Genomic DNA, 114023 nt, shown 5'->3' with positions numbered 1-114023 from the left:
CACCCGGTCCGGGTGCGCCCCAACGGCGTTCTTGGCGTGACGGTACGGGGTGCGGGCCCGTGGCACCGCCCGTGCGGGAGGGCGTCAGCCCAGCGGCAGACCGTTGACCGGCAGGCCCTGGGTCGGCAGGCCGGCAAGCGGCAGACCGCCGAGCAGGTTGGAGATGGGGGACGTCGGGCCGTTGGCGAGCAGGCCGGTGGCGGCGGGCTGCGTGGCGGCCAGTCCCTCGCTCACCGCGCGCGGCCCGTGGGTGATCGCGTCCTTGGCGCCCGGCACGGCCGAGTCCGCGGTCTCCGCGGGCAGCGCCTTGCTGACCGTGTCCAGAGCACCGGAGACGTCCGGCGCGGCCGGCGCCGCGTTCGCGGCACCCGCGCCCGCGGCGGCGAAGGCGGCACCGAGAGCGGCGACACCGAGGGTCTTGGCAGCAGACTGCTTCATTGTCAATGCGTCCTTGGATACGACGGGGATGTGAGCGGTCCGAAAACGTAAACACGCGATCCCGTCGTCCGCAAACATCAAAATGCGGCCGAGTCGCCGTACCGTTCCTGCCGTCCGAAAATCACACGGATTCGGAATTCTCCGCAGAACCGCTGGTGGACGCGGTCTGCTGGAACAGCCATTCGGACTTCAACTCGGCGTATCCGGGCTTGATCACGTCATTGATCATGGCCAGTCGTTCATCGAAAGGAATGAATGCTGACTTCATAGCATTGACCGAGAACCATTGGATGTCGTCGAGTGTGTAGCCGAAAGCGTCGACAAGGTGCTCGAATTCCCGGCTCATGCTCGTACCTGACATCAGGCGGTTGTCGGTATTGACCGTGGCGCGGAAATGCAGCCGCCGCAGCAGCCCGATGGGATGGGCGGCGTAGGAGTCGGCGGCGCCGGTCTGGAGGTTGGAGCTCGGGCACAGCTCCAGCGGGATCCGCTTGTCCCGGACGTACGAGGCGAGCCTGCCGAGGCGTACGGAGCCGTCCGCGCCGATCTCGATGTCGTCGATGATCCGCACCCCGTGCCCGAGCCGGTCGGCGCCGCACCACTGGAGCGCCTGCCAGATGGAGGGGAGCCCGAAGGCCTCGCCCGCGTGGATCGTGAAGTGGTTGTTCTCGCGCTTCAGGTACTCGAAGGCGTCGAGGTGCCGGGTGGGCGGGTAACCGGCCTCGGCGCCGGCGATGTCGAAGCCGACGACGCCCTTGTCCCGGTAACGGTTGGCGAGTTCGGCGATCTCCAGGGCGCGGGCCGCGTGCCGCATCGCGGTCAGCAGCGCGCCCACCCGGATCCGGCGGCCGCTCTCCCTGGCCCGCCGCTCACCCTCCCGGAACCCCTCGTTGACCGCCTCGACGACCTCTTCGAGGGTGAGCCCGGCCTCCAGGTGCTGTTCCGGCGCGTAGCGGACCTCGGCGTAGACGACGCCGTCCTCGGCCAGGTCCTCGGCGCACTCGGCGGCGACCCGCACGAGCGCGTCACGGGTCTGCATGACGGCGCACGTGTGGGTGAAAGTCTCCAAGTACCGCTCCAGGGAGCCGGAGTCGGCCGCCTCGCGGAACCAGGTCCCGAGCTTGTCGGGGTCGCTCTCGGGCAGCCGGGGCAGGTAGGGGCCGGGCGCGCCGGTGAGCCGGCCGGGCACGTCCTCCCGCGCCAGGTCGACGACGGTGCCCGGGCGCAGACCACCGTCGAGGTGGTCGTGGAGCAGGACCTTGGGCGCCCGGCGGATCTGGTCCGCGTCCGGGGTGTTCCGGTGCTGGCTCGTCATTGCGGCACTGTAGCGCTTCGGCGCCTACGCGCGTAGAGCGTGCGTGGGGAAGATCCGTCGATACCTAACGGTGACCGCCCCGACGGATGGCGTACACCGATGCTTCTGACACTGTTCTGTCGTGACTCCACCCACGCGTGAACGCGCGGGCTACCTGCGTCGGTGGCTAAGCCACGTCGCAGAGGGCCAGCCCGGCCCTGTTGAGGACGTTCGTCGCGCCGACGTGGTCCGCGTTCGCCGCGAACCCGCACGCCGCGCACTGGAACTTCGCTTGGGTGGCGCGGTTCTCCTTCGCGGCATGCCCGCACCCGGGGCATGTACGGGAGGTGTTGCGCGCGTCCACCGGGACCACCAGGCGACCGGCACTCTCAGCCTTGTTCGCCAGGATCGCGAGGAACTGCGCCCAACCCGCGTCGAGGATGCTGTGGTTGAGTCCGGCCTTCGCGGCGGCACCGTTCGGCAGGAAGCCGCCGGGCTGCTCGGGGTCGGCCTTGGGTGCGGGGCTCTTGGTCATGCCCGCTGTGTTCAGCCGCTCGTGCGCGATCACGTCGTGGTCGGTGATGAGAGCGCGGGCGGTCTTGTGGTGGAAGTCGGCGCGCTGCCGCCGGATCCTGCCGTGCAGCTTGGCGACCTTCCGGGCGGCGCCCCGGTGTGCCTTGGTGCACTGCTTGGTGCGCTTGGGGAACGTCGCGAGGTGCCGCTGCGCTTCGGCGAGTTCGTCGGCCACCGCCCGCAGGAAGCGCGCGTTGGCGACGTGTTCGCCGTCCGAGGTGGTCAGGAAGTGGGCGACGCCCATGTCGATACCGACGACCGCCCCGGTCGGCGGCAGCTTTTCGGCGGGCACCTCGTCGCAGGCCAGGACGACGTACCAGCGGCTGCCTTCGCGCTTCACGGAGATCGTCTTGACGCGGCCCTGCACAGGCCGGTGCTGGTGCACGCGAAGATGCCCGACGCCCTGGAGGCGCACGCGGGTCTGCGGGTCGTGGGGCGTACTGTCCCAGCGGCAGCCGTCGCCGTCCCTGGGGAAGGTGACTGTGTCGAAGTGGCCGGCGCCCTTGAAGCGTGGGTAGCCCGGTGTCCGCCCGGCCCTGACGCGGCGGAAGAACGCCCCGAACGCCTTGTCGAGGCGGCGCAAGGTGGCTTGCTGCGAGGAGAACGACCAGCGTCCCTGACGCTCGGGGTCGAAGGCGCGGATCTCCTTGAGCTGCGCGGACTGATCCCCGTACGTGATGCTCGTCTTCGAGGTGTGCCGGTAGGCGTCCCGGCGTTCCTGGAGGGCGCCGTTGTACAGCGAGCAGTGATCCCGCAGCATCTCGCCCAGCGCGACCGCCTGACGGGCCGTGGGGCGCAGGAGGAACTTGTACGCGCGGATCACGAGCCGTCCCCCTTCTTCGACGGGCGTTCCCACTGGGTGTCGATGTACTTCTCGACCGTCGCCACCGAGACCGCGCCGGCCGAGGCCGCGAAGTACGACGACGACCACAAGGTGGGCATCCGCGACTTCAGGTGCGGGAACTCCTCGCGCAGAAGGCGGGAGGTGAAGCCCTTGAACTGGTTGGCCACGTATGAAGCTGACGACTTCGGGTCGTGCTTGACGAAGACGTGGACGTGGTCGGGCATCACCTCAAGAGCGATGACCTCCCAGCCGCGTTCCTCCGCCTTCTGCCGGATCAGTTCCTCCAGTCGTTCCGCGACCCGGCCGCCGAGGACCGGGCGGCGGTACTTCGGGCACCACACCACGTGGAGCCCGAGGTCATACACACCGCCGGAGAATCGGCGAACCTTCCTGGTCACGGCCATGCGATCACTATACACGCGCCGCAGGTCTAGTGCGGCAGAGAGATGGACCCACATGAACAGTGCAGAACCACGAACCCAGTTGAGGTCAGAGCAGCCCGGAGAAGCCATTCCCCACCCCGCTGAAGCGGGGCGTTCCCTGGCCAGGTCCTGATGGCACAGCAAGCGACGCCGGTGCGCAGGGTCCGGCTGGGGCGGGCGCTCGGGACCGAACCGACGGCGGTGAGCGGCGTGGTGCTGCTGCTCCCGGGCGGCGACGAGAGCTCCGGCCGCCGACCCTCCCCCTGGGTGTCCGCCGCCTTCGTCCGCGCCCTGGGACGCCGCCTCGCGCGCGCGGGACGTACGGAGGGGCTGGCCGCCCACGTGGTGCACTACCGCTACCGCGGCTGGAACGGCTCCGAGGCCCATCTCGCGCACGACGCGTCCTGGGCCGCCGACGAGGCCGTACGCCGTTACGGGGACGTCCCCGTCTGCCTGGCCGGGGTGGACATGGGCGCGCGGGCCGCGCTGCACGCGGGCGGGCACACGGCCGTCAACTCCGTGCTCGCGCTGGCACCCTGGCTGCCCGAGGACGACGTGGCGGCGTCGCCGGAGCCGGTGAAGCACCTCGTGGGGCGGCGGGTGCTGATCGTGCACGGCACGAACGACGCGCGTACCGACCCGGAGCTGTCGTTCCGGCTCGCGGCGCGGGCGAAGAAGGCCAACCGCGACGTGTGCCGCTTCGAGGTGCACTCCGACGGGCACGGGCTGCACCAGCACCGGTCCGAAGTGCACGCGCTGGCCGAGGACTTCGTCATGGGCGCGCTGTTCGGGCGGAGCTTCGCCCGGCCCGTGGAGGACGCGCTCGCCGCGCCGCCCCCGCTGGGCCTGCGGATGCCGCTGGCGGCGGGGTTCGGACAGACCAGACACCACTAGGGGGCCCGCGCGGCACTGTGTTCGGCCGGCCCGGTGACCGGTCGGCCCGCGCGGCCGGTGCGGTGCTCAGTCGGCCGCCCGCACGGTCGGCCCGGTACTCGGCCGACCGACTGGCGCGGCCCGGTGCTCAGCCGGCCGCCCACACGGTCGGCCCGGTACTCGGCCGACCGCCCGCACGGCCGGCCCGGTGCTCAGTCGACCGCCCGCACAGTCGGCCCGGCGCTCGGCCGACCGACTGGCGCGGCCCGGTGCTCAGCCGGCCGCCCACACGGTCGGCCCGGTACTCGGCCGACCGACTGCGCGGCCCGGCGCTCGGCCGACCGACTGGCGCGGCCCCGTGCTCAGTCGGGGAGCAGCCGGCCCCGGCGGGACAGCAGGAACTTCTTGAAGGCGGCCACCGGCGGGGTGTCCGGGTGGCCGTCGAGCCAGGCGACGCCGATCTCGCGCACCGCGCGCGGGGCGGTGACCGACAGTTCGACGACTCCGGGGCGGGGGACGGCCGGTGGCGGCAGCAGGGCGACACCGAGGCCCGCCGCGACGAGCCCGCGCAGCGTCTCGGCCTCCTCGCCCTCGAAGGCGATGCGCGGCTTGAAGCCCGCCTCCTGGCAGAGGTCGTCGGTGATGCGGCGCATGCCGTAGCCCGGTTCGAGGGTCACGAAGGTCTCGTCGGCCGCCTCGGCAAGGCGGATCCGCCTGCGGGCGGCGAGCCGGTGGTCGGCCGGGACCACGAGCCGCAGCTTCTGCTCGTCGAGCAGGCGGCCCACCAGGTCGGGCGCGTCCGGCACCGGCGAGGTCAGACACAGGTCCAGCTCCCCCGCGCGGAGCCGCTCGATCATGGCCTCGCCGTAGTTCTGCACGAGGCTGAAGCGGACGCCCGGGTGGTCGGCGCGGAAGGCGCGGATCAGTCCCGGCACCGTCTCGGAGCCCATGGTGTGCAGGAAGCCGAAGGCGACCTTCCCGGTGGCGGGGTCGGCGTCCGCGCGCACCTCGTCGGCGGCCCGCCCGACCTCGGCGAGGGCCCGCTCGACGGAGGCGAGGAACGTACGGCCCGCCGGAGTGAGGGACACGCTGCGGCCGCGGCGGGCGAACAGGTCGACGCCCAGGTCCTGTTCGAGGCGGACCAGCGCGCGGGAGAGCGTCGACTGCGGTACGCCCATCTCGTGCGCGGCCCGCGTGACGTGCTCGGTGCGGGCGGCCCCGGCGAAGTACGCCAGGCGCGGGGCGAGCACCGCCACGATGTCTTCTGTGTCACCGTGCGGTGACAGTCGCGCCTCTGACCATTGCTGATGCACCATGGGAACGATTATGGGGTTTCCGTGCATTGGACGGATGAGCCGCGGCTGCTTAATTTCGGGGCATGCCTTCCGCCGATACCGGGGCGTCCACCACCGTGGACGCCGCCTCGCCCGCCCCCGCTCCCGACTCCCGTACCGCACCGGGCGGCCCCGGCTACCGCCGGATGAGCTTCGCCCTCTTCCTCGCCGGTGTCGCCACCTTCGCGCTGCTCTACTCCACGCAGGCGCTCCTGCCGCTGGTCTCCGCGGACTTCGGGGCGTCGGCGAGCGAGGCGAGCTGGACGGTGTCGGCGGCGACGGGCGGACTGGCGCTGTTCGTCATCCCGATGAGCGCGCTGTCCGAGCGGTTCGGACGCCGGACCCTGATGACGGCGTCCCTGGCGGTCGCGGTGACCGTCGGCCTGCTGGTGCCCTTCGCTCCCTCGATCGGCGCGCTGGTCGCGCTGCGGGCCGTGCAGGGCGCGGCGCTCGCGGGCCTGCCCGCGTCGGCGACCGCGTACCTGGCCGAGGAGGTCACCCCCAAGGCGCTGGTCACCGCGATCGGCCTGTTCGTGGCGGGCAACAGCGTCGGCGGGATGAGCGGCCGGATCATCACCGGCTGGGTCGCGCAGGAGTGGGGCTGGCGGGTCGCCGTCGGCACGATCGGCGTGATCGCGGTCGCCTGCGCCCTCGCCTTCCGGGCGCTGCTGCCGGTCCCCCGGCACTTCACGCCCGGCTCGCTGCGCCCCCGCGTCCTGGCCCGCACGGTCCGCGACCACCTCGCGAACCCGCTGCTGCGCCGCCTGTACGCGATCGGCGCGCTGTTCATGATGGTCTTCGGCGGCGTGTACACGGTGATCGGCTACCGGCTCAGCGAGGCCCCGTTCTCGCTCCCGCAGGGCATCGTCGGCTCGGTCTTCCTGGTCTATCTGGTCGGTACGGTCTCGGCGTCCACGGCGGGCCGGCTGGTCACCCGGCTCGGGCGGCGCGGCGCGCTGTACCTGGGCGGCGGCACGACGGCCGCCGGGCTGCTGCTCTCGCTGGCCGGCCCCCTGGTCCTCGTCCTGCTCGGGCTCGTGCTGATCACGGCGGGCTTCTTCGCGGGGCACGCGGTGGCGTCGTCGGCCGTGAGCCACACGGCCACCCACGGCCGGGCCCAGGCATCCGCGCTCTACCAGTCCGCGTACTACATCGGCTCCAGCGTGGGCAGCACGCTCGGCGCGGTCGCGTTCCGCGCGGGCGGCTGGACCGGGACGGTGGGGCTCGGGCTGCTCGCGGTGGCCGGCGTGGTCGCCATCACGCTCTTCGGCTCGCACGCGGCGCGGGTCCGGGCACGGCGGGCCCCGGCGACGGCGCACTGAGCGCCCCGCACCCCCGCGGCCGCTTCGGGGCGCCGGCGGACACACTGCACCGGCAACCGTTCACGCCCGGCAAGCAACCGGTCCGGCCTGCGCTTTTTTCCACTCTGGGAGCCATTGTCAGTGGGCTGCGGTAGCTTCCGGAGTGCTGGCGCAAAGAGGCGCGACGGGACGGCCACAGGGGTGGGTTGGCTATGAGCGACGGTACGGCGACGACGGCGGATCTGGACGTCCGGCTGGAGAAGCACCGGACCGAACTGACGGGGTACTGCTACCGGATGCTCGGCTCGTCCTTCGAGGCCGAGGACGCGGTGCAGGACACGATGGTCCGCGCCTGGCGCAGCTTCGAGAAGTTCGAGGGCCGCTCCTCCATGCGCTCCTGGCTGTACCGCATCGCGACGAACGTGTGTCTGGACATGCTGAACGCGGGCAACCGAAGGGCTCGTCCCATGGATCTGAGTGCTCCCTCGCCGCTGGCCCAGGCGGCGCTGACCCCCCGCCCGGACCACACCTGGCTCGAGCCGATGCCCGACGCCCGCGTCCTGCCCTCGGTGAGCGACCCGGCCGAGGCGGCGGTGGCGAAGGAATCGGTGCGGCTCGCCTTCATGGCGGCCCTCCAGCACCTGCCGCCCAAGCAGCGCGCGGTGCTGGTCCTGCGCGAGGTCCTGGCGTGGAAGGCGAGCGAGGTCGCCGAGCTGCTCGACACCTCGGTCGCGTCGGTCAACAGCGCGCTCCAGCGGGCCCGCGCGACCCTCGCCGAGCGGGAGGGCGCCGGCGCGGACGCCGCCACGTCGGACCCGCTGGACGAGGAGCAGCAGAAGCTCCTGGAGCGCTACGTCGCCGCCTTCGAGGGGTACGACATGACGGCGCTGACGGCCCTGCTGCACGAAGACGCGATCATGACGATGCCGCCGTTCGACCTGTGGCTGCGCGGCACGGACGACATGACGGGCTTCATGACGACGATCGGCGCGGCGTGCGCGAACTCGCGGCTGTTCCCGGTCGCGGTCAACGGCCTGCCGGGCTTCGCCCATTACAAGCCGGATCCGGAGGCGGGCGGTTACACGCCGTGGGCCGTGCAGGTCCTGGAGATCTCAAAGGGACGGATCTCCGGACTGCACTGCTTCCTCGACACCGCCCGGTGGTTCCCGCTCTTCGGGCTGCCGCCCCACATCGACGCCGAGACCGACAAGAACGAGTAGGGCCCGCAGGGCCGGATCGGCGTTGCGCAGCCGGATCCGGCCCCCGGCTCGCTTGGCGGCGAGCTGCATCCGGGCCAGGACGTCGACGGTAACCAGACCGGGCGGTCCGAGACCGGGCGGTCCGAGTCCGGCCACATCGACGATCACGACGCCCGTCGCGGTCGTCTCCAGCAGTGCCCGCACCTGCTCGCCGAGCCGGGGCCCGTCGTCACGGGTGACGAGGCCCGGCAGCGCGAGTACGGCGGGTGTCATGGCGTCCACGATCAGTAGACCGGTCGAGGGTGCAGAACTCATCGTCGCGCGCTCGGACCGCACGCACGGAAGTCACCGGCGTACCCGCAGACGGGCCGCCATGTCTCTGCATCCGGGCCGTCTCATTCCTGTTCGGGATCACCGGACTCCTCCGAGGATGCCCCAGCCTTCAAGCCGGGGAGGAATCGGACTCCTGCGGAACAGAGCGGGAGACGCCGAATCGCCGTCAGGGCGATTCGGCGTCTCCGACTGCCGGGCCGATGGCGGCCTCGAGCAGGTGGATGATCTCGGAGTTGAGGGACCGCCGGTCGGTCCGGGCCCTCTCGACGAGGCGTTCGTGCAGATCGGCAGGCAGGCGGAGAGAGATCCGCTTCTCAGCTTCCATGCTAAAATAATGCCATGGCGATGCCACTGAAGCCTCCGCAGAGCGCTGGGCATGTCCGGTACACCTATCGGCTGCGCGTGTCGTCGACCGCCCGCGCGGCACTGCTCGGCGAGTGGGACCGCTGCCGGTGGATCTGGAACGAATGCGTCGCCAAGTCCCGACAGGTATACGCCCGCAATCGTGCGCACCCCGACGACAAGTTGACTTGCGGCCCGGCGCAGCTCGACAAGATGCTGACCGAAGCCCGCGCTGAACTGCCGTGGCTCCGCGACGGTGCGAGCGTTCCGCAGCAGCAGACCATCCGGGACTTCGCCAAGTCCCGCTCCAAAGCGATGAAGGACGTCGAAAAACGGCTGCCTATAAGGCAGCGCGCGGGTATGCCCAGAGTGAAGAAGAAGCGCGAGGCGCTGCCTACGCTGAACTACACCACCCGGGGTTTCCGCCTGAGGGACGGCCGCCTGCATCTGGCGGGCGGGATCGTCCTGACGGTGGTGTGGTCGCGCGGCCTTCCCGCCGTGCCGTCCTCGGTGCGGGTGTACCGGGACGCGGTGGGGCACTGGTACGCCTCCTTCGTCGTCGCCACCAAGACCCGGCCGCTCCCCGCCACGGGCCATGTGCTCGGCGTCGACTGGGGCGTCAAGGAGATTGCCACCACAACATCCGACGCCCACGACCTACCGCACGCCCAGCACGGCAAGAACGCCGCCCAGCGGCTCGCGAGGTATCAGCGGATGATGGCCCGTCGCCGTCCCGCCAAGGGGCAGTCGGCATCCAGGGGATACCGCGCAGCCCAACAGCAGGCCGCGAAGCTGTACAAGAAGGTCGCCCGGCAGCGGCAGGACACCGCACGCAAGTGGGCCAAGCGCGTCGTGACCGACCACGACGCCATCGCCGTCGAGGACTTCCGGCCGAAGTTCCTCGCAAAGACCACCATGGCCCGCAAAGCCACCGACGCCGCCATCGGCGCCACCAAGACGGCCCTGATCGAGATGGGCCGCAAGCACGGACGGGACATCCGCCTCGTCCACCCCGCGCACACCACCATGGACTGCGCGTCGTGCGGAGCGAGAACCAAGCACGCACTGCCACTGTCAGAACGTACCTACACCTGCACCGCATGCGGAGCCGTATCCCCCAGGGACAAGAACTCCGCCCGCGTGATGCTCGTCCGGGCTGGTCTCAACCCGGCTGGTGCCGAGGGCACAAGACCCCCGGGAGCGCCGCTCTCGGAGGCAGCCTGAGCCAGGAATCCCCTTCAAGGAGGGGAGGATGTCAAATTGACCTGCGCCTGATCTTCCCCGGAAGGTTGGGTGTATGCCCCACGGATCGCCCCACGGATCGCCCTGCGTATCACCGCCCGCACCGCCTCGCCGGCACCTGTACGCAGATGCCCACCACCCCCGTCAGGAGGCGCCGTGCAGGGGGTGCTGACCGGCTTCGGTGTCATCGCCGTGGTGATCGCCGTCGGCTATCTCATAGGCCGGCGCGGCTACCTCGGGGAGAACGGGCGCGAGGTCCTGACGAAGCTCGCCTTCCATGTCGCCTCGCCCGCTCTGCTGTTCACCACGCTCGCGCAGGCGGACCTGTCGGTGATCTTCTCCAGCCGACTGCTGGTGACGGCGCTGAGCACGGCGGTGGCGGTCGGCGTCTTCGTCGCGGTGGGTGCCGTACGCCGCTGGGGCGCGGGCCGGACGACAGTGGGCGCGCTCTGCTCCAGTTACGTCAACGCGGGCAACCTCGGCATCCCGATCGCGGTGTACGTACTGGGCGACGCCTCGCTGGTGGCGCCGGTGCTGCTGTTCCAGCAGATCGTGATGACGCCGGTGGCGCTGACCGTCCTCGACCTGTCGGGGTCCGACGGCGGGAAGGCGTCCCTGTGGCGGCGGGTGACGGCGCCGGTGCGCAACCCGGTCGCGGTCGGTTCGCTGAGCGGCGTCGCGGTCTCGGCGAGCGGCCTGACCGTACCCGGCCCGGTCATGGACCCGCTGACGCTCATCGGCAACATGTCGGTTCCGGCGGTCCTGCTGGCGTTCGGCATCTCCCTGTGCGGCAGCACGATGCCGGGCCGGGGTCCCGACCGTAACCCCGTCCTGCTGTCGGTCGCCCTCAAGGCGGTGGGCCAGCCGCTGGCCGCCTGGGCCCTTGCGGCGGGCGTCTTCGGCCTGCACGGCGCCCCGCTCCTGGACGTGGTGGTGACGTCGGCGCTGCCCGCCGCGCAGAATCTCTACACGTACGCGTCCCAGTACCGCGTCGGAGAAGTCCTGGCCCGGGAGTCGATCCTGCTGTCCACGATCCTGTCGGTACCGGCGCTGGTGGTGATCGCGGCGTTGTTGGGGTGACCGACACGTACTGGATCAGTCGGCCAGGAACTCGCTGGTGTCGAGGGTGACGTCGAAAGGGGCGGAGAGTGTCAGGGGCTCGCCGAACTTGACCGCATGCAGGACGCGGTAGACGTCACCCTTCGGCTCTCCGTAGAGGGTCACGGTGGGGCCGCTGGGGGCCCAGGCGTCAACCAGCAGGTAGAGCGGCACTCCTGCCTGCGCATAACCCGCCGCCTTCGTGATGCGGTCATGGCTCGCGTTGCTCTTGGACGTGATTTCCATGACGAGTTCGGCAGCCGCAGCGGGCTTGGGCGCGCCTCGCTCAGCACGCACCACTTTCCGAGGCATCACGACCAGATCGGGGATGTACAGCCCAATGCGCGACGGAACGGCCACACCCAGCGTCTGGTAAATGCCCCATTCCTTCGTAATCGCCTCGTACAGACACCGCTGCACGAGGTCGGCAATGTCGTTGTGCTCGTCGGACGGCGGTGGTGCCACGGTGACGATCCCCTCGATGATCTCCACCTTGCAGCCCTCGGGTGCGTCCGTGTCCTCCCAGATCCGGACAAGCCCGTCCCACTCGTGGCCGCTGGCCGTCATGTGGTCGACGGTGAGTGCGCTCATGGCGGTCTCCAATCAGTACGTCACCGACTACAGCATGCCGAACGGGACCGGTGGCGGTCCACCGATCCCGTTCACCCGATCGAGAAAAGACCTGGTCAGGCGATACGTTCCAGCACCACCGGCGAAGCCGTGAAGTCCGTCCCCGCCGCCGCGATGTCGTACGAACCCTCCACCGCATCCAGGGCGTACTGGAAGCGCTCGGGCGTGTCCGTGTGCAGGGTCAGCAGCGGCTGGCCCTCCGTCACCGTGTCGCCGGGCTTGGCGTGGAGTTCGACGCCCGCGGCGGCCTGTACCGGGTCCTCCTTGCGGGCGCGGCCGGCGCCGAGGCGCCAGGCGGCCAGGCCGATGTCGTACGCGTCGAGGCGGGTGAGGACTCCGGAGGCGCCCGCCCTCACGACGTGCTGTTCCTTCGAGGTCGGCAGCTCCGCGTCCGGGTCGCCGCCCTGGGCCGCGATCATCCGGCGCCAGACGTCCATCGCGGAGCCGTCGGCCAGCGCCTTCGCCGGGTCGGCGTCCTTCACACCGGCCGCGTCGAGCATCTCGCGCGCCAGGGCGAGCGTCAGCTCGACCACGTCCGCCGGACCGCCGCCCGCCAGGACCTCCACCGACTCGCGGACCTCCAGGGCGTTGCCCGCGGTCAGGCCGAGCGGGGTGGCCATGTCGGTGAGCAGCGCGACCGTCTTCACGCCGTGGTCGGTGCCGAGGCCGACCATGGTGGAGGCGAGTTCGCGGGCGTCCTCGATCGTCTTCATGAAGGCGCCGCTGCCGACCTTGACGTCCAGGACCAGCGAACCGGTGCCCTCGGCGATCTTCTTGGACATGATGGACGAGGCGATCAGCGGGATCGCCTCGACCGTGCCGGTGACGTCGCGCAGCGCGTACAGCTTCTTGTCGGCGGGGGCGAGGCCGTCGCCCGCGGCGCAGATGACCGAGCCGACGCCGTCCAGGACGGAGAGCATCTCCTCGTTGGAGAGCAGCGCGCGCCAGCCGGGGATGGACTCCAGCTTGTCGAGGGTGCCGCCGGTGTGGCCGAGGCCGCGGCCCGAGAGCTGCGGGACGGCGGCGCCGCAGGCGGCGACCAGCGGGGCGAGCGGCAGCGTGATCTTGTCGCCGACGCCGCCGGTGGAGTGCTTGTCGGCGGTCGGCCGGGACAGCGAGGAGAAGTCCATGCGCTCGCCGGAGGCGATCATCGCGGCGGTCCAGCGGGCGATCTCTCGGCGGTTCATGCCGTTGAGCAGGATCGCCATGTTGAGGGCGGCCATCTGGTAGTCGGCGACCTCACCGCCGGTGTACGCGTCGATGACCCAGTCGATCTGCTCGTCGCTGAGTTCGCCGCGGTCCCGCTTGGTGCGGATGACGGAGATGGCATCCATCGAGGACATCGCCATGACTTTCCTTCCGAGAAGAGCAGCGGCCCCTCCCGCACGACGAGCGCGCGGAGGGGCCGCCGGGGGAATTACTTGGTGAGGTGCCCGGGCCCGAAGGCCTGCGGGAGCATCTCGGAGAGCGGCAGGACGCCCGCCGGGGTCTCCAGGAGCAGGCCGGGGCCGCCGAACTCGTACAGGAGCTGGCGGCAGCGCCCGCACGGGACCAGGATCTCGCCGTGCTTGTCGACGCAGGTGAAGTGCGTCAGCCGGCCGCCGCCGCTGTTCTGGAGCTCGGAGACGAGGCCGCACTCGGCGCACAGTCCGAGTCCGTACGACGCGTTCTCGACGTTGCAGCCGGAGACGGTGCGGCCGTCGTCGACGAGGGCCGCGACCCCGACCGGGTACCCCGAGTACGGCGCGTACGCACGGTTCATCGCGTCGCGCGCCGTCTTCCTGAGAGCGTCCCAGTCGACGTCCGCGGTGCCGTTCACCTCCTGCGTCACTTGCCCTGCCCCTTCCGGTACGGCATGCCGTCCGCCTTCGGCATCCGCAGCCGCTGGGCGGACAGGGAGAGCACGAGCAGCGTCACGATGTACGGAGTGGCGGTCACGAGCTGCTTGGGCACCTCGTCGGTGACGGCGTACCAGACGAACATCAGCACCCCGATCACGGCGGTGATCACGGCCGGGACGTGCCGCTTCTTCCACACCAGGTAGGCGGCGCCGAAGACCAGCAGGATCGCGATCAGCAGGATCAGCGCGTGGACGTTGGTGCCGCCGCCGCGCAGGTTGAGGCTGTCGGTATAGCCGAACAGCCCGGCGCCGAGGGCGAGGCCGCCCGGCATCCAGTTGCCGAAGATCATCGCCGCGAGGCCGATGTAGCCGCGGCCCGCGGTCTGGCCGTCCAGGTAGACGTTCGAGGCGACGATGGAGAGGAAGGCGCCGCCGAGACCGGCGAAGCCGCCCGAGATGATCACGGCGAGGTACTTGTACTTGTAGACGTTCACGCCGAGGGATTCGGCGGCCACCGGGTTCTCGCCGCAGGAGCGGAGCCTGAGGCCGAACGCCGAGCGCCACAGCACCCACCAGGTCGCCGGGACCAGGGCGACGGCGACGACGGTGAGCGGTGACAGGTCGGTGATCAGACCGCCGACCAGGCCCGCGAGGTCGGAGACCAGGAACCAGTGCTTCTCGTTGAGCGAGACCAGACCGCTGGAGAGCCCGGGGATGTCGAAGGTGCCCATGGAGTCGATCGGCGGTGACTGCTTGGCGGAGCCCTGCGGCACGCCCTCGAAGGCGAACTTCGACAGGTAGCGGGTGGTGCCGAGCGCCAGGATGTTGATCGCCACACCGGAGACGATGTGGTTGACGTTGAAGGTCACCGTGGCGATGGCGTGCAGGATGCCGCCGAGCACCCCGCCGAGGATGCCGAACAGGACGCCGACCCACGGGCCCCACTGGTAGCCGGCCCAGGCGCCGAACCAGGTGCCGAGGATCATCATGCCCTCGAGGCCGATGTTGACGACGCCCGCCCGCTCGGCCCACAGGCCGCCGAGACCGGCGAGCCCGATCGGCACCGCGAGCCGCAGCGCCGTGGACATCTGTCCGGTGGAGGTGATGCCGTCCGCGTCGGTGATCAGGCGGACGGCCGAGGTCAGGACCAGTACTCCCGCGATGACGATCAGGAGGACCGGCAGGGACATCCGGCGGCTGCCCTTGCCGGGCTGCTGCGCCTGCGGCTTGGCGACGGTCGCGGTGCTCATCGGGCAGCCACCTCCTTCTGCTGCGTGGTGTTGTTGGCGGCGGCCGCGGCCAGCTCCTCGCCGACCCGCTTCTGCTGGCGGCGCAGGCCCCAGACGCGTACGGCCTCGTACGAGATGACGACCGCGAAGACGATCAGGCCCTGCATGATCGTGGCGATCTCCTTCTCGTACGCCACCGGGGTCGCGTAGTCGAGGGCGGGGGCCGCCTTGTCGAGGAAGGCCCACAGGAGCGCGGCGAGCGCGATGCCGCCGGGGTTGTTGCGGCCGAGCAGGGCGATGCCGATGGCGGTGAAGCCGAGGCCGGCCGGGAAGCTCAGGCTGTAGGTGTGCACGTCGCCGAGGAGCAGCGGCAGACCGGCCAGGCCCGAGACGGCGCCGGAGACCAGCATGGCGATGAGGACCATGCGCTTGGCGTCGACGCCGGAGGCCGCGGCGGCGGACTCGGAGGCGCCGCTGGCGCGCAGGTCGAAGCCGAAGCGGGTGCGGTTGAGGACGACCCAGTAGACGACGCCGAGCAGGATCGCGAGGAAGACCAGGCCGTAGATCTCGCCGACGTCCTCGCCGAGGTTGATGCCCGGGACCCAGCCGGACTCCTTCATGACGCCGGTCGTGTTGTTGTTGCCGACCTGCACACCGAAGTTGTCGCTGAGCATGAGGTAGCCGATGAGGCTGGTGGCGATCGCGTTGAGCATGATCGTCGCGACGACCTCGCTCACCCCGCGGGTGACCTTCAGGACGCCCGCGATACCGGCCCAGAAGGCGCCGGTCAGCATGGCGACCAGCAGCAGCACGGGGATCTGGAGGAACGAGGGCAGCGCCAGGTGCGCGCCGACCAGCGCGGTGATCATCGCGCCGAGGCGGTACTGGCCGTCCACGCCGATGTTGAACAGGTTCATGCGGAAGCCGAGGGCGACCGCGAGCGCGGCGATGTAGTACATCGACGCCTGGTTGATGATCAGCACCTGGACGTCGGAGTACGTCCCCTGCTCGATCATCAGGGTGTACGGCTCGAACGGGCTCTTGCCGGAGGCGATCAGCACGACCGAGGTCAGCGCCACCGCCGCGACGAGGGCGATGACCGGTCCGGCCACCGCCAGGAGCACCCGCTCCTTGTCGAACTTCTTCATCGGGCCTCGTCCTCCGGGGCGGCTTCGTCGCCGGGCTCTTCGACGTGTTCCAGGTGACCGGACGCGGCGCCGGTCATGGCCGAGCCGAGTTCTTCCGGGGTGATGGTGGCGGGGTCGGCGTCCGCGACCAGCCTGCCGTTGTAGATCACCCGCAGGGTGTCGGACAGGCCGATCAGCTCGTCCAGGTCTGCGGAGATCAGCAGTACGGCCAGGCCCTCGCGGCGGGCCTCGCGGATCTGGTCCCAGATCGCGGCCTGCGCGCCGACGTCCACACCGCGGGTGGGGTGGGCGGCGATCAGGAACCGCGGCTGGTGGCTCATCTCGCGGCCGACGATCAGCTTCTGCTGGTTGCCGCCGGACAGCGAGGCCGCGGTGACGTCGATGCCGGGCGTACGGACGTCGTACTCCTCGACGATGCGGCGGGTGTCGTCCTGCGCGCCCTTGATGTCGAGCCAGATGCCCTTGGCGTTGGGCTGCTCGGTGACGTGCCCGAGGATGCGGTTCTCCCAGAGCGGGGACTCCAGGAGCAGGCCGTGGCGGTGGCGGTCCTCGGGGATGTAGCCGACGCCCCGCTCGCGGCGCTTGCGGGTGACCCAGCCGGTGATCTCCTCGCCGCCGAGCGCGATGGTGCCCGAGTCGGCGTGCTTGAGGCCGATGAGGGCGTCGATCAGCTCGGTCTGGCCGTTGCCCTCGACACCGGCGAGCCCCAGCACCTCACCGGCGTGGATGGTGAAGGTGATGTCGTCCAGGACCGCCCGGCCGCCCTCGGCCTCCAGGCGGAGCCGGTCCACCTGGAGCATCGGCCGGTCCGTCACCGTCGACTCGCTGGTCTCCGGCGTCGGCAGCTCGCTGCCCACCATCAGCTCGGCGAGCTGGCGCGGGGTCGTCTCGGCGGGGACGGCCGTGCCGACGGTCGTGCCGCGGCGGATGACCGTGATGTCGTCGGCCACCGACAGCACCTCGCCCAGCTTGTGCGAGATGAAGATGACGGCGAGGCCCTCGGACTTCAGCTCGCGCAGGTTGTCGAAGAGCGCGTCGACCTCCTGCGGCACGAGGACGGCGGTGGGCTCGTCGAGGATCAGGATGCGGGCGCCGCGGTAGAGGACCTTGAGGATCTCCACGCGCTGCCGGTCGGCCACGCCGAGGTCCTCGACCAGCGCGTCGGGGCGCACGTTCAGGCCGTAGCGCTCGGAGATCTCCACGATCTTCCTGCGGGCGCCGCCGCCGATCCCGTACAGCTTCTCGCTGCCGAGGACCACGTTCTCCAGGACGGTGAGGTTGTCCGCGAGCATGAAGTGCTGGTGGACCATGCCGATGCCGCGGGCGATGGCGTCGGCGGGGGACGAGAAGGCGGCCTGCTCGCCGTCGACGGAGATGGTGCCCTCGTCCGGCTTCTGCATGCCGTAGAGGATCTTCATCAGCGTGGACTTGCCGGCGCCGTTCTCGCCGACGAGGGCGTGCACGGTGCCCTTGCGGACGCTCAGATGGATGTCGTGGTTGGCCACCACACCGGGGAAACGCTTGGTGATCCCCGCCAGCTCGACCGCGGTCGGCTGTGCGGTGAGCGGAGGGCTGCTGGACGCGTCGATGGCGCACTCTCCTTGCGAAAGGGGCCGATCTACGCGCGTAGCGCCCCTACTTTGAATCGTGCCCGGACCTGACCGTTCCGGGCCTCTTTCCGAGCCTGTGAGGCCTTTCGTTGCCTCCGTGCGAACGGGGCGCGGGGAGATCATCCTCCCCGCACCCCGTTCCGCGGCCGTAACGCTGCCATTACAGCGGTTCCTTGACCATGGCCGTGACATCAGGTCACAGCGTCTTGTCCTCGGTTCGTTACTTGCTGTTGACCTTGATCGAGCCGTCCTTGATGCCCGCCGCGGCCTTCTCGACGGCGGCCTGGATGGCGGAGTCGTCCTTGAACTTCGGGTTCGAGTCGGCCAGGCCGACACCGCCGGTCTTCAGGCTCGCGCGGACCACACCGGTCTCGGGCTTGCCGTCCTTGACCGACTTCGCCAGGTTGTAGACGGCCCCGGCGACGTCCTTGGTGGCCGAGGTCAGGATGTAGTCCTTGTACTTGGCCAGCGCGTCCTGCTTGTACTGGTCGGAGTCCACGCCGATCGCCCAGACCTTGGCCGCGGCGGCGGCCTGGATGACACCCTGGCCGGACAGACCGGCGGCGGCGTACACGACGTCCGCACCGGCGTCGATCTGGCCCTCGGCGGCGCTCTTGCCCTTGTCGGGGCTGGCGAAGCCGCCCTCGGCGGCGGTCTCGGTCAGGTACTGCGACTTGACCGTGATGCCCTTCTTGGTGTCCGTGACGCCCTGCTTGAAGCCGGCCTCGAACTTGTGGATCAGCGGGACGTCCACACCGCCGACGAAGCCCACGGTGTTCGACTTGGTGGCCTTGGCGGCGGCGACGCCCGCCAGGTAGCTGGCCTCTTCCTCGTGGAAGACCAGGTCGGCGACGTTGTCGGCCTTGACCGTCTCGTCGTCGATGACGCCGAAGGTCACCTTCGGGAACTTCTCCGCGGCTTCCTTGACGGCCGGCGCGTAGGCGTAGCCGACACCGATGACGGGGTTGTAGCCCGACTTGGCGAGCTGCTCCAGGCGCTGCACCTTGTCCGCGTCCGACTCACCGTCCTGCGGCTCGACGGCCTGCGAGGTGTAGCCGAACTCGTCGTCGGCCTTCTCCATGCCCGCGGTCGCGGCGTCGTTGAAGGACTGGTCGCCCTTGCCGCCGACGTCGTACGCGAGCGCGAGGCCCTTGGACTTGCCGCCCGAGCTCTCGCTCTTGGCGTCGCTGGACGTGCCGCCACAGGCGGCGAGGGAAAGAGCGAGGGAAGCGGTCGCAACGCCCGCAACCGCGAATCGGGACACCCGGCGCATGGAACGAGACTCCTTGTGTGCAAGCGCCCAAACCAGGCGCTGGTTCCGCCGCAGCGTAACGCGCGTAGACCAGACGTAAAACCCCTTCTGTCCGGTCCGTTACCGACTCGTGGCCGCAGAAGCGGCCATGCCTACGCACCGCGATGCGCCCCTTGCGGTAGGCGAGGGGCGCACGGCCGGCGAGAGCTTTTCGTTACTTCGTGTCAACGGTGACCTTGCCGTCGATGATCTCCTGCTTGGCCTTCTCCACGGCGTCGACGACGTCCGTCATGGCCTGGTACTTGGGGTTGGAGTCCGCGAAGCCGACCCCGCCGGACTTCAGGTCGCCGCGCTGGACGCCGGTGAGCGGCTTGCCCTCGTAGACGGACTTGGTCAGGTCGTAGACCGCGCCGCCGACGTTCTTCAGGGCGGAGCCGAGGATGTAGTCCTTGTACTTCTTGAGCGCGTTCTGCCGGTACTGGTCGGAGTCGACGCCGATCGCCCACACCTTCTTCTCGCCGGCTTCGGAGATCACGCCCTGACCGGAGAGCCCGGCCGCGTGGTAGATGACGTCGGCACCCTTCTCGATCTGGCCGCTCGCCGCGTCCTTGCCCTTGTCGGGGCTGGCGAAGCCGCCCTCCTGCGCCGTCTCCGTCAGGTACTGCGACTCGATCTCGATCTTCGGGTCGACCGACTTCGCGCCCTGCTTGAAGCCCGCCTCGAACTTGTGGATGAGCGGGATGTCCACGCCGCCGATGAAGCCGATGTGCTTCTTCTTGCTGGCCTCGGCCGCGGCGACGCCCGCGAGGTACGAGGCCTGCTCCTCGTGGAAGACCAGGTCCACGACGTTGTCGGCCTTGATCTGCTCGTCGTCGATGATCCCGAAGGTGGTGTCCGGGAACTTGGCGGAGACCTCCTTGACGGCCGGCGCGTAGATGTAGCCGACGCCGATCACCGGGTTGTAGCCGGCCTTGGCGAGCTGTTCGATGCGCTGCACCTTGTCGGCGTCCGACTCGCCGTCCTGCGGCTCGATGTCCCGGCCGCCGATCTTGAACTCCTTGCCCGCCTTCTCGAACCCGGCGTAGGCGGCGTCGTTGAAGGACTGGTCGCCCTTGCCGCCGATGTCGTACGCGAGGCCGATGCCCTTGCCGGAGTAGGAGCCGGAGTCGCTCTTCTTGCCGGAATCGCTCTTCGCCTCGTCGCTGGTCTTACCGCAGCCGGCGGCCGCGAGGGCGATGACGGCGACGGTGACCGCCGCCCGGGAGGACCTGGTCCTCCGAGAGATCAGACGCACAGCTAGCACCCTTCGTCCCCACGGCGCCGTCACCGGCGCCCGAATCCCCAACTACCGCCGCGGGACGGCGATTTCGGCGCACAGTAACGCGCGTAGAAGGGGAGGGGAACGGGAAACCTCCGGGCCGTTATCGAACCGTGGCGCCCGGGATTACGGGTGCCGTGCGGCCGATTACGGCCAGGTGTCGGAACGGGACGAAGGGGCACCGATCTGGCACCCCTCCGCCGCCTGTGCTTCTCCGGCTCCGTCACCTACTGCCGGGTCGCGTCCAGCAGGGCCGCCGCGGTGAACAGCTCGACGCCGGTCGTGATGGCCGACTCGTCCGCGTCGAAGTCGCCGCGGTGCAGATCGCGGGTGGCGCGGTCGCCGGGCGGCCGGACGCCGAGGCGGGCCAGGGCGCCGGGCACGTGCTCCAGGTACCAGGAGAAGTCCTCGCCGCCGAGGCTCTGCTCGGTGTCCTCGACGGACTCGGCGCCGCGGCGGACGGTCATCGCGTCCCGCAGCAGCTCGGTGACGACTCCGTCGTTCACGACCGGCGGGACACCGCGTACGTAGGTGATCTCCGACTTCGCCCGGTGCAGGCCCGCGATCTCGTCGACGGCGGCGTGGATCACGTCGGGCGCCCGCCGCCAGGCGTCGAGGTCCAGGCACCGCACGGTGCCGGACAGCTCGGCGTGCTGCGGGATGACGTTGCAGGCGTGCCCGGACTCGATACGGCCCCACGTCACGGCGAGACCGCTGCGCGCGTCGACGCGGCGGGCGACCAGCGCGGGTACGTCGGTGGCGACGCGGGCGGCGGCCGTCACCAGGTCGGTGGTGAGGTGCGGGCGCGCGGTGTGGCCGCCCGCGCCGTCCAGCGACACCTCGAGCCGGTCGCAGGCGGAGGTGATCGGCCCGTGCCGCAGTCCGATACGGCCCGCGTCCACCTTCGGGTCGCAGTGCACGGCGAGTATCCGGCCGACGCCCTTGAGCACGCCCGAGCCGATGGCGTCGGCCGCGCCGCCCGGCAGGATCTCCTCCGCCGGCTGGAAGATCAGCCGGACCGGCTGCGGGAGCCGGCCGGTGCGGTGCAGCTCGGCGAGGACGAGCCCCGCGCCGAGTACGACGGTCGTGTGCACGTCGTGTCCGCAGGCGTGCGCACGGTCCGGCACGGTCGACCGGTACGCGCAGTCGGTCTTGGTGTCCGGGATGGGCAGCGCGTCGATGTCGGCGCGCAGGGCGAGCATGGACCGCCCGCCGTTCCACTCACCGCCGTCGTCGAACCCGATGTCGCAGACGAGCCCGGTCCCGGTGTCGAGCACGCGGGGCCTGAGCCCGGCCCGCTCGAGCCTGGCCTTGATCGCCGCGGTGGTGCGGAACTCCTGATTGCCCAGCTCCGGATGCATGTGCAAGTCGCGACGGAAGGTCACGAGTTCGGCGTGCAGCGCTTCAGGCAGCGCGCCGGGGAGCACGGCTCCCCCGGATGGATCGGCCTCGGAATCTAGGGACATCAATTGGTTCACCCTCTGAAGGGTAGGGCGACCGAACGGCCAACTAACCCTCGATCAACAAAACTTCAGCCCGTTAGGGTAAGAAACTTGGCCGGCCGGCGCATAGGTATCGGTCGGGATGGGTAAGCTCGCCCGGCTTTCCGGGCGGCTCCCTCCTGGCTTGCTCGTGATCCGGCGGACGGGCGGGGTCACCGCGGGGCCCTCGGGTCTCCATTGGATCAACGCCCGGCCACCCCGAGCGCATTCCCGTACTTTACGGATACCACGCCCATCCTTCACGGCTGTGCCGGAATGGTCACCGCGGGGATTCGCTTCGGGGACGGGGGCGGCCGGCCGGCTCGCGCGCCTCAGCAGTCGGCCCCGCCCGTCGCGGCCGCGCCGCCCCGGGGGGATCCCAGCTCGCACCACAGCAGCTTCCCTCCCCACCCGGAGCCGCCTCCGAGCCGGAAGCCGCCCCAGCGGTCCGCGCACCGTCGTACGAGGTCCAGGCCGCGCCCGCCGTCCGCCTCGGTATGCGGGAGGCCACCTCGTCCGGGAGGCTTCCCGAAGAACTCCGGGATGTACGGATCGGTGTCCCAGACGCTGACGCGCACGCCGGGAGGGCCCGCGTCGCCGAGGACTTTCAGGCGCAGGGCCGCCGGGCCTCACGTGTGCCGGTAGGCGTTGGTCGTCAGTTCGGACGCCAACAGCTCCGCCGTGTCGAGCAGTTCCGTCAGGCCGTAGGCCGGGAGCACGGCTCTCAGGGTCATACGTGCGACGCGTGGGGCTCTCGGGTCATGGGGCAGGTGAAGGGCGTACGTCCGGGTGTACGGCGGGGATACGGTGACCATGTCGCCTCCTTGGGGGCGGAGTCGGATCGCTCACTGTTCGGCCTGGCGGTGGCATGTCGCGCGCTTCTCGGCACGCGGTGCGCTTCCGGGTTACGGGACGGGGCGAGCGGAATGAGTCACACGGTAGACCCGTCATTGGCCTATATTCCAACGATGTGGAGTAAGAGAGGCCAACACCCCTCATGTGAGTGAAGACGCCTCTCCCTTGTCCAGCCCGAAGGGAAATCGATGCCGCCCAGCAAGTCCCCCACCTTGCGTCAGCAGCGTCTCGGCGCCGAGCTGCGGAAACTGCGTGAGCGTGCCGGGCTGTCCACCATCGAGGCGGCCGCACGGCTGGGCGTCAACCAGTCACGTATCAGCAACATCGAGGCCGGTCGCTATGCGGTGGGAGCCGATCGCGTCAGGGTCCTCGCGAACAACTACGCCTGCTCGGACGAGGATCTGATCGACTCGCTGGTCGGCATGACCGGGAGACGTACCCGCGGCTGGTGGGAGGAGTACCGCGGGCAACTCCCGGACGGCCTGCTGGACCTCGCGGAGCTGGAGCACCACGCTCAGGCGCTGCGGGTGGCACACGCTCTGCACATCCCCGGGCTGCTTCAGACCGTGCAACATGCCCGAGCGCTGTTCACGAGCACTGTGCCGCCTCGCTTGTCGCACGAGATCGAGCACTTGGTGTCGTACCGGATCAAACGGCAGGTCGTACTGCATCAGGACGTGCCCGTGCCGTACACGGCGCTGATTCACGAGGCCGCGCTCCACATGCGACTCGGAGGCCCCACCGTCGCGGCACAGCAGCTCATCCACCTCGTCGAGATGAGCGAGCTGGACAACGTCTCCGTCCGTGTCATCCCGTTCGGCGACGGCGCATTCCCCGGATCGGGACAGGGCTTCGACTACGTCCACGGTCCTGTACCGCAGTTGGACACCGTGGAGTTGGACACCGACCACGGATGCCATTTCCTCGACACCGCAGCACAATTGGAGCGCTACACGGTTGTCCTCGACCGTCTCGAGAAGCTGGCGCTTCCCGCAGACGAATCTCGCGACCTGATTCACCGCACAGCGGCAGCACAGAACTGAAGGGACCGTACGTGTCTGAACTTCTGTGGCAGAAGTCCTCCTACAGCCAGGAAGCCTCCGCCTGCGTCAACATCGCCACCGCCCCCGACGGAACTCTCCGCCTCCGCGAGAGCGACGAACCGGAGGTGCTGCTGGCGACCTCTCGCGCGGCTCTGGGTGGTCTCATATCCGCCGTCAAAGGCGGCTCTGTCCGCCGGTGACGGTGTGCGCCCCGCTCACGCCACCCCCGTCACCGCCTGCAACCGCGTCACGTCTCGCGCCGTCCCCGTGACCCCCGACAGGAAGCCCTGCGCGCGCGGCGACGCGTTCTGCGTCAGCCACGTCGGGTCGATGTCGCACACCGCGACACGGACGTCCGTTCCCGCCAGGGCCAGGGGGAGGGTGTGGACGACCGTGGAGGGGAAGCTGAGGATGGTGCGGCCGATGGGGCCGCGGCGGGCGATCAGTTCCAGCGGGAGGTCCGGGCGGACGATCTCCAGGCCCGTCTCCACGGCCAGGCGGTGGAGTTTCTCCGTCGACTCGCGGCGGTGGGCGAAGTAACGGGTCGCGCCGTGGGTCTTCGCGAGGGACGTGACCGCGTCCACGTAACGGTCGAGGTCGACCACGCCCGTCTCCACCAGGGACGTGCCCACCAGGTCGGCGCCCTTGGTGACCCGCGGCGGGCCGAAGCGGGCCCGGGTCCAGGAGAAGTCGTTCACCGTCACCCGTACGCCCTCCGGGGGCGAGGAGATGGGCATGGAGGAGAAGATCTCCACCTGCCGCGCCTCGCTCGGCGTCAGGCGGCGGCGCGCGGAGGCCGACACCGGCGCGAACAGCACGTCCCGCGGTCCGGGACGGCCGCCCCGCCGGTGCCAGCGCACCAGGCGCTCGCCGCGCGCGAGCTGGCCGACGAACTCCATCGTCGCCGTCCCGTCGTCCACGACGACGAGGTCACGCGCCTTGGTGATGGTCAGCAGCAGTTGTACGTAGCGGGAGAACGGGTCTCCCATGACGATCCGGCGGGCCCGGCGCAGCGCGCCCGCCAGGCCCCCGATCGTCTGGAACGGGGCCGCCGTGCCGCCCCGCGCCTCCTCCCACCGGACCTCGTACCCCTCGTTCCTGGCCAGCTCGGCCATGCGGCGGAGCTGGCCCCGGGTCATCGGGTCCGTGGGGGACAGCACCACGAGGGTGAGTATCCCACCGAGTCCCCCACCGGGCTCCGATGCCACGGCAGTGAGCCCCGCGCCGGGTTCGGGTTCCTGGACCGCGTTCAGATGCGCCCACTCCAGGACGTTCAGCAACTGCACCGGGCTCTCGACGAAGGCCAGGGTGCCGTACGTCTGGTTGCCGGATGACGGGGTGCCGGCCGAACCGGCGGCGCGGGGACTCATCGACGTATGACCGTCGCTTCCTTGAGAGGGAAGAGAAACAGGGGCGGAGGTGGTGTCAGACCGAGACCGGCTCGCCCGCCGCCGCGGCGATCTCCGCCTCGGCGACGACGCCCTGGACGCGGCGCAGCTTCTTCATCGGGCCCAGCTCGGACTCGTAGACCTTCTTGACGCCGTCACCGAGGGACGCCTCGATGGTGCGGATGTCGCGGACGAGGCGCTGCAGGCCCTGCGGCTCGACGGAGGCAGCCTGGTCCGAGCCCCACATGGCGCGGTCGAGGGTGATGTGGCGCTCGACGAAGGTGGCGCCGAGGGCGACGGCGGCCAGCGTGGTCTGGAGGCCCGTCTCGTGGCCGGAGTAGCCGATCGGGACGTTCGGGTACTCCTGCTGGAGGGTGTTGATCACGCGGAGGTTGAGCTCCTCGGCGACGGACGGGTACGTCGACGTGGCGTGGCACATGAGGATGTTGTCCGAGCCCAGGACCTCGACCGCGTGGCGGATCTGCTTCGGGGTCGACATGCCGGTGGAGAGGATGACCGTACGGCCCGTCGCGCGCAGGGCGCGGAGCAGCTCGTCGTCGGTCAGGGACGCGGACGCGACCTTGTGGGCCGGGACGTCGAACTTCTCCAGGAAGGCGACGGCCTCGGTGTCCCACGGGGAGGCGAACCAGTCGATGTTCTTCGACTTGGAGTACTCGTCGATCTGGCGGTACTCGTCCTCACCGAACTCCACACGGTGGCGGTAGTCGATGTAGGTCATCCGGCCCCAGGGGGTGTCGCGCTCGATGTCCCACTGGTCGCGCGGGGTGCAGATCTCCGGGGTGCGCTTCTGGAACTTCACGGCGTCGCAGCCGGCCTCGGCGGCCGCGTCGATCAGCTTGAAGGCGTTCTCGAGCTCGCCGTTGTGGTTGATGCCGATCTCGCCGACGACGTAGACGGGCTGACCCGGCCCTGCGGTCCTCGAACCGAACTTGCGCAGACGGGAGTTGGTGCTCATGAGAGAGAGGTTCCTTACTTGTCGAGGGAGTCGAGAGAAGGGCCGAGGATCCAGCTGGCGATCTCTCGGATCGCGCCGTCGCCGCCGGGGACGGCGGTGACCGCGCGTGCGGCGCCGCGCACGACGTCGTGGGCGCTCGCGACCGCCACGGGCCAGCCCACGAGGGCGAAGCACGGGAGGTCGTTGACGTCGTTGCCGACGTAGAGCACGCGCTCAGGCGCGATGCCCTGCTCCTCGCACCACTGCTTCAGGGCGAGGTCTTTCCGGTCGATGCCGTGCAGCACGGGGATCTTGAGCTTCCGTGCGCGGGCGGCGACGACCGGGTTCTGCTCCGTGGACAGGATGAGCATGTTCAGGCCGCTGCGGCGCAGGGCCGCGATGCCCAGGCCGTCTCCGCGGTGTACGGAGACGAATTCCCGTCCGTCGGAATCGATCAGCACCCTGTCGTCGGTCTGGGTGCCGTCGAAGTCGAGTACGACCGCGTCGATGTCGGCGGCGGTGGGCAGGGCCCCCGGCCGGGACGCGTCGAAGAGGGGGGCCAGCGCGCGGGCGCGGGCCAGGTCGTGCGGGTCGTCGATCTCCAGCACCCGCGCCGGGTCGGTGCGCACCGGCTCGGTGCGGCCGAAGAAGCGGTGCCGGTGCTCGCGCAGGCCGGCCGCGTCCATGGCGTACGCGGCGCCGGTCTCCAGCAGGTCCTGGGGACGGTCCTGGCGGCGCGGGCGGAAGGACTTGTCGTGGTTGACGCCGTAGCCGCCCTCCGTGACGGTGGCGCTGGCGACCTTGAGGTCACCGCCGACCTCTGAGGTACGGGCCGGCTCGGCCACCGCCGGGTCGTCCGCCGCGTCCCGCCAGATGAAGCCGTGGAAGGGGGCCACGGTCAGTGCCGTGTCCGCGCCGTTCTCGACCACCGCGGCCGCCACTCCGTCTATGTCCTCGCGGAGGATGAACGGGCTGGTGCACTGGACGAGCAGGACCACGTCGACCTCGGCGCCGTGCAGCGCCTCGTGGGCGTCCATGGCGTGCAGGACGGCGGCCTCGGAGGTCGCGGTGTCACCGGCGATGGCGGCGGGCCGCAGCACGACCTCGGCGCCGGCCTCGCGGGCCGCGGCCGCGATGGCCTGGTCGTCGGTGGACACGACCACGTCCGTGATCAGCCGTGCCGCCCGGCACTCGCGCACGGCGCGGGCGACCAGCGGTACGCCGCCGACGGGCAGCAGGTTCTTGGCGGGGACGCCCTTGGAGCCGCCGCGCGCGGGGATCACCGCGAGTACGCGGCGTACCGGCGTCGCCCGGCCCGCCTGCTCCGCTCGGTCCGCTCGGCCCGCTTCCGGGTTGGACATTGGCTGTACTCCTTGGGGAGGGATCGGGACGCGGGCGCCCGCCGCTGATCCGTGGGCGCTCGCCGCCGGACCGTGGGCGCTCGTCGCGGGTTCGCCCGCGGGATCGTGGGCGCTCGTCGCGGAACCGCCCGCCGCCGCTGATGCGTGGCCGTCCGCCGCGCGGCCGTGGGCGCTCACAGCTCGCCCATCCGCCGGATCACGGGCGCCACCCGCTGCACGCCGTGGCGGTACGCGCCGCGCGCCGCACGGCGCACGATCTGCCGTACCGGTCCGGGCTCCCGGTCGGCCGCGGGCGCGCCGGGCAGCGGGGTGCCGTCCGGGGCGAGGTGGTGGCGAGCGAGGATGCCGGGCAGGTAGCCGGGCGCGGTCTCGGGCGTGTAGTAGGGGGCGAGGGGCGGGAGTTCAGGGGCGTTCAGCAGGTCGGTGATGCGGGCCCGCGCCACGTCGAAGGCCGTCTCGTACGGCCCTCTCCCAGCGGGGGTCCCCCCGGCCGCGACACCCTGCCGGGCCACCCACGCGGCGTCCGGCTCAGGGCGGTGGCCCGCGTCGAGCTGGTCCCAGGAGGCGAGGCAGCCGGAGCCCACGAAGTGGTGGTTGCCGAGCGACTCGCGCACCCCGAGGTCGGTGAGGACGACGGTGGGGATGCGCCGGTGCAGGGACTCCAGGGCCGCCGTGGAGCTGATCGTGACCAGCAGGTCGGTGCGGTCCAGGACCTCGCCCATGTGCCCGTAGACGAGGCGGAAGTTGGCGGGCGGGTCGGCCCGCTCCGCCAGCTTCTGGTAGGGCAGTTCCTCGATGTGCGTGGTGTGCTCGCCCGGCTTGGAGCGCAGCTTCAGCAGCACCTCGCGCTCCGGGTGCAGCCGGGCGTGCTGGACCAGCCGGTTCAGCAGGTACGTACGGTCCTTGCGGCTCTCCGGTACGGAGGGCTGCGCGGCGAAGACGACCGTGTACGGGTCGTTCTCCTTGTAGTCGGCGCCGCCGAGGAAGGGCAGCGCGACCTCGGTCACCGACGAGGCGTCCGCGCCGACCCCCTCGTACACGGCCCGGAAGCGGTCCGCGTCCTGCCGGGAGTTGGCGAGCACCAGGTCCGCGCCGTGCCGCAGCAGGAGGCCGTCGGCGAGCTTCTCGTAGACGACACCGACGTAGCCGGTGACGACGACGGGGCGCTCGGCGCGTCCGGCCCAGGCGCGGGCCAGACCGTGCAGCATCGCCTGGACGGCGCCGCCGACCAGGGCGAGCACCACGACGTCGTACGGCTCCTCGGCCGTGTCCTCGGCCATGGCACGCAGGAATTCCACTCCGGTGACCTCGCGGAGCGAGTCCGCGCGGACGCCGACCTCTTCGAGCTGGCGCGCGGTGGGGGTGGCACGGCCGCGCAGGAGGTAGCCGTCGAGGCGGACGTCCGACTCGGTCACTTCGGACGTGTTCGACGCCCGGGCGGATACGATGCGGTTCGCTGTGAGCGAGCCCCATTTCCACCGGGTGTCTGAATCGGCGAGGACGGCGACCCGCAGGGACTTCGTAGTACTTGCTGGCACGACGAAGACGCTAGGAAGCCATTCCGATGAACGGCCCAACCACAACACAACAAACGGTTAACAGCACATCGACGAATAGCGATCCGAGCCCCGAAACGTGTGGCATACAGCCCGGTTCACTGTTCCGCCACGTGCCGTTCACCCTCCATCTAACTGACGGTAAAGACGAATGCCGGGCCGCCGCCTAACGTCACACGGGTGGTCAAGCTCTCCGTAATCGTGCCGTTCTACAACGTGCAGCAATACGCGCCCGACACCTTGAAGAGTCTGCGTGCGAACGCACGCGACGACTTCGAATTCGTCCTCGTCGACGACTGCTCGCGCGACGAGACACCGGACATCCTCGCGCGTGCGGAGCGCGAGCTCCCGGGCGCGGTGTACGTCAAACACGAGAAGAACGGAGGACTGGCGACCGCACGCAACACCGGTATCGACGCGGCACGCGGTGAGTACCTCACGTTTCTCGACGGGGACGACTGGCTCGCCCCCGGCTACTACGAGCAACTCGTCGCCGCCATCGAGGAACTGGGGTGCGACTTCGTCCGTACGGACCATGTCCAGTGCACCGCGCGGGCCCGTTCCGTGCACCGCGTCCCGCACGGCAGGCGGGGCGTCGTGATGCGTCCGCGTGACGCCATCCTGCCCGCCGACCGGTCCACCTCCGTGGACTACGCATACGCCTGGGCGGGCATCTACCACCGCCGGCTGGTCGACCGCGGGCTGCTGCACTTCACCGACGGGCTGCGCACGGCCGAGGACCGGCCGTGGATCTGGAAGCTGCACCGGGAGGCGGAGTCCTTCGCCACGGTGGGGCTGCTCGGCGTGTTCTACCGGCGTGGAGTGGCCTCCTCATTGACGCAGATCGGCGACGTGCGGCAGCTCGATTTCATTCGCGCGTTCGACCAGGTGGTGAAGGAAACCGCCGAGGACCCGGATGCCGCTCGGCTGCTGCCGAAGGCTGTACGCACCTACTGCGCCATCATTTCCCATCACCTGGGATCCATTGAAAGGTTCGAGCCACCGGTGGCACGGAAACTGAAGTCGATGAGCGCGGTCGCCCTGCGGCGCATGCCGCAGAACATGCTCGACGACGCCCTCGACTCGATGGACATCGAACGCGCCACGCGTCTGCGCCGGCTGCGCCGCCGTCCGGTTCCGGCCGCGGGGGTGGCCGCGTGACCACGCAGATCTTCATGACGTCCACGCTGTACGGCACGGCCACGCTGGCCGCCGCCCTGGACTCCGACTGCTTCGGCCCCGCCGACCGGCGGATCCTGCTCGTCTCCAACAACGCGGCGACGCCCGAGACCACGCCGTCCGTCGACGCGATGCCCGGTTTCGAGCAGCTGCGCGGGCGCTTCGACGAGGTCGTCTCCTGGAACGAGACGATCTCGCCGTTCCACCCGGGCGGCTGGTCGCCCCGGCCCGACGACGTACCCCTGTGGGAGCGGCATCTGCGGCTGGCCTGGAACCTGGGGGACGACGACATCGAGCTGGCCGTCGAGTCCATCCAGGTCAACCCGGCCCTCGGGGTCGCCCAGATCTTCATGGGCGCGCCCGTCACCGTCTACGCCGACGGCCTGATGAGCTACGGCCCCACCCGCAACAAGATCGACCCGCTGGTGGGCACCCGGATCGACCGCCTCCTCCACCTGGACCTGGTGGCGGACCTCAAGCCCCTGCTGCTCACCGAGTTCGGGGTGGAGCCCGAGCTGGTGCCGACGGACGCCTTCCTGAAGGTCCTCGGCGAACTCGTCGGCACCGGAGCGGAGCTGCCGGCCGTCGACGAGCCCGCGCTGCTGCTCGGCCAGTACCTGTCCGCTCTCGGCATCCTCACCGCCGAGGAGGAGGAGGACCTGCACGTACGGATGCTGAAAGGCGCCGTCGAACTCGGTCACACCCGCGTGGTTTTCAAGCCGCACCCGACCGCCCCGGCCCGCTGGTCGCGCGTGCTGGAGAAGGAGGCGGAGCGCCTGGGCGCCGACCTGACCGTCCTGGACACGCCGGTCCTGGCCGAGGTGCTCTACCAGCGGATGCGCCCCGCCCTGGTCGTCGGCTGCTTCTCCACCGCGCTGCTCACCGCGTCCGCGCTGTACGGCCTGCCGGTCGCCCGGATCGGCACCGAGTCGCTCCTGGAGCGGCTGACGCCGTACGAGAACAGCAACCGGATCCCGGTCACCGTCGTGGACGCGCTGCTGCCCGCGCTGTCGGACCGGGCGGCCGTCACCGAGCGGCGCCAGGGCATGGACGTGCCGGCCCTCAGTGAACTGGTGCGGGCCGTCGGCTTCGCGATGCAGCCGAAGATCTATCCGGACCTCCGCCCGGCCGCCGAGCGGTATCTGACCCACCACCTCGACCAGCACACCTGGCGCTACTTCAAGCGACGACGCCTGACCTCGCTGGCGCTGCCCGGCGCGGTCCCGGCGCAGCTCGCCTTCATCCCGCGCAATGCGACGGTCCGCCGGGTGGCCCGCCGGGCGCGCTCCTTCAAGCGGTCGGCCCGCGGATGAGCGCCTCGGTGGAAGCGCCGCTGCCGATATCCGCGCCGGACGGCCGGACCCCTGACAACCGGACCCCTGACCGCCGGACCCCTGACCGCCGGACCCCTGACCGCCGGACCCCTGACCGCCGGACCCCTGACGGCCGGACCCCTGACGGCCAAGTACCCGTCGTCCCCCCGAGCATGGCCCCCCGGAAGCACGCGCCCCGTCTGCGCGCGCTCGACGGGCTGCGGCTCATCGCCGCGCTGATGGTCGCCGCGTACCACTACGGCGGGCGCGACGGCGAGATCGCCGAGGCCTGGGGCAGCTCCCCCAAGATCCAGTTCCCCACCCTGCACGAGTACTTCGCCTACGGCTGCCTGGGTGTGCAGGTCTTCTTCGTCATCAGCGGCTTCGTCATCTGCATGAGCGGCTGGGGACGCACGCTGCGCGCGTTCTTCGCCTCGCGCGCCTCCCGGCTGCTGCCCTCCTACTGGGCCGCGGTAATCATCGTGACGGTGGTGTTCGCACTGCCGGTGGTCGCCTTCCACGCGGTCTCACCGAGCGACGCCCTGCTCAATCTGACCATGCTCCAGCAGCCGCTGGGCGTGGACCGGGTGCTCGGCGTCTGCTGGACGCTCTGGGCCGAGGTCCGCTTCTACGCGCTGTTCGCGCTGTGCATCGTCCTGCCGGGCGCCAGCCGGCAGCGCGTCATCCTGTTCTGCGCGGGCTGGACACTGGCGGCGGCGATCGCCGAGGCCGCGAACCAGCCGCTGCTCGACATCGTGCTGATGCCGGAGTACGCGCCGTACTTCATCGGCGGCGTCGGCCTCTACCTGGTCCACCGCGACCGGCGGGACGCGTACGCCTGGGGCATCGTCGGCGTGAGCTGGCTGATCGGGCAGCACTACGCGGTGGACCGGCTGTGGCACGAGCCGAACCCGGACTTCTTCTCCTACCGCTCCTCGTCCGGGATCATCCTGGTCGTCACCCTCGGCTATCTCGCTGTCGCCGCCATCGCCCTCGGCTGGCTGAACCGGGTGAACTGGCGCTGGCTGACGGTCGCGGGCGCGCTGACGTACCCCTTCTACCTGGTCCACGAGCACCTGGGCTGGGTCGCCGTGGAGGCGTACCACCAGAAGCTGCACCTTCCGGCGTACGCCGTGTTCCCGCTCACCGTTCTCACCATGCTCGTTCTCGCCTACCTGCTGAACAAGCTGGTGGAGGACCGGCTGACGCCGCGACTGCGCAGGGTGCTCGACCCGCGCCGCTGAGCCCCGCGCCGGGCAGGTCGACGCCCGGCGAGGCTTACGGCCCCGCACCCTGTCCGAGGCCTCAGGAAGTTCTAAGGAAGCCATAGAAAGCCTGGTCAACGGGGTTGTGTGAGCATCCGCACCCGCACCGCTTCTCCTCTGCGTCATCTCTCGTTCAACTGCCGCCCCTGGGATGCGAAGGCACTGCGCGAGAGAAAGGTGTCACCGTGCGAGACCCCCGGATGACGGCGATCAGCAAGGGACTGAGGCGCCGCGGCAGGCTCATGATGCAGGCCGTGAGCCCGCCGCGCGGGTCCTTGAACGCCATCCCCACACCCCGGAGCGCCGGCGTCTCACCCGACGCCGGCGCCTCCTACACCGCCCCGCCCGCTCCGCGCCTGGTGGATTCGCCTGTCTTCGTACTCTCCTCGGTGCGGTCCGGGTCGACGCTGCTGCGGATGCTGCTGAACAGCCACAGCCGGATCCGGGCCCCGCACGAGATGCACCTGCGCACCCTTCACGTCCACCTGTCCCGTGACTTCTCCGCGGCAGCCATGAAGGAGCTCGAACTCGACAAGGACGAGCTGGAACACATGTTGTGGGACCGGGTGCTGCACCATGAGCTCACGCGCAGCGGCAAGGAGATCATCGTCGACAAGACCCCGGCGAACACCCTCATCTGGGACCGGCTGCACCGATGTTGGCCGAACGCGCGCCACATCGTCCTGCTGCGGCACCCGGGCGCCGTCATCGCGTCACTGACCAGTCGTCGGACCGATCCCGACCACGAGGCCATCCGGGCCGAAGTCCTCGGCTACTGCGAGAAGCTGGAGGAGGCGCGCTGCCGTCTCGGCGCCCACACGATCCGGTACGAGGAGCTGACCGCGGAGGCGGAACTGGTCACCCGCGGCATCTGCGGCTATCTCGGTGTCCCCTGGGAGCCCGGCATGCTCGACTACGGCGACCAGGATCACGGCGCCCTCCGTCCCCAGCTGGGCGACTGGTCCAGCACCATCAAGTCCGGCCGCGTCCAGCCCGGCCGCACGGCCGGCCCGGACACCGAACTGCCGCCACGTCTGCTGGAACTCGCACAGGCGTGGGGGTACCCGCCTCTTGCCTGACGCCGTGACGTGACGATCACCGTCCCGGCCGACACCCTCGCGCACGGCCGCCTTCGCGGTTCCGGCAAGGGCTTCGACACCTGCGCCGCCCCCTCCGCCTCCGCCGTGAGCGCCTGGCGGGACAGTTCCCCTTACAGCGCGGTCGGTATCTACATCGGCGGCTCCCAGCGCGGGTGCGCCCAGCCCAACCTCACGGCGAGCTGGGTGCAGCAACAGGCATCCGACGGCTGGTCGTTCATCCCCATCTATGTCGGCACCCAGGCGTCCGGGCTCACCTCGCCCGCGGCCCAGGCCATCAGTGCCGCGAACGACGCCGTCGACAACGCTGTCGCGCTGGGCTTCGGCCCCGGTTCAACCCTGTACTACGACATGGAGCAGTATTCCTCGACGTACACCACCCGGGTACTGGCCTTCGCCTCCGCCTGGACGGAGCAGCTCCACGCCCGCGGCTACCACTCCGGCTTCTACAGCAGCAGCAGTTCCGGCATCAAAGACCTGTCTGACAACTACAGCGGCTCCTACACCATGCCGGACGTCATCTACGACGCGCTGTGGAACGGATCCGCGAACACCGACGACCCGGCCGTCCCGGACTCCCAGTGGAGCAACCACCAGCGGATCCACCAGTATGCGGGCGACCGCAGCGAGACGTGGGGCGGCGTCACGATCAACATCGACCAGGACTATCTGGACGTGCAGATCTCCACGGACGCCGCTCCGCACGGCCGGGTGTGGGACCGTGCGCGGCCGGACGGCGGTCCCTGGGACACCAACGCCACGCTCATCGACACCAACGACGCCATCAACGCCGTCGCCGCCTCCGGCCTGCCCGACGGCACCCTCCACGTCCAAGCCCTGGTCAACGGCGAAATCTGGGACCGCACCCGCGCCACCAACGGCACCTGGAGCAACAGCACGGAAATCGACGCCGGCGGCGCCGTCAAGCAACTCTCCTCCACCGGCATGCCCAACGGCGACCTCCACGTCGAAGCCGTCGTCAACGGCGAAGTCTGGGACCGCGTCCGCAAGGGCACCACCGGCAACTGGAGCGTCAGCAGCCGCATCGACGCCAACGGCGCCATCTTCGGCACCTACGCCACAGCCACCCCCGACGGCACCCTCCACGTCGGCACCAACGCCTGACCCTGACCTCCGTCCGTACGACCGGTCCGGGCCGCCGGCCGATCGCGCCCTTGCCCGTCCAAGGCGCACGAGCCGCACGGCCCGGCGGCCTCACCCCGTGCGGTACCGCGCCTCGATCCCCGCGACCAGCAGCGCGAGTCCCTCCTCGAAGTGGGCCTCGTAGTCCTCGAAGATCTCCGCGCCCGCTGCCGCGGACAGCGGGAAGTCGGCCAGGATTCGGGCGCGTTCGGCCACGTCGAAGCCCTCGCGGCGCTCGCCGGGCAGCGGCTGGACGCCCTGCTCCTCGGTGACGTAGCCGATGGTGTACAGGAAGCCGGTGCTGGTCGCGCGGACCGCCTGGGCGAGGGTGAAGCCGGCCGCCGTGAACAGCCGCAGGGTCCGTTCCATCTCCTCGGCGTGCGGGATGCCGGTGAAGCGGGTGCCGCTGAAGACCTTGGCACCGTCGCGGTAGCCGAGCAGCGCGGTGCGCAGTCCGCGGCAGGAGATCAGCAGCCGCTCCTGCCAGGTGTCGCCGAGGGCGCCCGCGGAGTCCGTGACCATGCGGCGGTACATCTCCGTCGCCATCCCGTCGAGCAGTTCCTGCTTGTTCTTGAAGTGCCAGTACAGGGCCGGTGCCTGGACGTCCAGCTCCTTGGCGATGGTCCGCAGCGTGAGGCCGTCGAGGCCGGTCTCGTTCAGCAGTCGCAGGGCCGCCGCGACGACCTGGCTCTTGTCCAGCTTGGGGGCTCGTTTGGTGACCACGCTTGACAGTTTAACGCCGTTAAGCGCAAGCTCGGGACAAGCGACTTAACGGCGTTAAGGAGACTGTCGTGAACACGGACGTACTGATCGTCGGAGCCGGACCCACCGGGCTCGCCCTCGCCGTCGACCTGGCCAGGCGCGGCGTGGACGCCCTCGTCGCGGAGCGCTCCGACGCGCTCTTCCCCGGCTCGCGCGGCAAGGGCATCCAGCCCCGCACCCGGGAGGTGCTGGACGACCTCGGCGTGGCCGACGCGATCCGCGCGGCGGGCGGCCCGTACCCCGTCGGGATGATGTGGCGCGACGGGCAGCGCCAGGGCGAGCACCGGATGTTCGACGCGACCCCGCCGAGCGAGGCCGCGCCGTACACCGATCCGCTGATGGTGCCGCAGTGGCGCACCCAGGAGATCCTCTTCGCACGCCTCACGGAGCTGGGCGGCACGGTCGCGTTCGGGCGGGAGCTGGTCTCCCTCGGCCAGGACGCCGACGGGGTGACGGCCGCCTTCGCGTCCGGGGAGCCGGTCCGCGCGCGGTACGCCGTCGCCGCGGACGGCGGGCGCAGCGCGGTGCGGCGCGCGCTCGGCATCGGCATGACGGGCGAGAGCGTCGACCCGTTCCCGACGCTGGTGGCCGACGTCCGCGTCAGCGGCATCGACCGTGAGAACTGGCACTTCTTCCAGTCCGCGGACGAGGGCGGGGCCCCCTTGCTCGCGCTCTGCCCGCTGGCGGACACCAAGGACTTCCAGCTCGTCGCGCGCTTCCCGCAGGACACGGACGTCGACCTGTCCCCCGACGCGATCCGCAAGCTCGTCGGCGAGCGCACGCACCTCGCGCCCGACGCGGTCACCGAGGTCCGCTGGGCCTCGGACTTCCGGCCGCGGGCGGCGCTCGCGGACCGCTTCCGCGAGGGGCGGGTCTTCCTCGCCGGGGACGCGGCGCACGTCCACTCCCCGGCCGGCGGCCAGGGTCTCAACACGAGCATCCAGGACGCGTACAACTTGGGCTGGAAGCTCGGCGCGGTGCTGCGCGAGGGTGCTCCCGAGTCGCTCCTCGACACCTACGAGGAGGAGCGGCTGCCGAACGCCGCCGACATGCTCGGCCTGTCCACCAAGGTCCACCGGGGCGAGGTCAGGCGCGGCGCGGCCACCCAGCAGCTCGACCTCGGCCACCGCGGCCGGACGCTCACCGAGGAGACCCGCACGGGCCTGCCCGGGGACGCCCTGCACGCGGGCGACCGCGCCCCGGACGGCCGGCGCGGGGGTGTCCGCCTCTTCGACGCCTTCCGCGGACCGCACTGGACCCTGCTCGCGGTCGGCACGGACGAGGACCTGGACCTCCCGGAGCTGCCCGGCGTCCGCACGGTCCGCATCCCGCCGTACGAGGCGTACGGGCGCGGGGTGTTCCTGATCCGCCCGGACGGGTACGTCGGCTGGGCGGGCGACTCGGCGGACGGCCTGGAGCGGTACGCGGCGGGCGTGGGCCTGTGCGTCAGCGCGAGTTGATGTCGAGGTGCGTCACGCGCTGGCGAGCGTCAGCTTCACGGCGAAGCCGAGGAAGAGGGCGCCCGCGGCGGTGGTGGCCCCCGCGGAGAGCCGCTTGCGCCTGCGGAAGGCCGCCGCGAGCCGCGTACCGCTGAATATGAGGGCGGTCAGGTAGAGGAAGCTGGCCACCTGTGCGAAGGCACCGAGCACGACGAAGGACAGCGCCGGGTAGGCGTACCCCGGGTCCACGAACTGCACGAAGAAGGCGACGAAGAACAGGATCGCCTTGGGGTTGAAGAGGCTGACGACCAGGGCCCGGCGGTAGGGCCGCTCGTCGGTCACGGCGGCCGCGGCCGGGGTCTCGGCGTCGGCGGTGCGCTCCCCGCGCGTGCGCCACATCCCCCGCGCGGCCCGCAGCATCCCGACCGCGAGCCAGGTCAGATACCCGGCGCCCGCGTACTTCACGATCCCGAAGAGCACGGCGTTCGCCTGGAGCAGCGAGGCGACCCCGGCCGCCGACAGCGTCATCAGCACGGTGTCCCCGCAGAACACGCCCGCGGCGGCGGTGTACCCGGCGCGCACTCCGCGGCGGGCGGCCACGGACAGCACGTACAGGGAGTTGGGGCCGGGCAGCAGGACGATGAGGACGAGTCCTGCCAGGTAGGTGGGGAGATCGATGACGCCGAGCATGAAAGGAGTGTCGCACGGGGGTACGACACTCCCTTCGGGGGTTCGAAAGGCGAGACGGTCCGCTCAGTCGTCGCCGTCGAGGAGGGTGTCGACGGGGAGGTCGAGGGCGACGCCTACGGACTGGGGGACGGGGACGGTCTGGCCTCGCCGGTAGCGAACGGGGGCGGGGTACTCGCCGTCGACGGGGTCGGCGTACACCACGACCTCGTCGTGCTTCCGGTCGACGACGAGGTGGGCCGGGATTCCGGCCGCCGCGTAGCAGTCCACCTTGAGCCCGAGGTCGTCGGACCAGTTGTCGGCGGTGACTTCCATCACCAGCCGGAAGGCGTGCGGTGCGTAGCAATGGTGCTGGACGTGCGTGTCCTGGAAATCCGTCTCGACGACCGACAGGTCGGGAACCGCGAAGTCATCGGGCCCCGTGGGCAGCCAGAGGCCGATGCCCAGCAGGCAGTTCGATCCGGCCCTGCGAGTCTCTGCCTCGAAGAACGCGCGAGCCACCTCCGTCAAGATCAGCTGATGCGAGGCGTCGGGCCAGGGAGTCGCGGTGAGCCGACCGTAGAGCACCTCGCCCCGGTATCCCTCCAGCTCCCTGGTCAGCCAGGTCTCGGCCTCGAGCACCGTGGTCCGCTGTGAACACCCCACGCGCACAACTCCCTTACGGATACGGCTGAGTACGCAGCGTATCCGTAACAGGAGCCTCAGAACGCATCGCTGGGCACGTAGTTCCCCCAGACCCCCCGCAGCGCGTTGCACACCTCGCCCACCGTCGCGCGGGCGCGCAGGGCGTCCTTCATCGGGTAGAGGACGTTGTCCGTGCCCTCCGCCGCCTTCGTCAGGGCGGCGAGCGCCGCGTCGACGGCCGGCTGGTCGCGCTCGGCGCGAAGCTTCGCGAGCCGTTCCGCCTGCTGGGCCTCGATGGCCGGGTCGACGCGGAGCGGCTCGTACGGCTCCTCCTCGTCGAGCTGGAAGCGGTTGACGCCGACGACGACGCGCTCGCCGGAGTCGGTCTCCTGGGCGATGCGGTAGGCGCTGCGCTCGATCTCGCTCTTCTGGAAGCCGTGCTCGATGGCGTTGACCGCGCCGCCGAGGTCCTCGACCTTCCGCATCAGCTCCACGGCCGCCGCCTCGACGTCGTCCGTCATCCTCTCCACCACGTACGAGCCCGCGAACGGGTCGACGGTCGCGGTGACGTCGGTCTCGTAGGCCAGCACCTGCTGGGTGCGCAGGGCGAGGCGGGCGGACTTGTCGGTGGGCAGCGCGATGGCCTCGTCGAAGGAGTTGGTGTGCAGGGACTGCGTGCCGCCGAGGACGGCGCCGAGGCCCTGGACGGCGACGCGGACGAGGTTGACCTCGGGCTGCTGGGCCGTGAGCTGCACGCCCGCCGTCTGCGTGTGGAAGCGCAGCATCAGCGACTTGGGGTTCCGCGCGCCGAACTCCTCGCGCATCACCCGGGCCCAGATGCGCCTGGCCGCACGGAACTTGGCGACCTCTTCGAGGATCGTCGTACGGGCGACGAAGAAGAAGGACAGGCGGGGCGCGAAGTCGTCCACGTCCATGCCGGCCGCGACCGCCGTGCGCACGTACTCGATGCCGTCCGCGAGGGTGAACGCGATCTCCTGCGCGGGCGAGGCGCCGGCCTCGGCCATGTGGTAGCCGGAGATCGAGATGGTGTTCCACTTCGGGATCTCGGCCTTGCAGTACTTGAAAATGTCCGCGATCAGCCGCAGGGAGGGCTTCGGCGGGAAGATGTACGTCCCGCGCGCGATGTACTCCTTGAGCACGTCGTTCTGGATGGTGCCGGTGAGCTTGTCGGCCGGGACGCCCTGTTCCTCGCCGACGAGCTGGTACATGAGCAGCAGCAGGGCGGCCGGGGCGTTGATCGTCATCGACGTCGACACCTTGTCCAGCGGAATCCCGCCGAACAGCACCCGCATGTCGTCGATCGAGTCGATGGCGACGCCCACCTTGCCGACCTCGCCGCTCGCGATGGGCGCGTCGGAGTCGTGGCCCATCTGGGTGGGCAGGTCGAAGGCGACGGACAGGCCCATGGTTCCGTTGGCGATGAGCTGCTGGTAGCGGGCGTTCGACTCCGTCGCCGTCCCGAATCCGGCGTACTGGCGCATCGTCCAGGGGCGGCCGGTGTACATCGTCGGGTAGACGCCCCGGGTGAAGGGGTATGCGCCCGGCTCGCCCAGCCGCTCGGCCGGGTCCCAGTCCTTGAGGGCGTCCGGCCCGTACACCGGCTCGATGGGCAGTCCGGACTCCGACTCGCGCGCCATGGTGTGTGCCTCCGCTTGCTGGCTTCGTTACTCGCTGGTACAGGCGACCCTCGCCACGGACTGTAGTGGCGGGCGTGCGCCCGGTGGAGAGGACCGCGCTGGGACCTTGCTCACAGACTGCTCCGCGCACCCCGGGTTCGCGACCGGCCCCGGGCGGGGAGCATTGCGGGTGACACGGCCGCTCCGGGGGCGGCCGGTGAGACGTGGGGGCCCGGAATGCGTACCAAGGGCATGCGCAGGAGGATCGCCGCCGCCCTCGTGGCACTCGCCGCGGTCACGGTCACGGGCTGCAAGGCGGAGGCCGGGGGCGGGCAGAACGGGCAGAGCAAGCAGCCGTGGCTGCGGATCGACGTCACGTCCACGCCCGGCGGCAAGCAGCAGCAGGGCGGGCCCGGCGGCGACGACGGCAAGGACGGCGGCGACGGCGCGGGCGGCACCACGGCGAGCGCCGCGCCGTCGTCCGGCGCGAAGGTGCTGTGGTCCGCGGGCGACGAAGGGCTCGACGTCCGTGAAGTGCAGGCCCGGCTGGTGCAGTTGCAGTGGCTCTTCCACGGCCCGAGCGGTACGTACGACGAGGCGACCGTCGCGGCCGTAGAGGGTTTCCAGGGCAAGCGCGGGCTGCCGCGGACGGGGAAGACGGACTCGGTCACCTGGCAGCGGCTGAAGGGGATGACGCACGAGCCGACCAAGTGGGAGCTGTACGCGTTTGGGGGGCAGCCCGCCGCCGCGCCGGACCCGCGCTGTCTGACCGGCCGGGTGCTGTGCATCAGCAAGACGAGCCGCACCCTGCGCTGGATGATCGACGGCCGCACGGTCTCCACGATGGAGGTGCGGTTCGGCTCCCAGCCCACGCCGACCCGCGAGGGCGTCTTCACCGTCTACTACAAGTCGCGCCACCACGTCTCGACGCTCTACGACTCCCCCATGCCGTACGCGATGTTCTTCAGCGGCGGCCAGGCGGTGCACTTCTCGCAGGACTTCGCGGCGCGGGGTTACGCCGGGGGCTCGCACGGCTGCGTCAACGTCCGGGACGAGGTGAAGATCGCTTCGCTGTACGCGCAGGTCCGCTACGGGGACAAGGTCGTGGTCTATTGGTGACGTACCGGCGCCGGGCGCCCGGGACGGATGTGGGGCGCGGGCGGGACCGGGGGAACGTGTCCCGCCCGCGCCTGCTGCACCGGGCCGCGGGTACGGGGGGAACCCCGGCTCGGTGCGAGGGCCGATGACCAGTCGGCTCACTCAGTACTGCGCTGCGGCGGGCGAAAGTGTCACACCCGCCGCCAAGAAAGTTCAAAGGGATACGACTTTGCAGGTCACCGCAGGTCGCGGCAAGTCGCGGCGGGTCGCGGTAACGGCAGGTCAGGTGAGGTCAGGTCAGGTCAGGTCAGGTCAGGTCAGGTCAGGTCAGGTCACCGAAGGTCGCGGGGTGCCTCGTCCGGCGAACCGGACGCAGGGGGTGCCTCGGACGCAGGGGGTGCCTCGGAGGCGAGGGGGGTCGCTGAGGCGGCGGGCGTCCCGGCGGCGAGGACCGTCCTGGCGCCGTGGCCGTCACGGCCGCCGTGCCCGTGACGGCCGTGGTGGTGGCCGCCCGGGGCTATGTGGTTGCCGTCGTCGTCACCGCCCGAGCCGGCGTTGTCGCCGTTGCCGCCCTGGCCGTCGTCGTCGCCCTGGCCGTCGTCGTCGCCCTGGCCGTTCCCGTCGCCCTGGCCGTTGCCGTTCCCGTTGCCCTGGCCGTTGCCGCCGGAGACGCCTTCGCGGCCGGTGTGCCCGTTCGTCCCGCCCAGGACGTTCTTGCAGTACTTCTTCACGCGCCAGGAGCCGTGCGCCGCGTCCTCCAGGACCCGCTTGCGGTCCGTCGTCAGCTCCTTGCCGGCGCGCAGGTCGCGGCAGGAGGCGAGCAGGCTGCCGCCCGTGTCGTCCGCACCGCCCTGCGCGCCCTCGCCCGCCGAGCCGGGCTGCCCGCTCGCGGTCCCGCCCTCCTGGGTGTCGTCGGGCGCGGAACCGCCGGTGGCCGGGCTCCCGCCGGTGCCGTCCGGCGACGGCTTCGCGGAGCCGCCCTTGCCGGTGCCGGGCGACGGCGACAGGAGCGGCTGCGGGGGCGTCACGGCCGCGGAGACCGAGGCTCCCGGCACCGGGTCGCGGTCACGGAACGGAGTCGGCAGCACTCCGGTTCCGGCCAGGACGGCGGCACCGCCGATCATCCCGGTGGCGAGCGCGGCGGCGAGACCCATCCGTACGGGCCGGCCCCAGCGGCGCCCGCGCGGCCCCGCGGCGGCGCTCCCGAGACGTACGAGACCGGCGTCCGAGGGGTGTGCGGCGGCGATCGGAGCGAGGAGCGCGCCCTCACCGTCCCGGTCCGCGCGGGCCTCGCGGGCCTTGCGGAACGCGGCCAACGCGGCGGCCTCTCCGGGCAGTTCGGTGCTGGTGGGAGCGGGTTCGGGGGTGAGGGCGGCGAGCGCCGCGGCCAGCCGGTCCGCCCGCGCGCCGGCCTCCGGGTCGACGGCTTCGAGCGGCTCACCGCGCAGCAGCCGCTCCGCGGCGTCGCGGTCCAGCCACTTGTCCTGCTCGTCGGCCATCACATGTCCTTCTGCGTCCGCGAACGCGTATGCGTCACACCGGCGGACGTCACCGCGCGTGCCCGCGGTCGCCTCTGCGGGGGTACGGCACCGAGGGCGCCCTCGGATTCCGCATCGGCGCCCAGCAGCTCCGCGAGCCGTTTCAGGCCCCGGTGCGCCGCCGTGCGGACGGCGCCGGGGCGCTTGCCCAGCGTCTGCGCGGCGGTCTTGGCGTCCAGGCCGACGACGACGCGGAGCACCACCGCCTCGGCCTGGTCCTGCGGCAGCTGGGCGATGAGGGAGAGGGTGCGGCCGGTGGCCAGCGCCTCGATCGCCTCGCCCGCGGTGTCGGACTCGGCGGCCCGGCCGGCCAGTTCGGTCTCGTCACCGCCTATGGCCGGGCGGCGCCCGCGCATGCGTATGTGGTCGAGCGCGCGGTTGCGGGCGATCCGGGCGGCCCAGCCGCGGAACCGGTCGGCGTCACCGCTGAACCGCTCCAGGTCGCGGGCTATCTGGAGCCACGCCTCGGAGGTCACGTCCTCCGCGTCGGGGTCGCCGACGAGAGTCCGTACGTATCCGAGCAGCCGTGGGTGCACCGCGCGGTACACAGCACGGAACGCGGTCTCGTCCCCGTCCTGTGCCGCAAGCACCGCGGCGGTCAGCTCCGCGTCGTCCCCCAGCACCGCGCCCCTCTTGCGCCCGGCCGGCACCGCTCCGCGGCCCGGAATCTCGCCGTCGTGGTCTGTCGACCCATGGTCGCGGTCCCGGCTCCTCATGGACAGGGCCCGGTCCGCGGTCCGGCGCGAATGGCACGTTACGGCCTCAAACCGCTCTGCGTCCATGTCCGTACAAGATGCAACTAACCCGTGATCCAGTGGGGTGTGACAGAAAACGCACCCTTGGCGCTGTAGGGAGTACGGGCCGCCGCGCGGCCCGTGCCGCGCGACGGCCGGGGCCTCTCCTGTGGGGGGTGGCGGCCCCGGCCGTTGCCATCGGCTTCAGGGATCCGGACCCGGGCTTTGCGTCAACTCCGTGATCAACTCGGCCGATACGTGACCAGCGGAGTGCGGGGCGGCGGCACAAGCGTCGGCCGTCCGCGCAGGATCGTCCCCCTTCCTACGAGCACCCGCGCTCGCCTGATTCGAGGCCCCGTTATTCATGTGTCAACTGCTGTAGAGAGTGGACAGATCGACCAGGAGGAGATCATCCCGGCGGTCGGCCAGGTCCACCAGGTCGGGGTAGAAGCCGTGCAGTGAGTACAAGGCCAGAGTGGTGGCAGCGACGTCGTACCCCTGATCTGCGAGCAGGACACGGATGCGTTCCAGGCGTTCCAGGTCACCGGTGCCCCGGCGTGCGGCGGTCGCCTTGGCCTCCCCCAGGACCGCGATTTTCGCGCGGGGAGCCTGTGGGCGCTCGCCGGCGGCCAAAGCGATCACGTCGACCTCGTGCTTCGTACGAGCGGTCTGGTCGGCCACCTCGGTGGTGCCGACCGGACCGGGCAGTCCACTGGGGAGAAGGGTGTGGGCGTAGCGGCGGGTGAAGTCACGGGCCAGGTCCTCGAAATGCGGTCCGAGAATCTTGGAGTTGAAAGTCGGGGCGGCCTGCTGCCATACCTGCTCGGCGAAGCCCTGTTCCACGGCGGCGGCCTGCGGCAGGGTGATGAGCTGGTTGAAGCGGATGACGGGGTCGGCGAGGGTGATGACGGGGTGCCTGGAGCGGAGAATGTCCTGCTCCCGCCGGATGTAACCAGTGGATTCCAGGACGCCGAGGGGGTGGGCGACGGCGTTGCGCGGGCGTTCCAGAGCGGCGCCGATCTTGCTGGGCGTGGTGGCGCCGTTCGCGATCGCGGTCAGGATGTCGTAGTACAGCGTGTGCTGCGTGATCCTCGGGTCCTCGCGCAGCAGGTACTCGGTTTCCGTCCGCGAGTACACCGCTCGCCCCGGATCGAGCAGCGTGCGGGTGAGCCAGGTGTCGAAGCCGTCGTCCGGATGCGGCCGGGCAGCCACCGGCCGGTAGCCGGGGGCCCCGCCCAGGACCGCGTGCACCTTCAGCGCGGTCAACGGGTCGGTGATCTGCCAGAAGGCCCGGCTGTCCCGGTAGTCGAAAGCACCTAGCCGTAGATCGATGACGGCTCGTCCTCGCAGCGGCTTGGTCCCCGAAAGCAATTCATGCATGACGCTCATCGCCGATCCACAGAGGATCAGCCGCGGCCCCGGTCCGGCACCGGACCGGGTGCCCCGCTGACGTTCGTCGTAAAGCTGCTGCAACAACCCCGGGATCTCCGGCGAGTGCTGAAGCAAGTAGGGCAACTCATCGATCACCAGGAGCGGATGGGGCGAACGGGTGATCACATCGAAGGCGCTGGAGAGGACATCACGCCAATCGGTCAGGCGCAGACTCCCAGGCCTCAGACCGGCATGAGCGGCGACCGCGTCGGTGAATCGCCGGATCGCGGGCAGCCGCCCCTCCTCCCGGACCGCTGTGACATACATGCCACCGACCCGCTCGGACAGTGCCTGAAGAAGGTACGACTTCCCATGCCGTCGCCGCCCCGACACGATACCGAGCCGCATCGCCGGGTCCGGGTCGGTCAGGAACTCCGTGAGCAGCTCCCACTCCCGGTTCCGGTCGACCACGTCGTCCGGCTTGGTCAGCAAGCTCTCCGACACTCACCCTCCGTACGTCTACATCGACTACGACGAAACGCGTCTAAGTGAAGTTAGACAGCAAGCGCAGGCCAGGTCAAATGGTCTCTACGGTTCGGTCAGCCCAGAAGTGTCGGCCCCGGCCGTTGCCATTGGCGCCGCGGTTCCCGCGGTTCCTCCCGGCCGTCGTCCGCCGTCTGTCCTCAGCTCTTGGCCCCCGGGCTCTCCCCGACGCCCTGCCGTGCCGACCGGGACGTGCCGGGCCTGCGCGCGAGGGCGAGTCCGGCGCGCAGCACCAGCAGCGCGCTCCGCACCCACCGGCGCTCCCTGGGGCGCCAGTCATCCCGGGTCCGGCTCGGCGCCGTGTGCGCCCCGCGCGCCCGCGCGGCCCGGAACGCCGCGACGGCCCGCCCCTCGGCCCGCGGATCGGCGGCGCCGTCCCGGACCGCGCCGAGAACGGCGGGGATGGCGGGGATGTCGGGGATGGCGGGGATGGCGGGGATGGCGGGGGTAGCGGGAACGGTGGGAACGGCGGGGATGGCGGGGATGGCGGGGATGGAGTGGTCGGCGAGTCCCGTACCGGTGCCGGTACGCGGATGCGGACTGGGGGGTGGGCCGTCGCGATCCGGCCGGTCAGGTTGATCCGGCCGGTCCGGCCGGTCCGGGCGATCCGGTTGATCCGGCCGGTCCGGGCGATCCGGGCGATCCGGTTGATCCGGGCGGTCCGGTTGATCCGATGGATCCGGCCGGTCCGGTTGATCCGGCCGGTCCGGTCGATCCGGCCGGTCCGGTCGATCCGGCCGGTCCGATGGGTCCGATGGGTCCGGTCGATCCGGTCGATCCGATCGATCCGGTCGATCCGGTCGATCCGGGCGGTCCGGTCGATCCGGGCGGTCCGGGCGGTCCGGGCGATCCGGTCGATCCAGCCGGGGTGGGGCGTGACCGCGGCACCGGTCGCCTTCCGTGCTCTGGCTGTCACCCATGTCCGTACCCGTTCCCGGCCGTCGGCTTTTCGGCGCTCACTCCGACTCCCCCAGCGTGCCGGGGCCCTCGCGCGTCACACCGCCGGCCGCGAGTTGCCGGGCGAGGCGCTTCAACCCGCGGTGCGTGGCCGTGCGGACCGCGCCCGGACGCTTGCCGAGCACGCGCGCGGCGGCGGGCCCGTCGAGACCGACCACGACCCGCAGCAGGACCGCCTCCGCCTGGTCGCGCGGCAGCGTGGCCAGCAGGCGCAGCGCGTACCGGCTGGAGAGTGCCTCCAGTGCCTCGTCCTGCGTGCTGTGCGGGCCGGGCAGCTCCAGCAGGTCCTCCTCCAGCGCGGCGGGGCGCGGCCGGGTCCGGCGGCGGCGGAGGTGGTCCAGCGCCCGGTGCCTGGCGATGGTCGCCGTCCAGCCGCGGAAGCCGGCCCCGTCGCCCCGGAAGCGCCCCAGGTCCCGGGCGATCTCCAGCCAGGCGTCGGACGCCACGTCCTCCGCCTCCTCGCCGACCAGTCCGCGCAGGTATCCGAGCAAGCCCGGGTGCACGATCCGGTACGCGGCGGCGAAGGCGGTCTCGTCGCCCTCCTGCGCCCGCGCGACGGCCGCACCCAGTTCACCGTCGCGGGCCCGCCCGCGACGGGGCTCCCCTTGCTGGGCCAACACAGTCCTCGTTCGTGGCGAGTGGTCATGGCGGTCGAGGTGGTCATGGCGGTCGTGGTGGTCATGGCGGTCGAGGTGGTCATGGCGGTCGTGGTGGTCGGGTGTGGTCGTGGTGGTCATGGCGGTCGTGGTGGTCGGGTGTGGTCGTGGTGGTCATGGCTGCGCACACCGTGCGGCACGGCCGGCCGTGTCGGCGCCTTCACGGTCATCAGCGTCAGGTCCCACATAAGTGTCACTGGCCGTCAGCAACCCCATCCGTCCCGCTACTTGCGGAGCCACCCCCTCCGCCCGGCCCCGGCCGACCCTGCGAGTGACGCAGCGCACACCTCCCCGCGCGGTGTTCGGGCATGCTGATGCGCTGAAATGGACGGTCACCCGCGAGACGGGTGGGGTTTCCGTGCAGTCCATCCGGGGTGGGGGAGTTGTGAGCCGACGCAAGACACACGTGGACCGGCCGTCGAAGGGCGGCGCGCGGGCTGCTTGGCTGACGCTCGGGGCGGCCGTGCTGGCCGGCGCGGGCCTCGCGCCGCAGGCCGTCGCCGCGCCGGGCACCGCCCCGCTCGCCGACTACACCGGTGACGGCATCGCCGACCTCGTCGCCGCCACGCCCCAGCAGGGCAGCGGCTGGCTCACCCTGCTGCCCGGCGGCGCGAGCGGCCCGGTGTCCGGCGCGAAACTGAGGCTCAACCAGGGCAGTACGGGCGTACCGGGGGCCGCCGAGTCCGGCGACGAGTGGGGCGCGGCCACCGCGTGGGGCGACATCGACGGGGACGGCGTCGCGGACCTCGCGATCGGCGCGCCCGGCGAGGACGACACCACCGGGCACAAGGACCGGGGCGCGGTGACGATCCTGTACGGGCCCGCGTTCGACTCCGGCGCCGACACCATGGCCCTGGGCGACGACTACGTCTACACCGGCGCGCGGTTCGGCGCGGCCGTCGCGGTCGGCGACTTCAACGCCGACGGCCGCGCGGACGTCTTCACCGCCGCCACCGGCACCGGCGGCAACTGGGCGGCCCGGCTCGACGCCGGTCACGAGGTCGCGGGCGACCTCACCTCCGCCGACGGCGCGCTCTCCCACGCGGACGCCGCCTCGGGCGACTTCAACGGGGACGGATACGCGGACGTCGCGCTCACCTACATCGACGCGTCCGGCACCGGCCGGGTCACCTGGTTCAAGGGCTCGAAGACGCTCGGCCTGTCGAAGGTGGCCACGCTCTCCGTCAAGGGCGGCCGCTCCGTCGCCGCCGGGGACGTGAACGGCAACGGCTACGACGACATCGTCATCGGCCAGCCCTACACCGCCGAGTCGGGGGCCCACTCGGGCGGGCAGGTCACGATGGTGCCGGGCGGCGCGTCCGGGCCCACCGCCACCGGTGCGGTGACGGTCCACCAGGCCACCTCGGGTGTCGAGGGCGCGGCCGAGGCGGGCGACGCGTTCGGCAGCTCGGTGTCGGTGGGCGACGTCGACGCCGACGGGTACGCGGACGTGCTCACCGGCGCCCCGAACGAGGACATCACGCGGGACGGCACGAACCGTTCCGACGCGGGCTCGGTCTGGCTCCTCAAAGGCACCGCCGCGGGGCTGACCGGCACCGGCTCGCTCGCCCTCTCCCAGGACACGGCGGACGTGCCCGGCGTCACGGAGAGCGGCGACAAGCTGGGCTCGGCGGTCTCCCTGACCGACGTCACGGGCGACGGGTACGCCGAGCTGACCGTCGGCACGGAGGGCGAGGACGCCGGCAACGGCACGCTGCTGTACGTCCCCGTCGCCTCGGGCGCCGTCCTTCCGGTCGGCTCGAAGTACTACGGCGTGACCCAACTGGGCACGGCCACGGGGGCCCGGCTGGGCGGGCTGCTCACGCCGTAGCGGCACCCCGCGTGTCCAGCGGGGCATCCGCGCCGGCGCCGTAGCGGCGGCCCGGTCGTCGGTCGTCCGCGGCGCCGTCTCGGCTGGTCGCGCAGTTCCCCGCGCCCCTACAGGTCCTCGGTCGGCCGCCGCGCCGTCGTGGCCCGGCGCGCAGTTCCCCGCGCCCCTAACGGGGCGCCGTCGTCGCGTCCCGGCACAGGAGGCGTAGGGAGCCGGCCTCCGACCAGCAGTGGCGGGCCTCGGTCAAGGGGGCCCAGAGTCTGCCGTCCGGGGTGCGGACCCAGTGGTCGCCGCCCGTCTGCCACCACTCGCCGCCGGTCCGCCGGACGATCACCTCGCCCGTGTACGCGCCGAACCCGCGCAGCACGTTCTCGACGGCGGCGTACGGTGCCCCGTCGCGCCGTATCTCCTCGATCGTCCGGTCGACGCGCCACAGGCTCTGCGCCGAGTAGTCGAGCCGCAGCCGCGCTCCCTCGCGCATCGCCGCGACCGCGTCCGCCGCCCACCGCACGGGCTTCGCGGCAGCTGATGGCCTGGTCAGTTGCTGTGCAGTCACATTGGAGAAAGCGTTTCTCCAACGGCTTTCGTCACGCCGTTCCGCGGCCCGCCGCGACACCGGCGCAGGACCGTCGCGCCGCTTCCACGACCGCCTCGGAACGCTCACAGGACTCTTCCGCCCGGCCGGGTTTAACCCGCCGCGCGGGCCCGGCGCGAGACCACCGCGCGCAGCACCCGCCGGCCCTCCGTCGACAGGTCGAGCGCGGCGCGCAGACCACCGGCGCCGTGATCCGCGAGCAGCTCCAGGACGGTGATCTGGCGCCGCAGTTCGGCGGCGACCAGCGGGGACGCGCCGTCGGCGCGGCCTTCGCGGAGGTTCGACGGGCCGCCTCCGCCGCCTTCACCAGCGACGGTGGCCGCGCTCGCGTCGAGGAGCCGGTGGATCCGCAGGGCCGCCACGGAGCACGCGTCCGCCCAGCCGCGCAGACCGGCCGCGTCGGCACGGTCCGGCACGGTGGCGAGCATCCGGCGGGCGAGCGCCGCGGCCTCGCCCTCGGGTCCCGTACCGGATGCCGTACCGGATGCCGTACCAACGGAACCGGACGTATCCGAGCCGGACGTGCCCGAATCCCGCACGCCCGGGTCCAGTTCCGCACGCACCCGCTTCAGACGCTCGTCCCACGCCTCCCCGTCCACCAGGCTCGACCACAGCGGGCGCAGGATCTCCTCGTCGCAGCCCAGCACGGGTACACACCGATCCAAACAAGCCAGCCCGCTCGCGGCCAGGCCCCGCTCGTCGGCCTGGGCGATCAGCTCCACCAGGTTGGTCCCGCCGTTCATCGCGCCTCCCTCAAAACGTCGAACCACGTCGAAGTACGTCGTCAGGGGCGCCTTCCGGTCACGGAGCCCGTACTGCTCCCTACTGCGTGCGACGGCCCGGGAGTGTCACAGCGGCACCACGCCGAGCCGGTCGAGCAGCCGGAAGAAGAGGTTTTCGGCCAACGGCTCCGGGTCCGCCGTCAGTACGGGAAGCAGCACGTCGGGGGCGACCCGGTGCCCGGCCTCCGCGGCCCAGGCGGCGGCCCGCTCGGCGGCGTCGGGCGGTTCGAGGAAGTAGTCGTCGACGCCGAGGCCGTCCGGGTCGCCGCCGCCGAGGTACCCGGCCATCGCGTCGCGCCCGAGACAGGCGGTCCACGCGCCGCTCTCCGGAGCCGCCGCCTCCAGTGCCACGCAGTCGCTGTCCATGACGTACCCGAAGAGGGCGGGCGCGGCCGTCTCGCGGGCGAGCACGTTCATGTTGCCGACGTCGCCGTCACCGCCCGGGTACTCCCACACCTGCCAGCCGCCGGGCGCCGTTCTGCGCCGTACCAGGCCCGGGGCCGCGGCGAGCGTGCCGAGTTCGGCGAGCGGGCGCCCGCTCCTGGCGACGACGAAGTACCCCCAGTAACCCATCGGCCCGTCCCCCCGGGTAAGCGATTCGGCTCGCGCCGAATACACCACAGCCGCCCGGGGGTCCGCCAGCGAATCAGCGAATCGGGCAATTCCCCCGGACGCGGGCGCGGCGCACGCGCGCCGCGCCGCCGGGGCCCGTGAACGGGCTCTCAGGCCGGGAAGAGGGCCCCGCCCCCGTGCGCCTTCTCGTCCTGCATCCGGGTCAGCCGCAGCACCACGACGATGGCGAACACGGCGGCCACGGCGTCCATGAGGTCCGAGAACAGCATCTGGCTCGCGGCCGAGCGGAGCTCCGCGGCCGTGTCGGCCTGGTTGTAGGAGGTGTACGCGGCCCGCCCGGCGAGCAGCGAGAACAGCCAGAAGCCCCACCAGACGTTGACGATGCCGTGCGGGCGGCGGGTGCCGACGGGGCTGCTGGCGTTCCAGATGTCCACCGCGATCCGGCGCGGGAACCAGAAGTTCACGACCGGTACGAACCAGCTCCAGCACGTCCAGCCGCGGCTCTTGCTGTGCGCGGAGGCGTCGAAGACCTCGGCGTTGACCCGGGTCCGGTGGAACCAGACGAGGAAGACGACGGCGGCCGCGATCAGGGCGACGACCTGGACGACACCGGACGCGGCGTAGAGGACGTCCGCGCGGTCGGCCTTGTCCTGCAATGCGGAGGTGACGTTCCCGCCGGCGAGTTCGTCCGCCACCGAACGGGTGTTGAGGTCGGCCGCGACGGCGAGGAGGTCCGTGGCGATCACGGTGCCGAGCAGGATGACGTTGGCCCTGCCGAGCGCGACCGGCGAACGCAGCCAGGCGGTGCCGTGCCCGGTGTACGAGGGCGTGGCGTACTGGGGCGGGCCGTACTGGGGCGGTGCGGCGCCGAGCGGCGGGGCGGTGGGCAGGCCGCCGGGGACCGGGGGCGGACCGGCGGGCGCGGGCTGCCCCGCGGGCGGGGGTCCGGCGGCCGGCTGGGGCGTGACCGCCGCGCAGTGCCCGCAGAGGCTCTGCCCCGGTGTCGCGTCGAAATGACGGCAGTGTGCGCAGAGCATGGAACGGTCCCCCCGGTCCGGTAGGTGAAGAAGGCCGGGGGCGCCTCTCCCTGGCGCCACTCCGGCCAGCGGAACATACGTGCCAAAGGGCCCGTACGTCCACCTGAATCGCACCGACCGGTTGCCCGGCTCAGCCCAGCCGGTCCGCCAGCTTCTCGAAGTCGGTCCAGGACAGGGCCGGTTGGCCCGGGTCCCACAGCTTCTGGACGGTCGCGCGCAGCGGCATCCGGATCCCGGCGGCCACCTGGTCCTGGGTCTGGGAGTTCGCCAGGTCGCACCAGACCGCGAAGGACCCGCCGAGGATCTGGTCGTCGTACCTCTCGGCCACCGCCGACGTGCCGCGCAGCACCCGCGGGTTCCACTGCTGGTAGATGCGCCGGCCGGTCGGGTAGACGAAGTCGTTCGGCTGGCCGAGCACGTAGTAGAGGAACTCGTCGTTGTAGTTGAGCATCTTGCGGCCCTCGCCCAGGTACTCGGCGGGCTGCCGCGCGCCGATCTCCTTGCCGGTCCAGTACGCGACCCGGATGTCGTCGTCGGCCTGGACCTTGCCGCCCTTGAAGAAGCCGTCGTTCCAGGCTCGCGGGGTCTTGTCGTGCTTGCGCACCACGGCCGCCCGGTCGTTGAGCCAGCCGGTCGCCAGGTCTTCGACGGAGGCGCCGGTGCCGTGGGCCTTCGTGGCCGCGCTCGCGAGCTGCGGGAAGGAGGACGCCGGGTCCGGCACGGTCAGCGCCTGGTACTCGTCGGCGCCCAGGTGCCACTGGCCGCCGGGGAACAGGTCCGCGTACTCGTTCAGCAGGTCGTCGACGATGTCGGCCGCGGCGGGCCTGGAGATGTCGACGGCGCCCTTGGTGGCGGTGCCCTGCGCGTTGCGGAGCTGGAGGTCGGGGTGCGCGGCGATCACCGCGCCGAGGTGTCCCGGCGAGTCGATCTCGGGGACGACGGTGATGTGGCGGCTCTCGGCCAGCTTGACGATCTCGCGGACCTGGGCCTTGGTGAGATGGTCGTCGGAGACCACCTCGGGGTGCGAGTCCGACTCGATGCGGAACGCCTGGTCGTCGGAGAAGTGCAGGCCGAGCTCGTTGAACTTCAGGTCGCCCAGTTCCCGGATCCGGTCCTCGATCCAGTCGGCCGAGAAGTGCTTGCGGGCGATGTCGATCATGAAGCCGCGCTGCGGTTTGGCCGGTTCGTCGTGGACGACGCCCTCCGGAGCGGTGCCGCCGTCGTGCACCTCCTGCTTGAGGGTGCGCGTGCCGTAGAAGACCCCGGCCTGCTCGGGAGCGGTGACGGTGACCCGCCCGTTCCGCACGGTCAGGGTGTACGACTCGGCGTTCGCCTTCTTGCCGTCGCCGTTCAGCTCCAGCGCGACGTCGCCGTCCTCGGCGTCGGCCTTCCCGGCGTACGACAGTCCGAGCTCGCCGGCGAGCAGCTTGCCCTCGTCGGCGAGGGAGTCCTCGTTCACCACCACGCGGCCGTCGTCGCCGGGGCGCCAGCCGGGGCCCCGGGCGGGGGTGTGCTCGCGCACCGCGGGGATGGTGCGGGGCGTCTGCGACAGGGGGTAGCTGCGGCTCGGCGACGGTGAGGCCGAGGACTTCGGTGTCGCCGAGGCGTCGGACGCACCGGCCGGGTGACTGTCACCGGAGGGCCAGAACGCGGCGGTCGCCGCCGCGGCCCCCACCACGACCACCCCGACCGCGGCCAGCACCCCGCCCCGCCCGACCGCCCGCTCCCGCCGAGCCCGCCCGTGCGCCCGCCGCCCACGGGCGCTCACCGAGCCACCCCCGCCGCCACGTCCGTCCCGGCCACCACCACGGCAGTTGCGTCGCCCCACTCGGCCACCGCGCCCCGCTCGGCCCTCACGGCTCGCTTCACCACCACGGCTCGCTCCGCCGCCCGAGCGGCCGCCGAGTCGGCCGCCCCAGGCGGTGTCACTGCGGGTGCCCCGGTCGCCACCACAGCCGCCGCCCCGACCACCGGGCCGCCCCACTCGACCGCCGCACCGTCCGGCCCGGTCACCCGAGCGACCGCTGCGACGGGTGCCCCGAACGCCGCCACGGCGGGCACCCCGGCCGCCGTCATGGGTCGCTCCGCCTCTCCGACCCGCTCCGCCGCCGCAGCAGTTGTCGACTCGGCGGCTGCCCCGGCCGCCGTCGCGGCGGGCGTCCCCGGCGGCGCCACAGCGGGAACCCCGACAACCGTCGCGACGGGCGTCCCGGCCGCCGCCACCATCCGCTCCGCCGCCCCGGCGACCGACGCGCCGGGTGCTCCGGCCGCCGGCTCGGCGAGTGCCGCCACGGCGGACGCCCCGTCCGCGGCGGCCACGGCGGCTACCGCTCCGACACCGGCTCCGGCACGGGCACCGGCGGTGTGCTCGGCCTGTGTGGCCCAGGTGCTTCCTGCGGCCCTCACGGCCTCCGTAGCCTTCGCGGCTGTCACTGGTGACTCGGCTGTCACACGTTTCACGGATTTCACGGCTGCGTGTGCCTTTCTCGGTTTCGGCGCGGCTCGCGCGTCGGTCGTGCCTCTCGTGCTCAGCCCTGCGGCCGCCTCCCCGGGAACCTCGCGTACCTGTTCTCCGTCCCCTTCTCCGTCTCCGTCTCCGTCTCCGTCTCCACTGTGAACCTAAGCCCAGGCCTCCGCCTCCGCGCCACGTGTCGGCCGACCGTCCACCACATGTTCCGAAACTCTCCCGTCAGGGTGAATTTCGGGCGTCCATCGGACACGTGCTGACCACCGTGGATAACGTGACGGCACATCTCGCACACTTGCCCCTGCCGAACCACCCATCGCCGAGGACCCACGCTGCCTTCGCACCGTCCCCCACGCCTCCCGGGCCAGGTCGCACTTCCCGGGCAGAAGGGCGCGGCACCCTCCCCGGCCGGCCTCGAGCCGTTCAACACCGCGGCCCCGGACGCCGCCGAGCGCGCCCTGCTCACCTGCTGCCGCAGCCTGCGCTGGGCCCGCCGCCTCGCCGACCACCGGCCGTATCCGGACCTGGAGGCGCTGCTCGCCGCGGCCGACGAGGCGGCGTACGACCTGACGCCCACCGACCTCGCCGAGGCGCTGGCGGGCGAGCCCCTCACCGCCCTCCCGGCGAGCGCCTACTCCGCCGCGCACACCGCGCTCGGCGCCGCCCAGGCCGCGTACGAGAGCCGCTTCGGGCACGTCTTCGTGATCTGTCTGGACGACTTCGATCCGGCCGAGGCGCTCGACCAGGTGCTGGCCGGCATCAGGTCCCGGCTGGTCAACGACCCGGAGGAGGAGCGGGCGCTGGCGGGCGAGGAACTGCGCCGGCTCGCCCGCGGCAGGCTCGCCCGGCTCGTTCAGGCGTTCGAGGCAGGGTCGGACGAACGTCCGGAATCTTCCGGTTCGGGGCGCCCCGATAGCCCGTACGTGCCTGTTTGATTGCCTGTTTGATCACACAGACGGGCCCCATGTAAACGTTCCGACAACTCGTCGCTACCATGGCCGGGGCCGGTGGACCGTACCCGGCCGGGCCCGACCGACAAGGAAAGCCGGCGCGGCCCCAATCCCCGCTCCCGGAGGGTTCTTCCGTGCCGGCTGGAACGCTGTACCGCGGCCGGGAAGGAATGTGGTCCTGGGTGGCTCACCGAGTCACCGGCGTCCTCATCTTCTTCTTCCTGTTCGTACACGTCCTGGACACCGCTCTCGTCCGTGTCTCCCCCGAGGACTACGACAACGTCGTGTCCACGTACAAGACGCCGATCGTCGCGCTGCTGGAGTACGGCCTCGTCGCCGCCATCCTCTTCCACGCGCTCAACGGCCTGCGTGTCATCGCCGTCGACTTCTGGTCGAAGGGCGCGCGTTACCAGAAGCAGATGCTCTGGACCGTTGTCGGCATCTGGATCGTGCTGATGGCCGGGGCCCTGTACCCCGTCCTCGGCCACGCGTTCCGCGAAGTCTTCGGGAGCTGACGCCTGATGTCCACGACTGAAACCGCCTCCGGCATCGGCCCCGTCGAGGGTGCCGGCGCCTCGCTGTACGGCGTCGGCAATCCCGCGCCGGTCATCGAGCCCCCGCGCAAGCGCACCAAGAAGACCCCGAAGTCCACGCGTGGCAACTTCGAGATGTACGCCTGGCTGTTCATGCGCCTGTCGGGCATCGTCCTGGTCGTCCTGGTCCTCGGCCACCTGCTCATCCAGCTCGTCCTCGACGGCGGCGTCTCCAAGATCGGCTTCGCCTTCGTGGCCGGCCGCTGGGCGTCCCCGTGGTGGCAGGCCTGGGACCTCGGCATGCTGTGGCTCGCGATGCTGCACGGCGCCAACGGCCTGCGCACGGTCATCAACGACTACGCGGAGCGCGTGAACACCCGGCTGTGGCTGAAGGGCCTGCTCTACACCGCCACGGTGTTCACCATCGTCCTGGGCACGCTGGTGATCTTCACCTTCGACCCGAACATCCGCTAGGCACGGGGCTGCGAGAATCATGAAGATCCACAAGTACGACACCGTCATCGTCGGCGCCGGCGGCGCCGGTATGCGCGCCGCCATCGAGGCGACGAAGCGCAGCCGCACCGCCGTGCTGACGAAGCTCTACCCCACCCGCTCCCACACGGGCGCCGCGCAGGGCGGCATGGCCGCAGCGCTGGCCAACGTGGAGGAGGACAACTGGGAGTGGCACACCTTCGACACGGTCAAGGGCGGTGACTACCTGGTCGACCAGGACGCCGCCGAGATCCTGGCGAAGGAGGCCATCGACTCCGTCCTCGACCTGGAAAAGATGGGCCTGCCGTTCAACCGGACGCCCGACGGGACGATCGACCAGCGCCGCTTCGGCGGTCACTCCCGCAACCACGGCGAGGCCCCGGTCCGCCGGTCCTGCTACGCCGCGGACCGCACCGGCCACATGATCCTCCAGACGCTGTACCAGAACTGTGTGAAGGAGGGTGTGGAGTTCTTCAACGAGTTCTACGTCCTCGACCAGCTGATCACCGAGGTCGACGGCGTCAAGCGCTCGGCCGGTGTGGTCGCGTACGAGCTGGCCACCGGTGAGATCCACGTCTTCCAGGCGAAGGCCGTGATCTACGCGTCCGGCGGCACCGGCAAGTTCTTCAAGGTGACCTCCAACGCGCACACCCTGACCGGTGACGGCCAGGCGGCCGTCTACCGCCGCGGACTGCCGCTGGAGGACATGGAGTTCTTCCAGTTCCACCCGACCGGCATCTGGCGCATGGGCATCCTGCTGACGGAGGGCGCCCGCGGTGAGGGCGGCATCCTCCGCAACAAGGACGGCGAGCGCTTCATGGAGAAGTACGCGCCGGTCATGAAGGACCTCGCCTCCCGTGACGTCGTCTCGCGCTCCATCTACACGGAGATCCGTGAAGGGCGCGGCTGCGGTCCCGAGGGCGACCACGTCTACCTCGACCTCACGCACCTGCCGCCGGAGCAGCTCGACGCCAAGCTCCCGGACATCACCGAGTTCGCCCGTACGTACCTCGGCATCGAGCCGTACACGGACCCGATCCCGATCCAGCCGACCGCGCACTACGCCATGGGCGGCATCCCGACGAACGTCGAGGGCGAGGTGCTGAGCGACAACACCACCGTCGTCCCGGGCCTGTACGCGGCCGGCGAGGTCGCCTGCGTGTCGGTGCACGGCGCCAACCGCCTCGGCACCAACTCGCTGCTCGACATCAACGTCTTCGGCCGCCGGGCCGGTATCGCGGCGGCGGAGTACTCGGCCAAGGCCGACTTCGTCGAGCTGCCCGAGGACCCGGCGTCGCTGGTCGTCTCGCAGGTCGAGCGGCTGCGCGCCTCCACGGGCACGGAGCGGGTCGCGGTCCTGCGCAACGAGCTCCAGGAGACCATGGACGCCAACGTCATGGTGTTCCGCACCGAGCAGACGATCAAGACGGCCGTCGAGAAGATCGCCGAGCTGCGGGCCCGCTACAAGAACGTCTCGGTCCAGGACAAGGGCAAGCGGTTCAACACCGACCTGCTGGAGGCGATCGAGCTGGGCAACCTGCTCGACCTCGCCGAGGTCATGGCCGTCTCCGCGCTGGCCCGCAAGGAGTCCCGCGGCGGCCACTACCGCGAGGACTACCCGAACCGCGACGACGTCAACTTCATGCGCCACACCATGGCGTACCGCGAGGTCGGCGACGACGGCACCGAGTCCATCCGTCTCGACTACAAGCCGGTCGTCCAGACCCGCTACCAGCCGATGGAGCGTAAGTACTGATGGCAACCCCGACCCTGGAGAAGGAAGACGCCAAGCCCGAGGCGGGCTTCGCCGACTCCCCGTACATCACGGTCACCTTCCGGATCCGCCGGTTCAACCCGGAGGTCTCGGCCGAGGCGGTCTGGGAGGACTTCCGGCTCGAGATCGACCCGAAGGAACGTGTCCTCGACGGTCTCCACAAGATCAAGTGGGAGCACGACGGCACGCTGACCTTCCGTCGCTCCTGCGCGCACGGCATCTGCGGCTCGGACGCCATGCGGATCAACGGCAAGAACCGGCTGGCCTGCAAGACGCTGATCAAGGACATCAACCCCGAGAAGCCGATCACGGTGGAGCCCATCAAGGGTCTCACCGTGCTCAAGGACCTCGTGGTCGACATGGAGCCGTTCTTCCAGGCGTACCGCGACGTGATGCCCTTCCTGATCACGAAGGACACCAACGAGCCGACCCGCGAGCGCCTCCAGACCGCCGAGGACCGCGAGCGCTTCGACGACACCACGAAGTGCATCCTGTGCGCCGCGTGCACGTCGTCCTGCCCGGTGTTCTGGAACGACGGCCAGTACTTCGGCCCGGCCGCGATCGTGAACGCCCACCGCTTCATCTTCGACTCGCGTGACGAGGCCGGGGAGCAGCGTCTGGAGATCCTCAACGACAAGGACGGCGTGTGGCGCTGCCGCACCACGTTCAACTGCACGGACGCCTGCCCGCGCGGTATCGAGGTCACGAAGGCGATCCAGGAAGTCAAGCGCGCGCTGATCACGCGCCGCCTCTGATCTCCGTACGCCTTGCCCTCGGGCCCCGTCTCCGCTTCGGCTGGAGACGGGGCCCTTTGGCGCCTTCTGGCATATGCCACCCGTTCGGGTGAACGCGGCTGGAACGGCCTTTCGGGGACCGTCCGGCTTACGATGATGGCCTCGACACCAGCCCACAGGAGGCACGTGATGTCCGCAGCATCCGTCGAGCGGCCCCACAGCGAGCGTCCGCTGATCGCGGAGGCGAACCGCCTCATGGACCGCAATCCGGGCTACCGCGTCGAGATCATCGGAGGCCTGATCCTCATGACGCCACCGCCGGACGGCCCGCATGCGTTCGCCCTGACAGATCTCATGATCCCCTTCATTGCAGCCGGTCTGCACGGGGACGAGACAAAGATCCTCCAAGGCGTCGGTCTCTGGCTGCCCACCGGCACCGAGGACTACGCGATCCCGGATCTCGTTGTGGTGGACGCCGATCTCGTCGACCACCTCGTCGAGAACAACTGCTACGACCCGGTCGCCTTCCGGCTCGTCCTGGAGGTCACCTCGACCAACTGGAAGGCCGATCTGAAGACCAAGGTCGCCGCCTACGCCGAGGCGAAGATCCCGGTCTACGTGATCGTCGACCGGAAGCACCAGCGCCTCCACGTCCTCACCGATCCCGCCGGGAGCGAGTACGGCGGCCACCGCATCCACTCCCCCGGCGAGTCCGTCACCCTCCCCGATTCCATCGGCGCCAAGGTCACCGTGGACGTCGACGCGATCCTGCGCGCGGGCCGGTCACAGCAGGTGTCCGACTAGAGCTGACTCAGGATCGTCGGGTCCGTGATCTTCAGGTCGTCCGCCAGCAGCATCGCCTTGCTGAGGATCACCGCCAGGGTCCGGTCACCCTCGAAGGGCAGGTAGCCGGTCCCCTGCGCGGTCGCCGTACCGGACTTCGGGACGATGCACAGGTACTGGTCGTTCGGGGTCATCAGGATGTTGCCCGAGCCGAGATGGATCTTGTACGTGTGGCGCTCGCCCTTCACGTGCAGGAAGCGGCCCTCGACCGCGCACCGGTCGGCTATCGCGAGCCTTGGTATCAGCCGTTCGAGGAGCGCCCGCCGGGTCTCCGCGCTCTGGTTCAGCTCCCCGAAGCCGTACGACGTCCAGTACTCCCGGTAGCGGCCGTCGGGGCCGCCGTCCTGCCAGGTCGGGTCGTTGCCGACGCTGGCGACGCCCACGAACAGGTCGACGTCGCGCAGGACTTCGGAGAGGACCAGGGGCGGGATCTCTGAGAGGGGCAGCGGCTCCACCGGGTCCTCGCCGTCGCGCAGCCACATGCTGTACTCGCCGCCGCAGCAGTGCGCCGAGTTCTCCGGGGCGTCGATCGGGTAGAAGCGCACTTGGTCGGTGCGGAGCCGCAGGAAGCTGCCCGATTCCGTGATGCCCGTGAAGTCGTCGCCGCCGTCGCCGTGGATCCAGTACTCGGCGCGCAGGCCCCACTCGGGCAGCTCGCGGGTGGCGGGCGACGCCTCGTCGTCGACGGCGAGCCGCAGCTGGCTGCGCCAGCCCCGGATCGCGGCGAGGGACTGGAACTGGTGCTGGCGCAGGACGTGCGCCGCGAACCGGTTGGAGTACGTCCCGGTGGCGCGCTCGGCGTCGGTGAGCAGATAGACCTCGCGGTGGGCCTGTTTGAAGGGCTGGGTGATCGCGTGCCGCTCCAGCCAGTCGCGCCAGGCGAGGACGTCGGCCGGCTCCTGGCCGGCCGGGTGCCAGAGGCGGACCTCTTCGCCCGCGGTGACCGAGGTGCCGTCGAGGGTGCGCAGGGCCTCGTCGGCGTACCCGGCCGGGGTGCCGTCGACCGTCCACAGCAGCCGGCGGGCGAGCGTGCCGACCAGCGGGTGGTCGAGGTAGCGCTCGCGCCAGGTGCCGTACGCCCAGGTGCGCCGGGCGAGGAACTGCCGGTCCAGGCGCTCGCTCTGGGCCGACAGCATCTTGTCGATGTCCTTGACCGCGGCCTTCAGCTCCTTGAGCTCCTCGGCGTGGTCGCGCCGGACGGCGGCGGGGACACTCTTCACGGCCTTGCCCGCGGCGTTGCGCCAGGTCAGGCGGGCTCTGGTGCCCTCGACCTCCAGCAGGGCCGTCGCCTCGCCGAGCCGGTGCTCGGCGCTGCCGACGCCGGTGAGCCCGTAGGCGGGCACGGCCAGTTCCTCGATCTCCTCACGGCTGAGGCCGAGGGCGGCGGCCCGCTCCGCGAGCGCCGTGTCGATCAGCTTGGCGGTGCCCTTGTAGGTGACCCGGGTGGCCAGCCGGGCCAGCTCGGCGAGGGCGGGCTCGCCCTCGATGCGGGCGAGGGAGACGACGCCGGCGTTGGCGACCTTGGGGTTGCGCGGGCCGAGCCCCGCTACCTTCTTGAGCGAGGTCTCGACCAGGGCGCCGAGGGCGCGTGCGGTGCCGGGGTGGGGTGGCAGCAGCGAGAGCGTCCAGGCGAGACCGCGCAGGGCGACGGCGTTGAAGGGGTCGTAGGCGTCGTTGAGATGTCCCTCGTACTGGTCCAGTTCCAGCGGGAGGGTGCGGGGGCGGCCGACGAGGGTGAACCAGGACACCACGCTCTCGCGCACCCGCTCCGCGCCCAGGGCGCCGACGAGGACGCGGGCCCGCTTCTCCCAGCGGGCGGTGGGTTTGGCGGTGGTGGCGGTGGCCGCGTGGACGAGCAGGGCCTGCCAGTCCGGTGCCGTGGCGTCCCGCAGGGCCTGCTCGGCCCATGCCTCGCCGACGTTGAGAGCGGGTTCGGTGAGCTGCTTCGCCAGCGCGCTCGTCTCCTTGTAGCAGTAGGCGTCCTGGGCCGTGCGGCGCAGGGTCGCCACGAACTCCGGGGGCAGCGACCGGCCCGCCGTCAGCTCCGCCTCGACCACGAGGTCGATACGGGCCCTGATCCACAGCGTGTGTCTGCGGCCCAGGTCCGCCAGGGTCCGGTGGCGCTCGGCGGCCAGCGGGTCCTCGTCCAGACCGCGGGCGGCCATCGCGTACAGCGCGAGGGCGTTGCCCCGGTCGTGGGGGTTGTCACCGACGGCCGGGAAGCGGTCGGCGATCGCGTGCGCCAGTTCGCGGCGCCGCTCGGCCGGCAGGTCCCGCAGCTGCCCGAGCACCGCCTCCCACATCCCCGTGTGGTAGCCGTGGTTGTGGACGAGCGTCTTCAGCGCGTCGTCCGCGACCCGGTCCATGTCACCGGCGGCGACGCGGTTGCCGATCCGGGCTGCGCCCGACCGTGGTGTCCTGCTCATCAGCCACCCACCAGCGGTACGAGCTTCAGGAACGTGACCTCCGTGCCGAGCGGGAGGTCGATCTCCGCGTCCGGGTCGGTGACCTGGCGGTCCCCGACGAGCACCAGGAAGCCGTTGCCCGCGAACGCCTTCAGGGCCAGCGCCGTCTGCGCCTCAGGGTCTATCCGGCGGGGGGTGCGCAGCGCGTACCCGTTCAGCACGCGCTCGGTGTCCTCGGGCTGCACCAGCCCCTGGAACACCCCCGTCGTCCGCGCGTTGTACTCGGCGACCTCCTGGAAGACCCGCCGCCGGATCAGCTCACGCACGGTCAGCCGCTCCTCGGCGATCTCCAGCCCCCAGGCCGTACGCCGCTCCCCCGCTGTCGTCTCGTCGACGAACGTCACGATTCCCATGGCGAGGACAGTAGAGGCAGGGTCTGACAATCGGTCAGCGGCGGTGCGTCGCCTCATCGGTCACCGGCCGGTGCCTCGCCTCATCGGGTGACCCGCACGGTCAGCCCCCGCCCGGTCCGCGGCCACGTACCTAACCTGATGACATGTCAGACGAAGAGTCGTACGAACTGCTCGGTTTCGACAACGTACTGCTGCCGGTCGGTGATCTCGGCGAGGCCGTCGCCTTCTACGAGCGGGCCGGGTTCCCGGTCGTCTTCCGGCTCGACGAGGCCGGGATCGCGCTGCTGAGGGTGGGCAAGGAGACCCCCGGGTTGCTGCTCCAGCTCGACGGGGAGCTGGGGCGCCGGACGCCGCCGTGGGCGTCGCCCCGGGTGTGGCTGGAGGTGCGGGACGCGCGCGCGGCGGCCGACGCGCTGGCCACCGCGGGTGTCGCGACGCTGGACGCGCCCTTCCCCGTGGCCACCGGCTGGACGGTCGAGCTGGCCGACCCGTGGGGCAACGTCATCGGCCTCACCGACTACGGCAAGCGGCCCGAGCTCGGCCGCGCACCCCAGGCGTAAAGCCGCCCAGACCTCGACTTGAACATGTTCAAAAGCAGGTCTATGTTTCTTCCCGACAGCGTTTTGAACGCGTTCAAGAAGGGGTGGGGACATGGACCTCACGGTCGTCGCATACATCGTCTACCTGCTGATCAGCATCGCGCTGACGGTCTGGGTGGCCCGGACGCTCAGCCGCAACGGGCGGATCTTCCTCTCCGACGTGCTGCACGGGAACGAGAAGCTGGCCGACGCGGTCAACCACCTGCTGGTGGTCGGCTTCTACCTGGTGAACCTGGGCTTCGTCGCGCTGTACCTGAACCAGGACGGCGACATCACCGACGCCCGCGGGGTCTTCGAGTCCCTGTCGACCAAGCTCGGCGTGGTGCTGCTGGTGCTCGGGGTCATGCACCTGGGGAACGTCTTCGTCCTCAACAGGATCCGGCGCCGGGGCGTCATGGAGCGGGAGCAGCTTCCGCCCGTGGCCCCGCAGGGCTGGGTCGCGCCGACGCCGGGCGCGTGAGCCATGACCACGACGGCAGCCGCCGGACCGGACCGGGACGCCGCGCGCGTCCCCGTCCGCGGGCTCACGGTCCTGTACGACGCGGAGTGCTCGCTCTGTGTCTTCGTGCGCGACTGGCTGGCGAAGCAGCCCAAGCTGGTGCCGCTCCGGTTCGTGCCGGCCGGGTCCGACGAGGCCCGGCACCGCTTCCCAGGGCTCGACCACCGGGTCACCCGGGAGGAGATCACGGTCGTCGGGGACGGCGGGCAGGTCTACCGCTCCTCCGCCGCGTTCGTCGTGTGCCTGTGGTCGCTGCGCAGGTACCGGCGGCTCGCCCACCGGCTCAGCACCCCGGCGGGCGCGCACCTCGCCAGGGCCGCGGTACTGGGCGCGTCCAAGTGGCGGGAGTCCCGGCAGGCGGCCGATCCCGGCTGGGGCGGGCGCGCCTACCGCGGCGGGGACGGCTGGACGTACGACCCGCAGGGCGGCTGGTCCTACAGTCCGCCGCCCGCCTGTGCCGACGGCTCCTGCGCCACTGGTTAGGCTCACTCCCGTGCCAGCAGCGAACGAGAGCCCCGGCCCCGCCAAGAGCGAGCAGACCCGCGCCCTGATCCTGGAGACGGCCCTGCGGCTGTTCCAGGAGCGGGGCTACGACAAGACGACGATGCGGGCCATCGCCAAGGAGGCCGGGGTCTCCGTCGGCAACGCGTACTACTACTTCGCCGGCAAGGAGCACCTGATCCAGGGCTTCTACGACCGGATCGGCGAGGAGCACCAGCGGGCGGTGCGGCCGGTCCTGGAGGGCGAGAAGGACCTGGAGGCGCGGATCGCCGGGGTGCTGAAGGCGTGGCTCGACGTCGCGGAGCCGTACCACGAGTTCGCCGCCCAGTTCTTCAAGAACGCCGCCGACCCCGACAGTCCGCTCAGCCCCTTCTCGCCCGAGTCGGCGGGCCCGCGCGAGGAGGCCATCGCCCTGCACCGCAAGGTGCTCGCCGGGTCGAAGGCGAAGGTGCCGGAGGAGCTGAGGGAGGTTCTGCCGGAGCTGATGTGGCTCTCGCAGATGGGCCTGGTCCTGTACTGGGTCTTCGACCGCACCGAGGGGCGCGAGCGCAGCTACCGCCTCGCCGAGCGCGGCGCCCGGCTGACCACCCGCGGCGTCTCCCTGGCCCGCTTCCGCGTCCTGCGCCCCCTCGTCCACGAGGTGCACGAACTGTTCACGGACTTCCTGCCGGGGATGACACGGATGCTGCCGGACCCGAAGGCCCCGAAGGTCAACGGGCGGGGCAAATGATCACCAACGGGTGAAGCGGCTTCAACGGGACGTTCGGGTCCCGACCCGCCTACGATGATGCTCTCGACAACCAGCCCCCAGGAGGCACGTGATGTCCGCTGCATCCGTCGAGCGACCCCACGCCGACCGTCCGCTGATCGCGGAGGCGAACCGGCTCTGGGACAGCCTCGCCCCGGGCTACCGCGTCGAGATCATCGGAGGCCAGATCCTCGTGACCCCGCCACCGGACGGCCCTCACAGCGAGGCCCTGACCGACCTCATGGTCCCTTTCCTGACCGCTGGGCTCCACGGTGTGGAGTCCAAGGTGGTCCAGGGCATCGGCCTCTGGCTCCCCACCGGCACCGAGGACTACGCGATCCCCGACCTCGCCCTCGTCGACGCGGACTACCGGGACCACTACGTCGAGAACAACTGCTACGACCCCGTCTGCTTCCGGCTGGTCCTGGAGGTCACCTCCAGCAACTACCGGACCGACTTGCGCGACAAGGTGAAGGCGTACGCCGCCGCCAAGATCCCGGTCTACCTGATCGTCGACCGCAGGCACCAGCGCCTGCACGTGCTGACCGGTCCCGCCGGGGACGAGTACGAGAACCACCGCCCGTACTCCCCCGGCGAGACGGTCACCCTGCCCAAGGACGTCGGCGCCGAGGTCACCCTCGACGTCGACGCCATCCTCAAGGCCGGTCGCCGGACGACTGACTGACCGCGTCGGCCTCGCCCTCGGGCAGATCCTCCGCCAGCTCCACGTCGAGTACCAGTGGTTCCTCCTCCACCGTCACCTGCCGCGCGCGGGAACCGTGTCCGGGGGCCGTCGCCGACAGCAGGTACGCGCCCGGGGACGGGACCGAGACGATGTAGGAGCCGTCGGCCAGGGACGTCACCCGGTCCAGTTGCCGGCCCCCCTTCGACAGCAGGGTCACCGCCGCGTCGGCCACCGGGCCGCCCTCCGTCGTGCGGACGAAACCGTGGACGACGCTCGCGCCGCCGGACGGTGCCGGCTCGGGGCCCGGCTCCGGTTCCTCGCGCGGCTCCACCGCCAGATGCGGCAGCCGCTTCTCCAGACCCGCGGGGAGCCACCAGTTGGAGCGGCCGAGCAGGTGCATCGCCGCCGGCACCAGCGCCGTACGCAGGATGAAGGCGTCGAGCGCGACCGCCGCCGCGAGGCCGATGCCCGCCATGGCGCCCTCGGTGTCGCCGCTGAGCACGAACGCGGAGAACACGCAGATCATGATGAGGGCGGCGCAGTTGATGACCCGGCTGGTCTCGGCGAGGCCGACGCGGACGGCGCGGGCGTTGTCCCTGGTGTGCACCCACTCCTCGTGCATCCGGCTGACCAGGAACACCTGGTAGTCCATGGACAGGCCGAAGAGGAGCGAGAGCATGATCACCGGGAGGAAGGCGGTGATCGGACCCTCCTTGCCGAAGCCGAGCGCCTCCGCGCCCCAGCCCCACTGGAAGACCGCGACGAGGACGCCGAACGACGCCGCCGCCGCGATCAGGTTCATCAGGGCCGCCGTCAGCGGCACGACGAGCGAGCGGAACGCGACGAGCAGCAGCAGGAAGCCGAGCCCGATGATCGCGGCGACGAAGTACGGCAGCCGGTCGCCGGTCACGGACGCGAAGTCCTTGAAGACGGCGGTCACCCCGCCGACGTGCGCCTCGACGCCCGCCTCGGGGATCACGTCGTCGCGCAGCCGGTCGATCAGCCGGTCCGTCTCCACGGACTGCGGCGAGGTCTCCGGTACGACCTGGATGACCGTGATGCCCTGCGCGGGCGGCGCCGCGGCGACCTGGGCCACGCCGTCGGCGGCCTCGATCCGGGACACCAGACCGGCCGCGTCACCGCGCTCGACCACGACCTGGAGCGGGCCGTTGAAGCCGGGCCCGAAGCCCTCGGCCAGCAGGTCGTACGCCTGCCGGGTGGTGGTCGACTCGGGCTGGTTGCCCTGGTCGCTGGTGCCCAGGCGCAGCGAGAGGACCGGGACCGCGAGGGCGGCCATCACCACCACGGCGACCAGCGCCGTCGAGCGCGGACGCCGCTGCACGTACGCCGACCAGCGCGCCGCGAGACCGCTCGGCTCCGCCGTCTCCGGGCCCCGCGCGGCGAGCCGGCGGCGCTGGCGGCGGCTGAGCACCCGCGTGCCGAGCAGCCCCAGCAGGGCGGGCAGCAGCGTGATCGCGGCCAGGACGCTCAGGACCACCGTCAGCGAGGTCGCGATCACCACACCGTCCAGGAACCGCATGTTCATCACCAGCATGCCCGCGAGGGCGATGCACACCGTGCCGCCCGCGAACAGCACCGCGCGGCCCGAGGTGTTCAGGGCGGTGACCGCCGACTCCTCCGGTGCGGCGCCGCGCAGGATGGAGCGCCGGTGCCGGGTGACGATGAACAGCGCGTAGTCGATGCCGACGCCCAGGCCGATCAGCGAGCCGAGCAGCGGCGCCACTTCGGGCACGTCCGTGACGTGGCTGAGCAGCGTCGTGGACATCAGGCCCGTACCGACGCCCGCGACGGCCACGACGATCGGCAGGACCATCGCGAAGAGCGAGCCGAAGGCGAGGAAGAGGACCACGGCGGCGGCCGCGATGCCGACGGTCTCGGCCATACCGGTGGGCGGCTCCTGGATCCGGGTGACCGCCTGCCCGCCCAGCTCGACCTGGAGGTCGCCCGTCTCCGCGTCCTTCGCGCGGTCGACGACGTCCTGCACCAGTTCCTTGGGTACGGCGTTGGCCTGTTCCTCGAAGGTGATCCGGGCGTAGGCGACGGTGCCGTCCCGGCTGATCTGTGCCGCCCCCGCGGCCCCCGAGTACGGGCCCGCGACCTCGCCGACCCCCTTCATCCGCCCGATCTCCGCGAGGGCGGGCTCGATCCGCTCCCGTACCGAGGCGTCCCGCACCGAGCCGCCGTCGGCCTTCCAGACCACCGTGTCGGTGTCCCCGGAACTCTGCGGGAACGCCTTCTCCATCAGGTCGTACGCGCGCTTGGAGTCCGTGTCCGGCAGGGAGAAGACGTTCGCGTAATCGGTCCCCGCGGCGGAGCCCGCCGCGCCGAGCCCGAACAGGGCCCCCACCCACAGCAACAGGACCACCAGCCGGTGCCGGTAGCACCACCGTGCCAATGTCGTCACGCTCTACGCTCCTTCATCGGGTCCCCCAGGTCCTGAGTCCTCAGAATCCCGGCGGGCCCTCGCGGGGGGCCACGACGCGTGCATGACTCTCAAGGAACTCCAAAGCGCAGGCGGCCCCTCGCGGCGGCGTGGTTGCCGATACTGGGTCCATGACCGGTCACGAGGTGACACCCGCCCCGGGCCACGAGGGGGCCACCGTGCTCGTCGTCGAGGACGAGCCGAGCATCGCGGACGTCCTGGCCATCGCGCTGCGCTACCACCGGTTCGCGGTGATGACCGCGGGCACCGTCCGCGAGGCGCTCGCGCTCGCCGAGCGCACCCGGCCCGACGCGGCGCTGCTCGACGTCATGCTGCCGGACGGCGACGGCCGCGCCCTCGGCCGCGAACTGCGCGCCCGGCAGCCCGATCTGGCGCTCGTCTTCGTCACCGCGCGGGACGCGCCCGGCGAGATCGTCGGCGCGCTCGGCTTCGGCGACGACTACATCACCAAGCCGTTCAACATCGACGAGGTGATCGCCCGGATCACCGCCGTCCTGCGCCGCACCCGCCCCGCCGACGTCCTGCCCGAGCGCCCGCCGCTGCGCTACGGCGACCTGGAGCTGGACGAGACGACGTACTGCGTGCGCCGCGCGGGCCGCACGGTCGAGCTCACCCCCACCGAGTACGCGCTGCTGCGCTTCCTGGTGCGCAACGGGGGCCGGATCGTGCCCAAGGACCAACTCCTGCGCCACGTCTGGCAGTACGAGCACGCCCCGGCCGAGTCGACGGTCGTCGAGACGTACGTCAGCTATCTGCGGCGCAAGTTGGACACCCTCGGGGCACCCGTGATCACCACCCGGCGGGGCGTCGGATACGGGCTCGCGTGAAGGTGCCGACACGCGTGAAGATGCCGGCTCGCGTGAAGGCGCGGACACGGTGGGGCGGCGGCACCGGGCGCCGGCGCGGGGTCCACTCGCTGCGCGGCAAGCTGACACTGGCCAACGTGGGGCTGCTGGCGCTCGGCATCGTCGTCGCCACCGCCGTGAGCCTGATGGCGATGCGGCACTACCTGCTGGACCAGGTCGACACCGAGCTGGTCCAGATGCGGGACTCGCTGGGCAGCTCGCGGCTCACGGTGCGGCAGATCGACTCGCTCAGCGCGCTCGCGGTGGTCCGCGACCGGTTCGTGGCACCCGCGCAGCAGGAGTCGCCGAACCAGGACACCATCTTCACGGTCGTCGACCGCACGGGCGAGGCCGTCACCGTCGGCGGCTTCCCGCCGACCGAGGGCCAGCGGGCGCTGGCCGCCGCGGTCGCCGAGCCGTCCGGCCTCACGGGCGCCGATCCGCACGGCGTCACCGTGCGGGGCACGCCCTACCGGGTCACCGGCGCCCGGCTCGCCGACGGCTCGTACGTGCTGCTCGCCACCTCGACCGACGGACTGCACAAGGGCATCGCCAAGGCGCTGAAGCTCGACCTGGCCGTCGGCACGCTGCTGCTCGCCGGGCTCGCCTGGCTGACCATGATGAACGTGCGGCGGCGGATGCGGCCACTGGAGGACATGGTGGAGACCTCCTCCGCCATAGCCGAGGGCGATCTGACCCGCCGGGTGCCGTCGACACGCGATCCCACCGACGAGGTCGAGCAGCTGCGGATCGCCCTCAACTCCATGCTCCACCAGGTCGAGTCGGCCTACCGGACCCGGGAGCGCAGCGCCGCCCAGCTCCGCCGTTTCGTCGGCGACGCCTCGCACGAGCTGCGCACCCCGCTCTCGGCGATCCGCGGCTACCTCCAGCTCTACGACCAGGGGATGCTGCACGACCCGGACGAACGGCTGCGGGCCTGGCGGCGGATGAACGCGGAGGTCGACCGCATGGGCCGGCTGGTCGACGAACTGCTCACCCTGGCCCGACTGGACCAGCAGCCCCGACTGCGCTTCCGCAACGTCGACCTGAGCGCCCTGGTGCGGGACGCCGCCGCGGATCTGCGGGCCCAGCAGCCGGACCGGCCGGTCGCCGTGACCGCCGCGGGCGCCCTCCTGGTGCACGCCGACGAGTCGGGGCTGCGGCAGGTGCTCGGCAATCTGGTGGGCAACGTGCGCGTCCACACCCCCGCCGACGTGCCCGTACGGCTCGGCCTCGAACGGGCGGACCAGGCCGTGCGCCTGTGGGTCGCCGACAAGGGGCCCGGCCTGGACGAGGAGGACGCGGCCCGGGTCTTCGACCGCTTCTTCCGCGCGGGCGGCGGCGCGGGCAGCGGGCTCGGCATGGCCATCGTGCAGGGCGTGGTGACGGCCCACGGCGGCGAGGTGGCGGTGCGCACGGCCCCGGGCGAGGGCCTGACGGTGACGGTGACGCTGCCGGTACGGGGGGCCGGGGCGTGCGGCGGCCGGGCGTGAAGATGCACTGGGGTGAGCGGCGGACTGTGCGGCGGGGCGTGCGGTGGCCGGGTGCGAAGGCGCGCTGGGGCGTGCGGTGGCCGGGTGCGGTGGGGCGCCGGTGTTCACCCGCCGCTCTCGGGGTGCCGGCGGCCGTCCTCCGGGTCGTCCGGTTTCAGCGCCGGTTCGGGGTCGTCGTCCGGTTTCGGGACCGGGCCGTTCCAGTCCGGTGCGGGGACCAGCGCCCACACCGTCTTGCCGAACCGTCCCCGGCTCCACACCCCCCAGGCCGCGGCGGTGTCCTCGACGATGCGCAGCCCGCGGCCCGACTCGTCGTACTCGCCGACCGCGCGCACCCGAGGCTCGGCGAGCCCTTCGTCGGAGACCTCGATGAAGCAGGAGCCGTCGGCGAGCGCCGTCACGGCGACTTCGAATTCCCGCTCCAGGAGCGGCCCGTGCCGTACGACGTTGGTGGTGAGCTCGGAGACGAGGAGTACGACGTCGTCCAGCGCCGGATCGTCGTCGCCGTGCCCCCAGTTGGCGAGGTGGTCCCGCACCCGGCGCCGGGCCAGTCCGACGGAGGCCGGATGGCGGGGCAGCCGGAAGGAGTCACGCCGCACCACGAGCCCTCCCCTCCTCACCCTCGGTCACAGCTCCGACACATGATGCTGCGTCGGGTTCCGGTGCCGTGTCACCTGCGCCGGTTCTGACCCCGTGGGATCACGTCAGCTGTCATAATCCGCCGGGCCCCGTCAGGTGTCATATCCCGCCGGGAAGCCGGGAGCCCACGGGCGGGTGGCACGGGCCGGGGGTGACGCGGCGGTCCCGGCATACGGCCCCCGGCCCCGCCCTACCCGGCCGTACCCCCGGCACCAACTGTCCGGATTCCAGCGGACGGGTATATGCCGGCGGCTTTCAGGCGCGCTTCGACGCCAGTTCCACGACCGTGATGTCGGAGGGCGCGCCCACCCGGACCGGCGGGCCCCAGGCGCCCGCGCCGCGGGAGACGTAGAGCTGGGTGTCGCCGTACCTTTCGAGTCCGGCGACGGTGGGGTTGGCGAGCTCGGCGAGGTAGTTGCCGGGCCAGAGCTGGCCGCCGTGGGTGTGCCCGGAGAGCTGGAGGTCGACGCCGTGCTTCACGGCCTCGTGGATCTGCACGGGCTGGTGGGCGAGGAGCACGGCCGCGCGGGCCGGGTCCCGGTCGCCGAGCGCCCTGCCGAAGTCGGGGCCCTGGCCCTCGTCCTCGCCCGCGACGTCGTTGACACCCGCGAGCTCAAAGCCGGGCAGCTCGGTGCGGGCGTTCTCCAGCGGGTGCAGGCCGAGCGCGCGCACCTCCTCGACCCATTGTTCGGCGCCGGAGAAGTACTCGTGGTTGCCGGTGACGAAGTAGGCGCCGTGGCGTGCGGTCAGGCGGGCCAGCGGCGCGGCGGCGGGCCCGAGGTTCTTGACGCTGCCGTCGACCAGGTCGCCGACGACCGCGATGAGGTCGGGCTGCGTGGCGTTGATCGTGTCGACGACCCGCTCGCAGAAGCCGCGGCCGAGTACGGGGCCGAGGTGGATGTCGCTGACGACGGCGATCCGGAAGCCGTGCGCGGCGCGCGGCAGCTTGGCCAGCGGCACGGTCACCCGCTTGACGGCGGGCCCGCGCAGCACGCCGTGGGCGCCGTACCCGACGGTCCCGGCGGCGACGGCCGCGGCGGCCCCGCCGACGACCCGGGAGACGAAGAGCCGCCGGGAGGGCGCGGACTGCTCCGGAGAGCCGACCGACACGGACCCCGCCGGCTCCCGGCCGGACGCGGGCTCGGCCGACACCCTGCCGGACGCGGGCTCGGCCGACACCGGGCCGGACCCGGGCTCGGTCCGCTCCCCGCCGGACCCGGACTCGGTCCGCTCCCCGCCGGACGCAGACTCGGTCCGCTCCCGGCCGGACGCGGGCTCGGCCGACACCGCGCCGGACCCGGACTCGGTCCGCTCCGGGCCGGACGCGGGCTCGGCCGACACCCTGCCGGACCCTGACTCGGATTTCGCCGACGCCGTGCCGGGCGCGGCCCCCGCCCGCTCGGCCTTCTCCGCCTGCCCAGCCCGCTCAGCCTGCCCCGCCCGCTCGGCCTTCTCCGCCTGCCCAGCCCGCTCAGCCCGCCCCGCCCGCTCCGCCGGTACGAGTGCCCGTTCCGGTGTGGTCGCCGGGTCCTCGGCGGGGGTCCGGCGGTCCAGCGCGCGGCGCAGCAGCGGGCGCACGGCCTCTCCCACCACCAGTGCGAGGGTCAGGTAGATCAGCAGCGCCATCCACAGAAAGCCGGGCCAGGCCAGGATGCGCTGGAGGAGGAAGGGCGCGCCGGTCCGCTCGGCCGCGACCGCGGCGAACATCAGCACCGGGCCCGCGATCAGCACGCCCGTGCCGATCCGGCGGGCGGGGCCGGGCCCGCGGGTGGTGTCGCGGACCAGCCGGCGCCACAGGTACCAGTGCAGCGCCGCGAACGCGGCCAGTACGACCACGCCGATCAGCACGAAGACGATGACCATGGCGCCGTGCGCCCCCCGTTCCGGAAGTTCCGTTCTGACGACGTCTCGTTATGACGTACGGCGCAACGCGCGCACGCCGCGCAACCCGATGACCCCGACGATCGTCCCCAGAACAAAGGACACGACGGCGAGCAGCAGATGGACCCAGAAGTACGCGGTGGGATCACCGGCGTCGTCGAAGGCGAGCCCGCTGCCGTCCTTGATCAGGTTTTTGACGAAAGTGACCCAGATGATCCAGCTCCACACCCCGAAGGCGAGCAGGAACCAGGAGACGGGGCGGCTGAGCTTCATGCCCTCAGTATCGCCGCCGCCGCACGGGGCCCGCGGCCGGGGTGGGGAGGGGGGCGCGACTTCCCGCTCCGCGCCCTGTACTTTCTCGATCGTGCCCGCTTCACATAAGGCCGCCAGGCGTCGCCTGCCGGTCGCTTCCGCTGCCCTGTTGTCGCTGTCGCTGTCCGCCTCCCTGTCCCTCTCGCTCACGGCGCCCGCCTACGCGGACGGCAGCCCGAAGGCGACCCCGTCGGACGCGCCCCCGGCGAAGATGTCGAGCGTGGGCGGCAGCCGGCTCGGCGAGTCCGGGACCCAGGTGAACCTCGGGGACGGCGTCCCGGTGCTGCCCAAGGACGTGACCGCGCGCTCCTGGATCGTCGCCGACGCCGAGAGCGGTGACGTCCTGGCGTCGCACAACGCGCACTGGCGGCTGCCCCCGGCGAGCACCCTGAAGATGCTGTTCGCGGACACGGTGCTGCCGAAGTTCCCCAAGACCGAGAAGCACGAGGTCGCCAGCTCCGACCTGGCGGGCATCGGCGCGGGCTCCAGCCTGGTGGGGATAAAGGAGGGCGAGACGTACACGGTCCACGACCTGTGGCTCGGGGTCTTCCTGCGCTCCGGCAACGACGCCGTGCACGTGCTGTCCGCGATGAACGGCGGCGTCGACAAGACCGTCGCCGACATGCAGGCCCACGCCGACGAGCTGCGGGCCACCGACACCCAGGTGGTCAGCCCGGACGGCTACGACGCCAAGAACCAGGTCTCCTCCGCGTACGACCTGACGCTGTTCGCCAGATCGGGGCTCCAGAAGGCGGACTTCCGCGAGTACTGCTCGACGGTGACCGCGAAGTTCCCCGGCGAGACGAAGAAGAACAAGAAGGGCAGGACCACCCGCGGGACCTACGAGATCCAGAACACCAACCGGCTGCTGGCCGGGGACAGCGACATCACCCCGTACCAGGGCATCGCGGGGGTGAAGAACGGCAACACCACCAACGCGGGCGCCACCTTCACCGGGGTCGCGGAGCGGGACGGCCGGGTGCTGCTCGTCACCGTCATGAACCCCTCGAAGGACGAGCACAACGAGGTCTACAAGGAGACCACCCGGCTCTTCGACTGGGGCTTCAAGGCGGCCGGCAAGGCCGAGCCGGTGGGCGAGCTGGTGGCACCCAAGGGCGTGCAGACCGGTACGGACGGCAGTGCGCGGCCCAGCGCCTCGGCGTCCGGCGCGGCCGGCAAGTCGGCCTCGCCCGTCGCCGCGGCCTCGGCCGGAAAGGGCGGCTCCGACGGGATCGGCACCGCCCTGGCGATCGTCGGCGGTCTCGTCGTGGTGATCGCGGGCGCCGTGTTCCTGGTCAATCGCCGGTGGCCGCTGCCGGATCTGGTGCGTCGCCGGACGACCCGGCCGTGACCTCACCGGGCTCCGGGGCGCTGCCCGTCGCCGTCCACGCGGCGCTGTACAGGACCAGCTTCGAGGTGAAGTTGATCCACAGCAGCAGGGCGACAGGCACCCCGAAGGCGCCGTACATGCTCTTCGATGCGACGCCCTGGATGTAGCCGCTGAGCAGCAGTTTCAACAGTTCGAAGCCGATGGCGCCGAGCAGCGCGGCGACCACGAGCCTGCGCCGGGGCGGTTCGACGCCGGGCAGCAGCGTCAGGACGTACAGCAGCACCAGGAAGTCGGCGAGCACGGCGACGACGAACGCGGCGATGTGCAGCAGGACGCTGCCCACGCCGCCCTCGTCGAGACCCAGTTGCTTCACGATCCAGCCCACCAGCGCCGAGGCGACGGTGGACACGGCGAGGGTGGCGAGGACGGCGCCGCCGAGGCCGACGAGTATCCCGGCGTCCTTGACCTTGGCCAGTACGGGGTTCACGTCCTCGTCGTCCAGCTCCCAGACGGCGCGCAGACAGTCCCGCATCGAGCCGACCCAGCTGACGCCGGTGAACAGCAGCAGCGCACCGGCGATGACACCGACCGTGCCGGCGTTGTCGACCAGACCGCTGATGTCGAGCTGGTCGGAGATGCCGGGGATCTGCTCGGCGATCTTGTCCTGGAGTTCCTTCTGCTGATCGGCGCCGAGTGTCGCCGCCCCGATCGCGGCGGCCAGCGTGAGCAGCGGGAACAGCGCCACGAAACTGATGAACGTCATGGCCGCGGCGAGCGTCGTCCACTTCACCCGGTCCAGGCGTTCGTACGACCGCCAGGCATGTGTCCGCATCCCGCGCGCGACGACCGGGCCGATGCCCGGCAGCTTCTTCAGCCAGTCCATGATCCGTCTCTGCCCTCCCCTCGGAAAACCCATGTCCGTGTACCCCAGAAGCGCAGCACGGTGGCGAGCGCCATGCCGACCACCGCGCCGGACAGAGTGTCCGCGCGCGGCGAGGTGAGGCCGAGGCCGTAGTGGCTGACGGCGAGGCAGAGGAGCTGGACGAGGGCGCCCGCGACGTTCACCGTGAAGAAGGCCGCGTACTGGCGCGGGCCGCGCAGCCGCGTGTGCCGGTAGGTGCCGAACGCGTTGCCCGCGTACGCCACCGAGCAGCCCGCCACGAACGACAGGGCCTTGGCGGTGAGCGGGTCGAGTCCGGCGGGGCCGCGCAGCCAGACGAAGAGGCCGAGGTCGGCGGCGTAGGCGAGGAGACCGGCGGCGGCGAAGCCGAGGACCTCGCGGACGAAGGGGCCCTGCCGCCCGCGGGCGAGGCTCACCAGTGCGCGACCGCGAGGCCGTACATCGCCAGCCAGACCAGGCCGATCAGGGCGAGGGCGCGGTCGTGCAGGACCACGTCCTCGGGTTCGCCCGCCGTGCCCCGGTCGGCGAAGACCGCGTACCGCAGGATCGCCAGGATGAAGGCGACCATCGAGAGCTGGCGCCACGGCAGCAGCCCGGAGTCGGGGCCGCCGCCCTCCTCCAGGGCCCACAGGCAGTAGCCGAGGACGGCGACCCCGGCCGCGAGCTGCCAGACGAACCGCAGGTAGCCGGTGGTGTACTCGGTGAGCAGCGCCCGGGTGGCGCCCGCCTTCCCGGCCAGTTGCACGGCCTCGGAGTAGCGCTTGGCGGCCACCATGAACAGCGCGCCGAAGCCGGTGGTGATCAGGAACCAGCGGGACAGCGGGATGTCCAGGGCGAGTCCGCCGATCATGGCGCGCATCAGGAACCCGGTGGTGACGACGGCGAGATCGACGACGAGGACGTGCTTGAGGCTGACGCAGTACGCCAGTTGCATCCCGAGGTAGGCGGTCAGCAGCGCCGAGGTGAACGGCGAGCAGAGCCAGGCGGCGACGGCCGGGGCGAGGACCGCGAGGATCCCGCCCGCCGTGTAGGCGACCGGGACGGGGACCTGGCCCGCGGCGACAGGGCGGTGGCGCTTGACCGGATGCGCGCGGTCGGCCTCGGCGTCCCGGGCGTCGTTGATCAGGTAGACGGCTGCGGCGCTGGCCGTGAACAGTGCGAAGACGAGCGCGAGTTGACCGAGCGCGTGCCGGGAGAACAGCTCGCCCGCCGCCGCGGGGGCGGCCACCACCAGGACGTTCTTCACCCACTGGCGCGGGCGGGCGGTCCTGAGCAGGCCGAGCGCGAGTCCCGCGGGGCCCCGGCGGACGGGGGCGGCCGCAACGGCCGGGACGCCGCCCGGGGCTTCGGGGAGGGCGGTGCGTTCGGTCGTCGCCGTGCGTTCGGTCATCGCGCCGCCTCCATCCAGCCCGCGCCGAGCCGGGCCGTGAGCGCGCCGAGGGCGGCGCCCGCGGCCACGTCCGAGGGGTAGTGGACGCCGACGACGAGCCGCGAGAGGCACACCGCGGCGGCGAGCGGGAGCACCGCGCGGGCGCCGAGCGCGCCGTAGACGACCGCGGCCGCCGCCGCGGACGCCGCGTGCGAGCTGGGGAAGGAGTGCCGTCCCGCCGTACGGACCAGGGGCGTCACATGCGCGGGACGCGGTCTGCGCACCAGCCGTTTGACGCCCATGCTGGTCAGGTGCGCGGTGCCGGTGAGCGCCGTGCCGCGCAGCCAGGCGGGGCGCCGCCGCCGGTCGATGGCCGCCCCCACGAGCCCCGCCGTGAGCCACACCGCACCGTGTTCCCCGGCGAAGGACAGGGCGCGCGCCGCGGCCGCCACCCGCGGGTCCGTGCCGCACTCGTGCAGGGCCGACAGCAGCCGACGGTCCATGTCGTCAAGGTGGTCCATGTGATGTCACTCTTCTAGGGAACGGCCGTAGAATTACGGCAATCTTGGACGACATCCCATTAATCACCCATTTCGGTGAGGAGCCGTGAGGGGCGGCGGCAAGCGGGCGTTGTGCACCCTTTCCGGCGATACGGTCGCGGGCATGCCTTCCGACACCGCCCCCGTCGGCACCGTTCCGGTCGACACCGCCCCCGGCGCGGACTCAGCCGGCACCGCCCCCGTCACGGACTCAGCCGACACCGTCTCCGTCACGGGGTGGGGCCGCACCGCCCCGACCGCCGCCCGTCTGATCCGCCCGCGCAGCTACGAGGAGGCGGTGGCGGCCGTCGTCACGTGCGGGGAGCGCGGGAGCATCGCCCGCGGGCTCGGCCGGGCGTACGGGGACGCGGCGCAGAACGCGGGCGGCGCCGTGCTCGACATGACCGGGCTCGACCGCGTGCACGTGATCGACGCGACGGCCGCCGCCGAGGACGGCACGGCGGGCGCGACCGTGCTCTGCGACGCCGGGATCAGCCTGCACCGGCTGATGGAGGTCCTGCTGCCGCTGGGCTGGTTCGTGCCGGTCACCCCCGGCACCCGGTACGTGACCGTCGGCGGCGCGATCGGCGCGGACATCCACGGCAAGAACCACCACGTGTCCGGCTCCTTCGCCCGGCACGTCGCCTCCTTCGAACTGCTCACCGCCGACGGCTCGATCCGCACCGTGCGCCCCGGCACCCCGCTCTTCGACGCCACCACCGGCGGCATGGGCCTGACCGGCGTGATCCTCACGGCCGCCGTCCGGCTCCAGCCGGTCGAGACCTCGTGGATGTCGGTGGACACCGAGCGCGCCGAGGACCTCGACGACCTGATGGCCCGCCTGACGGCCACCGACCACCGCTACCGGTACTCGGTCGCCTGGATCGACCTGCTCGCCCGCGGCACCGCCCTGGGCCGCTCGGTGCTGACCCGCGGCGACCACGCCCCGCTGGACGCGCTGCCCGCCCGTACCCGCCGCCGCCCCCTGGACTTCCGGCCCGGCCGGCTGCCCGCCGCACCGTCCTTCGTCCCCGAGGGGCTGCTCGGCCGGACCACCGTCGGCCTGTTCAACGAGGTCTGGTACCGCAGGGCGCCCCGCGCGCGCACCGGCGAACTCCAGCGGATGTCCGCCTTCTTCCACCCGCTCGACGGCGTCCCGCACTGGAACCGCGTCTACGGCCGCGGCGGCTTCGTGCAGTACCAGTTCGTCGTCGGCTACGGGAAGGAGGAGGCGCTGCGCCGGATCGTGCACCGCATCTCCGAGCGCCGCTGCCCGTCCTTCCTCGCCGTCCTGAAGCGGTTCGGGGAGGGCGACCCGGGCTGGCTGTCCTTCCCGCTGCCCGGCTGGACCCTCGCCCTCGACATCCCGGCGAACCTGCCCGGACTCGGCGCCTTCCTCGACGAACTGGACGGGGAGGTGGCCGCCGCCGACGGACGCGTCTACCTCGCCAAGGACGCACGGCTCCGCCCCGAGCTGCTGAGCGGGATGTATCCGCGGCTCGGCGAGTTCCGGGCGCTGCGCGCGGAGCTGGACCCGCGCGGTGTCTTCACCTCGGACCTGTCCCGCCGGCTCGGCCTCTGACACCGGCACCCCCTGATGAGGAGCATGGTTCCCATGAAGGACGCCTTCGGCATCCCCCAGTCCCTGCTGATCCTCGGCGGCACGTCCGACATCGCGCTGGCCACCGCGCGCCGGATGATCGCCCGCCGCACCCGCACCGTGTGGCTCGCCGCCCGCCCCTCGCCCGCCCTTCAGGCGGCGGCGGAACACCTGACCTCGCTCGGCGCCGAGGTGCGCACCGTCGCCTTCGACGCCCTCGACCCGGACTCCCACGAGGAGGCGCTCGGCAAGGTGTTCGCCGAGGGCGACATCGACATGGTGCTGCTCGCCTTCGGCGTCCTGGGCGACCAGGCACGGGACGAGAAGGAGCCCGCCTCGGCGGTGCGGGTCGCCCAGACCAACTACACGGGCGCCGTCTCGGCGGGGCTGGTGAGCGCACGCTCGCTCCAGACCCAGGGCCACGGCTCCCTGGTCGTGCTCTCCTCGGTGGCCGGTGAGCGCGCCCGCCGCTCGAACTTCATCTACGGCTCCAGCAAGGCGGGCCTGGACGCCTTCGCGCAGGGCCTGGGCGACGCGCTGCACGGCACCGGCGTGCACGTCATGGTCGTACGGCCCGGGTTCGTGCGGACGAAGATGACGGCGGGGCTCGACGCGGCGCCGCTCGCGACGACGCCGGAGGCGGTGGCGGAGGCCGTCGAGGCGGGGCTGCGACGGCGCTCGGAGACGGTCTGGGTGCCCGGCGCCCTGCGGCTGGTGATGGCGGCGCTGCGGCACGTACCGCGGGCGCTGTTCCGGCGGCTGCCGGTCTGAGCGCCCGAGGCTTCGGGAGGCGGTCCGGCAGGGCGTGTTGCGAAAGTCCCGTCGTTCGCCCGAAGGGCGGGCCGCGCGGCAGGCGGGACTTTCGCAACACTCCCTAGCGCGTCGGCAGGGTCGTGCCGTGGTCCGCCGGGGCGCAGGCCTGCGGGGGCACGACCGTGCCGCCGAAGGCGAACCCGCGCAGCTTGCGCCAGACCCCGTCCGCGCCCTGCTCGTGCAGCGAGAAACCGGTGCACGGCCACTCGGCCCCGTAGTCGGCCAGCTCCTCGAAGGCCCGGTCCATGGCGGCCTCGTCGATGCCGTGCGCCACCGTGACGTGCGGGTGGTACGGGAACTGGAGCTCGCGGGCCACCGGCCCCGACGCGTCCCTGACCTGCTTCTGGAGCCAGGTGCACGCCTCGGCGCCCTCGACGACCCGCACGTACACCACCGGGGACAGCGGGCGGAACGTGCCCGTGCCCGACAGCCGCATCGGGAACGGGCGCCCGGCGGCGGCGACCTCGGCGAGGTGCGTCTCGATCGCGGGCAGCGCCGCGGCCTCGACCTCGGTCGGCGGCAGCAGGGTGACGTGCGTGGGGATGCCGGAAGCCGCGAGGTCGCCGAAGCCCGCGCGCCGCTCCTGGAGCAGGCTGCCGTGAGGCTCCGGGACCGCGATCGACACGCCGATCGTTACGGTCCCCACGTCGTCTCCTGTCGTCTTGTCGTGCCGCATCTTCCCGGTCTCCCGGTTTCCCGATCTTCCCGGTCCTTACGGGCAGGGGCGGCCGCTGGTTCAGCTATCGACTGTACGGCGGTGCGGCCCCGTACCGGATGCCCTCCTGGCGATGTGACCGGCTCCGCACCGGCCCTCAGTGCTTGGCGGGGAGGAATCCGACCTTGTCGTAGGCCTGGGAGAGGGTCTCCGCGGCCACCGCCCTGGCCTTCTCCGCGCCCTTGGCCAGGATCGAGTCCAGCGTCTCCGGGTCGTCCAGGTAGCTCTGGGTGCGCTCCCGGAAGGGCGTCACGAAGTCGACCATGATCTCGGCGAGGTCCGTCTTGAGCGCACCGTAGCCCTTGCCGGCGTAGCGCTGCTCCAGATCCGCGATACCCGTCCCGGTGAGGGTCGAGTAGATGGTGAGCAGGTTGCTGACGCCCGGCTTGTGCTCCGTGTCGTAGCGGATCACGGTGTCGGTGTCGGTGACCGCGCTCTTGACCTTCTTGGCGGTCGCCTTCGGCTCGTCGAGCAGGTTGATCAGGCCCTTCGGCGTGGACGCCGACTTGCTCATCTTGATCGACGGGTCCTGCAGATCGAAGATCTTCGCCGTCTCCTTGAGGATGTACGGCTTCGGGACCGTGAACGTCCGGCCGAAGCGGCCGTTGAACCGCTCGGCGAGGTCGCGGGTCAGCTCGATGTGCTGGCGCTGGTCCTCACCGACCGGCACCTCGTTGGCCTGGTACAGCAGGATGTCCGCGACCTGGAGGACCGGGTAGGTGAACAGGCCCACGGAGGCGCGGTCGGCGCCCTGCTTGGCCGACTTGTCCTTGAACTGGGTCATGCGGGAGGCCTCGCCGAAGCCGGTGAGGCAGTTCATGATCCAGGCGAGCTGGGCGTGCTCGGGGACGTGGCTCTGCACGAAGAGCGTGCAGCGGTCCGGGTCGAGCCCGGCGGCCAGGAGCTGGGCGGCGGCGAGCCGGGTGTTGGCGCGCAGCTCGCCCGGCTCCTGCGGGACGGTGATCGCGTGCAGGTCGACGACCATGTAGAACGCGTCGTGGGTCTCCTGGAGGGCCACCCACTGGCGGACGGCGCCGAGGTAGTTGCCGAGGTGGAACGAGCCTGCGGTGGGCTGGATTCCGGAGAGCACGCGAGGACTTTCGAGGGCCATGTTCACCATTCTCTCAGGTGAGGGGGCGGGGTCCGGTACTGGCCGGAAACAGCAGTGCACCGGTCCGTTGCCTGTACTGCAACAAGTCGGCCGAACCGGCCGGCGGCCGGGGGCGGTGAGACGAGGAACACACGGCGGCAGACGCACGGCAAACGGCCGACCGCCCGGCGCGGACGCCGGGCGGTCGGGGTGCGTAGAGGCGCGGCGGGTCAGCCGAGGTCGATCTCCGGGTACAGCGGGAAGCCCGCGACCAGGTCGGTCGCCCGGCGGGAGATCTCGTCCGCGATCTTGGGGTCGAGCACGTGCTGGGCCTTGGAGGGGGCGCCGGACTTGGTGGTGCCGGGCTCCGTGGTGGTCAGGACCCGGTCGATCAGGCCCGCCACCTCGTCCATCTCCGCGGTGCCGAGGCCGCGGGTGGTCAGGGCGGGGGTGCCGATGCGGATGCCGGAGGTGTACCAGGCGCCGTTCGGGTCGGCGGGGATGGCGTTGCGGTTGGTGACGATGCCCGAGTCGAGCAGCGCGGTCTCGGCCTGGCGCCCTGTGAGGCCGTAGGAGGAGGCGACGTCGATCAGGTTGAGGTGGTTGTCGGTGCCGCCGGTGACGAGGGTGGCGCCGCGGCGGGTCAGCCCCTCGGCGAGGGCGCGGGCGTTGTCGACGACGGCCTGCGCGTACGTCTGGAACTCCGGGCGGCGGGCCTCGGCGAGGGCGACGGCCTTGGCGGCCATGACGTGCGGGAGCGGGCCGCCGAGGACCATCGGGCAGCCGCGGTCGACCTGGTCCTTGAGGGAGTCGTCGCACAGCACCATGCCGCCGCGCGGGCCGCGCAGCGACTTGTGCGTGGTGGTGGTGACGATCTGGGCGTGCGGGACCGGGTCGAAGTCGCCGGTGAGCACCTTGCCCGCGACCAGGCCCGCGAAGTGCGCCATGTCGACCATCAGCGTCGCGCCGACCTCGTCGGCGATCTCCCGCATGATCCGGAAGTTCACCAGGCGCGGGTACGCGGAGTACCCGGCGACGATGATCAGCGGCTTGAACTCGCGGGCGGAGGTCCGCAGCGCCTCGTAGTCGATCAGGCCGGTCGCCGGGTCGGTGCCGTAGGAGCGCTGGTCGAACATCTTGCCCGAGATGTTCGGGCGGAAGCCGTGGGTGAGGTGGCCGCCCGCGTCGAGGGACATGCCGAGCATCCGCTGGTTGCCGAAGGCGCGGCGCAGCTCGGCCCAGTCGGCCTCGGAGAGGTCGTTGACGTTGCGCACGCCGGCCTTCTCCAGGGCCGGGGCCTCCACGCGGTCGGCCAGGACGGCCCAGAAGGCGACGAGGTTGGCGTCGATGCCGGAGTGCGGCTGGACGTAGGCGTGCCGGGCGCCGAACAGCTCGCGGGCGTGCTCGGCGGCGAGGGACTCCACGGTGTCGACGTTGCGGCAGCCGGCGTAGAAGCGGCGGCCGACGGTGCCCTCGGCGTACTTGTCGCTGAACCAGTTGCCCATCGCGAGGAGGGTGGCCGGGGAGGCGTAGTTCTCGGAGGCGATCAGCTTGAGCATCTCGCGCTGGTCGGCGACCTCCTGGCCGATGGCGTCCGCGACCCGGGGCTCGACCGCCCGGATCACGTCCAGCGCGCTGCGGAAGGCGGTGGACTCGGTGGAGCGGGGGGCGGGGGATGCGGGGGATTCCGACATGACGGCCTCCGGACGGCGTGGGTTCAGCGTTCACGGGTCGGCCCAGGCGCACGGCACACGGTTCGCGCGGGCCGCTCCCCGATGGTCGGTCCCATCCCAGCGCGCCAGTCACGGCCCGTGGATCAGCGTACCGGCCGTGCCGGACGGCGCGGCTCACCCGTCCACCATGCGAGCCGAGCGGGAGTGCGGGGTCAGAGGATCACGTGCGGCACGAAGCGCGCGTACTCGTCCGTGACCAGCCCGGCGGACTCGCGGATGCCGAGGCCCGCCGACTCGTCCTCGACGACCCAGGCGCCGAGCACGACGCGGTTGCCGTCGAAGTCGGGCAGCGGGGCCAGCTCCTGGTAGCAGCAGGGCTCCCCGGGTGCGGCGGGCGCGGAGCCGGGCGGGTGGACGGTGACGCCCTCGCCCTCGCGGCCGAGCAGCGGCTTGGCGACGTAGCCGGTCGTGTCCGCCAGCTCACGGGGGCCGTCGAGATGGGCGGGCAGCAGGTTCGGGTGGCCGGGGTACAGCTCCCACAGGACGGCGAGCAGCGCCTTGTTGGACAGCAGCATTTTCCAGGCGGGCTCGATCCACAGGGTGGAGCCCGTGCCGCCGCCGTTGTCGAGGGTGTCCAGGACGTGGCCGCCGAAGCGGTCGGTGGTGAGCCATTCCCAGGGGTAGAGCTTGAAGCAGCTGCGGATGAAGCGGAGCCGGTTGTCGACGAAGCGGCCGGAGAGGTGGTCCCAGCCGATCTCCTCGACCGGGAGCCAGTCGGTGTCGAGGCCGGCCTGCTCCGCGGTCTCCTTGAGGTAGGCGACCGTCATCAGGTCCTCGCCGAGTTCGTCGACGGCGGAGTGCGCGAAGTGCAGGGGGCTACCCGGCGGGAGCAGCGGGGCCTGCCTCTTCCAGGCGGCGACGAGGCGTTCGTGCAGCGAGTTCCACTGGTCGGCGCCCGGGAAGCGCTCCTCCATCCAGAACCACTGCGGTCCCGCGGCCTCGACCAGGGAGGTCGGGGTGTCGGCGTTGTACTCCAGCATCCTGGCCGGGCCCGTGCCGTCGTAGCGCAGGTCGAAGCGGCCGTAGACGGAGGGGAGTTCGGCGCGGCGGTGCCAGGACTCGGCGACGCGCTCGGCGACCCGCGGTTCGGTGATGCCGAGGTCGGCGAAGCGGCCGGTGTCGACGATGTGGGCGGCGGCCGCGAGGCACATGCGGTGCAGTTCCTCGACGGTCTCCTCCAGCGCCTCCACCTCGGGCAGCGAGAAGACGTAGTAGGCGCTCTCGTCCCAGTAGGGGCGCAGGGAGTCGTCGGGGTAACGGGTGAGGGGGTAGATGAGCCCCTGTTCCTCGACGGTCTGCTGCCAGCCGGGGCGGGGGGCGATGGTGCGGCGTTCCATGCGGTACGGGTCCGATCGTGTGCCGGGGGCTGGTTCTGGTGACCGGGGTTCAGCCGCCGGAGCTGCCCTTGCCGCCGCCGAGGCCGCCGCGGTCGACGCCGCTGCCGCCGGAGGAGCCGCCGGTGGAACTGCCGGAGCCCTTGCTCGACTTGGTGAAGGAGCCGCCCTCGACGTAGCCGCTCTTCTTGCTGCCGCCGTAGTACCAGGTGCCGTTGACCGAGGTCTTGGTGGAGGTGCAGTTCTTGTCGGCGACGACCTTGTAGCCGCAGGAGGCCCGGTAGCTGTCGCGGTCCACGCAGCGCTTGTCGGGGTCCGAGGAGCAGGCGGTGAGCGCCGCCGCGAGGAGCCCCATCCCGCCCAGTACGACCGTGCCCGAGCGCAGTTGACGACGTACGTCCGTCATGTCCGTTCCCCCGTTGTTCTGTTCAGATCATTCCAAGACAGCAAGCGATCACTTTAAGGCAGTATTCGGCGCCATGCTCAAGGCAGTACTCGGCGCGATGCTCAGGGCAGTACCCGGCACAGCGCGTCCAGCGCCCCCGACCAGGCGTGGTCCGGCGGGGTGCCGTAGCCGACCACCAGCGCGTCGAACCGGTCGGCGGAGGCGCCGGGGTGCCGGTAGCGCGCCAGGCCGTGCACCGCGAGGTTCTGCCAGGCCGCCGCCTGGACCACCGGCTGCTCGGTGCCGGGCGGCAGTTGGAGGACGGCGTGCAGTCCTGCTGCGATGCCGGTGGCGCGGACGGCGGGGGCGCGCTCGGCCAGCGCGGCGACCAGCGCGTCCCGGCGCCGCCGGTAGCGCAGCCGGACGGCGCGCACGTGCCGGTCGTAGGCGCCGGAGGCGAGGAACTCCGCCAGGGTCAGCTGGTCCAGGACCCCGGTGGACCATCCGCCCTCGCTCTTGAGGGAGATCACCTCGGCCGCGAGCGACGGGGGCAGGACCATCCAGCCGAGCCGCAGCGCGGGAGCCAGGGACTTGCTCGCGGTGCCCAGGTAGACCACGTGGTCGGGGCCGAGGCCCTGGAGCGCGCCGACCGGCTGGCGGTCGTAGCGGAACTCGCCGTCGTAGTCGTCCTCCAGGATCAGCCCGCCGGTGCGGCGCGCCCAGTCCACGACGGCGGCCCGGCGGTCAGGGCTGAGCGGCACGCCCATCGGGAACTGGTGCGCGGGCGTCAGCAGGACCGCGCCCGCGCCGCCCAGGTCGTCCGTGCGGGTGCCGAGCCGGTCGAAGGGCAGCGGCCGGGTGCGCAGCCCGGGGCGGCGCAGCAGGTTCCAGTGCACGTCGAGGCCGTACGACTCGACCGCGAGGGTGCGCAGGCCGCGCCGGTGCAGGACGGCGCCGAGCAGCGTCAGGGCGTCCGAGAAACCGGAGCAGACCACCAGGCGCTCGGGGTCGGCGCGGACGCCGCGGGCGCGGGCGAGGTAGCCCGCGAGGGCGGTGCGCAGTTCGGGCCGGCCGCGCTGGTCGCCGTAGCCGAGCGCGTCGTCCGGTGCGGCGGCCAGCGCCCGGCGGGCCGCCCTGAGCCACTCGGCGCGCGGGAACGAGCCGAGGTCGGGGGTGCCGGGGACGAGGTCGTAGGCGGGCCGCTGCCGTCCCGGGCGGCCGGCGGGGCGGGCCGGCGCCGGCGCGGTGACGGCCCGCTCCGCCACCCGGGTGCCGGAACCCTGGCGCGCGGTGAGCCAGCCCTCGGCGACGAGATCGGCGTAGGCGTCGGCGACGGTGTTGCGCGCGACGCCCAGGTCCACGGCGAGGGAGCGGGAGGAGGGCAGGCGGGTGCCGGGGGCGAGGCGGCCGCCGCGGACCGCCTCGCGCAGGGCGTCCGTCAGCCCCCGGCGGACACCCGAACCGCCCGGTCCGGCCGGTTCGAGGTGGAGGTCGACGCCCAAAGTGGCCCGGTTTTTCGCCATGAAAATGGACCATACCCCTGGGCTACTCGGCTCGTAGGGTCGACCGCATGACGACAGAGACCGCCCCTCCCGCGAACCCCTCGTACGCGCCCGAGCCGAGCCCCCGCCTCAACTGGGCCGAGCTGGCCCCCGACGTCTACAAGGCGATGGTCCGGCTCGACGCCGCGGCCAGGAAGGGCCTGGACCCGGTCCTCCTCGAACTGGTCAAGATCCGCGCCTCGCAGCTCAACCACTGCGCGTTCTGCCTCGACATGCACACCAAGGACGCGCTCGCCGCCGGGGAGAGCGTCCAGCGCATCGTGCAGCTCAGCGCGTGGGAGGAGTCGCCGCACTTCTACACCGAGCGGGAACTCGCGGCGATCGAGCTGACCGAGGCCGTGACGGTCCTCACCGACGGTTTCGTGCCTGACGAGGTGTACGAGAAGGCCGCCCGGCACTTCGCGGAGACGGAGCTGGCGCAGCTCATCGCCGCCATCACGGTGATCAACGCCTGGAACCGGTTCGGCGTGACCTGCCGCCTGGCGCCGGGCCACTACCAGGCAGGACAGCACAAGTGACGGCACAGGTGACGGAACAGGTGACGGAACAGACGACGGCGCGCACGACGGCTCTCGATCCCGCCGTCCGCTCCGCGCTCCAGGCGGTGAGCGCCGCGGCCAAGAAGGGGCTCGGCGACCCCGGACTCGCCGAGCTGGTCGTGATCCGCGCCTCGCAGCTCAACCACTGCGCCTTCTGCCTCGACATGCATCTGCGGATCGCCCGCGAGGCGGGCGTGAGCGAGGACCGGCTCCAGCTCCTGAACGCCTGGGAGGAGGCCGGGGACCTCTACACCGAGCGGGAGCGGGCCGCGTTCGCGCTGACCGAGGCCGTGACGGTCCTGACCGAGGGTTTCGTACCGGACGAGGTGTACGAGGAGGCCGCCCGGCACTTCGACGCCACCCGGCTCGCGTACCTCCTCGCGCTGATCGCCGCGATCAACAACTGGAACCGGGTGATGGTGACCCGGCGCATCCCGGCGGGCAGCACACGGTGGTGAGCGGACGGGCGCCGGGCGGGGACGGGGCCGCCGCCTTCCGGGCGCTGCACCTCGGGCGGCTGCCCGGTGACCCGCTGGTGCTGCCCGGACCGTGGGACGCGGGCAGCGCGCGGGTCTTCGCGGAGGCCGGCTTCCCGGCGCTGGCGACGCCCAGCGCCGGGATCGCCGCCTCGCTCGGGTACGAGGACGGGTCCGTGCCCGCCGACGAGATGTTCGCGGCGGTCACGCGGATCGTCCGGGCGGCCGGCGTACCGGTCTCCGCGGACGTCGAGGACGGCTACGGCCTCGCGCCGGAGGAGCTGGTGGAACGGCTTCTGGAGACGGGCGCGGTGGGCTGCAACCTGGAGGACTCGAGCGGCGGCGTCCTCAAGGAGCCGCGGGCCCACGCCGACTGGCTGGCCGAGGTACGGGCCGCCGCGGGCGACCGGCTCTTCCTCAACGCCCGCATCGACACGTTCGTGCGCGGGGTCACGGATCCCGGGCGGGCGATCGAACGGGCCGCGCTGTACGTCGCCGCGGGCGCCGACTGCGTCTATCCGATCGGCGCCCCCGTCGGCGTACTGCCGCTGCTGCGGTCGGCGATCGAGGGGCCGCTCAACGCGTGGGCGGCGCCCGGCGGCCCCTCGCCCGCCGAACTCGGCGAGCGGGGGGCGACCCGGATCACGTTCGGGCCGGGCTTGCAGCGCCGGGCCATGGAGTCGCTGCGCGAGATCGCGGGGGAACTGCCCGGCCGATACCTCGGCTGAAGCCGTCAGGGCAGCCAGGACCGCCATGTCGATTCATGGCGGTCCGCCCACTTCTCCGCCGCCTCCTGCGCCGACAGCTTCTCGCCCGCGATCATCAGGGACACCTCGTTCTGGTCGTCGGTCGTCCACCTGAAGTTCTTCAGGAACCGCGCCGCCTCACCGCCGTGCCGCGCGAAGTCCGCGTTGAGGTACTTCTCCAGGGGCGTGTGCGGATAGGCGCAGGCGACCTTCGCGGCGTCGGCGTCGCAGCCCTCCTCGTACGCGGGCAGCTTCACCTCCGTCATCGGGACCTTCTCGAAGAGCCACTGCGGCGAGTACCAGTACGTGAGGAACGGCTTGCGCTCCTTCGCGAACTGTTTGATCTGCGTGATCTGCGCGGCCTCCGAACCGGCGAACACCACCTGGTAGTCGAGGTCCAGGTTCTTCACCAGCGCCTTGTCGTTGGTGACGTACGACGGGGAGCCGTCCAGGAGCTGGCCCTTGCCGCCGCTCTCGGCGGTGCGCAACCGGTCCGCGTACTTGTTCAGGTTCTTGTAGGTGGTGGCGTCCGGGTGCTGCTTCGCGAAGTACGTGGGGACGAACCAGCCGATGTGCCCGGTGACGCCCAGTTTCCCGCCGCGGACGATCGTCCCCTTGTCGTCGACGTACCGCTGCTCCTGCTCGGGGTGGCCCCAGTCCTCCAGGATCGCGTCGACCCGGCCCTGGCTGAGCGCGTCCCACGCGGGAACCTCGTCGACCTGGACGGTGTCGACGCGGTAGCCGAGCTCGTGCTCCAGCAGGTACTGCGCGACGGCCACGTTGGCCTGTGCGCCCACCCAGGACTGCACGGACAGGGTCACCGTACGGGCCCCCTCCGCGCCCGCGAAGGGCGAGGACTGCTTGGTCATGTCGGCGGCGCCGCAGCCGGTGAGCAGGAACAGAGCGGTCACGGCGGCGGTAGCGGTGGAGCCGGTGGTGCTGGTGATGGTCCGGATACGGCTCATGTCGCGCTCACGCTCCCTTCCTGGTGCGGCGGTCCGTCGGCTGGGTCACCCGGTCGAGCATCAGACCGAGGCAGACGATCGCCGAGCCCGCCACCAGACCGGTGGCCAGATCGCCCTGGGCGAGGCCGAAGACGACGTCGTAGCCGAGCGCGCCGCCGCCGACGAGGCCGCCGATGATGACGACGGCGAGGACCAGGACGACGCCCTGGTTGACGGCGAGCAGCAACGCCGGGCGGGCCAGCGGCAGTTGGACCTGCCGCAGCTGCTGCCCGCCGGTGGCGCCGAGCGAGCGGGCCGACTCCAGCGCGGCCGGGTCGACCGCGCGCAGGCCCTGCGTGGTGATGCGGACGACGGCGGGCAGCGCGTACACGACGGCCGCGGCCACGGCGGGCGCGCGCCCGATACCGAACAGCGCGACCACCGGGATGAGGTACACGAACTGCGGCATCGTCTGGAAGACGTCGAGGACCGGCCGCAGCAGCCGCTCGACCCGTTCGCTGCGGGCCGCCGCGATCCCGGTCGCGAAGCCGAGGACGAGGGTAACGGCGACGGCCGCGAGCACCTGGGAGAGGGTGTCGAGGGACGGTTCCCACACGCCGAGCACGCCGATCGCGGCCGTCGCGAGGACGGCGGTGAGCGCGGTGCGCCAGGTACCGATCACCCAGGCGAGCGCGGCGACGATCAGGAGCACCGCCCACCAGGGCAGCCACAGCAGACCGTCCCGCAGCGGATCGAGCACCCAGGTGGTGAAGCGGCCCGCCCAGTCGGCGGTGCCGCCGACGTACGGGACGCCGGAGTAGAGGTGGTCCGTCATCCAGTCGACGGCGCTGTTGACCGGCTCGGCGATGTGCACGACCCAGCCGGAGGGCCAGTCGAGCCGGCCGAGGAGCCGACCGGCGACCGCGACGGCCACGGCGGCGAGCCCCGCGTACGCCCAGGACGCGGCGCCCCTGTCGTGGTCCGGGTCGCCCAGCCGCTCCCCCGCCGCGCCGGTCACCCGGTCGAGGACGACGGCGAGCAGCACGATGGGGATGCCCGCGGCGAGCGCGGCGCCCACGTCGACGGAGGCGAGCGCCTGGTAGACGCGGTCGCCGAGGCCGCCCGCGCCGATCACGGAGGCGATGACCGCCATGGACAGCGCCATCATGATCGTCTGGTTGAGGCCGAGCAGGATCTCCCCGCGGGCCAGCGGGAGCCGGGCGGTCAGCAGGCGCTGCCGTGCGGTGGCGCCGAGCGAGGCGACGGCCTCCATCACCCCGGCGTCGGCGCCGCGCAGGCCCAGCGCGGTGAGCCGGGCCATCGGCGGGGCGGCGTACACGACGGTGGCCAGGACGGCCGCGGGCACGCCGATGCCGAAGACCAGGACGACGGGGAGCAGGTACGCGAACGCGGGCAGCACCTGCATGGTGTCGAGGACGGGGCGCAGCGCCCGGTGGATGCGGTCGGACAGGCCCGCCGCGAGGCCGAGCAGCAGGCCGAGCACGACGGAGACGAGGACGGCGACCACCATGAGGGCCAGCGTCTGCATGGTGGGCACCCACATGCCGAGCAGTCCGCAGGCGAGGAACGCGAGGGCCGTGCCGCAGGCGAGCCGGGCCCCGGCCGTGCGCCAGGCGACGGCGGCGGCCACCGCGGTCACGCCCGCCCACCCGGCCGCGAGCAGCACCAGGTAGACGGCGCGGACGGACAGGACGACGGCGTTGCTGACGTACCCGAGGAAGTAGAGGAACAGCGGGTGGCTGTCCCGGTTGTCGATGATCCAGTCGCTGGCTCTGCCGAGCGGGCCGCCGAGGTCGACGGTCAGCGCCCCGGGCCAACTCCCGCTCGCCCACCGTGCATTGACGACCGGAACCAGTACGGCGGCGGCGACGGCCAGCACCAGCAACTTCCCGGCGACCGGCCGCCGAACCAGCCACCGCACCGGCCCGGCGCCCCCGGCAGCAACGACGGCCGAAGAGACGGCAGCCATCAGCCGACCTCCTCACCGACGGAACCGACACCGGAACCGGCGGAACCGGCGGAACGGGAACCGGCGGACTTGCCGGCCTGGTCGGCCTGGTCGGCCTGGTCGGCCGCGGGCTCACCGGCGGACTCACCAGCGGGCTCACCGGCGGGCTCACCGGTGGCTCCGCCAGCAGTCCCGTCGGGCGCGGGCACCAACACTTCCGCATCCACCGGCACTCCCGCAGCCTCCGCGCGCGCGGCGCCCGCGGTGTCGGCGGAACCGGCGGCACCGGCGGACTTGCCGCCGGACCTGCCAGCCGGATCGGCCGCCGACTCACCGGCGGGCTCACCAGTGGCTCCGCCAGCAGTCCCGTCGGGCGCGAGCACCAACACTTCCGCATCCACCGGCACTCCCGCAGCCTCCGCGCGCGCGGCGCCCGCGGTGTCGGCGGAACCGGCGGCGCCGCCGGCGTCCCCGGGCTCAGCGGCGCGCGCGGCGCCCGCGTCGTCGGTGTCGGCGGCAGAGCCCGCCGGCCCGGAACCGGCAGAACCGGCGGACTTGCCGCCGGACGTGCCGGCCGGGTCGGCCGGGTTGGCCAGGTCGGCCGCAGGCTCACCGGCGGACTCGCCGGCAGCCCCGCCGGGCGCGGCCACCGGCACTCCCGCAGCCTCCGCGCGCGCGGCGCCCAGGGTGCCGGCGGCAGGGCCCGCCGGCTCCGTCGCCGTCGCCGTGCCGTGCGCCCCCGGCGCGGTGGCGGGTCCGTCCGTGCCCGCCGCCGTGCCCGCCACCGCAGGCGCCGTTCCCTCCCTGCCCGCCACCACCCCGAGCAGCGCCTCCGAGTCGACGACTCCCAGGCAGCGGCCGGAGTCGACGACGCGGGCGGCGCAGCCCGAGCGGGCGACGGCCTCGATGGCCTCGGAGACCGTGGCGTCGGGGGCCACCGCGGGACCGCGCCCCGCCTCCTCCGCGGACGCGGACCGCATCGCCGTACGCACGGTCAGGACCTGTTCGCGCGGCACGTCGCGGACGAACTCGCGGACGTAGTCGTCGGCGGGCGAGCCGACGATCTCCTCGGGGGTGCCGAGCTGCACGATCCGGCCGTCGCGCATGAGGGCGATCCGGTCGCCGAGCCGCAACGCCTCGTTCAGGTCGTGGGTGATGAAGACCATCGTGCGGCCCTCCTCGCGGTGCAGCCGGACGACCTCCTCCTGCATGTCGCGCCGGATCAGCGGATCCAGCGCGCTGAACGGCTCGTCGAAGAGCAGCACCTCGGGGTCGACGGCGAGGGCACGAGCGAGACCCACCCGCTGCTGCTGGCCGCCGGAGAGCTGGCCGGGCCTGCGCTGTTCGAGGCCGTCGAGCCCGACCTTGGCGACGACCGCGGCGGCCCGTTCGCGGCGTTCGGCGCGCGGGACGCCCTGGATCTCCAGGCCGTACGCGACATTGTCGAGGACGGAGCGGTGCGGCAGCAGGCCGAAGTGCTGGAAGACCATCGCGGCCCGGTGCCGGCGCAGCTCGCGCAGCCGGCCCTTGTCCATGGCGAGGACGTCCTCGCCGTCGATCTCCAGCCGCCCCGAGGTGGGCTCGATGAGCCGGGTGAGGCAGCGCACGAGCGTGGACTTGCCCGATCCGGACAGGCCCATGACAACGAAGACCTCGCCCTTGCGCACGTCGAAGCCGACGTCGCGGACGGCGGCCGTACAGCCGGTGCGGGAGCGCAGCTCGGCGGGGGTGAGCGCGGCGAGTTCCGGGTCGGCGGGGACCCGTTCGGCCTTCGGGCCGAAGACCTTCCACAGCTCGCGTACGGAGAACACGGGCGCCGCGTCCGCGCCGCCCCCGCGGCTCGGCGGCACCTCGGGCGCCTGCTGGGTCATGGTCATCGCGCATCACTCCCGACCAGTTCAGCGTGTTCCTGTCCGACCAGGTCGGCGCACTTCTCGCCGACCATGAGCACCCCGATCATCGGGTTCACGGCGGGCATCGTCGGGAAGACGGACGCGTCGGCGATCCGGATCCCCTGAAGGCCCCTCACGCGCAGCTCGGGGTCGACCACGGCCAGCCGGTCGTCGCCGTCGCCCATCCGGCAGGTGCCCGCCGGGTGGTAGACGGTGTGCGCCACGTGCCGGGCGTAGGCGCTGAGTTCCTCGTCGTCCGTGATGCCGGGCCCGGGGCAGACCTCGCGCTTGAGCCAGCCGGCGAGCGGCTCGGCCTTGGCGACCTCGCGGGCGATCTTGATGCCGTCGACGAGCGTACGGCCGTCGTAGTCGTCCTCGTCCGTGAAGTACCGGAAGTCGAGGGCGGGCTTCTCGGCCGGGTCGGCGCTGGTCAGGTAGAGCCGGCCGCGGCTGCGCGGCTTGGGGACGTTCGGGGTCATCGAGACGCCGTGCGCGGGCCGTTCGTAACCCAGCCGCTCGGGGTTGTCGGTGAAGGGTATCTGGTAGAAGTGGAACATCAGGTCGGGCCCCGGATCGCGGTCCCGATCGTGGTTCGGACCGTCCCGGTCGTCCGCGCCCCGCCGGACGAACAGGCCCGCGTCGGAGTCCATCGCCGAGTTGTCCGGGATCGGGCCGTGCGTCTCCCAGACGATCACCGACTCGGGGTGGTCGAGCAGGTTCTCGCCGACGCCGGGCAGGTCGTGGACGACGGGTATGCCGAGCCGCTCCAGGTCCCCGGCGGGCCCGATGCCGGAGTGCAGCAGCAGCCGCGGCGAGTCCACGGCGCCCGCGCACAGCAGGACCTCGTTCCGGGCCCGCACCAGGGTCTCCGTACCGTCCTTGCCGCGCACCCGCACGCCCACGGCCCGGTCCCCCTCGATCTCCAGCCGGTACGCCCAGGTCTCCAGCAGGATCGTCAGATTCGGCCGCTCGTCCATGACGGGGTGCAGATACGCCACGGACGCGCTGGAGCGCTTGTTGTCCTCGGGGTGGTAGGCCAGGTCGAAGAAGCCGACGCCCTCGGTGAACGGCTTCTCGTTGAAGCCCTCGATCCGCGGCACCCCGAGCGCGCTCTGCGCGGCGTCGACGAAGTCACGGGCGATGGCGTTCCGGTCCTTCTCGCCGACCGGAACGATGTTGTTGAGCAGCCGCGCGTAGTACACCTCCATCGGCACCGCGCCCCAGCCCGCGGCGCCCGCCGCCTCCCACTCGTCCCAGTCGGACGGCAGCGGCTTGAAGGCGATGAGCGTGTTGTGGGACGAGCAGCCGCCGAGCACGCGGGCGCGGCTGTGCCGGATGTGCGAGTTGCCGCGCGGCTGCTCGGTGGTCGGGTAGTCGTAGTCCAGTTCCCCGCCGAGCAGGCCCATCCAGCGGCGGAGGGTGAGGACGTCGTCGCGGCCCACGTCACTGGGGCCGCCCTCGATGACGGCGACCGTGACGTCCGGGGTCTCGGTCAGCCGGGAGGCGATGACGGAGCCGGCGGTACCACCACCGACGACGACGTAGTCGTACGTGGTCCCGGGTTCGGGCATGGCGTGCTGGGTCATGTAGGGGTACTCCTCGCTGGAGCTGGAGCTGGAAGGAGACGGGCGGTCGGCGGGCGGAGACGGGCGGTCGGCGGGCGGAGACAGGCGGTCAGCGGGCGGAGACGGGCGGCCGACCGGCCGAGACGGGCGGATCAGCCGGCGAACCAGCGCACCGGGCGCGGCGCGAGGTTCTGGTAAATGTGCTTGGTTTCGCGGTACTCGGCCAGACCCGCGGGGCCGAGTTCGCGCCCCACGCCGCTCTTGCCGAAGCCGCCCCACTCCGCCTGCGGGAGATAAGGGTGGAAGTCGTTGATCCACACGGTGCCGTGGCGCAGCCGTCCGGCGACCCGGCGGGCGCGGCCCGCGTCGGCGGTCCAGACGGCGCCCGCGAGCCCGTACTCGGTGTCGTTGGCGAGCGCGACGGCCTCGTCCTCGGTGCGGAAGGTCTCGACGGTGAGGACGGGCCCGAAGACCTCCTCGCGCACGACCCTCATCCCGCGGTGGCAGCGGTCGAGGACGGTCGGCTCGTAGAAGTAGCCGGTGGCGGGGCGCGCTTCGGACGGCTCGGGGCGCCTGCCGCCGGTGCGCAGCACCGCTCCCTCGGCGAGCGCGGAGGCGACGTACTCCTCGGTCCTCTCCCGCTGCCGCTCCGAGACGAGCGGCCCGCACTTGACGCCGTCCTCCGTACCGCGGCCGAGCCTGATCAGGGCGGCCCGGCGGGCGAGTTCGGCGACGAAGCGCTCGCGCACGGACTCCTCGACGATGAGCCGGGAGCCGGCCGAGCAGACCTGGCCGCTGTGGATGAACGCGGCGTTGAGCGCCTGGTCCACGGCGGTGTCGAAGCCCTCTTCGGTCGCGCAGGCGTCGGCGAAGACCACGTTGGGGTTCTTGCCGCCGAGTTCGAGGGCGACCTTCTTGACGCCCGGGGCGGCGGCCTCGGCGACCTTGGTGCCGCTGACCAGCCCGCCGGTGAAGGAGACGAGGTCGACGGCGGGGTGCGCGGCCAGCCGGGCGCCGACGGAGTGGCCGGGCCCGGTGACGAGGTTGGCGACGCCGTCGGGCAGCCCGGCCTCGGCCAGCAGCTCCACCAGGGCGACCGTCGTCAGCGGGGTGATCTCGCTCGGCTTGACGACGAAGGTGTTGCCCGCCGCGAGGGCCGGCGCGATCTTCCAACTCGCTTGCAGGAGCGGGTAGTTCCAGGGAGTGATCAGGGCGCAGACACCCACCGGTTCGTGTACGACGACGCTGTGCACGGTGTCGGAGCCCGCGTCCACGACCCGTCCCGCGCCCTCCCCCACCACCAGATCGGCGAAGTAGCGGAAGGCGTCGGCGACGCAGTCGACGTCGACGCGCCCCTCCTCCACCGTCTTGCCCGCGTCACGGCTCTCCAGCAGGCCCAGCTCCTCGCGGTCGCGCACGAGCAGGTCCGCCACGCGGCGCAGCAGCGCGGCGCGTTCGGCGACGGGCGTGCCCGGCCAGGTGCCCTCGTCGAAGGCGCGGCGGGCGGCCTCGACGGCGGCGTCCGCGTCCCGCTCGTCGCCCTCGGCCACCACGGCGAACGGCCGCGCGTCCGCGGGGTCGAGGATGTCGCGGGTGGCGCCGGACGCGGCCGCCGACCACCGCCCGCCCGCGTGGACGGTCTGCTCCGCCTGTCGTCCGTCGGTATCGCTCGCCATGCCCGGCACGCCCTCCGCTCCTGTTCCATGGCTTCCCATGGCCCTCTCCGACCCCGCGTGGACACCTGTTCACCGTCCGGGGTCGTGAGCACCTGCCCTTCCGCCCGCGATGCATGCGGCCGGATGGCCGAAAGTGCGGGGTGTCACTGATCCTGATGGACACTCGCCGTTTCCTTTGACTAGGGTCAAAGAAATATGGGGACGGTTTCAGCGGGCCGAGCGGACCACGTGTCGGCGGACGACGTACGGGCGCTGCGGCGCTTCAACCGCTACTTCACCCGGCGGATCGGCGTGCTCGACGACCACTACCTCGGGCAGGACCGGCCCCTCGGCGAGGCCCGGCTGCTGTTCGAGATCGGGGACGGCACCTCGCTGCGGGACCTGCGCGTCCGGCTCGGCCTGGACGCCGGCTATGTGAGCCGCCTGGTCAAGACGCTCCAGGCACAGGGGCTGGTACGGGTACGGGTGCACTCCGGGGACAGCAGACTGCGGGTCGCCGAGCTGACGGACGACGGCCGCGCGGAGGTGGCCGAGCAGAACCGGCGGGCCGACGGCTTCGCCGAGCGCCTGCTCGGCGGGCTCGACGCGGCGCAGCGCGGCCGGCTCACCGCCGCCGTCGCCGTGACCGAGCGGCTGCTGCGCCTGGCCGGCATCACCGTCGAGGTGGTCGACGGCGCCTCCCGCGACGCCCGGGCCTGTCTCGCGGCGTACGCGGCGGACATCGACGCCCGGTTTCCCGAGGGCTTCGACCCCGCGGCCCTGGTCCGCCCCGCCGAGGTGTCCGGGCGCACCGGCGCGTTCGTCGTCGCGTACGAGGAGGGGCGGCCGGTGGGCTGCGGGGCGCTGCGGCGGCTGGCGGCCGGGGTCGGCGAGATCCGTCATGTGTGGGTGCGTCCGCAGGGGCGGCGGCTCGGGCTGGCCCGGCGGATGCTCGTGGAGCTGGAGCGGCAGGCCGTCGCGCGCGGCTACGGCACCGTGCGGCTCGACACCCACGCGGTCCTCACCGAGGCCCAGGCCATGTACCGGTCGTGCGGCTACACCGAGATCCCCCGCTACGACGACAACGTCTACGCGGCCCACTGGTTCGAGAAGCGCCTGCACCCCTGAGCCCCCAAGTACGCGGCGCCCGCGTCGTCACTGGACGGTGCAGGCCGCGCCGGACGGGCAGAAGGAGCCCACCGCGATCTGCGACGGCGTCGCCACGTCGGTCCCCTCGGCCCCGATCGAACGGATCGCGTACGACGTGCCGTCCGCGGCCGTGAAGCGGTGGTCGACGACCTCGGTGGGACCGTCCTCCACGTCGTCGTAGCGGTAGGTGAGCTCGGCCCAGTCGGTGCCCGCCTCCCGGTCGACGGCCTGGTAGCCGTGCAGCCGGGTCCCGAACCCGAACGACGGGTCGTTCTCGGCCTGGTCGAGCGAATCGGCCGGACTGGGCTCCTGGAGCTCGAACATCTCCAGCTCCGCGTCCCCGCCCGGGGCGGTGTAGTGGACGACCGGCGGTTTGTCCCCGCGCGGATCCACCGTGCGGGTCCAGCCCTCGGGCACGTCGACCGTGAAGCCGAGGCCGTCCACCGACCGGCTGAAGCCGGGTGACGGGGACGCGTACGCGGACGCCAGGGGCGATTCGGACCCGCCGAGCGTGTCCTGCGGCGCACCGGTGTCGTCCGACGGGGGCGCGGTGGCCGTGACCGTCACCGACGGGGTGGTGCCCCCGGAGGCGTCCCGGTTCCCGGAGTCGTCGTCCCGGGTCAGCGCCCACACCCCGCCCGCGACGGCACCCGCGAGCAGCGCGGCGGCCACGACCACGGCCGTCGACCGGTAGGAACCGCCGGGCGAGGGCGGCCGCGAGGGTGACGGCGACGGCTCGGGCGACACAAGCGGTCCCGGCGGCCCCGGCGGCCCGGACGAAAGCCCCTCCGGGGAGGGCAGGTCCGGGCGGGACGGGTCCGGCGAAGTCAGATCCGGGCGGGACAGCGCGGACTGGGTCTGCGCCGACGCCCACCACTGCCGCTGGTCCGCCGCTGTATACCCGGGCCCGCCCGCACTCCCGCCCGCACCTGTTCCGCCCGTACGGCCCCCCGTACTTCCTGAACCGTCCCCGTTCCTGTCCCCGTTCCTGTCCCTGTCCCCGTGCCTGTCCCCGTTCCCGGTACTGCCCCCGCTCCCGCTCCCGTTCCCGCTGCCGGTGGCCCGCGGCTCCTCGCCGTCGTCGTCCACCCACCGCTGCCGGTCGGCGTCCCACCGCTGCCTCATCTCGTCCCCCTTGCCCCGCCCTCCCGCGGGCGGCCCGGCCGGCTAACCGGCCAGCTCTGCGATCACCTGCACCACGGCCGCCGCCGACGCCAGTCCCGCCACCGCCGCCGCGGCGGTCTCCAGACGCTGCCGCAGCCGTCCGAGCCGGCCCGGATCCACCTGCCCGGTCTGCTCGATCTCGCCCTGTACGGTGGCCAGTTCGCCGTCGAGCGCAGCCGTGTCGTCCGTCGCCGTCAGCAGCCGCAGATGCTCGCGCAGCGTGCGGACGGCTTCGAGGAGTTCCGCGGTCGCCGGGTCGGCGGCGGCCGCGCGCGGCCCCTCGTGGTACGCCGCGCTGCCGTGCTCGCCGAAGCTGACGGCGCTGCGGTCGATCCGCCCGATCCGCGGCCCCGGCCCTGCCGTGCCCTCGCTCATCCCGTGGCCCCTTCCGTGTACGAGGCGCCGCCGCTGCCCATGGCGACGGCGCTCTTGCTGATCCGGCCCACCGCGGTGCCGCCGCTCATCTGCCCGATGAACTGGCCGCCCGCCGCGACGTTCACGATGTTCTGCTCGAACTCGCCGGTGTCGCAGCCGTGGCTGCGCAGGGCCTCGCGCACACCGCTGGCGATGCGGTCCTCGACGGTCTTGATGTAGCGGCTGACGTCCATCTCCTGGAAGAGCGACAGGCTGTCCGTGCTGCCGAGCTCCCGTACGGACGCGAGCGGGGCGTCGGGCGGCGCCTGTTCGGGCCGGGTCAGCCAGGTGCGCACGTACTGGACGACGATGTGCAGGCCGGAGACGCCCGCGACGACACTGGTCGCCGGGCCGGTCAGCAGGGTCCGCACGATCTCGCGCGGCGCGTCGCCGTCCCGGTGGGCCGCGATGAGATCCGCGCGCCGGTAGTCCTCGGTGACCGGCCCCAGCACGTGCGGCACCACTTCCAGGACCAGCATCCGGCCCTGGGTGTGCACCCGGACCAGGACCGAGACGACGACCTCCTCGTCCCAGGCGCCGATGCGGACCCGCAGGAAGTGCCGGCGCGCCTCGCCGCCCTCGTCCACCGCCCCGTCGAGGTGCAGCCGCGCCGACTCGGCCCCGTACACGCCCCCGTGGCGGCTCACGCCCGACGGCAGGTAGACGAACTCGTCGATCTCCAGCGCGCCGAGCCGGTCCCGGCTGTCGCGCGCCGCCGATGTCCTCAGCTCCTCCAGCTTGGGCCGGACGAGGTCGATGATCTGCCGGTTGGTGAGCTGCACCCGGGCGTCCGCACCGTCCCGACGAGGGCCGTCACCGTTCTTGAGACCTGCGGCGCTGCCGAGATCCCCGATCTTCTTGGCGGCGGTGATCTCCATGGCGAACGACCAGGGCTCGTACGGCTTCCCCGCGCCGACGAACGGGCGGTGGGCGTCGTAGAGCGCGACGGCGGCGTGCTGTTCCGTCAGGACGGCGCGGGCGATCCGGGAGGCGCGCGCGTTGCCCGAGGGCAGCGCCGCGGGCGTGGCCGGGAAGACGTCGCGGGCCAGTTCACGGCGCATGACCTCGGTGAGCTGGGCGCGGTGGACGCCGACGACGAAGACGACCGCCAGCGGGAAGAGCAGGGCGAACGGGTCGTCGGGCAGCCGGCGCACCGCGTACACCACGTAGGCGATCTCCGCCGCGCGGGCCATCAGGGTCAGGCCCCGGGCCGTCGCGCGGCGGGGCAGCCGCAGCCGGACCAGGTCCGAGCGGCTGGCCGGATACATGGTCAGACCCGAGCCGTTCGCCGCCCGCGCGCTGTACAGCAGGAAGCAGACGCCCGCGTAGAACAGGACCGGGGTGACGCCGAGCAGCACCCCCGTGCCGAAGACGTCACCGCCCGTGTCACCGGTCTCGAAACTCCCGGCGGCGGGGGCCGTGTCGTGGCGCGCGAGGGCGTACTCCACCAGGAAGTAGCCGGCCCAGATGCCGGTCAGGACGAGCGCGGCCGCCGCCTCCTGCCGGCGCGCCCGCAGCGCGTGCGTGAACACCGAGACCACGTCGACGCCGAGGGACGGCGGCGCGGGGCGTTCCTCGTGTCCCACGAGTTCGTCCAGGACGCGCGCCCGGAAGACCGTGTCCAGATGCACCCCGGCGCACAACAGCCGTGTCGCCTCGCTGTGCGCGTACCGCCGATTCGATCCCGTCAACGGGACCACCCCCGCCGCTCTGCCCCCGGCCCACCGGCTTTACCGGCTTCCCCGTGGCGGGCCGTACGTCACGACGATAGCGAGGGTTACTCCCGTTGCGGAGGGTTATCCACCGACAAAGCACGTACGTTCGATACGTACTTTCCGTACGCACGCGCCGTAGGCACTGTCTGGACGCATACGCCGGCCCCCGCCCGGGGATCCCGGACGGGGGCCGAAGAAGGCCGGGGGCCGGCTCAGATGAGGCCGAGGCCGCGGACCGCCTCGCGCTCCTCCTCGAGCTCCTTGACGGAGGCGTCGATGCGGGCGCGGGAGAAGTCGTTGATCTCCAGGCCCTGGACGATCTCGTACGTGCCGTTCTTCGTGGTGACCGGGAAGGAGGAGATCAGGCCCTCCGGGACGCCGTAGGAGCCGTCCGACGGGATGCCCATGGAGGTCCAGTCGCCCTCGGCGGTGCCGTTGACCCAGGTGTGCACGTGGTCGATGGCGGCGTTCGCGGCGGAGGCGGCGGAGGACGCGCCACGGGCCTCGATGATCGCGGCACCGCGCTTGGCGACGGTCGGGATGAACTCCTCGGCCAGCCACTTCTCGTCGTTCACGACCTCGGCGGCGTTCTTGCCGGCGACCGTGGCCTGGAAGATGTCGGGGTACTGGGTGGCGGAGTGGTTGCCCCAGATGGTCAGACGCTTGATGTCGGCGACCGAGGTGCCCGTCTTCTTCGCGAGCTGGGTCAGCGCGCGGTTGTGGTCCAGGCGGGTCATGGCGGTGAAGCGCTCGGCCGGTACGTCCGGGGCGGCGGCCTGGGCGATCAGGGCGTTGGTGTTGGCCGGGTTGCCGACGACGAGGATCTTGACGTCGTCCGCGGCGTGGTCGTTGATGGCCTTGCCCTGCGGCTTGAAGATGCCGCCGTTGGCCTCCAGGAGGTCGCCGCGCTCCATGCCCTTGGTACGGGGGCGGGCGCCGACGAGCAGACCGACGTTGGCGCCGTCGAAGGCCACGTTCGGGTCGTCGGTGATCTCGATGCCCTGGAGCAGCGGGAAGGCGCAGTCGTCGAGCTCCATGGCCGTGCCCTCGGCGGCCTTGAGCGCGGGCGTGATCTCCAGGAGGCGCAGCTTGACCGGCACGTCCGCGCCGAGCAGCTGGCCGGAGGCGATGCGGAAGAGCAGGGCGTAACCGATCTGGCCGGCCGCGCCGGTGACGGTGACGTTCACGGGAGTGCGGGTCATGGCGTTCTCCGTATGACAGCAGGCGGTGGGGCGTCCCTGCCCCGGGTGCAGGATCCCGCGCCGCCCACCGGGTGACCGGCGCCTGCCGCCGCGCTGATCGATCGGAGGTGCAGATGATCGATCTCTCGGCGTCAAGAGATCCGCGGTCAGGCTATCGCGCATCCACGATCCCGGACGGCCGGGTCTCGTGTGGCCCGCCCCACAGCGCCCTTTCGGCGCTCCGCCCCTGCGTACGCCCGGGGCGGCCGCCCGTCCGGGAGAGGTGGGAGGACGGCCGCCGATGGGTAACCGGAAGGGTCCGGAAGGGGGATCGTGCTCCCGGACGCGAACCGGATCCCGTGGGGGTAACCGTCCGTCTGCCCATCCGCCCGAGGTACATGCCCCACCGGCACACGTTTTTACGGACTCCGACCGCGGCGTTCACAGATCCCGGCTCCCGCGGACCGGCCGCCGCCCGGCCGCCGTGGGCTACTTCGTGCAGCCCTTCCGGCCCGTCGCGAGGGTGGCGCAGGCCTTCGCGTCGGTGGCGTCCTTCACGGTCACCATCGGCGTGTACGCGTCGGTGTCGCCGTTCGTCCCGACCGTGCCGGTCCGGCCCGCAGCCCCGCTGCCCGCGGAGACGGAGACCGTGTCGCCGGGCGCGGCCCGGGTGATCCGGGCCCAGGCCGCGGCGCAGGTCCTGCTGTAGCGGACCTCCACGAGCGCGCCGCCGACGGTGGCGCTGGTGCTGGTCGTCGCCAGTTCGCCGCCGCAGCCCATGGTCTCCGGGTCCTTGCCGGTGCAGCCCTCGCCGCTGCACTTCACCCCGGCCGGCAGGTCGGGGTTCCGGCTCGCGGTGGGGGCGGGCTTCCCGGGCGTGCCCTCGGTCCTCTTGTCCTTGTCGTGGTCCGGGGCGATGAAGAACACGGCCGCCGCGATCACCGCCAGCGCGCCGACGGCACCCGTGAGAAACATGACGGCCCGTCGCCCGCGCCCGCCGCCGGGCGGCCCGGAGCCCGCGGGCGGACCGGCGGACGCGGGACGGCCCGCGGGCCCCGACGGGTCCGACGGCGCCGCGGCGGCCCCCCGGCCACCGGCGTGCGCGGACCCGTCGACCGCCGCGCCTGCACCACCCGCCCCGCCCCGGGAACGGCTTTGGTGCCCCGCGTCCGCCTGGTGAGCGGAGGCGCCGTACGCAGCGCCGCCGTGAGCCGCGCCGCCGTGTGCCGAAGCCCCGTACGCGGGTGCTCCGTAGGCGGGTGTCCCGGATGACGACGCCCCGTACGGCGAGGAGTCCGCCGTCTTCGGGGCCGACGGCTGGGGCGGGATCGTCGGTGACACCCCGGCGGGTCCGGCGACGCCGGGCCTGGCCGTCGTACCGCCGCCCCTGCGGGTCTGCCTGCCGGTCGCGGGCGGCGCGCCGAACTCCCCGAGCGCCGCCCGCGCCTGGGATATCCGGATCGCCTCCATGGTCATGTCGTGCCGCATCTCCGAACGGCTCCAGGCGCGTTCGGCCAGCTCCCACATGGTGGTCAGATGCATCGGGTTGGTGCCGGTGACCTCGGCCAGCGCGACGATCGCGCCCTTGGGCGCGAGCAGCCGGCCGTTCAGATAACGCTCCCAGGACGTCTTGCTGTAGCCCGTGCGGTCGGCCACCGAGGCGATGCTCAGACCGCTGCGGTCGACGAGCCGGCGCAGTTGACTGGCGAACTCCCTCACCTGTGGGTCGAGTTCCTCCGGCAAGGCCCTCCAACGAGGCATTGCTTCCCCCCTCATTCCCCCCGTGCGTGCTTGACGATCCTTCCGCGCGGTGCCGCCCGCCGCCCGGGGTCCCGGTCTCCGGGTCCCCGTTCTGGCTACCCAGAGGGATGCCCCGGCCCGGGATCGCGGTTCCCGGGGGCAGGGCGCACAGGAGCATTCAGGTCGGAGCACGCGCCGTCGCACGCCCGTGAGGACGGGCGCGGGGGCGGACCGCGGGGGCGGGCGCGGGGACGTGACGAGGACGTCGCGAGGACATGATCGTTGCGGGGCGCGGACACCATAGCGGAACGGTCACTTCCGTGCCACAGGCAACTGCCAGGTGTTGAACAGGCTGTTCATCGTGCATGAGTGTGGTTCCCGGGCGGCACACCCGCCCCGCCGCGGCCCGTCCTTACTCGGGGGAGGGGACGGACCGCGGTGGTCTCCGCCGAGGCGCACCGAGTGACCGCCCCTGGGGCACCGGGAAGCCTCGTCCCACACGGAGACGCACGGAAAGAACGGTGGCCCGCGCCTTCTCCCTCTCCGGAAGGCGCGGGCCACCGTACGTTCGTGATCCGCTACTTGATGGTGAAGTGCAGGGTGTCGTCGAGCAGCGGGATCTCCAGCCAGGGCTTCGGCTGGGCCATCATCGCGAGCAGCACGATCGCCAGGCCCAGCACCCCGTACGTGAGCATGTCGGTGAAGCGGGAGCGGACCGCGAGCATGCCCACGTCGGGCATCATCCAGCGCAGCGCCGCACCGGCGAGCAGCGCGGCCCCGACGAGGATGGTGCCGAGCCGCGTCAGGTCGAGCGCGGTGAGCAGCAGTCCGAGGGCGACCGCCGACAGCACGGCGAGGATCGGCCACTGGCGGGCGGGCGCCGGCGCGGTCCGGTCCGCCGCGCGGCCGCCGCCCTCGGGCCGCGCGGTGTCCCGGGTGAACAGCGGGAAGCGGCGCGTGACACGGCGGGGCCTGCCCTGCGCGTCGGGCGCGCTGATCGCGTCACGCACGGAGGGCTCCCCGTTCGCGTCAGGCACCAGCGAACCGTTCGCGTCCGGCGCGGGCGACCCCTTCGCGTCCGGCACGGGCGACCCCTTCGCGTCCGGCGCGGGCTTCTCGTTCGTCTGCCGCGCGTCCGTGGCGTCCGTGGCGTCCGCGTCACCGGCTTTGACCGAGACGTCCGTACCCGTACCCGTACCCGTGCCCTTGCCCGTACCCGTGCTCTTGCCCGTGCCCTTGCCCGCGCTGCCGCGTACGTTCTCGCCGTTGCCGTTGCCGTTGCCGTCAGCCGACACTGCGCTCCGCCGCCTCGACCACGTTGACGAGCAGCTGTGCGCGGGTCATCGGGCCGACACCGCCCGGGTTCGGGGAGATGAAGCCGGCGACCTCGGCGACGCCCGGGTGGACATCGCCGACGATCTTGCCGTCGGCGTTGCGCGAGACGCCGACGTCGAGGACGGCCGCGCCCGGCTTCACGTCCTCGGGCCTGATCAGGTGCGCGGAGCCCGCCGCGGCGACGATGATGTCGGCCCGCTTGAGGTGGGCGGAGAGGTCACGCGTACCCGTGTGGCACTGGGTCACCGTCGCGTTCTCGGACCGCCGGGTGAGCAGCAGCGGCATCGAGCGTCCGATGGTCACCCCGCGGCCGACGACCACGACCTCGGCGCCCTTGGTCTCGACCCCGTACTGACGGAGCAGGGTGAGCACGCCGTTCGGGGTGCAGGGCAGCGGCGCCGGCTCGTTCAGGACCAGCCGCCCGAGGTTCATCGGGTGCAGTCCGTCCGCGTCCTTGTCCGGATCCATCAGTTCGAGGATGCGGTTCTCGTCGATGCCCTTGGGCAGCGGGAGCTGGACGATGTAGCCGGTGCAGGCCGGGTCCTCGTTGAGCTCACGGACGACCGCCTCGATCTCCTCCTGCGTGGCGGTCGCGGGCAGTTCGCGCTGGATGGACGCGATGCCCACCTGGGCGCAGTCGCGGTGCTTGCCCGCTACGTACTTCTGGCTGCCGGGGTCCTCGCCGACCAGGACGGTCCCCAGGCCGGGCGTGACGCCCTTCTCCTTCAGGGCCGCCACGCGGGCGGTCAGATCGGACTTGATCGCGGCTGCGGTGGCCTTGCCATCGAGAATCTGGGCGGTCATGGCCCCATCCTCCCGGATGGACCGGCCCCGGTTCCAATCAGGTCCGCCCTGGTGATCGGTGATGTTGCACTTGCACAACACATTTGGATTGCGGCTGGACAAATGCGCGAGCCTTTTAGAACGATGAGCGGACAGTGCCGCGGGCAGTACCGGGGGGACGGACCGCTCTGTTGAACTCTCCTCCGCACCCTGCCGCGATCGTCCCCGCAGAGGCATCGGAGGAAGAACCGCCATGAGTTACGGCGACGCGAACAACCCCTACGGCCCCCCGCAGGGCCAGCAGCCCGGCTACCCGGCCCAGGGCCAGCCCAACTACGGATACCCGCAGGGCGGCGCCCCGCAGCAGCCCGGCCAGCCCGCCTACGGCTACCCGCAGGCCCCGCCGCTCGGCCAGCAGGGTTACGGCGGTTACCCCGGCGGTGCCCCGACGGAGATCCCGGGCGGGGTGAAGGCCGCGCGCGTGATGCTCTTCGTCATCGGCGGTCTCCAGGTGCTCGGCGCCATCCTGTTCGCGCTGTCCGCCATCGCCGTCTCGGCCGCGAAGAACGACGAGACCCTCAAGGACGACGTCCAGTTCCAGCAGCTCGCCGACTACTCGTCCGGTGTCCTGTGGGGCTTCACGGTCGCGGTCCTGATCTGGGGCGTCCTCGCCATCTGGCTCGGCGTGAAGGTCGGCAGCGGCGCCAACGGCATCCGCGTCACCATCATGGTCTTCGCGATCCTCACGGCGATCCTGGGCATCTACCCGTTCATCGTCATCGGCCTGGCGCACACCGTGCTGGCGATCCTCGTCGCCGTGTTCGTCGGCAAGTCCGACGGCGCCGCCTGGTTCAACCGTCCGCGGTACTGATCCGCAGTCTGATACGCACCGCGGTCTGATACGCACCGCAGTCTGATACGCAGCGTCCCGCGGGCCGCTTCGCGTCCGTGAACACCAAGGGCCGTGCCTCGTCCCGCTTCCGGGAGAGGCACGGCCCTGGTGTTTCCGGCGATCCTGATGTTTCCGGCGTCCGCCGCCGGAACCGGTCAGTGGAAGAAGTGGCGCGTCCCCGTGAAGTACATCGTGACGCCCGCCTTCTTCGCGGCCTCGACCACCAGCTCGTCGCGGACCGAACCACCGGGCTGGACCACGGCCTTCACCCCGGCCCCGGTCAGGATCTCCAGACCGTCGGGGAACGGGAAGAACGCGTCGGAGGCGGCGTAGGAACCGCGGGCGCGCTCGGCGCCGGCCCGCTCCACCGCCAGCTTCGCGGAGTCGACCCGGTTGACCTGGCCCATGCCGACGCCGACCGAGGCGCCGTCCTTGGCGAGCAGGATCGCGTTCGACTTCACGGCGCGGCAGGCCCGCCAGGCGAAGGCCAGCTCCGCCAGCTCCGCCTCGTCCAGGGCGTCACCGGTGGCGAGCGTCCAGGTGGCGGGGTCGTCGCCGTCGGCCTGGAGCCGGTCGGTGACCTGGAGCAGCGCGCCGCCGTCGATCCGCTTCAGCTCGACCGGGTCGGCGGGCGCCTGTCCGGCGCGCAGCACCCGGATGTTCTTCTTCTTGGTCAGGGCTTCGAGAGCGCCGTCCTCGTAGCCGGGGGCGACGATGACCTCGGTGAAGATCTCCGCGACCTGCTCGGCCAGCTCCTTGCTGACCGGCCGGTTCACGGCGATGACCCCGCCGAACGCGGAGAGCGGGTCGCAGGCGTGCGCCTTGCGGTGCGCCTCGGCGACGTCCGCGCCGACCGCGATACCGCACGGGTTGGCGTGCTTGATGATCGCGACGCACGGCTCGTCGTGGTCGTACGCGGCACGGCGCGCGGCATCCGTGTCCGTGTAGTTGTTGTACGACATCTCCTTGCCGTGCAGCTGCTCCGCCTCGGCGAGGCCGCCGGTGCCGTCGACGTACAGGGCCGCGCCCTGGTGCGGGTTCTCGCCGTAGCGCAGGGTGTTCTTGCGGGTGTAGGTCTGGCCGGTGAAGTCGGGGAAGCCGCTGTCGTCGGCGGCCGCGTAGCCGTCGGCGAACCAGGAGGCGACGGCGACGTCGTACGCGGCGGTGTGCTGGAACGCCTCGGCCGCGAGCCGCTTGCGCGAGGTGAGGTCGAAGCCGCCGTCGCCGACCGCGGCGAGCACGTCGGCGTACCGGGCGGGGCTGGTGACCACGGCGACGGAGGGGTGGTTCTTGGCGGCGGCGCGGACCATGGACGGGCCGCCGATGTCGATCTGCTCCACGCACTCGTCGTCCGAGGCGCCGGAGGCGACCGTCTCACGGAACGGGTAGAGGTTGACGACGACGAGCTGGAACGGCTCGACGCCCAGCTCGGCGAGCTGCCGCTCGTGGTCGGGCAGCCGCAGGTCGGCGAGGATGCCCGCGTGGACCTTGGGGTGCAGGGTCTTGACCCGGCCGTCCAGGCACTCGGGGAAGCCCGTGAGCTCCTCGACCTTGGTGACCGGCACACCGGCGGCGGCGATCCGCGCGGCGGTGGAGCCGGTGGAGACCAGCTCGACACCGGCGTCGTGCAGCCCGCGCGCCAGCTCTTCGAGGCCGGTCTTGTCGTAGACGCTGACGAGCGCGCGGCGGACGGGGCGCTTGCCGTCCGTCTGCTGATCCTGGGGAGCGGCGGTCGTTTCTTCGGCGGTCACGGGATAAGTACCTTTCGTCCCTCGATGCGATAGCCGTTGCGGGCGAGCCGCCCCACGACATCGACGAGCAGCCTTCGCTCGACTTCCTTGATGCGCTCGTGCAGAGCGGCACCTTCGTCCTCGTAGTCCTCCGCCCGGACCTCGACCACGCCCTGGGCGATGATCGGGCCGGTGTCGACGCCGTCGTCGACGAAGTGGACGGTGCATCCGGTGACCTTGGCGCCGTACGCGAGCGCGTCCCGCACGCCGTGGGCTCCGGGAAAACTGGGCAGCAGGGCGGGGTGCGTGTTCACGAACCGCCCGCCGAACCGGGCGAGGAACTCCTTGCCCACGATCTTCATGAACCCCGCCGAGACGACCAGGTCCGGCTCGTACGCGGCCGTCGCCCCGGCGAGCGCCGCGTCCCACGCCTCGCGGGTCTCGTACTCCTTGACCCGCCGGACGAAGACCGGCAGCCCGGCCCGGCGCGCGCGCTCCAGGCCCGCGATGCCGTCCCGGTCCGCGCCGACGGCCACGATCTCGGCTCCGTAGCCCTCGGTGCCCTGCTCCGCGACGGCGTCGAGCAGTGCCTGCAAGTTCGTGCCTGATCCGGAGACCAGCACGACGAGGCGCTTGGCCTTGGCCACAGCGGGGCCCTTTCTCGGGGGAGTCTTTGTGCGGTCGTACGAATGCTTCGCGCCCCGGGATACGGGGAAGTCTACGAACCGGCCGACCGTCAGCAACGATACCGGCACACCGGACGGCCCCCGCGGGACGGGGGCGTGGCCGGAAGGTAGCGTCTGCTGGGTATCCATTCGCGCACGCCGTCCGGCGGCGGGAACGCCCTGCACACGCGGGACGTTCACCGTTCACGGGCACGAACGCCCACGCACCGGCCCGAGGGGAGTGCCGGGGCACCACGGGAAGAACCATCAAGAAGCACACTCAGAAGCACCATCAAGGGGAAGACGCACACCTGATGCCGGACCGCAGTCTCCGACTCCCTCCGCTCCTGCTGCGTGAGGGGCGCCCCTCTCCCCCGGGCTCGCGTCCCGGCGCGGACGGGGGGACGCCGCCGCCGTCGCCGTCCTCGCGGGAGGGCGCGGGCACGCCCGGGGGCGGATCGGGACCGGACGACGGGGGCGGCTCCTCCGACGGGCGCGACTCCTCGCACACGAACCCGCCGCCCCCTCCGGACTCTCCGAACCCTCCTAACTCTCCGAACCCTCCGAACAGGGGCGGGAACGCGTCGGGCTCGGACGGCAACCCCTTCGCGCCGCCGCCGGAGGGCACGCCGGACCGGCCCTGGCAGCCGCGGCGACCGGCCGGCGGGGGCGAAGGCGGCCGGGGGCACGGTGACGGTTCCGGCCAGGGCGGGCGTTCGCCCTGGGGCAGCCAGTGGAGCGACCGCCAGCCCGGCCCCGCGCAGGGCGGCGGCTTCGGCGACCGCCCCGGCGCGCCCCGCGGCCAGGGACACCAGGCCGGACAGAACGGCCAGCAGGGTCAGAACGGCCCCGACGGGGGCGCCGGCGGACCCGGCACCGGGATGCGCTGGGATCCGACCGACCCGGCCCAGCGCCGCGCGCGCTACTCCCTGCTCTGCGGCATGTGGGCGTTCTTCTTCGCCCTCTTCAGCTGGCCGTACGTCGCCCTGCTGCTCGGCGCGCTGGCCCTGTACTGGGGCGTCAGCTCGGTCCGCGCCAAGCCGCGCCCCGCGGACCCGGACCGGCCCGCCCCGGCCGCGAACACCCGGCCGCAGACCTCCGCCGCGGTGAGCGGCCTGGTCACCGCGTGCCTGGCCATCGCCATGGTCGCGGCGACCTTCGCCGCCCAACTGGTCTACAGCGACTACTACACCTGCCGGAACGACGCGCTCACCAATGCGGCGAAGCAGTCCTGCGACGACCTGCTGCCCAAGGAGCTGCGGGGACTGCTGGGCGACACCTGACCGAGGCCGCATCTCTCCCTGACTGCGTTCCCCTCACCGCGTTCCCCTCGTCTCCTGGTCGATCGAGAGCCCGGAGAAGACCGAGTCCTCGGCGGAGTCCGGCGACGCGGGCGGTTCCGACGGCGGCTCCGACGGCGGAAGCGGGTCGAAGGCACCGGCGGGGGCGACGGTGGGTTTGGGCGGGTATGCGGGGAGAGGCGGGACGGCGAGTTCGGGTGGAGCGGATCGAGCTGGGGGAGCTGCGGGTGGCGTGGGCGAGCCGTCGGAGTCGGGCACTTCGGTCACCGGTTCCGGGGACTCGGTGACGTCTGGCGCTTCGGCGGGGTCCGGCGGGTCGATGGGGTCCGGTGGGTGGAAGGGATCCGGTGAGTTGATGGAATCCGGGGCTTCGGCGAGGTCCGGCGGGTCGACGGGGTCCGGTGAGTTGATGGAATCCGGGGCTTCGGCAAGGTCCGGCGGGTCGATGAGGTCCGGTGGGTCGACGGGGTGCGGGGGGCCGGTGAAGGCCGGCGCTTCGGAGGGTTTCGGCGGCACGTCGGTGTCTTTCGGCCGGCTGGCCTCCGGCCGTCCGGCCGGCTGGGCCTGAGGCGCCGCCGCCTTCCTCGGTTCCGCCCGGCGCGACGTGTTCTCGCGCCGGCCCGGGATGTCGTCGGACGCGGACGGCAGCACGTCGTACGACGCGAGGTCCGGGTCGTCGGGCGCCCGCGCCCCGGAGAGCCACGACCCGAGCCCCGCGGCGGAGCGCAGTACCGCCCCGAGACGTCCCCCGCTCGAAACCTCGTCGGCCTGAGGAGCGGGTACAGGTACGGAGGCGGGCGCGGGCGCGGACCCGGGTACCGAGGCGGGCGCTGGCCCGGCGACCGCGTCCCGCCCTTCCCGCTCCCCCCGCCGCCCCCGCAGCGTCGCCCGCAACAGCGGCGTACGCAGCGGCGGAGTCCGTAGCCACGGCGCCCGTAGCCACGGCATCCGCAGGCGCGGCGCCCGCAGCCACCACTCCCTGAGCACCAGCGCCGCCGGACCGCCGATCACCGCCGTCCACACTGCCGCCGCGCCACCCGTCTGCCACCACACCGGTCCGAGGCCGGACAGCGCCGCCACCCCCAGCGGCCCGCCCGCCACACCGGCCAGCAGCGCGAACGCGAGCCCGCAGAGCCCGGCCGCGACCCCGGCCTCGCGCAGCGTCCGCCGCCGGGACCAGGGCGTCGCCGGTTCCTCGGCGGCGGCCCGCGCCACACACCGGGCCACCGCCACCCCCGCGGCCAGCGGCACCACCAGAACCGCCCAGCCGAACGGCGTACCACCGGCCTGCGGTACCGCCGCGAGCAGCGGGAACGGCGGCAGCGCGGTCGGCGGACCGGCGGCCGTCAGCGGTGTCGTCACCTGCCCCGCGCCCAGTACGAACCCGGGCCCGAGCCCGTACGCCGCCGCCCACACCGCCGCGTTCGGCACGAGGAGCAGACAGAGCAGCAGTACGCCGAAGCGGCCCGACCACACCTCCGTGAGCTGCCCGAAGGAGTGCCGGACGAGCCCGCCGTGCCATACCAGCGAAACCGCCACGAGCAGCGCGCCCGCCCCGGCCAGCGCCACCGCCCCGGCCCCGGCCGCCCGCCAGGCCACCGGCAGCCGCGGCGTCTGTGACGCCTCCTCGGACGCGGTGACGAAGCGGCGTACGCCCGGCGGCAGGGTGTCGAACCCGTGCCGCACGTCCGCGGGCGGTCCCCCGCGCGGACGTCCGTACGCGGCCCACACCCCCACGGCCGCCGCGACCGCGGTCAGCAGCGGCAGGCACAACGGCGTCCAGAGCCAGGAGGGGGGCAGCGGCCCGCCCGATGCGTACACCGCCGTGGCGGTCCCGACCCCGAGGTATCCCGCGACCACACCCGTCCAGGCCGTACGGGGATGGATCACCGAGTCCGCCGTGTCGCGCGCCGCCCGGTGGATCAGCCAGGCGGGCAGCGCGACGAGCAGCAGCGGGGTGACGCCGACCGGTGCGGGCGCGCCGGACAGGGTGTGGTTCCGGACGAGTTCGACGCCGTGCGCGAGCAGCCAGACGGAGGCGACCATGTGCAGCGCCTCGTCGGAGTCGCTGCCGGGGTACGGCGAACCGATCCACAGCACCATCACCAGTACGGCGAACGAACCGAGGCCGAGCGCCGCGGCGAGGGCACCGCCGAGCATGCCGGTGCCCAGTCCGGGCGAACGGTCGCGCATCCGGGCGAGCCTGTGCGGCAGTGAGGCCGACAGGCGCCGCAGCGCGGCGAGCAGGTGCGGCAGCGAAGGGCGGCGGTCGGTCAGCTGGGTCACGCGCGCCATGCTGCCAACGACACGCGCTTTCTCCTCGTAACGGGCAAACCTCGGATGTGTCGCTCAAGATACGTTTATGTACTTTTTTGCACCAAGGGGACCAAGGGGCGCCCTGTGACACGGCCTCCCGCCATCCCGCTGCCACCCGCCGGGGAACGCCGGCGCCTGCGCGAGGCCCGTTCCCTGTCGCAGGCACAGGTCGCCGCCGAGGTGGGCGTCAGCCGCGAAACGGTGCGCGGCTGGGAGGCCGGTCGCACGACACCGCGCGGCCGCAAGCGGGAGGCGTACGCGAAGCTGCTGGCAGCGTCGACGCCAACACCAACGCCAGCGAAGACACCGGCACCGGCACCGGCACCGGCACCGAAGCCCGCTGCCGATGGAGGCACCGGCTCCGAAGCACCGAAGCCCGAACGGTCGAAGACCAAGGCGTCTGAGACCAAGACATCGAAGCCCGAGGCGCCGCAGGCTTCAGCCGAGCCCGAGCCCGAGCCCGCACCTGCGCCCGAGCCCGTGTCCGAACCCGCGCCCCTGCCCGCCTCCCTGACGCCCGCCCAGGCGTTCGACGCGCTCTACGAGACCTGCGCCCCGGCCCTCGTACGGCAGGCGTATCTGCTCACCGGGCGGCGCGGGCTGGCGTGCGAGTCGGTGGAGCGGGCCTTCCAGCAGGCCTGGCAGCGCTGGCCCGAGGTCGCCGTGGACCGGGACCCGGCCGGCTGGGTACGGGCGACGGCCCACGCGTACGCGCTCTCCCCCTGGCACCGGCTGCGCCCCCGCCAACGGCACCCCGAGGCGCCGCCCGGCGACCCGGCCGAGCACGCCCTGCTGTCCGCCGTCCTCGCCCTGCCGCCCGCCCGGCGGCGCACTTTGCTGCTGTACGACGGCGTGGGGCTCGATCTGCCGGAGACCGCCGCCGAGACGGAGGCGAGCACGCCCGCCACGGCCAACCGGCTGCTGTACGCGCGCCAAGCCGTCACCGCCCGCCTGCCCGGCCTGGACATCCCGGCGGCCCTGCGGACCCGCCTCGCCGGGACGGCGGTCGCCGAGCGGCTGCACGCGGCCCGGCCCACCGTCGTACGCACCGGCGGTGAACGCCGCGCCCGCCGCTGGACCCGCGCCGCCGTCGCCTTCACCGCGCTCCTCGTCGGCACCACGGGACTCACGCTGGTCACGGCCCCCGACCACTACGAAGAGCCGCTGTCGCCGGGCGCGATGGTGCGCGGGGTACCGCCGCGCGCCGGGCCCGGTGCCCTGTCCCAGGCCCAGCTCGACCTGCGCACCAAGCTGCGCTCGGAGACGGCGAACGGCCCGGGAAGGCTGGTCCCGGTGGACAGATGACGTACGCGCGGCGCGTGTCCGGCCGTACGCCTGCGGCCGGACACGCGAGTGGGCCCGCACCCCGGATCGGGGTGCGGGC

Annotated in this window: 102 protein-coding genes, 2 pseudogenes and 1 riboswitch; of the genes and pseudogenes, 38 read left to right on the top strand and 66 right to left on the bottom strand. The window is 72.0% G+C overall.

All coding sequences use genetic code 11. The features are described from left to right. Positions 1-84: 84 nt before the first annotated feature. The 4 genes from ACFV6E_RS23650 to tnpA all read right to left on the bottom strand — a co-directional run bounded on the left by ACFV6E_RS23650 (position 85) and on the right by tnpA (position 3553). Positions 85-438 carry an ATP-binding protein gene (locus ACFV6E_RS23650; RefSeq protein ID WP_385162428.1) on the bottom strand — a complete coding sequence of 118 codons (354 nt, stop codon included), beginning with the start codon at positions 436-438 and terminating at the stop codon, positions 85-87. 121 nt (positions 439-559) lie between these two features. Then, on the bottom strand, positions 560-1753 hold the full coding sequence (locus ACFV6E_RS23645; protein WP_385162427.1) for an adenosine deaminase: 1194 nt from the start codon (positions 1751-1753) through the stop codon (positions 560-562). 166 nt (positions 1754-1919) lie between these two features. Then, positions 1920-3128 (bottom strand): RNA-guided endonuclease InsQ/TnpB family protein, encoded by a 1209-nt coding sequence (locus ACFV6E_RS23640; protein WP_385464369.1) that lies wholly within the window; start codon positions 3126-3128, stop codon positions 1920-1922. Continuing rightward, the gene (gene tnpA, locus ACFV6E_RS23635) at positions 3125-3553 is read right to left on the bottom strand and encodes an IS200/IS605 family transposase (protein ID WP_385162424.1); all 429 of its coding nucleotides are present in this window, start codon (positions 3551-3553) and stop codon (positions 3125-3127) included. The genes ACFV6E_RS23640 and tnpA overlap by 4 nt, the downstream gene beginning before the upstream one ends. 150 nt (positions 3554-3703) lie before the next feature. On the opposite strand from tnpA, the gene ACFV6E_RS23630 reads away from it, so the two are divergent. Continuing rightward, positions 3704-4465 (top strand): prolyl oligopeptidase family serine peptidase, encoded by a 762-nt coding sequence (locus ACFV6E_RS23630; RefSeq protein ID WP_385162422.1) that lies wholly within the window; start codon positions 3704-3706, stop codon positions 4463-4465. Positions 4466-4806: 341 nt separating this feature from the next. On the opposite strand, the gene ACFV6E_RS23625 is transcribed toward ACFV6E_RS23630, so the two are convergent. Further along, a complete protein-coding gene (locus tag ACFV6E_RS23625) occupies positions 4807-5760 on the bottom strand; it encodes a LysR family transcriptional regulator (RefSeq protein WP_385162421.1) in 954 nt (317 codons plus the stop codon). 62 nt (positions 5761-5822) lie between these two features. On the opposite strand from ACFV6E_RS23625, the gene ACFV6E_RS23620 reads away from it, so the two are divergent. Together ACFV6E_RS23620 and ACFV6E_RS23615 are read left to right on the top strand one after the other, a co-directional pair. After that, positions 5823-7100, top strand: coding sequence for an MFS transporter (locus ACFV6E_RS23620; protein ID WP_385464366.1), 1278 nt, complete (start codon positions 5823-5825; stop codon positions 7098-7100). A 191-nt stretch (positions 7101-7291) separates the two neighbouring features. Then, positions 7292-8299 (top strand): sigma-70 family RNA polymerase sigma factor, encoded by a 1008-nt coding sequence (locus ACFV6E_RS23615; RefSeq protein ID WP_385464363.1) that lies wholly within the window; start codon positions 7292-7294, stop codon positions 8297-8299. Here the strand turns inward: ACFV6E_RS23615 and ACFV6E_RS23610 are convergent. Both ACFV6E_RS23610 and ACFV6E_RS23605 read right to left on the bottom strand, forming a co-directional pair. Next, the gene (locus ACFV6E_RS23610) at positions 8192-8593 is read right to left on the bottom strand and encodes an STAS domain-containing protein (protein WP_385464360.1); all 402 of its coding nucleotides are present in this window, start codon (positions 8591-8593) and stop codon (positions 8192-8194) included. The genes ACFV6E_RS23615 and ACFV6E_RS23610 overlap by 108 nt on opposite strands. A gap of 184 nt (positions 8594-8777) precedes the next feature. Then, a complete protein-coding gene (locus ACFV6E_RS23605; RefSeq protein ID WP_385162416.1) occupies positions 8778-8936 on the bottom strand; it encodes an Arc family DNA-binding protein in 159 nt (52 codons plus the stop codon). A 14-nt stretch (positions 8937-8950) separates the two neighbouring features. Between ACFV6E_RS23605 and ACFV6E_RS23600 the strand changes: the two genes are divergently transcribed. Next, entirely contained in the window at positions 8951-10177 is a 1227-nt protein-coding gene (locus ACFV6E_RS23600; RefSeq protein WP_385464357.1) for an RNA-guided endonuclease InsQ/TnpB family protein, read from the top strand. Positions 10178-10351: 174 nt separating this feature from the next. Continuing rightward, on the top strand, positions 10352-11275 hold the full coding sequence (locus tag ACFV6E_RS23595; protein ID WP_385464355.1) for an AEC family transporter: 924 nt from the start codon (positions 10352-10354) through the stop codon (positions 11273-11275). 15 nt (positions 11276-11290) lie between these two features. Here ACFV6E_RS23595 and ACFV6E_RS23590 read toward each other — a convergent pair whose 3' ends face one another. The 10 genes from ACFV6E_RS23590 to ACFV6E_RS23545 form a co-directional block, all read right to left on the bottom strand. Further along, the gene (locus tag ACFV6E_RS23590) at positions 11291-11884 is read right to left on the bottom strand and encodes a Uma2 family endonuclease (RefSeq protein ID WP_385162412.1); all 594 of its coding nucleotides are present in this window, start codon (positions 11882-11884) and stop codon (positions 11291-11293) included. A gap of 95 nt (positions 11885-11979) precedes the next feature. Further along, positions 11980-13272, bottom strand: coding sequence for a thymidine phosphorylase (locus tag ACFV6E_RS23585; RefSeq protein WP_385464352.1), 1293 nt, complete (start codon positions 13270-13272; stop codon positions 11980-11982). A 68-nt stretch (positions 13273-13340) separates the two neighbouring features. Next, on the bottom strand, positions 13341-13754 hold the full coding sequence (locus ACFV6E_RS23580; protein ID WP_385464349.1) for a cytidine deaminase: 414 nt from the start codon (positions 13752-13754) through the stop codon (positions 13341-13343). Continuing rightward, the gene (locus ACFV6E_RS23575; RefSeq protein WP_385162407.1) at positions 13751-15013 is read right to left on the bottom strand and encodes an ABC transporter permease; all 1263 of its coding nucleotides are present in this window, start codon (positions 15011-15013) and stop codon (positions 13751-13753) included. Before ACFV6E_RS23575 ends, ACFV6E_RS23580 begins: the two co-directional genes overlap by 4 nt. Next, entirely contained in the window at positions 15010-16140 is a 1131-nt protein-coding gene (locus tag ACFV6E_RS23570) for an ABC transporter permease (protein WP_385162406.1), read from the bottom strand. Before ACFV6E_RS23570 ends, ACFV6E_RS23575 begins: the two co-directional genes overlap by 4 nt. Beyond that, complete coding sequence (locus ACFV6E_RS23565) at positions 16137-17729, bottom strand: ABC transporter ATP-binding protein (RefSeq protein ID WP_385162439.1); 1593 nt, start codon at positions 17727-17729, stop codon at positions 16137-16139. Before ACFV6E_RS23565 ends, ACFV6E_RS23570 begins: the two co-directional genes overlap by 4 nt. Positions 17730-17970: 241 nt before the next feature. Then, entirely contained in the window at positions 17971-19023 is a 1053-nt protein-coding gene (locus tag ACFV6E_RS23560; RefSeq protein ID WP_385162404.1) for a BMP family protein, read from the bottom strand. A 193-nt stretch (positions 19024-19216) separates the two neighbouring features. Continuing rightward, complete coding sequence (locus tag ACFV6E_RS23555; RefSeq protein ID WP_385464381.1) at positions 19217-20287, bottom strand: BMP family protein; 1071 nt, start codon at positions 20285-20287, stop codon at positions 19217-19219. Between the two features lie 260 nt (positions 20288-20547). Continuing rightward, the gene (locus ACFV6E_RS23550) at positions 20548-21786 is read right to left on the bottom strand and encodes an amidohydrolase (protein ID WP_385464378.1); all 1239 of its coding nucleotides are present in this window, start codon (positions 21784-21786) and stop codon (positions 20548-20550) included. 644 nt (positions 21787-22430) lie between these two features. Further along, entirely contained in the window at positions 22431-22616 is a 186-nt protein-coding gene (locus ACFV6E_RS23545; RefSeq protein WP_385464346.1) for an ATP-binding protein, read from the bottom strand. A 228-nt stretch (positions 22617-22844) separates the two neighbouring features. Between ACFV6E_RS23545 and ACFV6E_RS23540 the strand changes: the two genes are divergently transcribed. Both ACFV6E_RS23540 and ACFV6E_RS23535 read left to right on the top strand, forming a co-directional pair. Continuing rightward, complete coding sequence (locus tag ACFV6E_RS23540) at positions 22845-23699, top strand: helix-turn-helix domain-containing protein (protein ID WP_385162401.1); 855 nt, start codon at positions 22845-22847, stop codon at positions 23697-23699. An 11-nt stretch (positions 23700-23710) separates the two neighbouring features. Beyond that, positions 23711-23899 (top strand): DUF397 domain-containing protein, encoded by a 189-nt coding sequence (locus ACFV6E_RS23535; protein ID WP_385162400.1) that lies wholly within the window; start codon positions 23711-23713, stop codon positions 23897-23899. 15 nt (positions 23900-23914) lie between these two features. Here ACFV6E_RS23535 and ACFV6E_RS23530 read toward each other — a convergent pair whose 3' ends face one another. The 4 genes from ACFV6E_RS23530 to ACFV6E_RS23515 all read right to left on the bottom strand — a co-directional run bounded on the left by ACFV6E_RS23530 (position 23915) and on the right by ACFV6E_RS23515 (position 28941). Further along, positions 23915-25069, bottom strand: coding sequence for a hypothetical protein (locus tag ACFV6E_RS23530; RefSeq protein WP_385464343.1), 1155 nt, complete (start codon positions 25067-25069; stop codon positions 23915-23917). A 55-nt stretch (positions 25070-25124) separates the two neighbouring features. Further along, entirely contained in the window at positions 25125-26063 is a 939-nt protein-coding gene (locus ACFV6E_RS23525; RefSeq protein WP_385464340.1) for an N-acetylneuraminate synthase family protein, read from the bottom strand. Positions 26064-26077: 14 nt separating this feature from the next. Next, the gene (locus ACFV6E_RS23520; protein WP_385464337.1) at positions 26078-27403 is read right to left on the bottom strand and encodes a cytidylyltransferase domain-containing protein; all 1326 of its coding nucleotides are present in this window, start codon (positions 27401-27403) and stop codon (positions 26078-26080) included. 173 nt (positions 27404-27576) lie between these two features. Then, complete coding sequence (locus tag ACFV6E_RS23515; RefSeq protein ID WP_385464334.1) at positions 27577-28941, bottom strand: DUF6716 putative glycosyltransferase; 1365 nt, start codon at positions 28939-28941, stop codon at positions 27577-27579. 198 nt (positions 28942-29139) lie between these two features. On the opposite strand from ACFV6E_RS23515, the gene ACFV6E_RS23510 reads away from it, so the two are divergent. The 5 genes from ACFV6E_RS23510 to ACFV6E_RS23490 all read left to right on the top strand — a co-directional run bounded on the left by ACFV6E_RS23510 (position 29140) and on the right by ACFV6E_RS23490 (position 34938). Then, complete coding sequence (locus tag ACFV6E_RS23510; RefSeq protein ID WP_385162392.1) at positions 29140-30120, top strand: glycosyltransferase family 2 protein; 981 nt, start codon at positions 29140-29142, stop codon at positions 30118-30120. Further along, positions 30117-31451: an alpha-2,8-polysialyltransferase family protein gene (locus tag ACFV6E_RS23505; protein ID WP_385162390.1), complete on the top strand. Its 1335-nt coding sequence runs from the start codon at positions 30117-30119 to the stop codon at positions 31449-31451. The genes ACFV6E_RS23510 and ACFV6E_RS23505 overlap by 4 nt, the downstream gene beginning before the upstream one ends. A gap of 173 nt (positions 31452-31624) precedes the next feature. Next, positions 31625-32695 carry an acyltransferase family protein gene (locus ACFV6E_RS23500; protein ID WP_385162389.1) on the top strand — a complete coding sequence of 357 codons (1071 nt, stop codon included), beginning with the start codon at positions 31625-31627 and terminating at the stop codon, positions 32693-32695. A gap of 206 nt (positions 32696-32901) precedes the next feature. Beyond that, positions 32902-33795 carry a sulfotransferase family protein gene (locus ACFV6E_RS23495; RefSeq protein ID WP_385162387.1) on the top strand — a complete coding sequence of 298 codons (894 nt, stop codon included), beginning with the start codon at positions 32902-32904 and terminating at the stop codon, positions 33793-33795. 9 nt (positions 33796-33804) lie between these two features. Further along, the gene (locus ACFV6E_RS23490) at positions 33805-34938 is read left to right on the top strand and encodes a DUF1906 domain-containing protein (protein WP_385464331.1); all 1134 of its coding nucleotides are present in this window, start codon (positions 33805-33807) and stop codon (positions 34936-34938) included. 90 nt (positions 34939-35028) lie between these two features. Here the strand turns inward: ACFV6E_RS23490 and ACFV6E_RS23485 are convergent, their stop codons facing one another. Further along, positions 35029-35679, bottom strand: coding sequence for a TetR/AcrR family transcriptional regulator C-terminal domain-containing protein (locus tag ACFV6E_RS23485; protein WP_385464328.1), 651 nt, complete (start codon positions 35677-35679; stop codon positions 35029-35031). A 68-nt stretch (positions 35680-35747) separates the two neighbouring features. On the opposite strand from ACFV6E_RS23485, the gene ACFV6E_RS23480 reads away from it, so the two are divergent. Further along, a complete protein-coding gene (locus ACFV6E_RS23480) occupies positions 35748-37178 on the top strand; it encodes an FAD-dependent oxidoreductase (RefSeq protein ID WP_385464325.1) in 1431 nt (476 codons plus the stop codon). Between the two features lie 12 nt (positions 37179-37190). Here ACFV6E_RS23480 and leuE read toward each other — a convergent pair whose 3' ends face one another. From leuE to ACFV6E_RS23465, 3 genes are all read right to left on the bottom strand, one after another. Continuing rightward, positions 37191-37847 (bottom strand): leucine efflux protein LeuE, encoded by a 657-nt coding sequence (leuE, locus tag ACFV6E_RS23475; RefSeq protein WP_385162380.1) that lies wholly within the window; start codon positions 37845-37847, stop codon positions 37191-37193. Positions 37848-37910: 63 nt separating this feature from the next. Beyond that, positions 37911-38489 carry a Uma2 family endonuclease gene (locus ACFV6E_RS23470; RefSeq protein WP_385464322.1) on the bottom strand — a complete coding sequence of 193 codons (579 nt, stop codon included), beginning with the start codon at positions 38487-38489 and terminating at the stop codon, positions 37911-37913. Between the two features lie 56 nt (positions 38490-38545). Then, positions 38546-40126, bottom strand: a complete 1581-nt coding sequence (locus tag ACFV6E_RS23465; protein WP_385162377.1) for a methylmalonyl-CoA mutase — start codon at positions 40124-40126, stop codon at positions 38546-38548. A gap of 216 nt (positions 40127-40342) precedes the next feature. Here ACFV6E_RS23465 and ACFV6E_RS23460 point away from each other — a divergent pair, with 216 nt between their 5' ends. After that, positions 40343-41224 (top strand): L,D-transpeptidase family protein, encoded by an 882-nt coding sequence (locus tag ACFV6E_RS23460; RefSeq protein WP_385464319.1) that lies wholly within the window; start codon positions 40343-40345, stop codon positions 41222-41224. Between the two features lie 311 nt (positions 41225-41535). On the opposite strand, the gene ACFV6E_RS23455 is transcribed toward ACFV6E_RS23460, so the two are convergent. The 4 genes from ACFV6E_RS23455 to ACFV6E_RS23440 all read right to left on the bottom strand — a co-directional run bounded on the left by ACFV6E_RS23455 (position 41536) and on the right by ACFV6E_RS23440 (position 46963). Further along, positions 41536-42702: a hypothetical protein gene (locus ACFV6E_RS23455; protein WP_385162374.1), complete on the bottom strand. Its 1167-nt coding sequence runs from the start codon at positions 42700-42702 to the stop codon at positions 41536-41538. After that, positions 42702-43364, bottom strand: coding sequence for an RNA polymerase sigma factor (locus ACFV6E_RS23450; protein WP_385162372.1), 663 nt, complete (start codon positions 43362-43364; stop codon positions 42702-42704). The genes ACFV6E_RS23455 and ACFV6E_RS23450 overlap by 1 nt, the downstream gene beginning before the upstream one ends. Positions 43365-43844: 480 nt before the next feature. Further along, complete coding sequence (locus tag ACFV6E_RS23445; RefSeq protein ID WP_385464316.1) at positions 43845-45254, bottom strand: ATP-binding protein; 1410 nt, start codon at positions 45252-45254, stop codon at positions 43845-43847. Positions 45255-46345: 1091 nt separating this feature from the next. Then, on the bottom strand, positions 46346-46963 hold the full coding sequence (locus ACFV6E_RS23440) for an RNA polymerase sigma factor (RefSeq protein ID WP_385464375.1): 618 nt from the start codon (positions 46961-46963) through the stop codon (positions 46346-46348). A gap of 424 nt (positions 46964-47387) precedes the next feature. Here ACFV6E_RS23440 and ACFV6E_RS23435 point away from each other — a divergent pair, with 424 nt between their 5' ends. Further along, entirely contained in the window at positions 47388-48833 is a 1446-nt protein-coding gene (locus ACFV6E_RS23435; RefSeq protein WP_385464313.1) for an FG-GAP-like repeat-containing protein, read from the top strand. A gap of 166 nt (positions 48834-48999) precedes the next feature. Here the strand turns inward: ACFV6E_RS23435 and ACFV6E_RS23430 are convergent, their stop codons facing one another. The 6 genes from ACFV6E_RS23430 to ACFV6E_RS23405 all read right to left on the bottom strand — a co-directional run bounded on the left by ACFV6E_RS23430 (position 49000) and on the right by ACFV6E_RS23405 (position 54226). Then, positions 49000-49389, bottom strand: a complete 390-nt coding sequence (locus ACFV6E_RS23430; RefSeq protein WP_385162367.1) for a hypothetical protein — start codon at positions 49387-49389, stop codon at positions 49000-49002. A 131-nt stretch (positions 49390-49520) separates the two neighbouring features. Next, positions 49521-50171, bottom strand: a complete 651-nt coding sequence (locus ACFV6E_RS23425) for a hypothetical protein (RefSeq protein WP_385162366.1) — start codon at positions 50169-50171, stop codon at positions 49521-49523. A 105-nt stretch (positions 50172-50276) separates the two neighbouring features. Next, positions 50277-50783 (bottom strand): hypothetical protein, encoded by a 507-nt coding sequence (locus ACFV6E_RS23420; RefSeq protein WP_385464310.1) that lies wholly within the window; start codon positions 50781-50783, stop codon positions 50277-50279. A gap of 149 nt (positions 50784-50932) precedes the next feature. After that, on the bottom strand, positions 50933-51820 hold the full coding sequence (locus tag ACFV6E_RS23415) for a DUF4328 domain-containing protein (RefSeq protein ID WP_385162363.1): 888 nt from the start codon (positions 51818-51820) through the stop codon (positions 50933-50935). 130 nt (positions 51821-51950) lie between these two features. Beyond that, positions 51951-53588, bottom strand: coding sequence for a glycoside hydrolase family 20 protein (locus ACFV6E_RS23410; RefSeq protein ID WP_385464307.1), 1638 nt, complete (start codon positions 53586-53588; stop codon positions 51951-51953). Further along, on the bottom strand, positions 53585-54226 hold the full coding sequence (locus ACFV6E_RS23405) for a hypothetical protein (RefSeq protein ID WP_385464305.1): 642 nt from the start codon (positions 54224-54226) through the stop codon (positions 53585-53587). The genes ACFV6E_RS23410 and ACFV6E_RS23405 overlap by 4 nt, the downstream gene beginning before the upstream one ends. Positions 54227-54619: 393 nt before the next feature. On the opposite strand from ACFV6E_RS23405, the gene ACFV6E_RS23400 reads away from it, so the two are divergent. From ACFV6E_RS23400 to ACFV6E_RS23375, 6 genes are all read left to right on the top strand, one after another. Next, the gene (locus ACFV6E_RS23400; protein WP_385162433.1) at positions 54620-55222 is read left to right on the top strand and encodes a 2-oxo-4-hydroxy-4-carboxy-5-ureidoimidazoline decarboxylase; all 603 of its coding nucleotides are present in this window, start codon (positions 54620-54622) and stop codon (positions 55220-55222) included. A 149-nt stretch (positions 55223-55371) separates the two neighbouring features. Next, positions 55372-55752 (top strand): succinate dehydrogenase, cytochrome b556 subunit, encoded by a 381-nt coding sequence (gene sdhC, locus ACFV6E_RS23395; protein WP_385162358.1) that lies wholly within the window; start codon positions 55372-55374, stop codon positions 55750-55752. A 6-nt stretch (positions 55753-55758) separates the two neighbouring features. Continuing rightward, positions 55759-56244, top strand: coding sequence for a succinate dehydrogenase hydrophobic membrane anchor subunit (locus ACFV6E_RS23390; protein ID WP_385162356.1), 486 nt, complete (start codon positions 55759-55761; stop codon positions 56242-56244). A 19-nt stretch (positions 56245-56263) separates the two neighbouring features. Beyond that, positions 56264-58018: a succinate dehydrogenase flavoprotein subunit gene (gene sdhA / locus ACFV6E_RS23385; protein WP_385162355.1), complete on the top strand. Its 1755-nt coding sequence runs from the start codon at positions 56264-56266 to the stop codon at positions 58016-58018. Then, complete coding sequence (locus ACFV6E_RS23380; protein WP_385162353.1) at positions 58018-58791, top strand: succinate dehydrogenase iron-sulfur subunit; 774 nt, start codon at positions 58018-58020, stop codon at positions 58789-58791. The genes sdhA and ACFV6E_RS23380 overlap by 1 nt, the downstream gene beginning before the upstream one ends. 168 nt (positions 58792-58959) lie before the next feature. Further along, the gene (locus ACFV6E_RS23375) at positions 58960-59574 is read left to right on the top strand and encodes a Uma2 family endonuclease (RefSeq protein WP_385464302.1); all 615 of its coding nucleotides are present in this window, start codon (positions 58960-58962) and stop codon (positions 59572-59574) included. Here ACFV6E_RS23375 and ACFV6E_RS23370 read toward each other — a convergent pair. Next, entirely contained in the window at positions 59571-62039 is a 2469-nt protein-coding gene (locus ACFV6E_RS23370) for a DUF4132 domain-containing protein (protein ID WP_385464299.1), read from the bottom strand. The genes ACFV6E_RS23375 and ACFV6E_RS23370 overlap by 4 nt on opposite strands. Continuing rightward, the gene (locus tag ACFV6E_RS23365) at positions 62039-62431 is read right to left on the bottom strand and encodes a hypothetical protein (protein WP_385162349.1); all 393 of its coding nucleotides are present in this window, start codon (positions 62429-62431) and stop codon (positions 62039-62041) included. The genes ACFV6E_RS23370 and ACFV6E_RS23365 overlap by 1 nt, the downstream gene beginning before the upstream one ends. A gap of 143 nt (positions 62432-62574) precedes the next feature. Here ACFV6E_RS23365 and ACFV6E_RS23360 point away from each other — a divergent pair, with 143 nt between their 5' ends. The 5 genes from ACFV6E_RS23360 (at position 62575) to ACFV6E_RS23340 (ending at position 65463) form a co-directional block, all read left to right on the top strand. Continuing rightward, positions 62575-62991 carry a VOC family protein gene (locus tag ACFV6E_RS23360; RefSeq protein ID WP_385464296.1) on the top strand — a complete coding sequence of 139 codons (417 nt, stop codon included), beginning with the start codon at positions 62575-62577 and terminating at the stop codon, positions 62989-62991. A gap of 91 nt (positions 62992-63082) precedes the next feature. Beyond that, the gene (locus tag ACFV6E_RS23355; protein ID WP_385162345.1) at positions 63083-63490 is read left to right on the top strand and encodes a hypothetical protein; all 408 of its coding nucleotides are present in this window, start codon (positions 63083-63085) and stop codon (positions 63488-63490) included. A gap of 3 nt (positions 63491-63493) precedes the next feature. After that, entirely contained in the window at positions 63494-64012 is a 519-nt protein-coding gene (locus ACFV6E_RS23350) for a thiol-disulfide oxidoreductase DCC family protein (protein ID WP_385464293.1), read from the top strand. A gap of 10 nt (positions 64013-64022) precedes the next feature. Beyond that, a complete protein-coding gene (locus ACFV6E_RS23345; protein ID WP_385162342.1) occupies positions 64023-64760 on the top strand; it encodes a TetR/AcrR family transcriptional regulator in 738 nt (245 codons plus the stop codon). A gap of 91 nt (positions 64761-64851) precedes the next feature. Then, the gene (locus tag ACFV6E_RS23340) at positions 64852-65463 is read left to right on the top strand and encodes a Uma2 family endonuclease (RefSeq protein WP_385464290.1); all 612 of its coding nucleotides are present in this window, start codon (positions 64852-64854) and stop codon (positions 65461-65463) included. On the opposite strand, the gene ACFV6E_RS23335 is transcribed toward ACFV6E_RS23340, so the two are convergent. Continuing rightward, a complete protein-coding gene (locus ACFV6E_RS23335; protein WP_385162431.1) occupies positions 65435-67879 on the bottom strand; it encodes an MMPL family transporter in 2445 nt (814 codons plus the stop codon). The two genes, ACFV6E_RS23340 and ACFV6E_RS23335, sit on opposite strands and share 29 nt — an antisense overlap. A gap of 158 nt (positions 67880-68037) precedes the next feature. Between ACFV6E_RS23335 and ACFV6E_RS23330 the strand changes: the two genes are divergently transcribed. Both ACFV6E_RS23330 and ACFV6E_RS23325 read left to right on the top strand, forming a co-directional pair. Next, positions 68038-68754: a response regulator transcription factor gene (locus tag ACFV6E_RS23330; RefSeq protein ID WP_385162339.1), complete on the top strand. Its 717-nt coding sequence runs from the start codon at positions 68038-68040 to the stop codon at positions 68752-68754. Between the two features lie 20 nt (positions 68755-68774). After that, the gene (locus tag ACFV6E_RS23325; protein WP_385464372.1) at positions 68775-70265 is read left to right on the top strand and encodes an ATP-binding protein; all 1491 of its coding nucleotides are present in this window, start codon (positions 68775-68777) and stop codon (positions 70263-70265) included. Between the two features lie 206 nt (positions 70266-70471). On the opposite strand, the pseudogene ACFV6E_RS23320 reads toward ACFV6E_RS23325, so the two are convergent. The 3 genes and pseudogenes from ACFV6E_RS23320 to ACFV6E_RS23310 form a co-directional block, all read right to left on the bottom strand. Next, positions 70472-70867, bottom strand: a pseudogene (locus ACFV6E_RS23320) (ATP-binding protein); the annotation flags it as partial. Positions 70868-71159: 292 nt separating this feature from the next. Then, positions 71160-72767, bottom strand: coding sequence for a metallophosphoesterase (locus ACFV6E_RS23315; RefSeq protein ID WP_385464287.1), 1608 nt, complete (start codon positions 72765-72767; stop codon positions 71160-71162). A 48-nt stretch (positions 72768-72815) separates the two neighbouring features. Continuing rightward, positions 72816-73058, bottom strand: coding sequence for an SCO4848 family membrane protein (locus ACFV6E_RS23310; RefSeq protein ID WP_385162335.1), 243 nt, complete (start codon positions 73056-73058; stop codon positions 72816-72818). Between the two features lie 91 nt (positions 73059-73149). On the opposite strand from ACFV6E_RS23310, the gene ACFV6E_RS23305 reads away from it, so the two are divergent. Then, entirely contained in the window at positions 73150-74448 is a 1299-nt protein-coding gene (locus tag ACFV6E_RS23305) for a D-alanyl-D-alanine carboxypeptidase family protein (protein WP_385464284.1), read from the top strand. Here ACFV6E_RS23305 and ACFV6E_RS23300 read toward each other — a convergent pair. Genes ACFV6E_RS23300 through ACFV6E_RS23285 form a run of 4 tightly spaced genes read right to left on the bottom strand, consistent with a single transcriptional unit; the run spans position 74393 to position 77218 of the window. Beyond that, a complete protein-coding gene (locus tag ACFV6E_RS23300; protein WP_385162332.1) occupies positions 74393-75310 on the bottom strand; it encodes a YihY/virulence factor BrkB family protein in 918 nt (305 codons plus the stop codon). The genes ACFV6E_RS23305 and ACFV6E_RS23300 overlap by 56 nt on opposite strands. Further along, positions 75298-75744 carry a GtrA family protein gene (locus ACFV6E_RS23295; protein ID WP_385464282.1) on the bottom strand — a complete coding sequence of 149 codons (447 nt, stop codon included), beginning with the start codon at positions 75742-75744 and terminating at the stop codon, positions 75298-75300. Before ACFV6E_RS23295 ends, ACFV6E_RS23300 begins: the two co-directional genes overlap by 13 nt. After that, positions 75741-76718 (bottom strand): decaprenyl-phosphate phosphoribosyltransferase, encoded by a 978-nt coding sequence (locus tag ACFV6E_RS23290; RefSeq protein WP_385162328.1) that lies wholly within the window; start codon positions 76716-76718, stop codon positions 75741-75743. The genes ACFV6E_RS23295 and ACFV6E_RS23290 overlap by 4 nt, the downstream gene beginning before the upstream one ends. After that, positions 76715-77218 carry a phosphatase PAP2 family protein gene (locus tag ACFV6E_RS23285; protein WP_385464279.1) on the bottom strand — a complete coding sequence of 168 codons (504 nt, stop codon included), beginning with the start codon at positions 77216-77218 and terminating at the stop codon, positions 76715-76717. Before ACFV6E_RS23285 ends, ACFV6E_RS23290 begins: the two co-directional genes overlap by 4 nt. A gap of 142 nt (positions 77219-77360) precedes the next feature. On the opposite strand from ACFV6E_RS23285, the gene ACFV6E_RS23280 reads away from it, so the two are divergent. After that, positions 77361-78818, top strand: coding sequence for an FAD-binding protein (locus tag ACFV6E_RS23280; RefSeq protein ID WP_385162324.1), 1458 nt, complete (start codon positions 77361-77363; stop codon positions 78816-78818). A 33-nt stretch (positions 78819-78851) separates the two neighbouring features. Then, positions 78852-79607: a decaprenylphospho-beta-D-erythro-pentofuranosid-2-ulose 2-reductase gene (locus ACFV6E_RS23275; RefSeq protein WP_385162322.1), complete on the top strand. Its 756-nt coding sequence runs from the start codon at positions 78852-78854 to the stop codon at positions 79605-79607. A 103-nt stretch (positions 79608-79710) separates the two neighbouring features. Here the strand turns inward: ACFV6E_RS23275 and ACFV6E_RS23270 are convergent, their stop codons facing one another. The 6 genes from ACFV6E_RS23270 to ACFV6E_RS23245 all read right to left on the bottom strand — a co-directional run bounded on the left by ACFV6E_RS23270 (position 79711) and on the right by ACFV6E_RS23245 (position 86429). Continuing rightward, complete coding sequence (locus ACFV6E_RS23270) at positions 79711-80295, bottom strand: 2'-5' RNA ligase family protein (RefSeq protein ID WP_385176279.1); 585 nt, start codon at positions 80293-80295, stop codon at positions 79711-79713. 166 nt (positions 80296-80461) lie between these two features. Beyond that, positions 80462-81475: a tryptophan--tRNA ligase gene (trpS, locus tag ACFV6E_RS23265; RefSeq protein ID WP_385176276.1), complete on the bottom strand. Its 1014-nt coding sequence runs from the start codon at positions 81473-81475 to the stop codon at positions 80462-80464. A 209-nt stretch (positions 81476-81684) separates the two neighbouring features. Next, positions 81685-83148, bottom strand: a complete 1464-nt coding sequence (locus tag ACFV6E_RS23260) for a glycine hydroxymethyltransferase (RefSeq protein ID WP_385176274.1) — start codon at positions 83146-83148, stop codon at positions 81685-81687. Between the two features lie 33 nt (positions 83149-83181). Then, positions 83182-83270, bottom strand: a riboswitch (ZMP/ZTP riboswitch). 69 nt (positions 83271-83339) lie between these two features. Then, a complete protein-coding gene (locus tag ACFV6E_RS23255; protein WP_385176271.1) occupies positions 83340-84524 on the bottom strand; it encodes a glutathionylspermidine synthase family protein in 1185 nt (394 codons plus the stop codon). 49 nt (positions 84525-84573) lie between these two features. Further along, positions 84574-84927 carry a hypothetical protein gene (locus tag ACFV6E_RS23250; protein WP_385464276.1) on the bottom strand — a complete coding sequence of 118 codons (354 nt, stop codon included), beginning with the start codon at positions 84925-84927 and terminating at the stop codon, positions 84574-84576. Between the two features lie 101 nt (positions 84928-85028). Continuing rightward, a complete protein-coding gene (locus ACFV6E_RS23245) occupies positions 85029-86429 on the bottom strand; it encodes a PLP-dependent aminotransferase family protein (RefSeq protein ID WP_385464273.1) in 1401 nt (466 codons plus the stop codon). 47 nt (positions 86430-86476) lie between these two features. Here ACFV6E_RS23245 and ACFV6E_RS23240 point away from each other — a divergent pair, with 47 nt between their 5' ends. From ACFV6E_RS23240 to ACFV6E_RS23230, 3 genes are read left to right on the top strand one after another with little or no spacing between them, the layout of a single operon-like run. Further along, a complete protein-coding gene (locus tag ACFV6E_RS23240) occupies positions 86477-86986 on the top strand; it encodes a carboxymuconolactone decarboxylase family protein (RefSeq protein ID WP_385464271.1) in 510 nt (169 codons plus the stop codon). Next, a complete protein-coding gene (locus ACFV6E_RS23235) occupies positions 86983-87465 on the top strand; it encodes a carboxymuconolactone decarboxylase family protein (RefSeq protein ID WP_385176260.1) in 483 nt (160 codons plus the stop codon). Before ACFV6E_RS23240 ends, ACFV6E_RS23235 begins: the two co-directional genes overlap by 4 nt. Further along, entirely contained in the window at positions 87462-88211 is a 750-nt protein-coding gene (locus ACFV6E_RS23230) for an isocitrate lyase/phosphoenolpyruvate mutase family protein (RefSeq protein ID WP_385176257.1), read from the top strand. Before ACFV6E_RS23235 ends, ACFV6E_RS23230 begins: the two co-directional genes overlap by 4 nt. 5 nt (positions 88212-88216) lie before the next feature. On the opposite strand, the gene ACFV6E_RS23225 is transcribed toward ACFV6E_RS23230, so the two are convergent. The 5 genes and pseudogenes from ACFV6E_RS23225 to ACFV6E_RS23205 form a co-directional block, all read right to left on the bottom strand. Continuing rightward, positions 88217-89194, bottom strand: coding sequence for an ABC transporter substrate-binding protein (locus tag ACFV6E_RS23225; protein WP_385464268.1), 978 nt, complete (start codon positions 89192-89194; stop codon positions 88217-88219). A 7-nt stretch (positions 89195-89201) separates the two neighbouring features. Further along, the gene (locus ACFV6E_RS23220; RefSeq protein ID WP_385464266.1) at positions 89202-91163 is read right to left on the bottom strand and encodes an ABC transporter permease; all 1962 of its coding nucleotides are present in this window, start codon (positions 91161-91163) and stop codon (positions 89202-89204) included. Positions 91164-91846: 683 nt separating this feature from the next. After that, positions 91847-93013 (bottom strand): annotated as a pseudogene (locus tag ACFV6E_RS23215) (glycine betaine/L-proline ABC transporter ATP-binding protein); the annotation flags it as partial. 2 nt (positions 93014-93015) lie between these two features. After that, positions 93016-94620: a GMC family oxidoreductase gene (locus ACFV6E_RS23210; protein WP_385464263.1), complete on the bottom strand. Its 1605-nt coding sequence runs from the start codon at positions 94618-94620 to the stop codon at positions 93016-93018. A gap of 131 nt (positions 94621-94751) precedes the next feature. Continuing rightward, positions 94752-96275: an aldehyde dehydrogenase family protein gene (locus tag ACFV6E_RS23205; RefSeq protein ID WP_385464260.1), complete on the bottom strand. Its 1524-nt coding sequence runs from the start codon at positions 96273-96275 to the stop codon at positions 94752-94754. 195 nt (positions 96276-96470) lie between these two features. Here ACFV6E_RS23205 and ACFV6E_RS23200 point away from each other — a divergent pair, with 195 nt between their 5' ends. Next, the gene (locus tag ACFV6E_RS23200) at positions 96471-97382 is read left to right on the top strand and encodes a GNAT family N-acetyltransferase (protein WP_385464257.1); all 912 of its coding nucleotides are present in this window, start codon (positions 96471-96473) and stop codon (positions 97380-97382) included. A gap of 27 nt (positions 97383-97409) precedes the next feature. Here the strand turns inward: ACFV6E_RS23200 and ACFV6E_RS23195 are convergent, their stop codons facing one another. From ACFV6E_RS23195 to ACFV6E_RS23165, 7 genes are all read right to left on the bottom strand, one after another. Continuing rightward, positions 97410-98150 (bottom strand): hypothetical protein, encoded by a 741-nt coding sequence (locus ACFV6E_RS23195; protein WP_385464254.1) that lies wholly within the window; start codon positions 98148-98150, stop codon positions 97410-97412. Positions 98151-98570: 420 nt separating this feature from the next. Then, the gene (locus tag ACFV6E_RS23190) at positions 98571-98942 is read right to left on the bottom strand and encodes a hypothetical protein (protein WP_385172642.1); all 372 of its coding nucleotides are present in this window, start codon (positions 98940-98942) and stop codon (positions 98571-98573) included. Further along, positions 98939-100672, bottom strand: coding sequence for a hypothetical protein (locus ACFV6E_RS23185; protein WP_385172644.1), 1734 nt, complete (start codon positions 100670-100672; stop codon positions 98939-98941). Before ACFV6E_RS23185 ends, ACFV6E_RS23190 begins: the two co-directional genes overlap by 4 nt. A 236-nt stretch (positions 100673-100908) precedes the next feature. Continuing rightward, on the bottom strand, positions 100909-101898 hold the full coding sequence (locus ACFV6E_RS23180) for a malate dehydrogenase (protein WP_385172647.1): 990 nt from the start codon (positions 101896-101898) through the stop codon (positions 100909-100911). Between the two features lie 468 nt (positions 101899-102366). After that, positions 102367-103638, bottom strand: a complete 1272-nt coding sequence (locus tag ACFV6E_RS23175; RefSeq protein ID WP_385464251.1) for an XRE family transcriptional regulator — start codon at positions 103636-103638, stop codon at positions 102367-102369. A 557-nt stretch (positions 103639-104195) separates the two neighbouring features. Continuing rightward, a complete protein-coding gene (locus ACFV6E_RS23170; protein ID WP_385172673.1) occupies positions 104196-104657 on the bottom strand; it encodes a DUF3017 domain-containing protein in 462 nt (153 codons plus the stop codon). A gap of 244 nt (positions 104658-104901) precedes the next feature. Further along, a complete protein-coding gene (locus ACFV6E_RS23165; protein ID WP_385464248.1) occupies positions 104902-105756 on the bottom strand; it encodes a bifunctional methylenetetrahydrofolate dehydrogenase/methenyltetrahydrofolate cyclohydrolase in 855 nt (284 codons plus the stop codon). Between the two features lie 232 nt (positions 105757-105988). Here ACFV6E_RS23165 and ACFV6E_RS23160 point away from each other — a divergent pair, with 232 nt between their 5' ends. Next, positions 105989-106606 carry a proline-rich domain-containing protein gene (locus ACFV6E_RS23160; protein WP_385464245.1) on the top strand — a complete coding sequence of 206 codons (618 nt, stop codon included), beginning with the start codon at positions 105989-105991 and terminating at the stop codon, positions 106604-106606. Positions 106607-106782: 176 nt separating this feature from the next. On the opposite strand, the gene purH is transcribed toward ACFV6E_RS23160, so the two are convergent. Together purH and purN are read right to left on the bottom strand one after the other, a co-directional pair. Next, positions 106783-108378 (bottom strand): bifunctional phosphoribosylaminoimidazolecarboxamide formyltransferase/IMP cyclohydrolase, encoded by a 1596-nt coding sequence (gene purH, locus ACFV6E_RS23155; RefSeq protein ID WP_385464242.1) that lies wholly within the window; start codon positions 108376-108378, stop codon positions 106783-106785. Further along, a complete protein-coding gene (gene purN, locus ACFV6E_RS23150; RefSeq protein ID WP_385172661.1) occupies positions 108375-109004 on the bottom strand; it encodes a phosphoribosylglycinamide formyltransferase in 630 nt (209 codons plus the stop codon). Before purN ends, purH begins: the two co-directional genes overlap by 4 nt. Before the next feature lie 332 nt (positions 109005-109336). On the opposite strand from purN, the gene ACFV6E_RS23145 reads away from it, so the two are divergent. Then, positions 109337-110305, top strand: coding sequence for a hypothetical protein (locus ACFV6E_RS23145; protein ID WP_385464239.1), 969 nt, complete (start codon positions 109337-109339; stop codon positions 110303-110305). Between the two features lie 33 nt (positions 110306-110338). On the opposite strand, the gene ACFV6E_RS23140 is transcribed toward ACFV6E_RS23145, so the two are convergent. Then, positions 110339-112609 carry a DUF6350 family protein gene (locus ACFV6E_RS23140; protein WP_385464236.1) on the bottom strand — a complete coding sequence of 757 codons (2271 nt, stop codon included), beginning with the start codon at positions 112607-112609 and terminating at the stop codon, positions 110339-110341. A gap of 114 nt (positions 112610-112723) precedes the next feature. Between ACFV6E_RS23140 and ACFV6E_RS23135 the strand changes: the two genes are divergently transcribed. Further along, a complete protein-coding gene (locus tag ACFV6E_RS23135; protein ID WP_385464233.1) occupies positions 112724-113944 on the top strand; it encodes a helix-turn-helix domain-containing protein in 1221 nt (406 codons plus the stop codon). Positions 113945-114023: the final 79 nt, after the last annotated feature.

This window comes from Streptomyces sp. NPDC059785 (genome assembly GCF_042732375.1).
Lineage (GTDB): Bacteria > Actinomycetota > Actinomycetes > Streptomycetales > Streptomycetaceae > Streptomyces.
This window is presented reverse-complemented; position numbering and strand designations above follow the sequence as displayed.

Coding starts and splice junctions, on each gene's coding strand:
- ACFV6E_RS23590 (WP_385162412.1), bottom strand. CDS start 11,884: ATGAGCGCACTCACCGTCGACCACATGACGGCCAGCGGCCACGAGTGG.
- ACFV6E_RS23540 (WP_385162401.1), top strand. CDS start 22,845: ATGCCGCCCAGCAAGTCCCCCACCTTGCGTCAGCAGCGTCTCGGCGCC.
- ACFV6E_RS23360 (WP_385464296.1), top strand. CDS start 62,575: ATGTCAGACGAAGAGTCGTACGAACTGCTCGGTTTCGACAACGTACTG.
- ACFV6E_RS23585 (WP_385464352.1), bottom strand. CDS start 13,272: ATGGCGATGTCCTCGATGGATGCCATCTCCGTCATCCGCACCAAGCGG.
- ACFV6E_RS23375 (WP_385464302.1), top strand. CDS start 58,960: ATGTCCGCAGCATCCGTCGAGCGGCCCCACAGCGAGCGTCCGCTGATC.
- ACFV6E_RS23275 (WP_385162322.1), top strand. CDS start 78,852: ATGAAGGACGCCTTCGGCATCCCCCAGTCCCTGCTGATCCTCGGCGGC.
- ACFV6E_RS23620 (WP_385464366.1), top strand. CDS start 5,823: ATGCCTTCCGCCGATACCGGGGCGTCCACCACCGTGGACGCCGCCTCG.
- ACFV6E_RS23255 (WP_385176271.1), bottom strand. CDS start 84,524: ATGGAACGCCGCACCATCGCCCCCCGCCCCGGCTGGCAGCAGACCGTC.
- ACFV6E_RS23500 (WP_385162389.1), top strand. CDS start 31,625: ATGGCCCCCCGGAAGCACGCGCCCCGTCTGCGCGCGCTCGACGGGCTG.
- ACFV6E_RS23355 (WP_385162345.1), top strand. CDS start 63,083: ATGGACCTCACGGTCGTCGCATACATCGTCTACCTGCTGATCAGCATC.
- ACFV6E_RS23575 (WP_385162407.1), bottom strand. CDS start 15,013: ATGAGCACCGCGACCGTCGCCAAGCCGCAGGCGCAGCAGCCCGGCAAG.
- leuE (WP_385162380.1), bottom strand. CDS start 37,847: ATGCTCGGCGTCATCGATCTCCCCACCTACCTGGCAGGACTCGTCCTC.
- ACFV6E_RS23560 (WP_385162404.1), bottom strand. CDS start 19,023: ATGCGCCGGGTGTCCCGATTCGCGGTTGCGGGCGTTGCGACCGCTTCC.
- ACFV6E_RS23415 (WP_385162363.1), bottom strand. CDS start 51,820: ATGCTCTGCGCACACTGCCGTCATTTCGACGCGACACCGGGGCAGAGC.
- ACFV6E_RS23210 (WP_385464263.1), bottom strand. CDS start 94,620: ATGACCCAGCACGCCATGCCCGAACCCGGGACCACGTACGACTACGTC.
- ACFV6E_RS23370 (WP_385464299.1), bottom strand. CDS start 62,039: ATGAGCAGGACACCACGGTCGGGCGCAGCCCGGATCGGCAACCGCGTC.
- ACFV6E_RS23325 (WP_385464372.1), top strand. CDS start 68,775: ATGCCGGCTCGCGTGAAGGCGCGGACACGGTGGGGCGGCGGCACCGGG.
- ACFV6E_RS23365 (WP_385162349.1), bottom strand. CDS start 62,431: ATGGGAATCGTGACGTTCGTCGACGAGACGACAGCGGGGGAGCGGCGT.
- ACFV6E_RS23260 (WP_385176274.1), bottom strand. CDS start 83,148: ATGTCGGAATCCCCCGCATCCCCCGCCCCCCGCTCCACCGAGTCCACC.
- ACFV6E_RS23420 (WP_385464310.1), bottom strand. CDS start 50,783: ATGGGTTACTGGGGGTACTTCGTCGTCGCCAGGAGCGGGCGCCCGCTC.
- ACFV6E_RS23520 (WP_385464337.1), bottom strand. CDS start 27,403: ATGTCCAACCCGGAAGCGGGCCGAGCGGACCGAGCGGAGCAGGCGGGC.
- ACFV6E_RS23165 (WP_385464248.1), bottom strand. CDS start 105,756: ATGACCGCCCAGATTCTCGATGGCAAGGCCACCGCAGCCGCGATCAAG.
- ACFV6E_RS23460 (WP_385464319.1), top strand. CDS start 40,343: ATGCGTACCAAGGGCATGCGCAGGAGGATCGCCGCCGCCCTCGTGGCA.
- ACFV6E_RS23290 (WP_385162328.1), bottom strand. CDS start 76,718: ATGACCGAACGCACGGCGACGACCGAACGCACCGCCCTCCCCGAAGCC.
- ACFV6E_RS23600 (WP_385464357.1), top strand. CDS start 8,951: ATGGCGATGCCACTGAAGCCTCCGCAGAGCGCTGGGCATGTCCGGTAC.
- tnpA (WP_385162424.1), bottom strand. CDS start 3,553: ATGGCCGTGACCAGGAAGGTTCGCCGATTCTCCGGCGGTGTGTATGAC.
- ACFV6E_RS23545 (WP_385464346.1), bottom strand. CDS start 22,616: ATGGTCACCGTATCCCCGCCGTACACCCGGACGTACGCCCTTCACCTG.
- ACFV6E_RS23530 (WP_385464343.1), bottom strand. CDS start 25,069: ATGAGTCCCCGCGCCGCCGGTTCGGCCGGCACCCCGTCATCCGGCAAC.
- ACFV6E_RS23220 (WP_385464266.1), bottom strand. CDS start 91,163: ATGGCTGCCGTCTCTTCGGCCGTCGTTGCTGCCGGGGGCGCCGGGCCG.
- ACFV6E_RS23605 (WP_385162416.1), bottom strand. CDS start 8,936: ATGGAAGCTGAGAAGCGGATCTCTCTCCGCCTGCCTGCCGATCTGCAC.
- ACFV6E_RS23550 (WP_385464378.1), bottom strand. CDS start 21,786: ATGTCCCTAGATTCCGAGGCCGATCCATCCGGGGGAGCCGTGCTCCCC.
- ACFV6E_RS23625 (WP_385162421.1), bottom strand. CDS start 5,760: ATGGTGCATCAGCAATGGTCAGAGGCGCGACTGTCACCGCACGGTGAC.
- ACFV6E_RS23175 (WP_385464251.1), bottom strand. CDS start 103,638: ATGCCTCGTTGGAGGGCCTTGCCGGAGGAACTCGACCCACAGGTGAGG.
- ACFV6E_RS23340 (WP_385464290.1), top strand. CDS start 64,852: ATGTCCGCTGCATCCGTCGAGCGACCCCACGCCGACCGTCCGCTGATC.
- ACFV6E_RS23200 (WP_385464257.1), top strand. CDS start 96,471: ATGGGGACGGTTTCAGCGGGCCGAGCGGACCACGTGTCGGCGGACGAC.
- ACFV6E_RS23160 (WP_385464245.1), top strand. CDS start 105,989: ATGAGTTACGGCGACGCGAACAACCCCTACGGCCCCCCGCAGGGCCAG.
- ACFV6E_RS23630 (WP_385162422.1), top strand. CDS start 3,704: ATGGCACAGCAAGCGACGCCGGTGCGCAGGGTCCGGCTGGGGCGGGCG.
- ACFV6E_RS23315 (WP_385464287.1), bottom strand. CDS start 72,767: ATGGTCATCGTCTTCGTGCTGATCGGCGTGGTCGTACTGGCCGCGTTC.
- ACFV6E_RS23525 (WP_385464340.1), bottom strand. CDS start 26,063: ATGAGCACCAACTCCCGTCTGCGCAAGTTCGGTTCGAGGACCGCAGGG.
- ACFV6E_RS23245 (WP_385464273.1), bottom strand. CDS start 86,429: ATGGCGAAAAACCGGGCCACTTTGGGCGTCGACCTCCACCTCGAACCG.
- ACFV6E_RS23250 (WP_385464276.1), bottom strand. CDS start 84,927: ATGACGGACGTACGTCGTCAACTGCGCTCGGGCACGGTCGTACTGGGC.
- ACFV6E_RS23285 (WP_385464279.1), bottom strand. CDS start 77,218: ATGGACCACCTTGACGACATGGACCGTCGGCTGCTGTCGGCCCTGCAC.
- ACFV6E_RS23380 (WP_385162353.1), top strand. CDS start 58,018: ATGGCAACCCCGACCCTGGAGAAGGAAGACGCCAAGCCCGAGGCGGGC.
- sdhA (WP_385162355.1), top strand. CDS start 56,264: ATGAAGATCCACAAGTACGACACCGTCATCGTCGGCGCCGGCGGCGCC.
- ACFV6E_RS23280 (WP_385162324.1), top strand. CDS start 77,361: ATGCCTTCCGACACCGCCCCCGTCGGCACCGTTCCGGTCGACACCGCC.
- ACFV6E_RS23645 (WP_385162427.1), bottom strand. CDS start 1,753: ATGACGAGCCAGCACCGGAACACCCCGGACGCGGACCAGATCCGCCGG.
- ACFV6E_RS23310 (WP_385162335.1), bottom strand. CDS start 73,058: ATGAAGCTCAGCCGCCCCGTCTCCTGGTTCCTGCTCGCCTTCGGGGTG.
- ACFV6E_RS23180 (WP_385172647.1), bottom strand. CDS start 101,898: ATGACCCGCACTCCCGTGAACGTCACCGTCACCGGCGCGGCCGGCCAG.
- ACFV6E_RS23330 (WP_385162339.1), top strand. CDS start 68,038: ATGACCGGTCACGAGGTGACACCCGCCCCGGGCCACGAGGGGGCCACC.
- ACFV6E_RS23570 (WP_385162406.1), bottom strand. CDS start 16,140: ATGAAGAAGTTCGACAAGGAGCGGGTGCTCCTGGCGGTGGCCGGACCG.
- ACFV6E_RS23225 (WP_385464268.1), bottom strand. CDS start 89,194: ATGAGCCGTATCCGGACCATCACCAGCACCACCGGCTCCACCGCTACC.
- ACFV6E_RS23425 (WP_385162366.1), bottom strand. CDS start 50,171: ATGAACGGCGGGACCAACCTGGTGGAGCTGATCGCCCAGGCCGACGAG.
- ACFV6E_RS23445 (WP_385464316.1), bottom strand. CDS start 45,254: ATGCGGCTCGGTATCGTGTCGGGGCGGCGACGGCATGGGAAGTCGTAC.
- ACFV6E_RS23350 (WP_385464293.1), top strand. CDS start 63,494: ATGACCACGACGGCAGCCGCCGGACCGGACCGGGACGCCGCGCGCGTC.
- trpS (WP_385176276.1), bottom strand. CDS start 81,475: ATGGCCCTCGAAAGTCCTCGCGTGCTCTCCGGAATCCAGCCCACCGCA.
- ACFV6E_RS23650 (WP_385162428.1), bottom strand. CDS start 438: ATGAAGCAGTCTGCTGCCAAGACCCTCGGTGTCGCCGCTCTCGGTGCC.
- ACFV6E_RS23240 (WP_385464271.1), top strand. CDS start 86,477: ATGACGACAGAGACCGCCCCTCCCGCGAACCCCTCGTACGCGCCCGAG.
- ACFV6E_RS23465 (WP_385162377.1), bottom strand. CDS start 40,126: ATGGCGCGCGAGTCGGAGTCCGGACTGCCCATCGAGCCGGTGTACGGG.
- ACFV6E_RS23300 (WP_385162332.1), bottom strand. CDS start 75,310: ATGGACTGGCTGAAGAAGCTGCCGGGCATCGGCCCGGTCGTCGCGCGC.
- ACFV6E_RS23145 (WP_385464239.1), top strand. CDS start 109,337: ATGCCGGACCGCAGTCTCCGACTCCCTCCGCTCCTGCTGCGTGAGGGG.
- ACFV6E_RS23190 (WP_385172642.1), bottom strand. CDS start 98,942: ATGAGCGAGGGCACGGCAGGGCCGGGGCCGCGGATCGGGCGGATCGAC.
- ACFV6E_RS23615 (WP_385464363.1), top strand. CDS start 7,292: ATGAGCGACGGTACGGCGACGACGGCGGATCTGGACGTCCGGCTGGAG.
- ACFV6E_RS23610 (WP_385464360.1), bottom strand. CDS start 8,593: ATGAGTTCTGCACCCTCGACCGGTCTACTGATCGTGGACGCCATGACA.
- ACFV6E_RS23205 (WP_385464260.1), bottom strand. CDS start 96,275: ATGGCGAGCGATACCGACGGACGACAGGCGGAGCAGACCGTCCACGCG.
- ACFV6E_RS23455 (WP_385162374.1), bottom strand. CDS start 42,702: ATGGCCGACGAGCAGGACAAGTGGCTGGACCGCGACGCCGCGGAGCGG.
- ACFV6E_RS23390 (WP_385162356.1), top strand. CDS start 55,759: ATGTCCACGACTGAAACCGCCTCCGGCATCGGCCCCGTCGAGGGTGCC.